Here is a 112,343-nt window from a genome sequence, read left to right as displayed (position 1 = left end):
GCGGTCGCCCCGCGCGTGGCGAAGGCGGCTTCAAGCCGCGTGGCGAAGGGTTCAAAGGCAAACGTGACGGAGATCGCTCCGGACCGCGTGATGGCGATTTCAAGCCGCGCGGGGAGGGCGGCTTCAAACCGCGCGGCGAAGGCCGGGGCGAAGGCTTTAAAGGCAAGCGCGACGGCGATTTCAAACCGCGCGGTGAGGGCTTCAAGGGCAAACCGCGTGATGGCAAGCCGGGCGGCAAACCGTTTGGCAAACGTGACGACCGGGGCGGCCAAGGCGGAGATCAGCGCGACGGCGCGCGCGGCGGCAAGCCCGGCGGCTTCAAATCGCAGGGCTACAAATCCCATGGCGGCGGCGCGGGCGGCAAACCGCGCTCGGCCGGGTTCAAATCGCACAGTGGAAAACCTTCGGGCGGAAAACCTTCGGGCGCGCGCCCGGGTGGCGGCAAACCGCCCAAATCTCGCTCCTGATCCGGAGCCGAGGGGGAAAGCGCACAAGCTTGTCCCCTTAACCCTTTCATGGCACGCGATTCCTTTCTATATCTGAAAGCGGACAAGCGCTTTGGGTCGAAAGGGGTATCATGAGCAACAGTGGGTTTTCGAAACTCGCCTATTACCTTCTGGTGGCGCTGACCTTCTACGTCACGATCAAGGCGCAGGGCCTGTGATGTCGAAACGCTACGGCTCCACCTATTCGCCCAAAGGCAACGCTTCCGGGACTGCCTCGCAAAGCGCAGGCTCCGCCCCCTCTCCTCGTCCCTTCGACGGCAAGAAACCTACCCGTGTCGGCGCGCGCTCGAACCTTCTGTTCTTTGCCGCCCTGCCTCTGGCGTGGAAGGCCTTTGGCGCCGGCCCCGTCACCATGGCCGCCTATCTCGTGGCCTTGGGCGCACTCGTGGCCGCGGCGTTTCTGACCCGCGAAGGGTTGAAAGCCGAAGAGGCCTATGAGGCCCGCAAAGTGGCCCGCCGCCCCGCCATTCCGCGCAAAATCTTTGGCTCCGCGCTGACCGGGATCGGCCTCGGGATTGTCGGCTGGTTCGGTTGGGGGCCGCTTGAGACGGTGATTTTTGCCGTGCTGGGCGTGGTGCTTCACAGCCTCGCCTTTGGCATCGACCCGCTGAAAAGCAAAGGCTTCGACGAAATCGACCTGTTTCAACAGGACCGCGTCGCCAAGGCGGTGGATGAAGCCGAAGCCCATCTGAAATCCATGCGCGAGGCGCTGGACAAAACCGGCGACCGGCAGGCCGAAGACCGGTTGGAAAAATTCATCGCGACCGCCCGCGCCATGTTCCGCACGGTCGAAGACGACCCGCGCGATCTGACGGCGGCGCGGAAATACCTTGGCGTTTATCTGCTGGGTGCGCGCGATGCGACGGTGAAATTCGCCAATCTCTGGCAAAAGACCCGCAACACGCAGGCCCGCGCCGACTGGTTTTCGCTCTTGGACGATCTGGAGGCGAATTTCGATGCCCGTCACAAAGCGTTGCTTTTGGATGATAAGACCGATCTCGACATCGAGATCGAAGTGCTCCGCGACCGTCTGGCGCGCGAGGGCGTTGCAAGTGACTTGAAAAATTAAAGATCAGGGGAAGTACCATGTCCGAGACCGTGCGCCAAAAGGCCGAAGCCGCCTTGAAAGACGTTGAAGAGATCACCTCCGTGGTGCTGGCCGAACCGAAGGGTGAGTTGATCGACCCGACGGCCATCGCCGAGGCGCCGCAATCTGCCGAGATCGCCAAGGCCAAGGCCGAGATCGACATAGGCGACACCAATTCCATCGTGCGCTTCGGCTCTGCCGCGCAGGCCGAATTGCAGGTCATCTCGCAGGCCATGTTGCAGGATGTGAAGAACAAGGACGTGGGTCCGGCGGGTGACAGCCTGCGCAACATCGTGACCACGATCCGCGGGTTTTCCGTGTCGGAACTCGATGTGCGCCGGGAACGGAGCTGGTGGGAGAAACTTCTGGGCCGCGCCGCCCCCATGGCGAAATTCGTCGCGCGCTACGAGGATGTGCAGAGCCAGATCGACAGGATCACCGACAACCTGCTTGAGCATGAGCACAAGCTGATGAAGGACATCAAATCGCTCGATCATCTCTATGACAAGACCCTGACCTTCTACGATGAGTTGGCGATCTACATCGCCGCCGGTGAACTGAAGCTCAAGGAACTGGACGAAACCGACATTCCGGCGCTGGCCGCCGCAGTGGACGCCGCCCCCGAGGCCGATCAGGTGATCAAGGCGCAGGAGCTGCGCGATCTGCGCGCCGCGCGCGACGACCTTGAACGCCGGGTGCATGATCTGAAACTGACCCGTCAGGTGACGATGCAGTCCCTGCCCTCGATCCGTCTGGTCCAGGAAAACGACAAATCGCTGGTGACGAAAATCAACTCGACGCTCGTCAACACCGTGCCGCTTTGGGAAACCCAATTGGCGCAGGCCGTGACGATCCAGCGCAGCTCGGAAGCCGCCAAGGACATCAAGGCCGCGACCGATCTGACCAACGAGCTTCTGACCGCCAACGCGAAGAACCTGCGCGAAGCCAACAAGGTCGTGCGGCAGGAAATGGAACGCGGCGTGTTCGACATCGAGGCGGTCAAGGCCGCCAACGAGGAACTGGTCGCGACCATCGAGGAGAGCCTCCAGATCGCCGACGAGGGCAAACGCAAACGCGCCGAGGCCGAGGTCGAGCTCAAGGGCCTGGAAGCCAAACTGCGCGACACGCTCGCCGCCGCCAAGGCAACCGGCAACGCCTCCGGCCCGGCGGTGCCCAATTGAGCACGGGTTCGGGACGACAGATCGCAGGGTGGAGCGCGGGGATTTTCCTCGCGCTCTCGGCCTGTACGCCCGTCCCGGACATCAAACCGCAGCCCCGCCCCACTTCACAGGTGCAACCCACCGTCATGGCCCCGCCCCAACGCAGCGAGATCAGTTTTGCGCTGGAGAAATACTATGCGCGGATGCAGGCGGATCTTATGGCCAACGATCTGTTGCGCACCGATTTGGGCGGGCCCGACACGCCGTTCAACGCAAGGCAACTGGCGGCGAATTTCGAAGCCATCGCACTGAATGACGAATATACCTCGCTCAACGGGCAATATGTGGCGCAGATGACGCCGTCGAACCTGCACCGCTGGCAGGTCCCGGTGCGGATCGGGCTGGAATTCGGCCCGACCGTGCCGGAGAACGTCCGCGCCACCGACCGCGCCACGGTCGCGGGCCTCGTGTCGCGTCTGGCAACCGCCTCCGGCCATTCGGTCGCCATGACCTCCGCGCGGGCGAATTTCCACGTGCTCGTGCTCAACGAAGACGAGCGCCGCCAGATCGGCCCGCGCCTGTCGCAAATGATCCCAGGCATCGGGCAGGATGCGATCCGCTCGGTCGTCAATATGCCGCGCTCCTCCTATTGCCTCGTCTTGGCATCGGACCCGGCGAACGATGGCGCCTATCGCTCCGCCGTGGCGATCATTCGCGCCGAACATCCCGATTTGTTGCGCAAATCCTGTTTCCACGAGGAAATCGCGCAAGGACTGGGCCTTGCCAATGACAGCCCCTATGCCCGCCCCTCGATCTTCAACGACGACGAGGAATTCGCGCTTCTGACCCGGCATGACGAGTTGTTGCTGCGCATTCTCTACGACCCGCGCCTTGCCCCCGGCATGCGCCCCGAAACCGCCCGCCCGATCGCGACACGGATCGCCTATGAACTGATGGGCGAGGACATCTGACACCAATACCAGTTTCATCATTTGCAGAGGGTTCCAATGATACGCCACTTCACTTTTGCAGCTTTTCTAAGCCTTGCCCCAGTACTCGCCTTTGCAGATAATTGCGACACAGGTCAGCTCACCGGTTTCGATGGCGTTTATTGTTTCTCCAAGGTCTTCATGGGGGAAGACAAACGCCTCAACGACAACTATGCCGAACTGCGCAGTCATCTGAACGCCGACCAGCGCAACATCCTGAAAACAGCGCAGTTGAACTGGATCGAAAAACGAGACACATCCTGCATGCCCGAACCACATACGGTCAATGTAGACTGTGCATTGTCCATCACGCAGGAACGGGCAGATTTCCTGAAGGCGCGCACCACCGAATGTATAAGCGTCGGCTGCGCGAGCAGGAAACTCAGCGAATATTGAGGGAACAGCAACATGGGTATTTTCGATTTTCTCTCCGGCGAATTCATCGACGTCATCCATTGGACGGACGACACGCGCGACACGATGGTGTGGCGGTTCGAACGCGAGGGGCATGAGATCAAATACGGTGCCAAGCTGACCGTGCGCGAGGGGCAGGCCGCCGTCTTCGTGCATGAGGGGCAATTGGCCGACGTGTTTACGCCGGGTCTCTACATGCTCGAAACCAACAACATGCCGATCCTGACGACGTTGCAGCATTGGGATCACGGGTTTAAATCGCCGTTCAAATCCGAGGTCTATTTCGTCAACACCACGCGGTTCTCCGACCTGAAATGGGGGACGAAAAACCCGATCATGTGCCGCGACCCGGAATTCGGTCCGGTGCGTCTGCGCGCCTATGGCACCTATACGGCAAAGGTCGCCGACCCGGCGCTGTTCCTGACCGAGATCGTCGGCACGGATGGCGAGTTTACCATGGACGAGATCTCGTTCCAAATCCGCAACATTATCGTGCAGGCGTTTTCGCGCATCGTTGCGGGCTCCGGCATTCCGGTTCTCGATATGGCCGCGAACACCGCCGATCTTGGCAAGATGGTGGCCACCGAGATTTCCAAAGTGGTTGCGGAATACGGCCTGACCATTCCGGAATTCTACATTGAAAACATCAGCCTGCCCGAAGCGGTCGAGGCCGCGATGGACAAGCGCACCTCGATGGGTATCGTCGGCAATCTCGACAGCTACATGAAGTTCAACGCCGCCGAGGCCATGGGCGCGGAGAACTCCGCCATGGCGGCCTCGATGGGGGCGGGCATGGGCGCCGGAATGGGCATGGCGATGGCGCAGCAAACACAGGCCGGTCCATGGGGCGCACGTCCCGCCGCGGCCGCTCCCGCCGCGCAAACCCCGCCCCCGCCGCCGGTCGAGCATGTCTGGCATGTGGCGGAGAATGGCGCGACCAAGGGACCGTATTCCAAGGCGGAAATGGGCCAGATGGCCGCCAAGGGTGCCTTGAAGCGCGAGACCTATGTCTGGACCCCCGGTCAGGACGGCTGGCTCAAGGCCGAAGAGGTCACGGAACTGGCCCAGCTTTTCACCATCGCGCCCCCGCCCCCGCCGCCGGGGGTGTGAGGCCGCATGGCACGCAGACCGCTGCAACCGGCACGTCTCGAAGACCAGGAGGCGGACCTGCCCTTATGGGCAGCGCATGAGGCCTGTGCAGCGGTCCAGCCCACGCGCGCCACTCAGGTACGTTACGCCCTGGACATGCCGCTACAGGAGGACGAGCGTAAGCTTGCAACCCTGGCGCTGAGTTTTCTCGGCGTAGGTGCCTTGCCCCCGGAACGGCTTGCGGACAGCGCGAGCTGGGACCGGACCGGAGCCCCCACCCTCGTCGGCGGCCGGGAAATCCTGCGTCGGCAGGTCGGGCTCAAACCGCCGGTGAGCCTCGCCGTCACCCAGATCGTCGCTCAGGGCAAGACCGCCACGGTGTCCGGACGACTGACCCGCAATGGCCAGCCGCCCGCCTTGTTCTGTCATGTGCTGCGCTTCACCGATCCCTCACAGGCCCGGATTGCGCAGGTGGTCAGCTTCGAACAGGTCGAGACCGCATGAGACGGCCCCACCCTGCCACGGCTTCGCTGCCGCAGACCGGCTCAGCGGTTCAGAATGTCGCGGAAGTCCTCACGCCAATCGTTCAGATTGAGGATCAGGGAATTGGTCAGCCGCCGGAACCCCGGAGATTCGTAAAGCTCTCGTGCTGCCGAGCGGTCTCCGCCCTCGACATTGACCGCGATTTTCCCGGCCTCGCGATGAAACCGCGCGTGAAGCCCCTTGATCATCTCGAATTTCTCCATGGATGGGTCGTCCGGATCGGCGGACAGGCTGGCAAGCCATTGCCCGAAGGCGCATTGATCGTTGCGCGAAATCTCGTCGGCGGTCTTCTCGAGCGCGCCCTTGTCGATGCACTCGGACAGGCGTCGTTTCCAATCCGCATGGGCACAGATTGCATCGCGAATCTGCGCATTGCCTTTTCCCGTCTCTGTCACCGTCATCATCTTAATATTAGCTCCATCGCCATCACGAATGCCCTGCGCGTTCGTGCTCACAATGGCATGAGACCTTTAATGCCCAGTAAAGTCTGAAAAGTATGGAAAACCAGAGCGTCACAGCCGCCGAAGAGCATCGTTTCCCCTGCCACACCTGCGGGGCCGATTTGCGGTTCGACCCGGACACCCGCATGCTGGTCTGCGATCATTGCGGCGCACGCGAGGAAATCGAGAGCGGCCAGGCGCCGCGCCCCCGTGAGCTCGATTTCCATATGGCGGTCAGCGGCGGGTTGTCGTCGCATGGTGATTTTCTTGAGGCGGACCAGACCGAGGAGATTCGCACCTCGACCTGCCCGAATTGCGGCGCGGTTCTCCAGTTCGACGACACGGTCCATGCCACCGAATGTCCCTATTGCGCGACCCCAGTGGTCACCGACACCGGCCGCCGTCGCCAGATCAAACCGCAGGGCGTCCTGCCCTTTGCCGTGCCCGAGGAGGCGGCGCAGACGGCGCTGAAACACTGGCTCGGCTCGCTGTGGTTCGCGCCCAACGCGCTCAAGAAATACGCGCGCAAGGGGCGGCGCCTCAATGGCGTCTACATGCCCTACTGGACTTTCGACGCCCAGACCCAGAGCCGCTATTCCGGCGAGCGCGGCACCGATTACCATGAGAGCGTCATGGTCAACGGCCAGCGCCAGACCCGTCGCCGCACCCGCTGGCGTCATGTCAGCGGCCAAGTGAAGCGGTTTTTCGATGACGTGCTGGTCGTGGCCTCAACCGCGCTGCCCCTGCAATATGTGCGTGGTCTTGCGCCCTGGGACCTGTCCGGGCTCGAACCCTACCTGCCGGATTATCTCGCGGGCTACACCTCAGAAGCCTACACTTTTACCCTCGAAGAAGGGTTTCAGGACGCCCAGACGCAGATGGCCCGGATCATCACCCGCGACATCAAATTCGACATCGGCGGCGACCGTCAGCGCATTCACAGTGTCGACACACGCTATTCGGAGGTGACCTATAAACACATCCTGCTGCCCGTCTGGTTCGCCGCCTATAAATTCCGGGGCAAGACCTATCGTTTCGTGATCAACGGGCGCACCGGTCAGGTGCAGGGCGAACGGCCCTATTCGGCCTGGAAGATCGCTTTTGCCGTGCTGCTCGGCCTGATCGCGGCCGGTGTGATCGGCTATGTCTATGCGTTGCAGAATCAGGGCGGGTATTAAGACCGTCTTTGACTGTCTTTCGGATACAGATAGCGCTATCAATCGGGCAGAACAGCGGGAGGAAGAGCCATGATCTTATGTGCGGGCGAGGCCCTGATCGACATGTTGCCGCGTCGGTCCAGCCTGAATGAAGACGCCTATGCGCCCTATGCGGGCGGGGCGGTGTTCAACACCGCCATCGCGCTCGGGCGGCTTGGGGCCGATGTGGGGTTCTTCTCGGGATTTTCGTCCGATTTCTTCGGCGACCTCCTGAAGGGCAAGCTGGCGGAAAGCCATGTCGACACAGGACTGGCCGTCACCGCCGAACGTCCCTGCACCTTGGCTTTCGTCAAACTCGTTGACGGCCATGCGACCTATGCGTTTTATGACGAGAACACCGCCGGGCGGATGCTGACGGAGGATGATCTGCCCGCACTGCCCGACAACGTGGAAGCCGTGTTCTGCGGTGGCATCTCCCTGCCCGTCGAGCCCTGTGGCGCGGCCTATGAAACGCTGTTTGTGTCGGCGTCCGAGCGCTGTGTTACTATGATGGATCCGAACATTCGCCCCGGATTTATCCGCGATGAAGCACGGTTTCGTGCACGAATCGAACATATGCTGCCCCATTCCGATATTGTGAAACTGTCCGACGAGGACCTGTTGTGGCTCATGGGAGATGGCGCGATCGACACCCATATCGCCACGCTTCTGGACAAGGGCGTCAAGATTGTCTGCCTGACCATGGGCGCCGAGGGTGTCAAGGGCGTGACCAAGCGCGGCACCACCTTTGTTCCTTCCGAAAAGGTCGCGGTGGTGGACACTGTCGGCGCCGGCGACACGTTCAACGGCGGTTTCCTTGCCGGGTTGCAGCGGGCGGGCAAATTGACGAAAACCGCCGTGGCCGATCTCGACGAAGACAACCTGCGCGCAGCACTGACACTCGGCGCGCAAACCGCCGCCGTAACGGTCAGCCGGGCGGGGGCGAACCCGCCATGGTCACATGAATTGGAGAAAAGATGAGAGCGCTGATCCAACGTATTTCCGAAGCCGCCGTGCGCGTCGATGGCGCGGTGATCGGCCAGAGTGGCCCCGGTCTTCTCGTCCTCGTCTGCGCCATGCGCGATGACACCGAAGCACAGGCCGACAAGCTCGCCGCCAAAATCGCCAAGATGCGGATTTTTCAGGATGAGGCGGGCAAGATGAACCTCTCGGTGCGCGACATCGGCGGCACTGCCCTGGTGGTCAGCCAGTTCACCCTGGCGGCGGAGACCAAAGGCAACCGGCCCGGATTTTCCACCGCCGCCGCCCCCGATCTGGGCAAACAGCTCTACAGCTATTTCACCGAGCGTCTGATCACCGAGGGGGTGCCCTGCGAGACTGGCGAATTCGGAGCGGACATGAAAGTCTCACTGATTAATGACGGGCCGGTGACGATCTGGCTCGACACGGAGACGTAACGCCCCCCCATGGACCTTTGGCCCGCTTTGTCCTAAAGCGCTCTCAACATGTGAGAGGTCATGGTGACTGAGAGACGCATCGCACTTGCAAACGAGATGGACACCGCGCGGATCGCAACCGCGCTGGCCGGTCACCTGCGCGCGGGCGACGTGATCCTGCTCGATGGCGCTCTGGCGGCGGGCAAGACGTTTTTCACCCGCGCTCTGGTGCGTGCGCTCGGCTCCGACGAGGCGGTAACCAGCCCGACTTACACCATCGCCAACATTTACGAGACCCCGCGCGGGCCGGTGTTGCATGTCGATGCCTATCGGCTCAAAGGCGCGCAGGAGTTCTATCACCTCGGCCTCGAAGACTATTTCGACAGTGGCATCTCGGTGATCGAATGGGGCGAACGGATCGGGGATTTCTTTGATGCGCCGCTGGCGATCCATATCGGCTTTGGCGACACGGAGACTGCCCGCCTGCTGACTTTGACGGCGGACAGCCCGCGCTGGACCCCGGTACTGGAGGCAATGTCATGACAGTCACGCTTTTGATTCAGGCTTCGAACGGCGTGCCCTCTCTGGGGCTCGGGCGCGGAGATGCGATTGTCTTCGACAGCGCCGAGGTCGAGGCGCTGTCCGGCTCGCGCGATTACCGGCTGATGCTGGAAACCGGGTTGGGGACAACCGGCGCAGATCTATCCGACATCACACGCATAGCTTGTGACATCGGCCCCGGCGGATTGGGCGTCACCCGCACCGCTGCCGCTTTTGCCAATGCGCTTGGCTTTGCCCGTCGCATTCCGGTTCTGGCACTCCCGGCGTTCGAATTGCTCGGTGCCGAGGTGGCGCGGGACAAACCCGTCGCGATCCTGCGCCGCGCGGCCCGGCCGCATGTGCATTTCGGGGTTTACGCCAACGAAAGTGGTCGTGGAAAACTTGCACTTTACGAACATTGTACGGAGCAGTCCGCGCTGGATCAGCTCTCCGACTTGGAGGATTACGATCTCGCCGGGAATATCGAGGTGGCGGGCCATGCTACGCCCGTGACCAACAAAGCGACGATGACATGCATGCTGCGGCTGGCTCTGACCGCGCCGCTGCCGGGGCTGGATGCACGGGCCTGGCCGATTGTGGAGGTGTTGGAATGATCCCGTCTGCCGAACAGATTGCCGAGGTTCTGGGACAGGGCGGCGTGGTGCTTTTGCCCACGGACACCGTACTGGGCCTCGCCGCCTCGCCCGCCTTCCCCGAAGCCGTCGACAAGATTTACACGCTCAAACAACGCCCGCGACAGAAGAACCTGCCGATCATGGTGGCCGATGCCGATCAGATTTTCGAACTGGGGGCGGATGTGTCCTTTGAGGCCGCGAAACTTCTGGCCAGCCCCTATGTGCCCGGCGCTTTGACCCTGATCCTGCCGGTCGATGCCCAGCGCGCGCCCACATGGCTCGACGGGCGCAGCGAGATTGCCGTGCGCATTCCGGACAATGACTTACTGCTGAACGCGCTGCGTCTGGCCGGGCCGCTGATGGTGACTTCCGCCAATCGTTCCGGCGCGGAGACGCCCGCGACCACCGACGATGCGCTCGCGCAACTCCATGGCGCACCCGATCTGACCGTGCCGGGCAAGGGCGCGGCCCCTGCCCCCTCGACCATCGTCAATTGCACCGTCACCCCGGTCGAGATCGAGCGCCACGGCGTTGTCTCCGCCGCGCAAATCGCGGAGACCTTGGCATGAGCGGGCTGATCCTCGGCATCGAGACCTCTTGCGACGACACATCCGTGGCACTTGTGGACCGTTCGGGCCATGTCGCGGCGATCAAGACCGTGTCGCAATTCGAGATTCACGAAGCCTTCGGTGGGGTTTACCCGGAACTGGCCTCGCGCGCCCATCTCGAAGCGATCCTGCCGACGGTGGAAAGCGTGATGGCAGAGGCTTCGGTCACGCCAAAGGATCTGACCGCCATCGGCGTCACCCGAGGGCCGGGACTGATCGGCTCGCTGCTGGTCGGGCTGGCGAGTGCGGAAGCGTTGTCGATGGGCTGGGGCGTGCCCGCTTATGGGGTGAACCACCTGCGCGGGCATATTCGCTCGGTCGAGCTTGAGAGCGGACGGACGGAGTTTCCGGCGGTGATCATGCTGGTCTCCGGCGGGCATACGCTGATCGCGGAGTTGAAGGACGCGTGGTCCTATCGCCTTCTGGGCACGACGCGCGACGATTCCGTGGGCGAAAGCTATGACAAGGTGGCGCGGATGCTCGATCTGGGCATGCCGGGCGGTCCGGCGATCGACCGGGCGGCGAAACTCGGCACGCCGGTTCTGCGCCTGCCCCGCCCGATGAAGAACGAGGGCTATGAGTTCTCGTTTTCCGGTCTGAAATCCTCGGTCGCGCGCCATATCGAGCAGCATCCGGAAGTGTCCATCGAGGATATGTCCGCCTCTTTCGTCGCCGCCTGTGTCGATGTTCTGACGGCCAAGGCCGACCGGGCTTTGGCCGAGTGCAAGCCGCGCTCTCTGGTCATCGTCGGCGGTGTTGCCGCCTCACCGCAGATTCGGGAGGCGATGGGGAAAGTGGCTGAAAAGCATGCGGTTGAACTTTGCCTGCCGCCGATGAAATGGGCGACGGACAATGCGGCGATGATCGCCATGGCAACCTGGGATTACGTCGAGCGGGGATTGCAGCCCGATCTGATGCCGAAACCCAATCTCAGCCTTGAGACGCCTTAAAACTTGAAGCTCGGCAGGCTGTCCATCGCGGATTTGAGCGCCTCGCCCCAGCTTGTGGAAATCTCGTGATAATAGGGATCGTCCGCCTCGATGCGGCGCTGATGGGCGATCTGGTAGCTGTCCCTTTCGATCACCTGAAGATCGAAGGGCAGCCCCACCGAAAGGTTCGCCTTCACCGTGCTGTCAAAGGAGACGAGCATGAGCTTGACGGCATCCTCAAACGACATCTTCGGATCATAGGCCCGCACGAGGATCGGCTTGCCATATTTCGTCTCGCCGATCTGGAAAAACGGGGTTTCCTTGCCGGCTTCAATGAAATTGCCCTCGGGATAGATCAGGAACAGTCGCGGCGGTGAGCCCTTGATCTGGCCGCCCAACAGCACGGTCGCGTTGAACGCACTGTCGGCGCGCTGGCCCTCGTTGGCATTGGCGGCGATCACATCCTTGAGCGTTCCGGCCACAAGGCGGGCGACCTGAAACATCGACGGCGCGGTGAGCACATCAGGCTCCCGCTCTGCGGGCGCTTTGGTGCGTTCGTCGAGGATCGAGACCAGCGCCTGCGTGGTCGCGAGATTGCCTGCGGTCATCACGGTCAAAATCCGTTCCCCCGGCACTTCCCAGGTGAACATCTTCTTGAAGGTGGAAATATTGTCGACCCCGGCATTGGTCCGGGTGTCGGACATCATCACGAGGCCCGCCTCAAGCATCATCCCCACACAATAGGTCATCGGACCGCTTCGCCTTTATTGTTGCTCTTGTTGCTGAGACACTTCGATCTCGACGGAGAGGGTCTCCCCCGCCCCGCCATATCGTGTGCCTGTTACAGGAGCGGCCCCGGTATAGTCCAGCCCCGTTGCAACCCGCACATAGCGCTGGTCCGGACAAATTTCATTGGAAACGTCGAAACCGACCCATCCAAGCCCCGGAACATGCGCTTCGGCCCAGGCGTGGGTGGCGTCCTGAAGTGTGCGGTCGTCCATCATCAGATAGCCCGAGACATAGCGCGCCGGATAGCCCATTTCACGGGCGCAGGCGATGAACACATGCGCGTGGTCCTGACAGACGCCCTTGCCCTCGGCCAGCGCCTCCTCGGCGCTCCATTCTGTATGGGAAGCGCCGATCTCGTAGCGCACCGCCTCGCCGACGAGACGCGACAGCGCATGCAGGCGCTCAAGTTCGGTCTCCCCCTCGACCTTTTTGACCAAGGCGCGCACGCCCGGCCCGGCTTTGGTCAAGGGCGTGACGGTCTCGAACAGCCACAGCGGCGACGGGCCGGTGTGCGGCCCCACAACGCCGTGGTTCTCGGCGATCTCCACCTCGCCCTCGCAGGCGACGATCAGCTCGCGCGTGTCGCGCTCAAAGGACAAAAGCTCCACGAGATTGTTCATATGATCGTGGTAGCTCAGCTCCTTCTTGCCGCCCTGAACAGAGGTTTCCCAACGGATCACCTCCTGCCCATGGCTGGATTTCGGCGTCTTGCGGAGCTGTTGCAACCCGTAAGTCACCGGGTTTTCAAAGGAATAGCGGGTGGTGTGGCGAATGATCAGGCGCATCGGGCTCACTCGTAGAAACGGTAGTCTTTTTCGATCTGGCCGCCAAGCTGGCCAAAGGCGATCAGAACCGACTGGATATATTCATGCAGGCCACTCTCGAACACGGCGTCGATGTCGTGATGCACGAAACGATCCACCAGCGCCTGCGCCATGTGATAGGACGGCGTTTCCGCGCCGTAATCCGACACCAGATAGCGCAGGTTATCATGGATTTTCGAGGCGCAGAAATTGAGCGAGCGTGGCATGCGGCGGTCGAGGATCAGGAATTGCGCAATGTCGCGGGCGTTGACCTGAGACCCGTAGGCCATGCGGAACCCGCCGCGCGCGGAGACCGAGCGCAGGATGGTTTCCCAATGCACATTGTCCAGCGACGAGCCGACCGACAGCGCGGAGGGCAGAAGCACGTAATATTTCACATCGAGGATGCGCGCCGTGTTGTCGCCACGTTCCAGAAACGTGCCGATGCGGGCGAAATCGTAGATGTCGTTTCTGAGCATCGTGCCATGGGTCGCGCCACGCACCAGAGCGGTGCGTTGCCGGATCAGGCCCAACACCTTGGGCAGGTCGCGTTCCGAAACCTTGCGCGCAAGGATTTCGCGGGCCGCCATGTAACAGCCGTTCATCGCCTCCCAGACCTCGCCGGTGAGCGCGGTACGCACCATCCGGGCGTTCTGGCGCGCCTCCGAGATCGCAGAGAGCACCGAGGACGGGTTGTCCCTGGAACGCAGCATCCAGTCGATCGCCGACTCTTTCGTCACCTCGTCATGGCTTTCGTTGAACGCATCAAGCACCGAGGCCGATTGCATCACGGAGGCCCATTCGTCATCGTCCTGCCCCAACCGGGTCAGACCGATCCGCTGACCGGTCTCCACAAGGCGCGAGGTGTTTTCGGCTCTCTCCAGATATCGGAACATCCAGTAGAGGCCATTTGCGGTTTTGCCGAGCATCGCCATCGCGTCAGTCCTCCAATACCCATGTGTCCTTGGTGCCGCCGCCTTGCGACGAGTTCACCACGAGCGAGCCCTTTTTCAGCGCCACGCGGGTGAGACCACCCGGCGTGATGTTGATGCCTTCGGGGCTACAGAGGACAAAGGGCCGAAGATCGACGTGACGCGGCGCAAGCCCCGCCTTGGTGAAGATCGGCACGGTGGACAGAGAGAGTGTCGGCTGGGCAATGTAATTGCCCGGCTTGCTCATCAGTTTCTTGCGGAACTCGGCGATTTCTTTCTTGGACGAGGTTGGCCCGATCAGCATGCCATACCCACCGGAACCATGCACTTCCTTGACGACAAGCTCGGAGAGGTTGTCGAGCACATAGGCCAGGCTGTCGGGGTCCGAACAACGCCATGTCGGCACGTTCTCGAGGATCGCCTTCTCGCCGGTGTAGAATTCGACGATGTCGGGCATGTAGCTGTAGATCGCCTTGTCGTCGGCAATGCCGGTGCCGGGCGCGTTGGCGATGGTGATCCCACCGGAACGGTAGACATCCATGATGCCGGGAATGCCCAGCGCGCTTTCCGGGTTGAAATTGAGCGGATCGAGAAAATCGTCATCGACGCGGCGATAGAGCACGTCGATCGGTTTATAGCCTTGGGTCGTGCGCATCGCGACGCGGCCATCGACCACCCGAAGGTCATGGCCTTCGACCAGTTCGACGCCCATCTGATCGGCGAGGAACGCGTGTTCGAAATAGGCGGAGTTGTAAATCCCCGGCGTCAGCACCCCGACAGTGGGCGCGCCTTCGCAGCGGTTCGGCGCACAGGCGGCGAGAGAGCGGCGCAGGTTGGCCGGGTAGTTCTGGACGGGCTGCACCCGGTTGCGGGAGAACAGCTCCGGAAACATCTGGAGCATCGTCTCGCGGTTCTCCAGCATATAGGAGACACCCGAGGGCGTGCGCGCATTGTCTTCGAGCACATAGAACTGGTCGGGGCCGGTGCGCACAAGGTCGATGCCGACGATATGGGTATAGATCCCGCCCGGCGGCATCATCCCGATCATCTGCGGCAAAAACGCCTCGTTGCGCGCGATCATCTCCTGCGGCAGACGCCCGGCCTTGATGATCTCCTGCCGGTTGTAGATGTCATAGAGAAAGGCGTTGATCGCCCGCACCCGCTGCTCGATCCCCTTGCACAGCTTTTGCCATTCACGCCCGGAAATGATCCGGGGGATGATGTCGAAAGGAATGAGACGTTCCTCGGCCTCGGCCCGGCCGTAAACGTTGAAAGTGATGCCCGTAAGGCGGAAAACCTCTTCCGCCTCGCGTTGTTTTGCACGGAGCCGTTTCAGGTCTTCGTCCTGAAACCAGCCCTGAAATTCCGTGTAGGGTGTGCGCAGCGTATCGTCGCGCCCCCACATCTCATCAAAGATTTGGTCCTCGCTCATGGATTGAATTTAGAACCTGCCCGAAGCGCTTCACAATCGGATTCGCGCATTCCCCAAAACGATAGCGGTGATCAAATGCGCATTCGCCTGTTTTTTGATCAAACCACATTCTCCGGTATTTTCCAGCCCGTCCCCGCGCCCCGAAGCGTCACCCCCAAAGCGCTACGGCGGGGGACTCAGCGTCGCAGCCCCCATCGGTATACATTCGCACACATTGACTTGCGGCGCCGAACTCGCTACCCGGTTTGCCAAGCGCAGACCGGGCCATTTTGCCCCGCTGCATGTTCGTGACCGTGGAGGACCAAATGGCCGACAAGACCCCCGACATCATCTACACCATCGTGGACGAAGCCCCCGAGCTTGCCCGTGGCTCGCTCCTGCCGATCATCCAGTCCTTCTCCGAGGCCGCAGGCGTGAACGTGGCGACCAAGGACATCTCGCTCGCGGGTCGTATCCTCGCCCTCTTCCCCGAGTTGCTCTCCGACGACCAGCGTGTGTCCGATGACCTCGCCGAGCTTGGCGAACTGGTGAAAACCCCCGACGCCAACGTCATCAAACTGCCGAACATCTCGGCCTCCGTGCCGCAGCTCGAAGCCGCGATCAAGGAACTGCAATCCCAGGGCTACCCGATCCCGGCCTACCCGGCCGATCCGCAGACGGATGAGGAAAAAGCCGTCCGTGCCAAATACGACACCGTCAAAGGCTCCGCCGTGAACCCGGTGCTGCGCGAGGGCAACTCCGACCGTCGCTCCGCCAAGGCCGTGAAAGAATACGCGAAAGCCAACCCGCACCGCATGGGCGAGTGGAAATCGACCTCGAAAACCACCGTCGCCGCGATGCCGGGCGGGGATTTCTTCGCCAATGAGAAAGCCGCGACCATCACCGCCGCTCAGGCCGGTGGCGCGAAAATCGTCTTCACCGCCAAGGATGGCTCCGAGACGGTTCTGAAATCCGGTCTCAAATATCTCGAAGGCGAGATCGTCGACGCGACCTTCATGTCCGCCAAGGCGCTGACCGCCTATATCAAGAATGAAGTCGCGAGTATGGAGCCGGGCGTGCTGTTCTCCGTCCACCTGAAAGCCACGATGATGAAGGTCTCCGACCCGATCATCTTCGGCCATTTCGTGTCGGTCTACCTCGAAGACTTCCTTGCGAAACACGGTGACAAGCTCGATTTCAACCCGAACTCCGGCATCGGCGCGTTGGAAAAACTCATCGCAGGCAATGCCGAGATGGAAGCCGATCTGAAAGCCGCACTCGCGGCCAAACCGGCGATGTATATGGTCGACAGTGACAAAGGCATCACCAACCTGCACGTGCCGTCGGATGTGATCATCGACGCCTCCATGCCCGCCGTGATCAAGGCCGGTGGCATCGGCTGGGGCCCGGATGGCAAAGCCGCCGACACCAAATGCTGCATCCCGGACAACTCCTACGCCTGCGTCTATGACGAGACGGTGGAGTATTTCAAAGAAACCGGCACGCTGGACGTCACCACCTGTGGCGCCGTGTCCAACGTCGGCCTGATGGCGCAGAAGGCCGAGGAATACGGTTCCCACCCGACCACCTTCGAGATGTCCGCCGACGGCACCGTCTCCATCGTTCTGGACAGCGGCGAAGTGCTTCTGTCGAACGAGGTCGAAGCAGGCGACATCTGGCGCTCCTGCACCGCGAAGAAAGCCCCGATCCTCGATTGGATTCAACTCGGGATCGAGCGTTTCGATGCCACCGGCACCGGCGCATTCTGGCTCGACAAGAACCGCGCCCATGACGCCGAGCTGATCAAATACGTCGAACCGGCGCTGAAAGAAGCTGGCAAGGACATCCCGATCATGGACCCGCGCACGGCAACCCGCTTCACCTGGGAAGAGATGCGCAAGGGCAAGGATGTCGTGACCATCACCGGCAACGTGCTGCGTGACTACCTCACCGACCTGTTCCCGATCCTGGAACTGGGCACCTCCGCCAAAATGCTGTCCATCGTGAAACTGATGAACGGCGGCGGCATGTTCGAAACCGGTGCCGGTGGCTCCGCACCGAAACACGTTCAACAGGTGATCGAAGAAAACCACCTGCGTTGGGACTCCTTGGGCGAGTTCTGTGCACTGGGGGAAAGCTACAACTTCCTCGCCACCAAAGGTCGCCCGAAAGCCGCCGTGCTGGGCAAAGCCGTGGAAGACGCCACCACCAAACTCCTGATGGAAGGCAAATCGCCGGAGCGCAAAGTCGGCCAGAACGACAACCGCTCCTCGCATTACTGGTTCGCCCGCTACTGGGCCGAGGCTCTGGCCACCCAAGGCGACGATGCCGAGTTGGCCGCCCATTTCGCCCCCATCGCGAAAGAGCTGGCCGACAAGGAATCGGTCATCCTCGACGAGCTGAAAGCGGATGAGGGCAAACCCGCCGATATGGGTGGGTATTACCACGCCGACCCTTCCAAGGTGGCGTCCATCATGCGCCCCTCGGCCACGCTGAACGCGATCATCGGCTGATCAGTCGCTTGAAATCACAGGAAAAGGGCGCCCTTCGCGGCGCCCTTTTTCGTGATGTTTCCGGTTGCCTGCACGCTTAAACCATTCAGTAAGATGGATTGCGTAAAGTTTCTGGCAAATCCCAGAACCAGGACCGCCGGTATGATCGCCATCTTCAACAGGAAACACGACAGCAAACCGAAATCGCTCTCTCCGCTCGAACAGGTGCTCGAAGAGACCCATGTCGTCGTGTGCTGTGCTCCGGACGGCACGATCCTGACGGTGAACGATCTGTTTTGCGAAACCACCGGCTACAGCGCCGAAGAAGCGATCGGCAAGGATTACAGCTTCTTCGTGCGCGCCAAGGACAAACAGACCGCCTCCGAGCTTTGGGCCAGCGTGCGCGCCGGCAAGATCCACAAGGGCATCGCGCCGCGGCTGAACAAGACGGGCGAAGAGATCTGGTTCTCCGCCACCTATAGCCCGCACCGGGACAAGGATGGCAAGATCGACGCGATCTACGTCATTGGCCGCGAGATCTCGGAAATGCATCTCAAACGCCGCGACAACCGCTCGAAAGAGGACGCGATCAAGCGCTCGATGGCCTATATCGAGTTCGACCTCACGGGCAATATCATCTGGGCCAACACCCTGTTTCTCGAAGCGACCGGCTATACCCTCGACGAAATCCGCGGCCAACACCATCGCATTTTCATGCCTGCGGGAGAGACCGGCACACAGGCCTATCGCGATTTCTGGGAGCGTCTCGCGAAGGGCTCCTCCGAAAAAGGCCAGGTCAAACGCATTGGCAAGGGTGGCAAGATCCTCTGGCTCGAATCCACCTACGAGACCCTGATCGACCCGGAAGGGCGGCCTTTTAAGGTGGTGAAATACGCCTTCGACATCACCAAGGCCAAAAACATGGAGGCCGACGCCCGCGGCCAGATCGACGCGATCCAGAAAGTGCAGGCCGTGATCGAATTCAGCCCCGATGGCACCATCACACATGCCAACCGGATCTTCTGCGACGTCATGGGCTATACCAACCAGGAAATCATCGGCAAACCTCATGCCATGTTCGTCGAGCCCAGCTATGCCGCCTCTGCCGACTACAAGGCGTTCTGGGACAAGCTGCGCCGGGGCGAAGCGCTCAGTGACGAATACGACCGCTTGGGCAAGGGCGGCAAGAAGGTCACCATCCGAGCCAGTTACAACCCGATCCGAAATGCCGCGGGAGAGGTTGTGAAAGTCGTGAAATTCGCTGTCGACACAACCATTTACCGCCTGACCGCCGACACGCTCATGGCCGGGCTCGATCATCTCTCCAAGGGCGATCTGTCCGTGCAACTGGACCAGAACCTTGGGGAGTTCGACGACATTCGCGTTAATTTCAACGCCACGATCTCGCGCCTGCGCGAGATTGTCGGCGGCATTGCCGACGGCGCGCAACTGGTCAAATCGGAAGCCGATTCCATCGGTCAGGCCACCGACGATCTGGCCCGCCGCACCGAGCATCAGGCCGCAACCCTCGAGGAAAGCGCCGCCGCCCTCGACCAGCTCGTCGCCTCGGTGAAGGGCGTGGCCGAAACCGCCAGTCAGGTCCAGGGCCGCTCCGGCGAGGCTCGCACCCATACGGTACAGGCCGGAGAGGTGGTCGACCGTGCCATCACCGCCATGGACGAGATCGAAACCTCATCGAAACAGGTGGCCTCGATCACCTCCGTGATCGACGACATCGCCTTCCAGACCAACCTTCTGGCGCTCAACGCAGGCGTCGAGGCGGCGCGGGCCGGCGAGGCCGGGCGGGGCTTTGCCGTCGTCGCCTCCGAGGTGCGCGCGCTGGCGCAACGCTCCTCAGAGGCCGCACGCGAGATCGCGACCCTGATTTCCACCGCGACCGCGCAGGTCTCCGGCGGCGTCGAACTGGTCCGCGAAGCCGGATCCGCCCTCGCCCGCATTCGCGAGGTGGCCGAGAAAATCCACGAAGGCATCGCACAGGTAGCGACCTCGACTACGGAACAGGCCACCGGCCTAGGAGAGTTGAGCTCGGCGATCAACCAGCTCGACCAGACAACCCAGCAAAACGCCGCCATGTCGGAGGAGACCAACGCGGCGACGGTCAACCTGCGTAACAATGTCGGCACGATGGAAGAGGACCTGTCCTTCTTCTCCGTCGTCGTGCCGCCTTCCGCCTCCGTTCAGTCGCAACCGCCGTTTGCCCGTAGCGCCTGAGCCTTCGGCCCAAAGCGCAACGCTGCAAATGCCGCGCATGAAAAAAGGGGAGCGCCAGGCGCTCCCCTCATGTGTTTCGACCCTGCCGCTCTTACATCTTGAAGATCCGGTAGATCGCCGGGATCACCAGAACCGTCAAGGCGGTCGAGGTCAGAAGCCCGAAGAACAGCGAGATCGCGAGCCCCTGGAAGATCGGATCCGCGAGGATCACCGCCGCACCGATCATGGCCGCCACGGCGGTCAGAAGGATCGGTTTGAACCGCGTCGCCCCGGCCTCGATCAGGATCTCCGTCGTCACCTTGCCCTCGTCATCGGCATTGCGGATGAAATCGACCAGAAGGATCGAGTTGCGCACAATGATCCCTGCCAATGCGATGAAACCGATCATCGAGGGCGCAGAGAAGGGCGCGCCAAACAGCCAGTGCCCGGTGATGATGCCGAGGAAGGTCAGCGGGATCGGCGTCAGGATCACCAGCGGCAGGCGGAAGGACCCGAATTGCGCCACCACGAGGATGTAAATCCCCAGAAGCGCCACGCCGAAGGCCGCCCCCATGTCGCGGAACGTGACCCAGGTCACCTCCCACTCGCCATCCCACAGAAGCACGGGCTTCGAGGTGTCTGTGGGTTGCCCATGCAGCGAAATCTCCGGTTTCATCCCCTCGGGCCAGTCCATCTCGTCGATTTTGTCGGCCACGGCCAGCATGCCGTAGAGCGGCGCTTCATAAGTCCCGGCCAGCTCCGCCTGAACCATTTCCGCGTCATAGCCGTTGTGCCGGAAGATCGGATAGGAGGTGGCTTCCTCCGTGATCTCCACCACATCGCCCAACTCGACCACGCCACGCCCGCCGGGCAGAGCATTGGCCGGAACCGGTGTCGACAGCGCTGCCGCATCCAGCACGCGATCCGTCTTATCCCGACCGACCACGATCGGAATCGGACGCCGCCCCTCGCCACGATGCGAATAGCCGATCGTGGAATAGGTGTTGAGATATTGCAGGGTCTGCGCCGCGTCGGCCTCGGCCACCTGATAGAAATTCAGGTCGGACGGCTTCATTTCCGCCCGCAAACGCCGAGCCTGCTCACCATAGCTGTCGTCCGTGTCGACGATGAAATCGACGCTTTCGAACGCTTCGCGCACCTTGTCGGCCACGGCACGGCGAGTCTCACCGTCGGGACCGTAGACTTCGGCCAGAAGCGTCGAGATCACCGGCGGGCCCGGCGGCGGTTCGACCACTTTCATCGCGGTCCCCGGCGGCACCGTGATGCCCTCGCGCAACATCTCACGCAGTTCGAGCGCGATGTCATGCGAGGTCCGGTCCCGCTCCCCCTTCGGCAGAAGCTTGATCTGCACCTCACCCATCTGCGGGTATTCCCGCAGATAATAGTGCCGAACGAGACCGTTGAAGTTGAACGCCCCCGGCGTACCCGCATGGGTCTGGGCCGAGATCACCTCCGGCAGGGTCATGGCGAGACGCCCCGCCTCCTGCGCCACCGCATCGGTCGCCTCGACCGAGGAGCCCTCGGGCAGGTCGATCATCACGGAAAGCTCGGATTTGTTATCGAAGGGCAGAAGTTTGACGGTGACATGTTTGGTGTAGAGCGCCCCGAGCGAGCCGAAGGACAGCACGATCACGGCGATCAGGAAAATCCAGGCATGCCCTTTGGTGTGCAGCACCGGGCGTGCGACGGCCGCATAAAGCTTGCCGAGCTTGCCGCCGGGCACCTCGCCTTCCGCGTGCGCACCGTCATGATGCAATTCCGCCCGGCCCGCGATTTTCAGCATGAGCCAGGGCGTGATCATCACCGCCACGAAGAAGGAAAAGATCATCGCGGCGGAGGCGTTCGCCGGGATCGGCGACATGTACGGCCCCATCATGCCCGAGACAAAGAGCATCGGCAGAAGCGCCACCACCACGGTGAGCGTGGCGACGATGGTCGGATTTCCTACCTCCGCCACGGCGGCCACGGCGGCGCCGAAGCGGTTCTGCCCCGGACGTTTCATCCCCCAGTGCCGCGCGATGTTCTCGATCACCACGATGGCGTCGTCGACGAGAATCCCGATGGCGAAGATCAGCGCGAACAGCGACACGCGGTTGAGCGTATAGCCCATGATATAGGAGGCAAAGAGCGTCAGAAGGATGGTCACCGGGATCACGATCGCAACCACCACGGCTTCGCGCCAGCCGATAGCGATCAGCACCAGACCGACGATGGACAGCGTCGCAAGCCCCAGGTGGAACAGCAGCTCATTGGCCTTCTCGTTCGCGGTCTCGCCATAGTCGCGGGTCACTTCGACGGACACGCTGTCAGGAATGATCTCGCCCTTCATCGTCTCCACGCGGTGCAGGATTTCATCGGCCACGATTACGGCATTGGCACCGGCGCGTTTGGCAATGGCCAGCGTGATCGCCGGGCGGCGGATCACCGCCGCATCAAGATCTATGGCGGCATGCGCGGTGGCCTCTTCGCCCTCCCCCATCTGATCCGCGCCAGCGCGGGTCAACGTCGCGACATAATGCTCGTCGAGATCGGAAACAAAGGCGACATCGGCCACATCGCGCACATAGACCGTGCGCCCGTCGCGCGCGGTCAGTTCGAGATTGCCGATCTGTTCCGGCGTGGTCAGCGTCTTGCCGACGATCAAGCCGATCTGTTCGCCACCGTCACGCAGCATGCCCGTCGGCGCGGCGGAATTCGCACCCTGCACCTTGCCGACGAGCTGTTGCAGCGTGACGCCATAAAGAGCCAGTTTCTCCGGATCCGGGGCCACACGCAGCGCTTCGTCGGTGCCGCCGATCACATAGGTAAGCCCGACGTTCTCGATCTGCGACAGCCGGGTTTCGACCTCTTTCACCACGCGGGTGAGATCGGCCGCACTCATGTCCGGATTGTTGTCATTGGGCGAGAAGGTCAGCGCCACGATGGCGACATCGTTGATGCCGCGCCCGACCACAAGCGGCTCGTCGATGCCGACCGGCAAACGGTCGAGATTGGCCATGATCCGGTCGCGCACCCGCACGATGGCGGTTTCCGACGGCACGCCCACTTCGAAACGGGCGGTAACCATGACGGAATCGTCATTGCTTTGGGAATAGACGTGCTCGACCTCGTCGATGCCCTTGACGATGGTCTCGAGCGGTTCGGTTACAAGCTTCAACCCGTCCTGTGCCTTCAGGCCGGGGGTCTGGACATGGATGTCCACCAGAGGCACCGAAATCTGCGGCTCCTCTTCGCGCGGCAGCGAGATCAGCGCAATCATCCCGACGGCCAGAGCAGCCAAGAGGAAGAGCGGGGTCAGGGGGGAAAGGATGAAGGAACGGGTCAGCCGCCCGGCAATGCCGAGCGAGCCCGTCGGGCCCTGCGGATTACTCATGAGACGTCACCACCACATCGCCAGCGGAGAGCCCGCTCAGGATTTCCACGTAGTCGCCATCCTCGAGATGCAGCGTATTACCCGGCACGACCACCCGTTCGGAGGCATGGCCATGGGTTTCCACGGTCACGAAATCGAGCCCGCCTTCCTGCGACAGCGCCGTCACAGGCACCAGAAGCGCTTCGTGGCTGCCGACCGGCAGGCGCACCTGGACCCGACGCCCGATGAAGCTGGCATCCAGCCCCTCGACCTCGACATCCGCCTCGACCCGGCCACTTTCGATCAGCGGATAAATCTTGGCCAGCTTGCCCAAGCGCGTGCCGCCGATCTCGTAAATCTCGATGTCATCGCCCTGTTTGAGATTGTCGGCATAGCGTTCCGAAACCCCCAGACGCAGATAGGCGTTTCCGGCGGCGATGGTGGCAACATTCTCGCCCCCCATGATCACCGCACCACGCGACACCGGCACGTCGATCACCATGCCGTCTTCGGGAGCGAGAACCTCGCCCTCCTCAATCTGGCGCGCAATCACCTGACGATCGGCTTGCAGCGCCGTGATCTGGCCTTCGAGCACGTTCACATTGGTCTGCAACGCTTGCAGGCTCGAGGTGGAAATCACCCCGCGTTCGGAAAGCGACTGCCCCCGGGCCAGATCGTCCTGGGCCTTTTCAAGTTGGGAGGCATAGGCGGTGAGCTGGGCGTCGATGCCCTCGATCTGAAACTGCAGCTTGGTGTCCTCGATCAGCGCCACACGTTGACCCGCCTTGACGAGATCGCCTTCGGTCACGTCCAGCGTGGTGATCGTTCCCCCGATCCGCGCACGTGCCGGAACCTGATCCCGGGTCTCGACTTCGGCATAAACCGGTTTCCACTCCGTCACCGATTGAGGCGACAGGGTGAGGGTTTCCGACAGGGCGGGACTTCCGGCCAGGAGCAATCCCGGCAGGAACGTCATCGTAAGCATAAAGGCGCGGCGCATTTGGACCTCTGTTCTGAGAAACGGTCTTTGCCCCCTCAGGCGCAGACCTGATATTCAACTTTTTGCATATGTAGCAAATTCCCTACCATACGCAAGTATACTGTTGATCGAAGAATATGATAGGCCATTCGCCTCGGAGCGAGACCCTCTCACCGTGGCCCTCCCCCATCCGGGTGAGGCACCAACCCCACGACGCCGCAACGCAGCGCGCTCATGGCTTTCACAAGCCCCCTCATCCGTTCGATCTCCCGACCACACCGAATCGCACAGCACCTACGGATCATCGTCACGGCCGCCACGTTAACCATGATCTGGCCACGAACCGCCTATTTTCCTATTGATTTTCGGCTTAAATTCGCCGAAAGGATCAAAAAAGCATCGTATATTGTTAATTATCATCCGGCCTTGCGTTGTTCTCATATGATCGTGACAAAAACACGCTAGGGTAGAGTATGCACTGCAGCATCGCAGCTCGAATCCCGCAGCATCAGAGCATAGAAAACAGGTCGGCCCTTCCTCCACATGATCGGGCGCTTAACGATTTAAAGGCAGAAAAATGACATATGTTTCCAAGTCCAATCAAGACTTCGCCTCGACGACAAATGTCTCCTCCGCCGCACCGGTGAAATTTTCACTTTACCGCAGCCTGGGCAAACGCACGTTCGACATCCTGTTCCTGCTGCTGGTCACCCCCATGGTTCTGCCGGTGATCCTCATCCTCGCCGGGCTCGTCAAACTCGATGGCGGACCCGCGTTTTATGCCCAGCGTCGGGTCGGGCGGAACGGCAAGGTGTTCCAGTTCTACAAATTGCGCTCGATGCACATCAATGCCGATGAACTGCTGGTCAAACTGTGCCGGGAGAACCCCGAAATCGCCGAGGAATGGCAGACCTATCAGAAGCTGCGTCACGACCCTCGGGTCACGAAAATCGGCCATTTCATCCGCAAGACTTCGCTCGACGAGCTGCCGCAGCTTTTGAACATCTTCAAGGGCGACATGAGTTTCGTCGGCCCCCGCCCTTTTCTGCCCGCGCAACAGGTGATGTATGAAGCTGCCAAGGGCGAGGCCTATTTCCGTCTTCGCCCTGGCCTGACAGGCGTCTGGCAGGTCTCCGGTCGCGGCGAAAGCAGCTTTGTCGCCCGCGTGCGCTACGACAATCTCTATGACCGCAAACTCAGCCTTCTGGCCGATCTGGCCCTGATCCTGCGCACAGTCACCGTCGTACTTAAATCCACCGGCCACTGACACTCTGCAATCCATCGCGGAGATCAGTCCCGAAACTCACCAGAGCCCCCGAGGATGGGCGCGCTGACCGCACATTTACGGGGTTTCGCGCAAGCACTCCGCTGCGGCTCGCCCGATCTTCACCCGACGGCCGGCATAAATTCCGCTCAGATCGAGCCCTTCGAGGGGCGCGGCATCACAGGGCAATGTCCCGGTCACGACCACCAAGACCTCACCGGTGATACTGTCCGGCAGCGCTTGGTTCTGCGCATAATAGCTCGACGCGCGCCCGGTCTCCGGCATGGCATAAAGCGCAACCTCACGCTCCCGCCCGGTGTAGAACAGATCGGCAAGAATATCGCGATTGCCGGTCACGACCGGAAGCTCCTCCGCCTCCGCCAGATCGAGAATGCTCTCCGAGAGGGCATGGCGACCGAGATAGCGCTCCAGAACCGGCTTGCCGCCGATCTCCGGCCAAGGTGCGAGCACGATCAGCACCGGCAGGCTCAGCGACAGCACCAGATTGAACGACAGTGCCACGATCCGCCAGAACCGTGTCATGACGGTAACCGCAAGGATCGTGCCCGCGAAATAGGTCGCGATGGCCCAGTTGGCATAGGCCTGATCCAGCAGCGCCTGCATGCTCACCACCACAAGCGCCGGAAGAGAGAACAGCACCAGTGCCAGACGCATTCCTCCGCGCGGGCGCAGATACGTGAAGAACAACGCCGCCATGGTCACCGGGCCGAACACCCCGAACTGGCTGGCGAGGAAGGTCGCCAGAGAACCGAGATCGAACGCCGCGCCGTCGCGCACCCAACCGGCATTGTCCATCGTATGCGACACGGTGGTCAGGTCATGCGACAGGTTCCAGAGCACATTCGGCGAGATCACGACCGCGAAAGCCAGGATCATCAGCCCGAGATTGCGCCAGCCGGGGCGCAGCGCAGGCTGGCTCAGCATGACAAGCGCCGAGCCGACCAGGAAATAGATCCCCGCATATTTCGCCATAAAGGCAAACCCGGCAAAGAGACCGACCGCGAGCGCATCCCCTGCCCGGCGCGTCTCGGCGGTGCGAAAGAAGAACAGCAGAGCGGCGGCATAGAACGGCGCCATGACGGTGTCGGTGGAGATCATCACCGAGCCAAGCGCCACGAAAGGCAGGCTCAGGTAAATCGCCACGGTCCAAAGCGCAGCAGCGCGCCCCTGAACGCGCGCCGCGAGTGCGCCCACCAAAAGCGCCGTGATGCCGTGCAGCACCGCGCCGGGCATCCGCACCCAGAAGGCTGCATCGGAGCCCGCCAGATCGGTGACCATACGGATCAGCCAACCGATCAGCGGCGGTTTGGAATAATAGCCGAAATCGAGATTCTGGCCCCAGAACCAATATTGCACCTCATCGACGAACAGGTCCGTGCGATCAAACGCCAGCGCCACAAGCCGCAGCGCCACCGCCACGACCGCAAAGACCAGCGCCAGCGGCAACCAGCCCTTAAGCGGCGTCTTTTGTGGCGCGTCGGTTTGCATAGATCAACCAGAGGTTGCGGGAATAGATGATCACGCCAAGCGACTGGCCCAGCACGAAGACCGGGTCCTTGCGATACAGCGCATAGGCAAACAGCATCAGCCCGCCCACGAGGGAGAAATACCAGAACGCGATCGGCATCACCGAATTCTTCGCCCGCTCGGAGGCGATCCACTGCAAAAGGAAGCGCGCGGTGAACATGAGCTGCGCCGCGAGGCCGAACAGCACCCACCAGAGCTCGCCCGTCGTCTCGACATGCAGGATCGTCATCAGCCCTTGCATCGGCTCAGCCCTCCGCGCGGTCCACGACCACCTCGGTCGGGCGCGATTTCTTGCGGCGTTTCAAAAGCCAGGCCACGCCCATCAGATCGACAATGCCCACAAGCCCGCGTTGCAGGTTCGAGTAATGCGACCGACCGCCGCCGCGCGCCCGGTGCGACACGTCGACATGCGCAACCTCCCAGCCATCGCGGGCGAACAGCGCTGGCAAATAGCGGTGCATATGATCGAAATAGGGCAGCGCCAGAAAATCGTCGCGGCGAAACGCCTTGAGCCCGCACCCGGTGTCGCGTGTGCCGTCCTTCAAAATCTTCGCGCGCAGGGCATTGGCGAATTTCGAAGCGTAGCGTTTGGAAAACGTGTCCTGACGCCCGACGCGCTGCCCGGCGACGACACCGATCCTTGCGCCATTCGGCCCGGAAAAAGGCGCGATCATGTTCGGGATTTCAGTGCCGGGATTCTGCCCGTCGCCATCGAGCGTGCAACAGATCGTACCGCGCGCCGCACGCACACCGGAATGCACCCCCGCCGATTGCCCCCCCGAAACGTCATGCCGGATCACCCGAAGCTGCGGCATCGCCCGCATCCGTGCAGAGAGAATATCCGCCATGCCGTCGTCGGAGGCATCGTCGATCACGAGAATCTCATACGGCCCGATCACCGTGCAGGCGCCCGCGATCTCATCGAGCAGCGCCCCGATGTTCTCCGCCTCGTTGCGGCACGGGATGATGATAGAGGTGTCACACATACGTTTACGGCCCTAACTCAAGTCGCCTTCGCGATTACCGGAGCCGCCCCGCGATGTAAAGTGAAACGCCCCTTCCGCCGCATGCATGGCTCAGACCAGCCCGTTTTCCGGCTCGCCTGCCATGCGACACTGACAGCCCCTTTCGACCCTCACGACAAAAAACAGGCGCCCCCGGTCCGCACACCGGGGACGCCCGCCCATCGGGTCGAACGGAACGAACCGACCCTCAGGATTCGGTCACAGCCTTCGGCGGTTTGACGAGGGACTGGACGGTATAGACCAGAATGGCCATGCCGATCGCGCCCATCGCGGCGACGCCGAGGAAAACGATCACGTCGATCGCACCGCCGATGTCGGAGGGCGCGGAATGGGTCATCGCCATGACGAACCACACGGCCAGCACGGCGCCGACCGGCATGGAAAGCTGGGCCCAGAGGAATTTGCGCCAGCTCACCGCACGGTCGCGGATCAGCACATATAGATAGGCCAGCGTCACCACGGCGGCGACGACCACCATGGCCCAGAACAGGCCACGCCCGAATATTTCCTCGAAGACGGCAATCAGGGTCTGAAACGTAAGATCTTTCATGTCGCTCTCTCCTCAGGCCTTGCCACGCAGCATGGCGTTGTAGGTGGCTTTCAAGGCAACCTCTTTCATCAGCCAGGAAATCCACAGCTCTTCGAGCGGCGGAATGATCCCGGGGAAGGAAGGCAGAAGGTTGTTGTTGTAGTCGAACTCCACCAGCATGGCGCGGCCGATCTTGGTGATCATCGGACAGGAGGTATAACCGCCGTAGGTTTCGGTCGGCGTGGTGCCCGCAATAGCGGAAACGATCTGGTCCTCGACCACCGGCACCTGCCATTTGACGGAAGCCGCGGTTTTGCCTTTCGGCACACCGGCGACGTCGCCAAGCGCCCAGATGTCCGGGTAGCGCAGGTGTTGCAGCGTGGCCATGTCGCATTCGACCCAGCCTTGGTCCGTCCATTTGTCGGCCCAGGACAGGCCGGACTGACGGATCACCTCGGGGGCGCGTTGCGGCGGGATGAGGTGGATATAGTCATAGTCCATCTCCTCGGTGCCCTCGGCGATGTTGAAGGTCACGCGCTTGGCGCCCGCGTCGATGGATTTCACCGTGTGCTGGTACACCGGCGCGATCTCGCGATCGAGGAAGAGCATGCGCACTTTCTCGGACACGATCGGCACACCGAAGAGCGCGCCGTCATGGGCGCCATAGGTGATCTCCGCCTTGCCACGGTTGCCCGCGCGACGCAGACGGTCGTCGATCAGGAAGGTGTGTTTGAGCGGCGCACCGGCGCATTTCATCTCGGTGCCGGGACGGGTGAAGACCCCATGACCGCCCTCTTCGATGAATTTGGACGCGGCCTGCCATGTTTTGGCGGCATAGTCCGGGCCCGCATAGAGCGCACCGATGCCGTTCTGGCCGACCATGTCGAGGGAAAAACCTTCGATGGCGTCGTGATCGAGGATCAGCCCCGGGGCCACGACGAGGAAATCGTAGGAGAGGGTCTGGCCGCCCTCGGTCGATACGGTTTTCGCGACGGGGTCGATGACGGCGGCTTTTTCCTGAATGAGGGTCACGCCCTTCGGCAGCCAGTCGGTGGTCTCGGAGACCACGTAATCGGCGGGTTTGAGACCCGCGGCGACCAGTGTCAGGCCCGGCTGATAGAGGTGGTTCTTGCGCGGGTCGATCAGGGTGATCTGAGCGCCCTCAAGGCGTTCGACCAAACGGTTGGCCAGCGCGGTGCCGCCGGCGCCCGCGCCGATGATGACGATCTTGGCGCTGGTCTTGACGGAGGCCGCGCGGGCTTCACCGGAGGTCGCGGCAAGCGCGGTCGCGCTGGCGGCCAGCCCCAGGAAGCCCCGGCGGTTCACCGCGGGGGAATTGGGTGAGTGCATGTCTCTCTCCATTATATATTTGCATGCATATGTATGCATATTTTTTGGTGCGGAAAATTCCGCCCACCGGACAGCGGGCGGAACGTTGGAATAGGCGCCCCGGGGATGGTGGAACGACATCCCCGGAGCAATGCCACCTGAAGAAGGGACGTGATCAGGCGGTGTCGTCGTGCTCGTCTGCGAGGCGCGCATCTTCGCGCATCTCAAGCCACATCGCGTTCAGAACGGCGAAGAGGGCGGCGAGCGGAAGCCCAAGGATCCAGGCGAAATACCACATAGGTCGCTCCTTTCTCAGTAGCTTTGAGCGTTGGTTTCGAGCTCTTCCTCGGTGACTTTACCCCAGAGCACTTTGTAGACCCATGCGGTGTAGGCGAGGATGATCGGCACGAAGATAATCGCACAGATCAGCATCACGAACAGGGTCAGATGCGAGCTGGAGCTGTCCCAGACGGTGAGAGAGCTGTTCGGATCGACGGTCGAGGGCAGGATGAACGGGAACATCGTGAGCCCGACCGAGGAGATGATCCCGGTGATGCCGAGTTTCGACCACAAGAGGGTGGAGACTTCCTTGCCCTTGCGCAAACCGAGAACCGCCATACCGATGCCGAAGAAGGCCAGCACAGGTGCGATGACGATCCAGGGACGATCGGAATAGGCCTGCATCCAGGACCCACCATGGGTGACCTCGGAAAGAAGCGGGTTCGACGGACCGTCTTTCACCACCTCACCGACGATCTGGTAACCTTTGATGCCAAAGGCGAGCCAGACACCGGCCAGAGCATAGGCCACGGCAGCGACGATGCCGGCGACGGTGCCGATCTTCTGCGCCCGTTGCTGCACCGCCCCTTCGGTTTTCAGACCGAGCCATGCCGCACCATGCATCAGCAGCATGGAGAGGGAGACCACACCGGCAAGCAGTGCGAAGGGGTTGAGCAGAAGCAGGAGCTTCATGATCGCGTTGCCATCATAGCGGGGCATCAGCAGATCCGGGGTGATGTGGAACGGCACGCCTTGCAGCACGTTGCCGACCGCGACACCGAAGATCAGGGCCGGAACCGCGCCGCCCACGAAGAGCGCCCAGTCCCAGTTCCGGCGCCACGCCGCACCCTCGCGTTTGGAGCGGTATTTGAAACCGACCGGACGCAGGATGAGAGCGGCGAGGACGAGGAACATCGCCAGGTAGAAGCCCGAAAAGGACACCGCGTAGAGCGGCGGCCATGCCGCGAAGATCGCGCCACCGCCGAGGATAAACCACACCTGGTTGCCTTCCCAGACCGGGCCGATGGTGTTGATCACGATGCGCCGTTCGGTGTCGGTCTTGCCGACGAAGGGCAAGAGGGCACCGACGCCCATGTCGAACCCGTCGGTCAGCGCGAAGCCGATCAGCAGGACGCCCAGAAGCAGCCACCAGATCACGCGAAGGACTTCGAAAGTCATGAATTCATGCAGGATCATCGTTCGTTACTCCGCAGGCTTGAGGGTCGCATCATCGGCGCTGAGGCGGGCTTCATGGCGTTTCATCCATTCATCCGTTTCGGCAACGTCGATATACGGTCCTTTTTTGATGTATTTGATCATCAGACCCATCTCGATGATGAACAGCACCGTGTAGAAGATCACGAAGCCTGCCAGAGTGATCAGCAGATCGGTGATCGACAGGTGCGAGGCGGACAGGGCCGTCGGCAGAACGCCGTCCACGGTCCAGGGCTGACGCCCGAATTCCGCCACGAACCACCCAAGCTCCGCGGCAATCCACGGGGTCGGGATGATGATCACGCCAAGACGCAGCGCCCAACGCGGAAACTTCATGCCCCGGAAAGACGCCCGGTAGAAGAAGTAGAGCATCACGGCGATGAAGCTGAAGCCCAGAGCCACCATCAGACGGAAGGCCCAGAACAGCGGCCCGACGCCCGGCACGGTGTCGTCGGCGGCCATGGCGATCTGCTCGTCGGTGGCCTGACGCGGATCGTCCACGTAGCGTTTGAGCAGCATTGCGAAGCCGAGATCGGCGGAGTGTTCCTCGAACGTCGCACGCACCTCAGCCGGGGTCGCGTCACGTTGTTCGCGGATGGTCATCAGCGCATCGTAAGCGATGATGCCAGAGCGGATTTTCTCGTTGGCCTCGGCCACAAGCTGATCCACGCCCGGGATCTGATCGGTGAGAGAGCGGGTGCCGATCAGGCCCATCGCATAGGGGATGTGAATGGCGTAATGGGTTTCACGCGCTTCACGGTCCGGAATACCGACGAGAGTGAAGGAGGCAGGCGCTTCCTGAGTCTCCCACATGCCTTCGATGGCTGCGAGTTTCATCTTCTGGGTGTGCGTTGCGTTATAACCCGACTCGTCGCCCAGAATGACCACGGAGAAGGCGGACGCCAGACCGAAAGCGGCAGCGATCGCGATGGAGCGACGAGCCAGTTCCGTGTGACGGCCTTTGAGCAGATACCAGGACGACACGCCCAGCACGAAGACCGAGGCGGTCACGTAGCCGGCGGAAACGGTGTGTACGAATTTGGCCTGGGCCACTTCGTTGAACACCACGTCGAAGAAGTTGGTCATCTCCATGCGCATCGAGTCCGGGTTGAACTCGGCGCCGACCGGGTTTTGCATCCAGCCGTTGGCGATGAGAATCCAGAGCGCGGAGAAGTTCGACCCGATGGCCACCAGCCAGGTGACGATCATATGGGCGACTTTGGACATCTTGTCCCAGCCGAAGAACATCAGACCGACGAAGGTCGCTTCCATGAAGAAGGCCATGAGCCCTTCGATGGCAAGCGGTGCGCCGAAGATGTCGCCGACATAGTGGCTGTAGTAGGACCAGTTCATGCCGAACTGGAATTCCATCGTGATCCCGGTGGCCACACCGAGCACGAAGTTGATCCCGAACAGAGTTGCCCAGAATTTCGTCATCTGCCGCCAGATAGGCCGGCCGGTCATGACGTAGACCGTCTCCATGATCGCCACGATGATCGACAGACCAAGCGTGAGCGGCACGAAGAGGAAATGGTACATGGCTGTCATCGCGAATTGCAGACGAGACAGCTCAACGAGTCCGAACTCCATTTTCCCTTGCTCCTTTCCTGCAAAAACATGTTTTGCAGATACACTTTTGTAACGCCGGATTAGAACGTCACGCGCTGGGGTACTTTGACCCAAATCAAGAATGCCATATTACAGATGTATCTTAAAGTGACCGCGACATCGCGGCGCGCCCTCCCGTTTCCAGATCACTTGCTCGTGAACGTGCTTGCAATCTCCGCTCCGGAGACCGGTTTTTGCACGTTCGGAAGACGCAGAATGCGATCTGCGGCCCCCTGTTCCTCACTGCGGTGGGCCGCCATCAGCACCGCCGCATGCGGCAGAGCGGCGCGAATCCCGCGCAAAACCCGCTCCGCCGTCGCATGGTCGAGCCCTTCGGTGGGCTCGTCCAAGAGCAGAACCTGCGGTCGGCGCAGCACAGCCCGCGCCAACACGAGCCGACGCGATTCGCCGCCCGAAAGACCAGAGCCACGCGGCCCCAGCCGGGCCTCCAGCCCGCCTTTTGCGCGAATGACCCCATCGAGCGCCACCGCCGTCAATGCCGCCCAGAGCGCGGCATCATCGGCCTCGGGCGCGGCGAGGCGGAGATTCTCCGCAACCGTCCCCTGAATGAGCGCCGATCTTTGCCCGACGAGCGTAACCAGACCTGGTAAACAATTTGTAACCGGCTGATCGGCCACAAGAACTTGCCCCGACAAGGGCCGGAGCGCCCCGGCGGCCAAGAGCAGCACCGTGCTTTTGCCGACCCCGGAGGGGCCTTGCAGCGCCACCCAGTCGCCCGGAGAAAGTGCCAGATCGAAGCCCGAAATCACCGGGCGCGCCGCTCCGCGGGCAAAACTGACGTCCTTGAAAGACAGGGTCAGGGGCGCGTCGGGGACATGGTGGGGAACCGGCTCGGTGGGGGCCTGCATCTGCTCGGTCACACGGCGCGCCGCTCCGATCATGCGCCCGATCTCCGCCACGGCGCGGCGCAGCGGCGCGACGGTTTCCATCAGCGCCAGAGCGGTGAAAAACCCGATGGCGGCACGCGCGGGCGTGATCTCGCCCGCCTCGGCCAGCCCGCCCCCGATCCAGAGCGCGGCAGCCCCCGCCAGAGCGGAGACGACCATCAGCGCGGCCCCGGCCTGACGTTCGCGGGTGTCGGTGACTGTGGCGGCGTCCTGACGCCGGGCATCGGCGGTTTGCGCGGCCTCAATCTGGGCCGGGAGCTGGCCGTAGACGGCAAGATCTTCGCGGGTGGTGACGAGGTCGATGAAGCGGGTGCGGAAGGCCTGCGCCGCCGCTTCGGCGCGGCGCGAGGGCGTCCGGGCGCGGGACATGCCCCAGATCAAAACGGCCAAGCCGCCCAGCACGTAGATCGCGAAAATCGCGAGGGCGACGGCGGGGGCGATCAGCCATGACAGGACGATCAGCGCCAGAATCTGCGTCACCCCGCCCGCGATCAGCGGGATGAACAGACGCAGCGGCACACCGTCGAGCGCGTCGACATCGGCAAGGATGCGGTTGAGCGCCTGCGCACCGCGAAGCCGGATCAGCCGTTCGTGGGAGCGCAGGGACAGGGCGGAGAGTAGTGCAACCCGCAGCCGGGCGAGCGCGCGCAGCGTGGCGTCATGGGTCAGAACGCGTTCGCCATAGCGCGTGGCGGTGCGGGTGATGGCGAGGAAACGGACCATGGCGGAGGGCCGGAACACGTCGAAGACCGCGCCCGTCCCGGCGAGACCGGCGGCAGAAGCGGCGACGATGAACCAGCCCGACAGGCCGAGAAGCGATCCGCCCATGATCAAGACGAGTGCGGCCAGGGCGAGACCACGGCGCAGCGCCACCGCTTCGCCGGTCATCATGATGCGGAAGATATGCCAGAGGTTACGCATCGGCGGTCTCCTCTTTGGCAGGTTTGGCAGGCACGATCTCGATCACCCGATCCATCTTGGCGATCAGACGCGGATCGTGGGTGGCGACGATGAGGGTGGCACCGCGGGATTTGAGCGCGAGAAGCGCCTCGGTCACCCGGTCGGCGGTTTCCCGGTCGAGATCGGCGGTGGGCTCGTCGGCGAGCACCAGATCGGGGGCGGTGGCGAGCGCGCGGGCCAGCATGACGCGACGCGCCTCGCCCCCCGACAAACCGCCGCCGGTTTCGCCCAACACGGTCAGATCGCCTTTCGGCAGGGCGGCCAGAACTCCGTCGAGCGCGGTGTCGGCAATCAGATCGGGGGTGAGCGCGGCACCGAAAGCGATGTTGTGACGCAGCGAGCGGCCCAGAAACATCGGCGCTTGCGGCATCCAGCCGAGACGGGCGCGCCAGGCGTCGGCGGTGTCCTCGGTCAGCGGTTGCCCTGCGACGGCGATCTGACCGGAGGCCGGCTTTTCGAGCCCCGCGATCAGACGCAGAAGCGTGGTTTTGCCCGCCCCCGACGGACCGGAGAGCGCGACACGGGTGCCGGGGGCGATCTCGGTATCGGGATAGGAAATCGTCCGTCCACCGCGTTGCGCAGCGACATGATAAAGAGAGACGGAAGCGGGACCGGGAAGCGGCGCGACCTTGGCCCCCTGCCCCAGAAGCGTTTCGGTCTCCTGCCCTTCCCAGACGGCAAGCTCTCCTGCGACGGCCAGCGCCGAGGCCTTGTCATGCCAGGCGGCGGAGAGATCGCGCAAGGGCTGGAAATAATCGGGTGCGAGCAGCAAAAGGAAAATCCCGCCCCAGGGCGTGATGCCCGCGCCATAAGCGCCCCATGAAATCTCGCCCAAAAGCGAAAACCCGACCCAGACCGCCACCATCGCCACGCCGAGGGCGGCGAAAAGCTCGAGCACGGTGGAGGAGAGAAACGCGATGCGCAGAACGGCCATGGTGCGCGAGCGCAGATCGTCGGCGGCGTGATCGAAGCGGGCAATGAGACGCGGGGCGGCACCCAAGAGCCGGATGTCGGCGAGCGCAGCCAGACGGTCGACCAGAAGATCGCCCAAAGAGCCGATTTCCTGCATCTGCCGCTCGGAGGCGTCTTTGGCGGCATAGCCGACCAGCGCCATGAACAGCGGAATGAGCGGACCGGCCACGACGAACACGAGGCCCACGGCCCAGCTTTGCCAAAACGCGAGGGCGAGAATGGCAAAAGGCACGGTCATCACCCGGAGCTGCGCGGGCGCATAGCGGGTGAGATAGGGCAGAAGCGCGTCGAGCTTTTCGCCCGCCAGAGCCGCAAGCGCGCCGGGGCCACCCGCGACCGAATGCGAGGTCGCCTGCGCCTCACGGGCGAGGATACGCGCACGGGTCGTGGTCACGATGGCCTGACCGGCGCGGAACAATAGACCTTCGGCGAGGTAATTCAGGATCAGGCGCAGAGCCGCGAAGCCGAGGAACCCCAGCGTGCCGGTCAAGACCGTCACCCCGCCCTCGCCCAGAAGAAGCCTGGAAAACAGCGCCGCCACCAGCGCCGCCTGCGGCAACCACAAAAGCGAGGAGAGCGCAGTGAGCCGCGATGCCAGACGGATCGACCGGGCTCCCGGGGCCAAAAGCGTCTTGAGCATCCGCTTGTCGGCGGAGGGCTGCTTATTCGTCTCTCGTGTCATGCGCGCGTGATCCGGCAGGTGTACTCTTGTCGTTGCGGCCTTGCTGGCACGTCCCGGCATGGGATGCAATCGTATGCCATCCAGCAACACCCAACTGCGTCGGGGTGTCTCACCTATGATAGGCTCCGCACCGCAATTTCCCAGAGAATTCAGGTCGACGTCCCAGCGTCATAAAACTTTCACTAGGCTCAAGCCATGTATTTCGAGTATTCGCGAATTATGGAACAAATAAACATCGACTCACCCTCCGCCACCCGCGCCTTTGCCGCTCTCGGCCATGCAGGACGGCTCTCCACCTTTCGCATGATCATGCGTTTCGCCCCGCGCCCGGTGCGCCCGAGCGAGCTTGCCGAAGCGCTCGGCATGAAGCCCAACACGCTCTCGGGTTATCTCTCGGAGCTTCAGCAGGCCGGGTTGATCGCAGTGGAACGCGACGGGCGGGCACTCTATTATAAGGCCGCACTTCAGACCTGTGACGCGCTGGTCGGCTATCTAGTGAACGATTGCTGCCGGGGGCGGCCCGAGATCTGTCTCAATGCCCTGCCGCTCAGTGGTGATCGCCCCTTCCGCGTGCTGTTTCTGTGTTCCGGCAATTCCGCGCGCTCGATCATGGCTGAGGCTTTGCTGAGCGACCTTGGCGCGGGGCGGTTCGAGGCGGTCTCGGCGGGCACAGCGCCCAATGGCGAGATTCACCCGCAGGCCCGCGCACTTCTGGAACGCGAAGGCCATGACACGCTCGGGCTCTGGTCGAAATCGCTCAGCCAGGCGCAGCGCGGTGAGGAGGGCTATGATTTCGTCTTCACCGTCTGCGACCGGGCGGCACAAGAGGATTGCGATCCCCTGCCCGGCCAGCCGCTTTCGGCGCATTGGGGCCTGCCCGATCCGGTGAAGGTCGAGGGCACCGAGGCCGAGCGCGCTCTGGCCTTTGCCCGGACCTATGACGCGCTGCGCCGTCGGATCGAGGTTTTCACAGCGCTGCCAATCGAGAAACTCGATCGCATGTCGCTTCAGGCGAAAATCGACGATCTCTCCGTGATGAAAGAGGATGACCATGGTTAAATCTGCACCCAACTTTGCCCCCAAAATCGCCCTCAACGGCCTTGGTCGGATCGGAAAGCTAGCGCTGCGCGACCTGTTCGACCGGGGGCTTGGCAAAAACATCGTGCTCCTGAACGATCTCGCCGGGGATGCGGAGCAGCATGCGCTGTTGCTGGAGTTCGATTCCGTGCACGGGCGCTGGGGCGCGGAAATTTCCTATGACGCGGACAGCCTCACGGTAAATGGCACGCATATGATGCTGACGCGGGAGGCGCGGATCGAAAACCTGCCGCTCAAGGAACTGGGCGTCGATCTGGTGATCGACTGCACCGGCTATTTCAAAACCGCCGAGCGGATCGCGCCCTATTATGAGGCCGGGGTGAAGAAGGTTGTCGTCTCGGCACCGGTGAAGGACGGCGGGGCGCTCAATCTTGTGTACGGGGTGAACCATGGGCTTTACGATCCGGCGGTCCACGATCTGGTGACGGCGGCGTCCTGCACCACCAACTGCCTTGCGCCGGTGGTGAAGGTGATTCACGAAAATCTCGGCATCAAGCACGGCTCGATCACGACGATCCATGACGTGACCAACACCCAGACCATCGTGGACCGGCCCGCAAAGGACATGCGGCGGGCGCGCTCGGCGTTGAACAACCTCATTCCGACCACGACCGGGTCGGCGACGGCGATCACGCTGATTTATCCGGAGCTGAAAGGGCGGCTGAACGGTCATGCGGTGCGGGTGCCGCTCCTGAATGCTTCGCTGACAGATTGTGTGTTCGAGGTGGAGCGGGCGACCACGGCGGAAGAGGTCAACGCGCTGTTCAAGGCGGCCTCGGAGGGGGAGCTGGCGGGGATCTTGGGCTATGAAACGCGGCCTCTCGTTTCGACGGATTACATCAACGACTCGCGCAGTTCGATTGTGGACGCGGGATCGACCATGGTGATCCATGGCACGCAGGTGAAGATTTACGCCTGGTATGACAACGAATGGGGCTATGCCTGCCGTCTCGCAGATATTGCGCGGATGGTGGCGGGGGCGATGTGAATGAGCGTGACAGCGCAAGCCCATAACCCGATGCGCGCCTATATGGCGGTGACGGCAGCCTATTGGGCCTTCATGCTGTCGGACGGCGCCCTCAGGATGCTGGTGCTGTTGCAGTTCAACGGGCTGGGGTTTTCGCCCGTCCAACTGGCGTATCTCTTCCTGTTCTACGAGATCGCAGGCATCGTGACGAACCTCTCCGCCGGGTGGATCGCGGCGCGTTTCGGTTTGACCTCAACGCTTTACGCGGGGTTGGTGATCCAGATCGTAGCCTTGGCGGCCTTGGCCGGTCTTGACCCGGCGTGGTCGGTGTCGGCCTCTGTGCTTTATGTCATGGCGGTGCAAGGGGCGTCGGGCGTCGCCAAAGACCTCGCGAAAATGGCGTCGAAATCGGCGGTCAAAATCCTTGCCCCCAAGGGCGACGGCAGCCTCTTCAAATGGGTCGCCGTGCTGACCGGATCGAAGAACGCCGTCAAAGGCTTTGGCTTTTTCCTCGGCGCGGCGCTTTTGGCGCTCGCGGGGTTCAAGGCGGCGGTCTGGGGCATGGCTTTGGTACTTGCGGTGATCCTTGTCGCCGTGGCGCTGTTCATGCCCAAGGGCCTGCCAACCGGCAAAAAAGGTACCAAAATCTCCGCCATTTGGTCGAAGGACCGGCGGATCAACCAGCTCTCACTCGCCCGCATGTTCCTGTTCGGTGCGCGAGACGTGTGGTTCGTGGTCGGCATCCCGATCTATTTCAAGGCGATCTTCTCCGACGGCACGCCGGAAGGCGCGCGGCGGGCATTTTTCATCGTCGGCGCTTTCATGGCGCTCTGGATCATCGGCTATGGCTTTGTCCAGGGCATCGCGCCGCGGTTTCTCAAGGGGGCTGCGGGGGATGACGACGCGGGGGCGCGGATGGCGGTGAAATGGGTCGGGCTTTTGACGCCCATTCCCTTTGTGCTCGCAGGACTGGTGTGGATCGCGGGTGCGCCGACGCTTTGGCTCACAGTTGCACTGATCGCCGGGCTTTTGTTGTTTGGCTTTGTCTTTGCGGTCAATTCCTCGGTGCATTCCTATCTCATCCTCGCCTTCTCCGGTGAAGACCGCGTGACGATGGATGTAGGGTTTTACTACATGGCGAACGCCGCCGGGCGGCTTTTGGGCACGCTCCTGTCGGGGCTGTCCTATCAGGCCGGGGGGCTGGCGCTCTGTCTGGCAACCGCAGGCGTGATGGCGGGGCTGAGTTTGCTGGCGGCGCGACGGCTTGAAACCTGACCGAAAGATCGGAAAATACGGGAGTTTTCCTGCATAATTTTGCATCTCCGCGCAAAACTACGGTGTTTTGAAAAACTTCTCCGCAATTTTGCAAAGCAAAGCCCCCCTACCTGAAAAAGGGGGTTTACCCGACATCGAACTGGTGACTATCACTCGGCCCCAGAGGTTCAGACAGCCGGTGCGAAACCGGCGCACCCATCGGAGGAACGAATGACCACACGCGACATCACCCTGATTGCTCTTTTCACCGCTCTCACTGCGGTCATGGCGGTGTTTCCGCCGGTGACCCTGCCGCTTTTGCCGGTGCCGATCACGGCGCAATCGCTGGGCGTGATGCTCGCAGGCGGCGTCCTGGGCGCGAAACGCGGCGGGCTTGCGATCCTTCTTCTGCTGGTGCTGGTGGCCATCGGCTTGCCGCTCCTGTCAGGTGGACGCGGCGGCTTGTCGGTGTTCTTCGGTCCGACCGCCGGCTTCCTTCTCGGCTGGCTTCTGGCCGCCATTGCCATCGGCTGGATGACCGAAAAATTCTGGGACGGGCTGTCCTTTGTCTCCGCCACGCTGATCTGCGTCATTGGTGGCATCGGCGTGATGTATGCGGTCGGCATTCCGGGCATCACCCTCATGGCGGGCGTGCCGATTTCCAAGGCCTTCATGGGCTCCGTGACCTTCATCCCCGGCGACATCGTCAAAGCGCTGATCGCTGCCGCTGTCATGGTGACGGTAAAGAAATCCTACCCGATCATCGGTCAGGCCGCCTGAGCATGACCATGCAGTTCGACAGGGTCTCCGTGACCAAAGGCACGCGCGAGATCCTGTCGGAGATCACCCTGAGCCTGACCGAACAGCGCATCGGCGTGATCGGCAACAACGGCTCCGGGAAAAGCACGTTTCTTCGGCTTTTCAACGGGTTGGAGAAGCCGTCTACGGGCACGGTCCGGTTCGGAGAGAGCACGGACGACCTGCGCCGCCATGTCGGGTTCATGTTTCAGAACCCGGACAACCAGATCGTTTACCCGATGGTCGAGGAAGATCTCGCCTTTGGTCTCAAGGCGCGCAAACTACCGAAAGCGGAGAGCGAGACGCGGATCGAACGGGTGCTTTCCGAGCTGTCTTTGACGCATCTGAAAGGCCGTCTGACGCATCAGCTTTCCGGCGGCGAGAAACAGATGGTGGCGCTGGCGGGCGTGCTGGTGACGGAACCCGAGATGATCGTGTTCGACGAACCGACAACGCTTCTGGACCTGCGCAACAAGATGCAATTCATGCGGGTGCTTGCCACCCTACCCCAGCCCGCCGTGGTGGTGTCGCACGATCTCGATCTCTTGGCGGGCTTCGACCGGATTTTGCATATCGCGGGCGGGCGCATTCATGCGGATGGGCGGCCAGAGGACGTGATCCCGGCCTACAAAGCGCTCTGCGAAGATTTGGGCGGATGCTGACCGATCTCTATATCCCCGGCGACAGCGCACTGCACCGCGCGCGGCCCGCTTGGAAACTGGCGCTCCTGTTTGTCTATTGCACGGCGATCTTCGTGGTGACGCATCCGGGGATGCTTGGGGCCGGGCTTGTGCTTGTGGCCTTGAGCTATGGGATCGCCGGTCTCTCGGCCCGCGATGCGTTGACCGCAATCCGCCCCGCTCTGTTCGTCCTCGTGATCATCTTTGCCGCCCAGCTCTGGCTCGAAAGCCTCGGAATGGCGATTTATGTCACGCTTCGGCTGATGGCGTTGCTGATGGCCGCCGCTCTCGTGACCTATACGACACGGGCGAGCGAGTTTACCGAGGGCATCCTCGCGCTTTTGTCCCGCGCGCCCGCTTGGGTGCCCAAGGACAAGATCGCGCTCGCCATGTCGCTGGTGTGGCGCTTTATTCCAATGATCCGCGCGCAATTCGACGAGGTGCGCGAGGCGCAGCGGGCACGGGGGCTGGAGCGCAACATGCTGGCGCTTGTGGTGCCGCTGGTGGTGCGCACCTTGAAGACCGCCGATGAGGTCGCGGAGGCGATCACCGCGCGGTCTCTGGACTAAAGCCCGCGCTAAAGAACCCGGCGCAACCCCGACTGAACCTTGAGCAATTTCGGCAGGTAGGTCGGCACCATCGCCTGCGCCTTGTCCTGCGTCGCGGCCATGCCGGTGTTGAGCGCGGCGATAATCCTGCCATGCCCATCGACCAACGGCACCGCGATGGAGCGCAATCCGATCTCCACTTCCTGATCAATGATCGCATAGCCTTGGGTATGCGCTTCCCCGATGCGTTTCATGATCTCGTCCGGGTCGGTGACGCTGAACCTCGTGCGGGGCGAGAGATCGGAGGCCTCGACAATCGCGCGCGCCTCCTCGGCGGGCAAGGCCCCCAGAAGAATGCGCCCCATGGAGGTGCAATGCGCAGGCAGGCGCGAACCGGGCATCAAGCCGATGGACATCACGCGCTTCTGCGCCGCGCGAGCTAGATAGACGATCTCTGTACCATCGAGGATCGACACGGAGCAGCTCTGGCCGATCTGTTCGGTGAGCTGATCGAGCCAGGGCTGGACGATCTGCGGCAACGGCAGGGCGGAGATTGCCCCCATACCGAGGCGCAGGGTGCGCGGCGTCAGCGTAAAGAATTTACCATCGTAATCGGCATAGCCTTCGGCATGGAGCGTCAAGAGACAGCGCCGGGAGGTGGCCCGGTCAAGCCCCGTGGCCTTGGAGACATCGGTGATCGACAGCTTCGGCGTTTTCGCCCCGAAACATTCGAGAACGCGCAGCCCCTTGGCCAGCGATGAGATGGTATCGGAGGATTTGTTTGTCGGTTTGTTCGCCATACGCACGACACTTCTCGACATCCGAACAAATGTCAAGATGCGCACAAAAAGACTCGTCGCCACTCCGGCGCAGCGTTACATCGACGCCATAATCTGGAGGGTCTCATGGACAAAACCATCTCTACCGTGGCCGAGGCTGTCGCGGACATTCCCGATGGCGCACAGGTGATGATCGGCGGGTTCGGCGGCTCCGGCGCGCCGATCGAGCTGATCCACGCGCTGATCAACCGCTTCCGTGCCACGGGAAGCCCGAAAAACATCACCGTGATCAACAACAACGCGGGCAACGGCTACATCGGCATCGCCGCGATGATCAAGGCGGGCATGGTCAAGAAAATGATCTGTTCTTTCCCGCGCTCGTCCAACGCCGAGGCGTTCAACGAGAAATTCCTCGCGGGCGAAATCGAGCTGGAACTGGTGCCGCAGGGCACGCTCGCGGAACGCATCCGCGCCGCCGGTGCTGGCATCCCGGCGTTTTACACGCCGACCTCTTTCGGGACCGAGTTGGCCGAGGGCAAACCGACCGAAGAGTTCGACGGCAAGATGTATGTGCGCGAGCGCTGGCTGAAGGCCGATTTCGCACTGATCAAAGGTCAGCAAGGCGACACGGTCGGCAACATGACCTACCGCATGGCGGGCCGTAACTTTAACCCGCTGATGGCGATGGCCGCCGCGAAAACCATCGCGCAGGTCAGCGAGTTGGGGGAACCGGGGTCGATTGATCCGCAACAGGTGATCACCCCCGGCATCTTCGTCGACGCGATTGTAGAAGTTGCACAACCTCAACAAGAAGAAGTGCTGGTGCGCACGGGAGTGGTCTACTGATGTCCGATTTCAACATTATGGAAGACAAGCTGTCGAACGCCCAAATCGCATGGCGTGCCGCTCAAGACATCGAAGACGGCTCCTATGTGAACCTCGGCATCGGCTTTCCCGAAATGATCGCCAAGTTCCAACCCGAAGGCCGCGATGTCACCTATCACACCGAAAACGGCGTGTTGGGCTTTGGCAAAGCGCCTGCCGAGGGCGAGGAAGACTGGGACCTGATCAACGCCGGTAAAAAAGCGATCACGCTCAATCCGGGCGCGTCGTTTTTCCACCATGCCGACAGTTTCTCCATGGTCCGTGGCGGTCACCTCGATCTCGCGGTGCTGGGTGCCTATCAGGTGGCTCAGAACGGCGATCTGGCGAACTGGCGTGTCGGTTCCAAAGGCGTTCCGGCCGTGGGCGGCGCGATGGATTTGGTGCATGGCGCGAAACGCGTGGCCGTGGTCACCGATCACGTCACCAAAGACGGCGGCCCGAAACTGGTCAAGACCTGCACCTTCCCGCTCACCGGCGTGGGCTGTGTGACCCGTATCTATACCTCGCTCGCCGTGATCGACATCGAAGGTGGCAAGTTCATCCTGCGGGAGAAACTGCCGGGCCTCACGATGGAAGCGCTGCAAGCCGTCACCGGGGCGACGCTCCACACCGACGGCGACGTTCTTGATCTGATTGTCCCGGAGGACCTGTGATGACCGACGTTTACATCTGCGACTATATCCGCACACCTGTGGGCCGTTACGGCGGCGCTTTGTCGAGCGTCCGCGCCGACGATCTGGGCGCTATCCCTTTGAAAGCCTTGGCGGAACGCAACCCGTCGATGGACCTCGCGGCGATTGACGATGTGATCTTCGGCTGCGCCAACCAGGCGGGCGAAGACAACCGCAACGTGGCGCGCATGTCGCTTTTGCTGGCGGGCTATCCCGACTCCGTGTCCGGCACGACGATGAACCGGCTTTGCGGTTCGGGCATGGATGCGATCATCGCGGGCGCACGCGCGATCAAGGCGGGCGAAGCCGATCTGATCATCGCGGGCGGCGTCGAGAGCATGTCCCGCGCGCCGTTTGTGATGCCGAAAGCGGAAACCGCCTTTTCGCGCGCGAACGAGGTCTATGACACGACCATCGGCTGGCGGTTTGTCAACAAGCTGATGAAAGCGCAATACGGTGTGGATTCCATGCCGGAAACCGCCGAGAACGTCGCGGAGGATTTCAACATCTCCCGCGAAGATCAGGACCTGTTTGCGCTGCGCTCGCAGCAAAAAGCCGGGGCCGCGATGGCCAACGGGCGTCTGGCGAAAGAGATCGTCCCGGTGGTGATCCCGCAGCGCAAAGGCGATCCGATTGTGGTCTCCGAGGACGAGCACCCGCGCCCGTCCACGACGCTTGAAGCGTTGCAAAAGCTGAAGACCTTTGTCAAAGCCGACGGCACCGTGACGGCGGGCAACTCCTCGGGTGTGAACGACGGGGCTGCGGCGCTGATCCTTGCCTCCAAGGAAGCGGCGGAGAAACACGGGCTGACACCCATCGCCAAGGTGCTTGGCGGGGCGGCGGCCGGGGTTGCGCCGCGGATCATGGGCTTTGGCCCTGCACCCGCATCGAAAAAGCTGATGGCGCGTCTGGGCCTGAAGCAGGAAGACTTTGCGGTGATCGAACTCAATGAGGCCTTTGCCTCGCAGGGCCTCGCGACGCTGCGCGATCTGGGCATTGCGGACGACGATCCGCGTGTGAACCCGAACGGCGGCGCGATCTCCATCGGCCACCCGCTTGGCATGTCCGGCGCGCGGATCACTGGCACGGCGATGCTGGAGCTGAAGCCGGGCGAGAAATCGCTCTCGACCATGTGCATTGGCGTGGGCCAAGGCATCGCGATTGCGCTCGAAGCGGTCTAAAGGAAACGTCAGCGGGCGGAGAAGTCCTTCGCCCGCCGATGCAACAGGCTTGCCAGAAAGTCTGCCGGGCTGTCGCGCGTGAAATCGAATTTCCGCGTCAGCCCCACCGCCCCCGTCAAATAATCCACGCCGAGATCGAGCGTCGCAAGACGGCCCTCCGACAGCTCGCGTTCGACCACGCCGCGCGAGATGAACCAGAGCATGTCGGAGCGTTCGACGAGCGGCAGACCGACCGGGCGCGCCACGGTTTCGAAGCGTACATTCACAGTTTGATCAAGCCCCGAGGCGATGAGATATTGCATCACCTGCTGGCGAATAATGGACCCGGGGTTGGGCAGGATCACGGGATAACGGCGCAGCGCCTCAACGGGCGAGAGCACCAACCCCGGATGATCCTTGCGCGCCACCAGATAGACGGTTTCGTCGTAGAGATATTCAAAGGACAGCCCGGTCATCTCCCGCGCGGGTGCCATCCGACCCACCACAAGATCGAGCCCGCCGGAGCGCATCCGGTCGATCAGATAGCGGTTCGGGCCGGTGATCACGGCAATGCGGGCATCGGGGCGCAACTCGGAAAATTCCAGCGCCACGGCGGGAAACAACCCGCTCGCCACCGTCGGCAACACGCCGACCTTGACCACATCCATCCGCCCGCCGCCCGTCAGTGCCCGCACCCCAGCCTCAAGGCTTTGCAAGGACGACAGCGCATAGCGGCGAAACGCCTCGCCCGCAGGCGTCAAAACCGCCTGCCGCCCGGTGCGGGTGAACAGGTCTGTGCCCAACTGCGCCTCCAACTCGCCAATGGTTTTCGACAAGGCCGGTTGCGATACGTTCCGCGCCCGCGCCGCAGCCGAGATCGTGCCCGCCTCCGACACCGCCAAAAACGCCTCCAGATGGCGGAGCTTCATGCCGTTTGGTATATTCATATGGTTATGCTTTTTGCATCATATTGTATTTTTCACATGAAAAAAATTATGGCAAATTGAGAAAAAAGGAAGACAAGAATGCACGCACTGAAACGCGACTGGGGCACCATGCATGTGAGCCGCAAAGGCGGCACGGGTCCGGCTCTGGTGTTCATCAACTCGCTCGGCACCGATTTGCGCATGTGGGACGAGGTTTGCGGCCACCTGCCGAAAAGCTGGATCACCTTGCGCATGGACAAGCGGGGACATGGCCTCTCGGAGACCGCCCCGGTTGGTTATGGCATCCCGGAGCTGGCCGAGGATGTGATGGCTGCGATGGACGATGCGGGGCTTGAAAGCGCCATTCTCGTCGGCTGCTCCATCGGCGGGCTGATCGCGCAGCATGTGGCCATGATGGCGCCCAAAAAGGTGCAAGGGCTGGTGTTGTCGAACACCGCCTCGATGCTAGGCGCCGCCGAAGGGTGGCACGCGCGGATCGCAGGCGTGCGGGAAAACGGCATGGCGGCGATGGCCGAGGGCATTCTGCCGCGCTGGTTCGGGCCGAAGATGCTGGCCAATCCGAACGCGCCCTTGTGGCGCACGCTTTTGGCCCGCACCGATCAGGAGGGCTATATCGCCACCTGCGCCGCGATTGCGGGGACGGACATCACGGACCGCTTGGGCGAGATCACCCAGCCCGCGCTGGTCTTCGGCGGCAAACACGATCTGGCGACGCCGCCCGAGGTGGTTGAGGCGTTGGCGCGCAACCTGCCGCGCGCCGATCTGGTGATGTTTGAAGAGACCGGGCATTTGCCCGCCATCGAAGCGCCCGAAGCCTTTACGGAAGCGCTGGTGAAATTTGTGGAAAGGATCGCAGCATGAGCGAGAAATTCGATCAGGGCATGAAGACCCGTCGTGAAGTTCTGGGCGATGCCCATGTCGACCGGGCCGAAGCGGCGAAGACCGAATTCGATCTGCCGTTTCAGACGCTCATCACCGAAGGGGCCTGGGGGACTGTGTGGTCCTCGGACAAGATCTCGCGCCGGGAACGTTCGATGCTGACCATCGCGCTTTTGGCCGCGACCGGGAATTTTGAGGAAATTCCGATGCATATCCGTGCCACCGCACGCACGGGTGCGTCGAAAGACGATGTGGCGGAGGCGCTGCAACATGTGGCGGTCTACGCAGGCGTGCCGAAAGCGAACCATGCGCTCAAGCTCGCCAAGCAGACCTATGCGGAAATGGAGGAGACCCAATGACCAGCCTGATCACCGATCAGGGCCCGCTGATCCCGCGCAACCGCGCGATCCACCCGGAGCCCTATGACCCGAATTACAAGACATCCGTGTCGCGTTCGCCGAACCTGCCGCTTTTGTCGATGGAAAGCTCGCCGTCCGAAGAGACCGGCCCGACCTTCGGTCACAACAAACTCGGTGCGCTCGACAACAACCTGATCCTGAACTGGACCAAGGGCGCGGCCCCCGCCGTGGGTGAACGCATCCTGATGCACGGTCGGGTTCTGGACGAAAACAATCGTCCGGTGCCGAACACGCTGATCGAGATTTGGCAGGCCAACGCGGGCGGGCGCTATCGTCACAAGAAAGACACCTATTTCGCGCCGCTCGACCCGAATTTCGGCGGTTGCGGCCGGACCATCACCGATGAGAACGGCTATTACGAATTCCTGACCGTGCGTCCGGGTGCCTACCCCTGGCCGAACCGCGCGAACGACTGGCGTCCGATGCACATCCACGTTTCGGTCTATGGTCACAGCTTTGGCCAGCGCCTGATCACCCAGATGTATTTCGAGGGCGATCCGCTGATCAATCACTGCCCGATCGCCGCAACGATCAAGGATCGCAGCTCGCTCGACCGTCTGGTCGCGCCGCTCGATTTCTCGAAATCGCGCCCGCTCGATTTCCTCGCCTATAAATTCGACATCGTGCTGCGCGGTCGCCGCCAGACCATGTTCGAGAACAAGCTGGAGGGCATGTGAGATGACCCAGAAACTTGATGTTTTGCAAGAAACCGCGTCCCAGACGGCGGGCCCCTACGTCCATATCGGCTTGATGCCGACCTATGCGGGCAATGGCGGCTATTACGAGGAAGAGATCGGCACGACGCCCTTCCATGACGAAAGCAAGGCCAAGGGCGAGATCGTCGAAATCGTCGGCTCCGTGTTCGACGGCACCGGCTGGGCGCTGCGCGATGCGATGATCGAGAGCTGGCAATGCGATGCGGCGGGCGTGTTTCCCGGCGCGGACGGGGCCGATCCGGCCTTTACCGGCCATTGCCGCTTTGCCGCCGATGCGGTGACGGGCGAGTTTACGCTGCGCACCGTGAAACCCGGTTCTTACAAGGGGCGTGGTGGTGTCGAGAGCGCACCGCATATCTCGCTTTGGGTCGTGGCCCGTGGCATCAACATCGGTCTCAACACCCGGATTTATTTCGAGGACGAGAACAACGATGACGATCCGCTTTTGAAGCGCATCGAACAGCGTCCGCGCGTCAACACCCTGATCGCGAAGAAGATCGAAGACGGCAAATACCGCTTCGACATCCGCCTTCAGGGGCAGGACGAGACCGTGTTTCTCGATCTGTAAGACTTGCACAAAATCAACTATAAGGGGCGGCAGGCACCGCCCCTTTGACTATTGATAAGGACAAATCCGATGAGCCTTTCCGTTTTCGACCACCCTTGGCTGTCCGGTCTTTTCGGCGATCCGGAGATGGCGGCGATCCTCGCGCCCGAGCGCCAGATGGCGCATATGCTGGCGTTTGAGGCGGCATGGTCGCGGGCCTGTGGCAAGGCAGGGCTGTTCGATGCGGCGAAGGCGGAAGAGGCCGCGCTGGCGATTGAGACCGCGCAGATTGACTTGGCCGATATTGCCACCGGGATGGCCCAAGATGGCGTGCCGATCCCGCGTCTGGTGAAACAGTTGAAAGCCATTGCCCCCGCCGAAGCCCTGCACAAGGGGGCGACCTCGCAAGATGTGGTGGACACGGCGATGATCCTCTCGCTGCGGGAAGCGTCTTTCCTGATTGCCGGGCGGTTGTTGGAGTTGGAAACCCATCTGAAAGCGGTTGAAGCCCGGTTTGGAGATGCGCCACTGATGGGACGCACCCGGATGCAGGCGGCGACCGAGATGACCGTGCGGGACCGTGTTCTGGCGTGGCGCTTGCCGATTTCGGATCATCTCAAGACGCTGGACCAAAAACGGACCGATGTTGAAAAAGTGCAAATCGGCGGCGCGTCAGGCGACCGCAAAGCACTTGGAGACAAGGCGGATTGTGTCGTCGCGGAGGTGGCTAAAATACTTAGCCTCGCCCCCACCGACAAAACATGGCAAACCATGCGGCACGGGATTGCGGGCTATGCCTCTTTCCTGTCTCTGGTGACCGGATCTTTGGGGAAAATCGGGCAAGATATTGCGCTCATGGCGCAGCAAGGCATTGAATGCGTGTCGATTTCCGGCGCAGGCGGATCGTCCGCGATGCCGCATAAACAAAATCCGGTGTCCGCCGAGCTCTTGGTCACTCTCGCCCGGTTCAACGCCACGCAGGTCAGCGCCATGCATCATGCGGTGGTGCATGAACAGGAGCGTTCGGGCACGGCGTGGAGCCTTGAGTGGATGGTCTTGCCGCAGATGCTGATGGCCACGGGGCGCTCGCTCTCCATGGCCATCGAACTCGTTCAAAACATTCAAAGATTGGGCGATCCGGCGTAATCCGCCGGACCGGTTTTCTCAGAACGGGAGACCGATGTAGTTTTCGGCCAGATCCCGGCGTGCGGTCTCCGAGGTCGCCAAATGATTCAGCGTCGCCTTGCGCATCTGTTCGGCAAAGGCGTCTTCGCCGTCGAACCGGTGCAGCATGGTGGTCATTTGCCAGCTAAACCGCATCGCCTTCCAGATCCGCGCCAGCGCACGGGCGGAATATTCGTCGATGCCCGTGGTCTTACCTTTCACCGCGTCGATCAGCGCCGTGTAGAGATAGTACACGTCGGAGGCGGCGAGGTTGAGCCCCTTCGCGCCCGTCGGCGGCACGATATGGGCGCTGTCGCCCACGAGGAACAGATTGCCCCAGCGCAGTGGCTCAGAGACGAAGGACCTGAGCGGCGCGATGCTCTTTTCAATCGACGGCCCGGTGACGAGACGGCTCGCGGCCTCCGACGGAATACGGCGCGAGAACTCGTCCCAGAACCGCTGATCCGACCAATCCTCGACCTTATCGGTGAGCGGCACCTGCACATAATAGCGCACCAGATTCTCATTGCGCATCGAGGCCAGCGCGAAACCGTGGCGGGAATTTGAATAGATCAGCTCGTCATTGACCGGCGGCGTTTCTGACAAAATACCAAGCCAACCAAAGGGATAGACCCGCTCGAACTCACGACGCTTCTCTTCGGGAATGGTCTTGCGCGACACGCCGTGGAAACCATCGCAGCCCGCCACATAGAGGCACTCAAGCCGCTTGCGCGTACCCTCATGGGTAAATTCGACATAGGATTTCGCCTGATCGAGATCGCGAATGTCCACGTCGGACACCTCATGCAACACGGTCGTGCCTATGGTATCCTGCGCGTTATACAGATCCGTCGTCACCTCGGTCTGGCCGTAAACCATGACCTGTTTGCCGGTCAGCTCTTTGAAGTCAATGTGAACCATCAACTCCTCGTCGGTCAGGTAACAGCCGTCATGCGGGATGCCCTCCGCCTCCATCCGCGCACCGACGCCGGCCTCGCGGAGCAATTCGACAGTGCCCCATTCGAGGATGCCGGCGCGGATGCGCGCCAGAACGTGATCGCGCGTCGAGCGTTCGAGAATGACGGTCTCGATGCCCGCTTTGTTCAAAAGCTGCGACAAAAGCAGGCCAGATGGGCCGCCGCCGATGATGGCGACCTGGGTGGTCAAAGTGGTCATATGCGTCTCCTCCAATTTGAGAAGACTTTAAAACGCACGGCTCGACATCGGAATGGACCCGCGCGGCAATGAATGGTATTTTTCCGGCATGAGTGAGACCAGCCACATTCCCGCCTTCAACCTTTTTGGCGAAACCAGCGCCTTCCCGGACGTGATCCATTGCGAGCGCATCTTTGATCGGGCGCGGCTGCACGGTTGGAAAATCTCTCCGCATCGGCATCACCAAATGGCGCAGGTGTTTCACATCGAAACGGGCTTTGCGCAGGTCACGCTGGACGGATCGGAAAGCACATTGAAAAACGGTGAGTTTCTCTATGTTCCACCGAAAATTGTGCATGGGTTTACCTTTGACAAGGGCACTGAAGGGTTCGTGCTGTCGCTGCCCTCTCCCGTGGTGCAGCGTCTCGGACCGCAATCGCAACCTCTGACGGCGTGGCTCAACAGCACGCATCACACGCCCCTCTCCGACACAGCCAGAGGGCTCTTGTCTCAGCTTGCACTCTTCCATGATAAATCTGGTATATTTCGCGCACAGAGGCTTGTCGCCTTGTCGCATGCGCTCTTGGTGACATTGGCGGAAGACAGCGCCCAGATCGACACTCCGGACCAAGATCAGACGCGGCAAATGCAGCAACTGGACGCCTTGATCGCCGATCACATGACAGAGGGCTGGAGTGCCACGGATTATGCCCGCGCGCTGCATATGACCGCCGGTCATTTGAACCGGATCGTGCGGCGCGACAGCGGGGTAACACTGACCGAATATCTGGAAACGGCGGTGATGACGGAGGCCTGTCGCCACCTCGCCTTTACGCGCCTGCCGGTGGCAGAGGTGGGCTATCGGCTGGGCTACACGGACCCGCCGTATTTCTCCCGCCGCTTCCGGGCGCGCATGGGGGAGACCCCCACGGCCTATCGCGCCCGGGTCGCGGGAGATCTTTAAGCGCTGAGCGGCAAACGCACCGGCAGAGGACGCCGCGCCACGCGTTTGGCGAGACGGATCATCTCCGCCGCGCCCGTCGCGGCGAGTTTGCACCAGACCGCGCGGAACAGGACTTCGCCGGTCAACGCCATGAAATCATGAGCTTTCTCGACAGCCTGCTCCGCCATGCCTGCGCGCGCGTCTTGCCATTCGGACAAAAGCGAGAGGCAGTCGGGATCGCCGGAGGCCAGCTCTTCGACCAGTTTCGCAAAGGCCTCTGGCCCCTCCGCCGCACGCAAACCACGGGTCGCAAGCGCCACCGCATGGATGCCATTTGCGCCTTCGTAGATCGAGGTGATCCGCGCATCGCGCCAGGTTTGAGACACTCGGTATTCGGTCAGATAGCCGTAGCCACCCAGCACCTGAATGCCGAGATCGGCGGCATGAATGCCCGCCTCGGTGCAGAAGACCTTGCAGATCGGCGTCAGGAAATCGACCAGCGCGCGATTCTGACCGAGGGTCAGTTCGGCCATGGTCAGATAGGTCATCGCGCGGGCGCCGAGCGCGAGGGATTTCTGTTCGTCCAACATGCGCTGCACATCCGGGTGATCGGCCAGAACGGCCTCTGTTCCGTCGGCTTTGCGGCCTTGCTTACGCTCGGCAGCATAGTCCGCCGCGATGTGATACGCGCGCGACGCATGCGCCACGCCTTGCAGGGACACATCGAGACGGGCGTGGTTCATCATGGTGAACATCGCCATCAGCCCCGCGCCCTCGTCCCCGATCAACTCGGCCTCTGCGCCATCGAAAGCCAATTGGCAGGTCGGCGAGGCATGGAGGCCCAGCTTTTCCTCGATCCGGGTGACGGTTACCGCGTTGCGTGTGCCATGAACATCGGATGGGCAGAGGAACAGCGACAGGCCTTTGACACCATCGCCGCCCGTGCGCGCAAGCACCAGATGCAGCACGTCTTCGGACATGTCCTGATCGCCACCGGAGATGAAAATTTTCTCCCCCTCGATCCGCCAGCTGTCGCCCGAAGGCGTGGCTTTGGTGCGGATACGAGAGAGATCGGAGCCCGCGCCCGGTTCGGTCAGGCACATTGTGGAGAGCGTCTCGCCCGCCGCAAGACGTGGAATCCAATGCTGTTTTTGCGCATCAGAACCGAATTTCATCAGCGTCGAAATAGCACCCGGTACGAGGTTGCAGACCATCTGCATCGCGTGGTTGGCGCCGGAGAAAATTTCTGAGACGCCCGCCGCCAAAAGGGCATTCTGCCCCATACCGTCGAAATCCTCAGGAGCTGTGAGGCCTTGCCACCCGCCCTCGGCGAGCTGGGAGTAGGCCTCCTTAAAGCCGTCGGGCATGGTAACACGGCCGTCGGAAAGGGTGCACCCCTGCGCGTCGCCCGGCTCGTCCAGAGGCGCGATGACTCCCTCGGCGAAGGAGGCGAAATGACCAAGGATGCCCTCAGCCAACTCCGCGTCCCACTCGGGCAGACGATCCGCCCCGGCCACATGGCGCAGGCAGAAGAGGATGTCATCGAGCGGCGCTTTGAACGGCGTCATTCGGAGACCCCCAAAAGCTGCATGGCGTTTTCCTTGAGGATCAGCGGGCGGACCTCGTCGCGGAAGTCGGCCTTGTCGAAGGCATCCAGCCATTTCTCCGGCGCGATCATCGGCCAGTCGGAGCCGAAGAGCATCTTATGCTTCAGCATCGTGTTGGCATAGCGCACGAGGATCGGCGGGAAGTATTTCGGCGACCAGCCGGAGAGGTCTATATAGACATTGGGCTTGTGGGTCGCGACCGACAAGGCCTCTTCCTGCCACGGGAACGACGGGTGGGCGAGGATGATCGGCATGTCGGGGAAATCGACGGCGAGATCGTCCATATACATCGGGTTCGAGTATTTGAGCCGCATGCCATTGCCGCCCTTCATGCCCGATCCGACGCCGGTCTGGCCGGTATGGAACAGAGCGGGCTTGCCGGATTCCGCGATGGCCTCGTAGAGCACATAGGCCGAACGGTCGTTGGGGTAGAAGCCCTGCATCGTCGGGTGGAATTTAAAACCCTGAATACCGTGGTTCTCGACCAGATCGCGGGCCTCGCGGGCGCCAAGCTTGCCCTTGGCGGGGTCGATGGAGGCGAAGGGAATAAGGATGTCGGAATGTTTGGCGCAGGCGTCGGCGACCTCATAATTGTTGTAGCGGCGATAGCCGGTTTCGCGTTCGGCATCGACCGGGAAGATTACGGCGGCGATGTTCTTTTCGCGGTAATGCGCGGCGGTTTCGTCGATGGTCGGCGGGTGCGACCAGGGCGCGCCGAAATATTTCGCCATCGCGGATTGCAGATCGTCATAGCCGTCATCGTGGTGACAGCCGCAGGCCTCCTCGGCATGGGTGTGAAAATCAATCGCTCTGACTTTGGAAAAATCTACCATATTTCAATTCCTTACACGCGGATGAGGGCCGGATCTTCGTTGTCGTAGAGACGTTCGAGAAGATCGGCGCGGCGGGTGATGACCTTGCGGGTGTTGATCGAGCCTTTGTCGGTGATCTCTCCATCTTTGACGGAGGGCGGCTCGGCGAGAATGATGGCGCGGGCAATGCGCTTGGCGGAGCCGGAGGCGGCGCGGGCCATTTTGCGCAAGACGTGGTGAATCTCGGCCTGAAGATGTTCGTCGATCACGGCCCCCTCGGAGCAGTTGTCGCCATGGACGTGATCCGGGCGCGGGAAGACGAAAAGGCCGATTTCACCCCGGTCGTGACCACAGACCACGACGTCGAGCACCAGCCCGCGCAGAGCCTCCAGCACATCGAGACGCAGCTTGCCCGCCTGCACCCATGTGCCGGTCAGCAATTTGAAATCCTCGGACACGCGGCCGTCGAAGACGAGGCCCCGGTCCGGATCATCGGCATCGAGGAATTTCACCGCATCGCCGGTGATGAAAAACCCTTCGTCGTCAAAGGCCTCGGCGCTCTTCTCCGGGTCGTTGAGATAGCCGGGCATGACATTCGGGCCTTTGACCCTGATCTCGCAGCGCATGTCGGCATCGGGGATGAGTTTCACCTCAACACCGGGGATCGGCACGCCGATGACGCCGGAGCGGCCGATATGTTCGTGCACCATGACGTTGGCGGGCGCGGTCTCGGTGAGGCCCCAAGACGAGATCATCAGGGGCAGACGCCCGCGCACTTCCATCGCCATTTCTTCGAGCCGGGTCCAAATGTCTTGCGGCAGCGACGCGCCGGCATAGAACAGCATGTCGAGGTCTTTGAAATAGGCCTCACGCAGCGCCATGTTGTGTTCCATCTCATGCACCAGCATCGAGAAACCCACCGGCACGTTGAAGGCGAAATTGCCCGGCTTGTCGGTGATGTTGTCGATCGTGTGCTGGAACAGCGCCTTCGTCGGCTTGCCGTTGTCGATGTAGAAGGAGCCGCCATGCAGGAGCATCATGTTGACGTTGTGCGAGCCGCCGAACACGTGGTTCCAAGGCAGCCAGTCGACGATGCGTGGCGGGCGTTCTTTGGTGAAGGGCAGGACGGAGGCCATTTGCGCCTGATTGGCACACATCATGCGCTGGGTGGTCATCACGCCTTTCGGATCGGACGAAGAGCCGGAGGTGAAAAGGATTTTCGCCAGCGTATCCGGGCCGACCGATGCGTGCACGGCAGACAGGTCCACGCCCGCATCCCCCTTGAGAAGCTCGGACAGGGGGGTAACCGGGCGTGGCGCGCCCTCCGGGAGAGAGGCCACGATTTCGATCCCGTCGAGATCGGGAAGGGCAAGCGCCTTGGCATAGCGTGCGGCATCGTCGACGAAGGCCATTTTGGGCTTCGTCTTGTTGATCGCGTATTGCAGACGGAAATGCGCTTCCTCGATCAGGGAATATTGTTCGGCCAGAGGCACGGTCGGCACGCCCGCCCATTGCGCGGCGAAGGAGATCAGCGCGTGATCGACCGAATTTCCGGACATGATCAGGATCGGCGTCGCCTCATTTAGACCGCGCGCGGCGAGAGACGAAGCGATGGCTTTGATCTGTGCGAGCACCTCGGCATAGCCCAGCTCGCGCCAGCCCGCGCCGGAGCGTTCGGCGAGGAAAACGGCATCGGGGCGCTCGACGGCCCATTTCTCTAACCACACGCCGGTGTGGTCGACGACCGGATCGAGCGGGATGTTGGACGTCAGGACGAAATCCTCCGCGCGCCGCTCCATCCGAACCGAATGGGGCGCAATGGTCAGCCCCGTGATCGTATCTTTCATGCGTTCCTCCCTTGGCCTTTGCGGCCCTTGTCTCCTGGCCTGCCGCGCTCCTCCGCGCGGGCGGCCGTTACCTTCGCCGGACCCGTCGCAGAAGCGCGCGCAGCGTGCTGCGCTCTTCCGGTGTCAGATCCCGGAGCAGAGCATCCTCATGCGCCTGCACGGCGCGCTCCGCCTCCTGCCATTTCGCCTCGCCCGCCTCCGTGGTGCGCAGCGCATATTGCCGCCGGTCGCCCTCCACACGTCCGCGCTCGATCAGATCGGCGCTCTCCAACTCGTCCACCAGAACCACCACGCCGGAGCGTTCGATATAAAGCGCCTCGGCGAGGCGGCTCTGGGAGATGTCGGGGTTTTCGTGAATGATCGCGAGCGCGGAAAACGAGGTCATCCGCAACCCAAGCGGCTCCAGAACCGTTGCCAGATCCTCCCGCACGGTCAGAAAGGCGCGCTTCATCGTGTAGCCCACGAATTGCCGCAGCTTCTGATCCGTGATCACCGTATCCTTGTCGATTTTGCTCATGTGTCTGTCCTCAGTTCGCCACCAGATCCACAAGCCAATAGCTCAGCACGGGGAAGCTCACCAGAATGACGATCCGGAAGGCCTCCGCCACAATGAAAGGCATGGTGCCGCGAAAGATCTGTGCCGTCGGGATGTCCCTGGCCATCGAGGAGATGACGAAGAGGTTCATGCCCACCGGCGGCGTGATCAGCCCGACCTCGACCACCACCAGAGAGATGATGCCGAACCACATGGCCTGTTGTTCCGGCATCAGGCCGAAATCGAGCGCCATGATGGTGGGGAAGAACACCGGGACGGTCAAAAGGATCATCGAGAGGCTGTCCATGACGCAGCCCATGATCAGGTAGAACAGGATGATACCCAGAAGGATCACGATCGGGGCCACATCGGCCTGCCCGAAATAGGCGGCGACATCGGCGGGCATTTGCGACAGAGCGAGCGCCACGTTGAAAATATCCGCGCCGAAGACGATGGCAAAGATCATCGCGGTCGAGCCCGCAGTGTCGATCAGGCAATCGAGGATGGCGCGGGCGTTCAGCCCCTTGGTCAGAAGCCCGGTCACGAGCATCAGGACCACCCCGACGGAGGCACCTTCTGCCGGTGTAAAGAACCCGCCGTAGATGCCGCCCAGCACGACGATGAAGATCGCGACGACATGCCAGATGTCTTTGAGCGCCTTCATCCGTTGGGCAAAACTTGCGGGTTCGTGGGTCGGGCCTTCTTCGGGGAAGAGGCGGACGTAAACCGCGATGGCGATGCAAAAGCCGATGACCGCCAGCGTGCCGGGGATGGTGGCCGCCAGAAACAGTTTGACGATGTTTTGTTCGGTCAGAAGCGCATAGATGATCAAGACCACGGAGGGCGGGATCAGGATGCCGAGCGTGCCACCCGCGGCGAGAGAGCCAGAGGCCAGAGCGCCGGAATAGCCATGCTTGCGCATCTCCGGCAGCGCCACGCGGGCCATGGTGGAGGCCGTTGCTAGCGACGAGCCGGAAATGGACCCGAACATCGCACAGCCCGCCACGGAGGCCATGGCGAGACCGCCGCGCAAATGGCCGATCCAGGCGTTCGACGCGGCGAAGATCGCAGCCGAGATGCCGGAGCGGGTGGCAAGATGCCCCATGAGGATGAACAAAGGCACGATGGCCAGTTCATAGGACATGAATTTGTCGACCCAGGCCGTATTGAAATAGGCCATCAACGCCCAAGGCGAGGCCAGCGTGACATAACCCACCGCCCCCACAAGCCCCATGCCCAGCGCAATCGGCATCCGCGCGAAGATCAGCGCCAGAAGGGCCACGACCATGATAATGGCAATCGTCAAAGGCTCCATCAGCGCACCTCCAGCGCGCGAAACGCGCCGCTCATCATCGGCAGGGATTGCAGCAAAGCAACCACGGCGGAGAGACCCATGCCGAAGATCGCGGGCAGGTAGACCATCCAGACGGGCGCGCGCAAAAGCATCGTGCGGTCGCCATAGTCATGCATCTCCGCCATACCCAGCGAGAGACGCCATGTGACGAATGCCCAGCAGGCGGCAAAGATCAGGGTCCAGACGCCATCGAAGCGGCGTTGGGTGATGGGTTTCAGCCAGAGAGTGAAGAGATCGACCATGACATGGCCCTTGTTGAATTGGCAGAGCGGCAGGAACAGCGAGGCGCAGGCGGCGCAGGCCAGTTCCACCAGCTCGAAATCGCCGCGAATGCCGCCAAACCCGAGGTTGCGCATCACGACCGAGAGGGTAACGGTCAGAGAAGCGGCAAAAATCACCGCGCCGCCGATCCCCGCCGAGGTCAGGCAGACCGCGCGGAGGAGAAGAAACAGGGGGGTGTGCTCCCCCTGCTCGTCGTCGTTATGAAGCCGCTCGGCCATGGCTCAGCCCTGCGCGTCGAGAAGTTCGTTGGCGCGCGCCACGATGGCCGCACCGTCGTGACCCGCTTTGTTCAGCTTTTCGATCCAGGTGTCGTAGATCGGCTGGGCCATCTCGCGCCATTTCTCGATTTCCGCCGCCGGGATGGTGTGGATCTCGTTACCCTGCTTCTCGACGACCGAACGACCAAAAGCCTCGAACTCATCGAACTGCGCGCCGAGACGGCGGGACAGATCGGGGCCGGAATGATCGTCGATCACCTTGCGCAGATCGTCGGACAGGCCCTCATATTTGCGCTCGTTCATGACGAGGGCAAAGGTGTTGCAATAGACGCCGCGCCCGCCCGCTTCGGGTTCGTTGGTCACGGACGTCAGTTCCTGCAATTTGAAAGCCGGCACCACCTCATAGGGCAGACAGCAGCCGTCGATCACACCGTTCGACAGCCCCACGACCATCTCGGTCACCGGGAAAAACACGGTTTCGGCGCCCATCAGCGTCAGCATCTCGCCGGTCGCCTGATTGGGCGCGCGGAGTTTGAGACCCTTGAGGTCCTCGACCGTGTTGATCTTCTGACCACGGGTGTGGAATTTGCCACCGTCATGGGTGTGGAAGGCCAAGGGTTTCAGCCCCTTGTATTCGTTCTGGCCGAACTCCTGCATGAGCTGATCCATCGCGACGGAGGTCTTTTCCGCATTCGTCACCATGAAGGGCAGCGCGAAGGTTTCGGCCACCGGGAAACGATCCGGCGTATAGACCGGCAGGGTCCAGGAGATGTCCGCGATGCCTTGGCGCGCCTGATCGGCGAGCTGGGGCGGTTTGCCGCCGAGCTGCATCGAGGGGAACATCTGAAATTCGATCGCACCATTCGAGGCGTCGGAGATTTCCTTAGCCCAGACATCGAAGAACCGGGTCTGCATCGGCGCAACGCCCGGCAGGAAGTGGGCCACGCGCAGCGTCACCTCGGCGGCGTGGGCTTTTTTGAGAAAGGCCGGGGTCGCGAGAGCCGCGCCCATGGTGGCCAGCGCCGTGCGGCGTGTCATCGTCGTCATGTGTAATCCTCCCAAATCATGACATGCGCCCGTGTTACGGGTCTTGTTTTTTGTTGGTGCGGGCGGCCTCCTCACCGCCACGCACGTCACCGAAAGACCGGTTAACGGAAGACCGGCGCGCGTTTTTCCAAGAAGGCCTTAAGCCCCTCTTCGGCATCGGCACTGGTTTGCGACACGGCGGCGCACATGCTTTCCATGAACAGACCGTCGGCCTTCGCCATATCTTCGATCCGGCTGATCGCCTGAATCATCATGTAATTCGACAGCGTGGCGTTCCTGGCGATCTTGGCGGCAAGCTTCTGCGCCAGTGCCAGCGCCTCACCCTCGCCCACCGCATAATGCGTCAGGCCAAGCGCCAGTCCTTCGTCGGAATTGTATTTGCGCCCGGTGAGCATCATCTCGCACATCCGGTCCGCTCCAAGGATACGCCCCACACGGACGGTCGCACCGCCGCCGACAAAGATGCCACGCATCCCCTCGGGCAGTTGGAAGATGGTCGAGGGCTCGGCGATGCGCACATGGGTCGCGGAGGCCATTTCAAGCCCGCCGCCGATGACGGCGCCGAACATGGCGGAGATCACCGGCAGGCCGCCGAACTGGATTTTCTCCATCACGGAATGCCAGTTGCGCGAGTGGCGCATGGTGCCTTCGGCGTTGCGGGCAACATGTTCGGAGAGATCGAGGCCCGAGCAATAATGCCCCTCCGTCCCGGTCAGGATCACCACGCGCACGCCTTCCGGGGGCGCGGAGAAAAAGCCGTCGATGGCGTCGAGCAACTCGTCGCACATTGCGTTGCGCTTGCCGGGGCGGTTCATGGTCAGGGTGGCAATCGGCCCTTCGATCTCGATTTTGAGGATCTCGCTGGTCATTGTCTTGGTCTCTTATTTGATCGGCATACGCGCGGCGGCGTCGAGGCGAATGATGGTCCCGTTCAGCATCGGGTTTTCGACGATGGCCTGCACAAGGCGGGCATATTCATCCGGGTCGCCCATCCGCGAGGGATAGGGCACGTTCTGGAGAATCTCGGCACGGATATCGTCCGGCAGGCCCGCGCTCATCGCGGTTTCGAACAGGCCCGGCGCGATGGCCATGACGCGGATGCCAAACCGCGCCAGCTCGCGCGCGGCGGGCAAGGTCATCGAGGCCACACCGCCTTTCGAGGCGGAATAGGCCGCCTGCCCGATCTGGCCATCTTCGAAGGCCACAGAAGAGGTGTTGACGATCACACCGCGCGCGCCGTCTTCGTCCACCGGATCGGCCTTGGCCATGGCCTTTGCTGCGATGTTCATCACCGCGTAAGTGCCGAGAAGATTGACGTTCAGCGCCTTGGCGAATGTGTCGATGGTGAGCGAGCCGTCGCGCGGCAGGATACGCGCCGCCGTGCCGATCCCGGCGCAGGACACCACTATGCGGGGCGTGCCCATCTCTGCTTCGATCTGTGCGAATGTGGCCTCGACCGCCGCCGGATCGCTGACGTCTACGGCATAGCCTTGGCCGCCGATTTCACCTGCGGTGCGCGCTGCGGATGCGCCCGACAGGTCGAGAACGGCAACTTTTGCCCCCTGTTCCGCCAGACGCTTTGCCGTCGCGAAACCGAGCCCGCTGCCCGCGCCGGTGACGGCTGCGACAAGCCCTTCGATCTTCATGAATGTTCCTCCCGTTTGAGAGAAACATGTCGCAGGATAATTGTTCTGTCAATGAACAATTAAATAGGTGATCTATCTCGCAGATGCAACACACCGGGCGCGCAGGAATTCCCCGAAAAACAAAAAGCCCGCACCAAAAGGCACGGGCAGATCGGGTCGGGTGCGCTGCGATGCAGCAGCGGAGATCAGACTTTCTTTTCGAGAATCAGCGGTGCGCGCGACAGGTGATTGCCCCCGTCCGCGGCCTTTGCCGCAAGCCGCAGGAAGTCTTCGCGCTCTTCGGGTGTCAGGCCAGAGAGGATCTCGTCCTGAAATCCGCGCACCACGGGGATCATCTCATCGAGCAGCGCCTGCCCCACCTCCGTCAAGGACACGAGCCGCGCCCGCCGGTCCGTTTCGCAAACCGACCGCAGGATCAGCCCCTTCCCCTCGAGTCGATCAAGCACACCGCCGATGGTCGCCCGGTCATAGGCGATCAATTCGGCCAGACGCGCCTGCTCAATGCCGGGATGAGCGCGGATCGCATTCAGGGCTGCGAATTGCACTGACGTCATGGTCTGCCCCTGCGCCTTCATCCGCTCGGTAAAGACGGACATGGAAATCTGATTCAGACGACGAATCAGATGTCCCGCCATGTTGTGAATTTCAAGTGCCATGTGTGTCCTTTCCCTGCCCCTGCGGCGCATTGTCTCCCCAATGCCTTAACTCCGTGACACAGGTCAATAATAAGCATGCTTACAGAATTGACTCAGATCAATAGTAAGTATACACATTATTGTGGCGCAACGGGAGTGCGCCCGGAGACAAATGGAGGAGCTCACATGAATCTTAAGGCCAAATTGTTCGGCACCATCGCCGCCGCAACCATCGCCACCGTGACCGCAACGTCCGCTTTCGCACAGGATGTCACGCTGATCCTGCACCATTTCCTGCCGCCGGTGTCCAATGCGCATAAGGTGATGCTCGAACCCTGGGCCGAAAAGGTCAAAGCCGACAGCGATGGTCGCATCGACGTTCAGATTTACCCGTCGATGTCGATGGGCGGCAAACCGGGCGAGCTTTACGGTCAGGTCCGCGATGGCACCGCCGACATCGTCTGGACGCTTCTGGGCTATACGCCGGGTGTCTTTCCGCGCACCGAAGTGTTCGAACTGCCGACCGTGCACAAAGGCTCCGCGACCGACACGACCATTGCGCTTAACGCGTCGCTCGATCTTCTGGCCGAGGATTTCAAAGACATTCACGTCCTGTTCCTCCACGCCAATGACGGCAACCTGATCCATTCCGGCAGCAAGGAAGTCACCACCTTCGAGGACGTCGCGGGCATGAAGCTGCGCACACCGGGTCGAACCGGCGCCTGGCTGATCGAAGCACTCGGCGCAGAGCCGGTGAGCCTGCCGGTTCCGGCCGTGCCCGAAGCCATGTCCAAGGGCGTGATCGACGGCGCGATGACCACATATGAGATCGTGCCTGCGCTGAAACTTCAGGAACTCGACAAATACACCGCCGAGCTTCCGGACGGCGACCGTTTCGGCACCGCCGTTTTCATGGTGGCGATGAACAAGGACGTTTACGAAGACCTGCCCGACGATCTGAAAGCGGTGATCGACGCCAATTCCGGCATGAATGTCGCTGCCGGGATCGGCGCGATGTGGGAAGGTTTCGAAGAGGACGGCACCTCGGCGCTCGACGCAGCCGGTGTGACCCGCAATGTCTTCTCCGTCGAAGAAGCCGCAAAGTTCAACGCCGCTGGTGAACAGGTTGTCGCGCGCTGGGTCGATGAGGTCACGGCGAAAGGCATCGACGGCGCTGGTCTTGTCGACGCCGCGCGTGCCGCGATCGCTGCGGCGCATACCGAATAACGACCGACAGAGTCGTCCAGGACCGGAGAGGCGGGTCGCACCCGTCTCTCCCCCATAACCCCGAAACACGCACCCAATACCGGGAGGCATGCTATGTACGCTGTTGTCACGCGTCTGGCAGATTTCTTTGCCATGCTTGGAGGCGCCATCCTCTTTGTCATCGTTCTGGTCACCACCACGAACACAGGCGCTTTCATTCTCGATCGTATCGTCGGCCCGTTTGGCCTCAATGTCTCCGGCCTTCCCGGCTATGAAGATTTCGTTCAGCTCGCCATTTCCGGCGCAGCTCTGATGTTCTTTCCCTTCACCCAGGCCTCGCGCGGCCATGTGGCCGTCGATCTTTTCGTCGCCAATGCACCGATGCCGGTGAAATGGCTTCTGGACCGCATGTGGCTCACGCTCACCGCCGGTGTCGCGCTGTTTCTCGCCTGGTGGATGGTGCAGGGCATGATCGAAGTGCGCGCAGACGCCGCCGAAGCCGGTGTGCTGGGCTGGCCGATCTGGCCGTTCTACATCCCCGGCATCGCCTCCATGATCCTTTGGGCCATCGTGTCCGTCAGCCAGATGTTCGGAGACGCACGCTATGCTTGATCCCATCACCATCGGGGTCGTTGGCCTCGTCATTCTTTTCGGCCTTCTGATCCTGCGCATGCCCGTCGGCATCGCGATGATCATCGTCGGCATCGGCGGCACCTATGCGCTGTCGCTCGCTCTGCCCTATGTCCGGTTCGTGCCCTATATCCGGCAGTTCAAGACGCTCTTGTGGGAGAACGTCGCAAGCTATGACCTCTCGGTCGTGCCGCTCTTTGTGCTCATGGGCTATATTGCCGCCGAGGCACGGCTCTCGTCGGACCTGTTCAAAGGTCTCGAAGCCCTGCTGTCGCGTCTCAGAGGCGGCGTGGCCATGGCGGCGATTGCGGCCTGCGGCGGATTTGGCGCGGTCTGCGGCTCCTCGCTCGCAACCGCTGCGACCATGGGCAAAGTGGCCCTGCCGGAGCTCAAGGCGCTTGGTTACAAAGACCGTCTCTCCGCCGGTGCGCTGGCCGCGGGTGGCACGCTCGGCATCCTGATCCCGCCATCGGTGGCGCTGGTGATCTATGCGATCATCGTTGAGGGTTCGATCCTCAAGATGTTCCAGGCCGCTGTTCTGCCGGGTCTTCTGGCCGTGCTGTCCTTCATCGGCGTGATCGCCATTCTGGTGCGGGTGAACCCGTCTCTGGCCCCCGAACCGCGCCCGATGGAACGCGAAGAGCGCAACCGCGCGCTCAAACGCCTCGTCCCGGTGATCGCCATCTTCGGCGCGATCATCCTCGGCCTCGGTTTCGGTCTTTTCACCCCCACCCCCGCCGCCTCCATCGGCGTGTTCCTGATCGCCGTCTACGGGTTTATCCTGCGGGCGCGCACCGGCGAAGGGCTGAACTGGGACGGCATGAAGCGCGCGCTCCACGCCACCGCGATCACGTCGGGCATGATCTACCTGATCCTGTTCGGCGCCGAAGTGCTCAAGGGCTTCTTCACCCGCTCCGGCCTGCCGCAGGCGCTGTCCGAATGGGCGGCGAACTCGGGCATGGACCCGATGCTGGTGCTGATCCTGATGCTCGTGGCCTTCGTGATCCTCGGCTGTTTCATGGAAAGCCTCGCGATGATCCTCGTGGTGGTGCCGTTCTTCTGGCCGACCCTGATCGCGATGAATGGCGGCGAATATGTCACCGCCGACATGGCCGCCTTCGGCATGACCAACGAAGACCTGAAAATCTGGTTCGGCATCCTCGCCCTCATTGTCGTCGAGCTCGGGCTGATCACCCCGCCCGTGGGCCTCAACGTCTTCATCATCTCCTCGCTCGCCAAGGACACGCCCATGTCCACCGTCTTCCGCGGTGTCATGCCCTTCCTCGGCTCTGAGGTCATCCGTGTGGGCCTGATCATTTTCATCCCCGCCCTCACCCTCACCATTCCACGCCTCATTGGCGGCTGACATAAGGAGACACTTTCATGTCTGATCTTCCCATCATCATCGCAGGCGGCGGCATCGGCGGTCTGGCGGCGGCATGTGGCCTCGCACGCAAGGGCCATCGCTCCATCGTCGTCGAACAGGCCCCGGCGCTCGGCGAGATCGGCGCCGGCATCCAGATCGGCCCGAACGCCTTCCATTGCTTCGACTATCTGGGCATTGGCGACGAAGCCCGCGAGAAAGCGGTCTATATCGACAAGCTGCGCCTGATGGATGCGCAAACCGCAGAGGACATCACCTCTATTCCGCTGGACGAGCCGTTCCGCGAGCGCTTCAAAAACCCCTACGCCGTGGTGCACCGCGCCGATCTGCATGGCGTTCTCTTGAAATATTGCGAAGACAGCCCGCTCGTCGACATTCGCACCTCCCATGTTGTGGAAGGCTATGAGCAGGACGGCACCTCCGTCACGCTCAAGGTGAAAGACCGCGATCCGATCAAAGGCTCCTTCCTGATCGGCGCCGAAGGTCTGCGCTCCCCGATCCGTGGCCAGATGATCGGCGACGGCGAGCCGCGCATCTCCGGCCATACCACCTACCGCTCCGTCATCCCGACCGAGCAAATGCCCGAAGACCTGCGCTGGAACGCGGCCACCCTTTGGGCCGGTCCGAAATGTCACATCGTCCACTACCCGCTCAAGGGCTGGAAAGTGTTCAACCTTGTCGTGACCTACCACCGCGACGTCAAAGAGGCCATCGCAGGCCGTCCGGTGTCGAAAGAAGAGGTCGCCGCAGGCTTCGAGCACATCCACCCGAAAGCCCGTCAGGTCATCGAACATGGCTCCGACTGGAAACTTTGGGTGCTCTGTGACCGCGATCCGATTTCCAACTGGGTCGACAACCGCGTGGCGCTTCTGGGCGATGCCGCCCACCCGATGCTCCAGTACTTCGCGCAGGGTGCCTGTATGGCGATGGAAGACGCGGTCGCGCTGTCGCATTGCATCGAGCATTACGGCGACAATGTCGAACGCGCGCTGCAAATCTATCAGGAAATGCGCAAGGTCCGCACCGCCCGCGTCCAGATGAACTCGCGCCTCATCGGCGAATACATCTACCACCCGGACGACGCCAAAGCCGCCGTGCGCAACCACGTCATGTCGGGCATGACGCCGGACGAATGGTACGACCAACTTTCCTGGCTCTATGGCTCCACCGGCCTCGACGAGAGCACCGTCAACGCCGCGCTGAAAACCGCTGCTGAATAATCCAAGAAACGCAAAGGACAAACCTATGGCTTATGTCTTCCCCCCCTCTGAGCCGGCCACCGTGGCCGTGGATGGCACCGATGATCGTCTCCCGGTCCGCCGCATCTTCTGCGTCGGCCGCAACTACGCCGCCCACGCCCGCGAGATGGGCAAGGACCCGGATCGCGATCCGCCCTTCTTCTTCACCAAACCGGCCGATGCCGTGGTGGACACCGGCGAAGTGGTCACCTACCCGCCGGAGACCGAGAATTTCCACTACGAAGCCGAACTCGTGGCCGTGATTGGAAAAGGTGGCAAGAACATCTCCGAAGAGGACAGCCTCTCCCACGTCTGGGGTTACGCGGTTGGCAACGACCTGACCCGTCGCGACCTGCAGCTCAAAGCGCGCGAGCAAGGCCGTCCGTGGGACTGGGGCAAGGCGTTTGACCGCTCTGCTGTCATCGGTCCGGTGTTCCCGGTCGAGAAAGTCGGTCACCCGGACAAGGGCTCCATCAAGCTCACCGTCAATGGTGAAGTGAAACAGGACGCCGATCTGGCCGAACTCATCTGGTCGGTGCCGGAAATCATCTCGATCCTGTCGCATTCGATGACGCTCCAGCCGGGCGATCTGATCATGACCGGTACGCCTGCGGGCGTTGGCGCTCTCGTCGAGGGTGACACCTGCGTGGTCGAAATCGAAGGTCTCGGCAAAATCGAGACCCCGATCGGCAAACGCGAAGCCTGAGAGGCCTGATCCGATGACCTTGAAGTTGCACAACTTCTTCCGGTCCTCCACCTCAACGCGGCTCCGTGCCGCGTTGAACCTCAAGGGGCTGGACTATGACTATATTCCCTATGTGCTGCGCACCGGGGAAACGCGGACGCCGGAGTATCTGGCGAAGAACCCGCAGGGTCTGGTCCCCACCCTTGAGCGCGAGGACGGCAGCTACCTGACGCAATCTCTCGCCATCATGGAATGGCTGGAGGAGACTCACCCGGAGCCCGCGCTTTTGCCCGCCGATGCCGATGGCCGTGCCCGTGTCCGCGCGCTGTCTTACATGATCGCGCTGGAAATCCACCCGCTCAACAACCTGCGCGTTTTGTTCCGTTTGCGCGATCAGTTCGGTGCCGATGAAGAGGCGCAGAAGGAGTGGTTCACCCATTGGGTCACCATCACCTTCGACGCGCTGGAGGCCGAACTTTCCGCCTCGAAAGACACCGGGCTTTATTGCCACGGTGATACGCCGACCATGGCCGATTGCTGCCTCTATGCGCAGATCTGGAACAACAAACGCTTTGGCGTGCCGCTGGAAAACTGGCCGGTGATTTCGCGCATTTACGCCGAACTCGACAAGCTCCCGGCCTTCACGAAAGCCGCACCGCCCAATCAACCCGACGCCGCCTGAGGCGGCCCCTATCCCGGAGGAATTTCACGATGCTGACCGAAGATCGCAGCCACGACACCATCGAACATGGCATGCAGCCGGAGGATACCCCGGAACTGCGCGCCCTTTACAAAGGGTTCGAGGACGAAAGCCTGATCCCGCTCTGGACGCAACTCGGCGACCTGATGCCGATGACGCCCAAATCCAAGGCCGTGCCGCATGTCTGGCGTTGGGCCGATCTTCTGCCGCTGGCGGAAAAATCCGGCGAGCTGGTGCCGGTGGGCCGGGGCGGCGAGCGCCGCGCCATCGGTCTTGCGAACCCCGGTCTCGGCGGCCATGCCTATGTTTCGCCGACGCTCTGGGCCGCGATCCAGTATCTTTGCCCGGGCGAGAACGCGCCGGAGCACCGCCACTCGCAAAACGCCTTCCGCTTCGTCGTCGAAGGCGAAGGCGTCTGGACCGTCGTCAACGGCGATCCGGTGCGCATGTCGCGCGGGGATCTGTTGCTGACGCCGGGCTGGAACTTCCACGGCCACCACAACATCGCCAACGAGCCGATGGCGTGGATCGACGGCCTCGACATTCCGTTCTCGCAACAGATGGATGTCGGGTTCTTCGAGTTCGGTTCCGACCGTGTGACCGACAACGCCACCCCGGATTTCTCCCGTGGCGAGCGTCTTTGGTGCCATCCGGGCCTGCGCCCGCTGTCGCAGTTGCAGAACACCGTGTCTTCGCCGATCGGTGCCTATCGCTGGGAATTCACCGACCGCGCCCTGACCGAACAGCTTTTGCTGGAAGACGAGGGCCAGCCCGCCACCGTCGAGATGGGCCATGCCGCCATCCGCTACGTCAACCCGACCACCGGCGGCGATGTGATGCCGACGATCCGCTGCGAATTCCATCGCCTGCGGGCGGGCGTTGAAACCGCGACGCGCAACGAGGTCGGCTCCACCGTCTTCCAGGTGTTCGAAGGCAAAGGCGCGGTCGTGATGAACGGCGTGACGCACAAGCTGGAGAAAGGCGACATGTTCGTGGTGCCGAGCTGGGTGCCGTGGTCCTTGCAGGCCGAGACGCAGTTCGACCTGTTCCGCTTCTCGGACGCGCCGATCATGGAACGCCTCGGCTTCATGCGTCAGATGGTCGAGGGGCAGTAATGTCCCTCACCGAGACGGATCAGGCCGCCCGCGAGGCTTTGAAAGCGCGTCTGGGCAAGGGGGCGCGGTTCGACGCCCCCAATGCGCCCGCCGAGGACCTGTTGCTCGCCCGGCGCGGCACGGCCTATTTCGCGCGCAAGCTGATGGAGCTTTCCGACGAGGCGCTTTATGAGCCTGCCGCGATCTCCGGCCTGACCCGCGCCCATGTGGTGGTGCGGGTGAGCTATGAAGCCCGGTATCAGGCGCTGGCTCTGGAGGCTTTGGTCAAGGGCGAGGTGCTGGAACGGCCCGAGGAATTGCCGACGCTCGATCTGGCGGCAACGCTTCCGGCCCGTGCGCTCCGGCATCTGTTCCAGCATTCCGAAGTGCATCTCAACGTCTGCTTTCGCGATCTGACCGAGGTGCAATGGGATAGGGAGATGGTGCTGATCGACGGCAGCAAAACCACGCCACGCTCCCTGCCCCTGATGCGGGCGAAAGGCATCTGGCAAGGCGCAATGGACCTCGGCAATGGCGCGCGGCTCAAGGACATGCCCGAGCGCCTGCGCTAAGCCCTTCCCCGGCCCGAGACAGGGCCGGGTACACAAAAGCCGATTGACCGACAAGGCCCGTTTGCTCAGAGTGCCCCACATGACATCGGGGACATCATGCGTCGGGTTCTGATCCTTTTACTTCTGTGGTCCATGACCTTTCTCTCCGTTCCGGGGAGGGAGGCCGAGCAGGCAATGTCCCCGACACAGACGGTGGCCTCGGCCATGTCGCATGACCACACGGACTGCTGCCCTTGCCCGGGAATGAACACCGCCGGGGCTGCGGGCCATCTCTTCTGCGCCCATGCCGCCTGCCTGTTGTGCACGATCAGCGGCACAGAGCCGCCCTCCCTCTCTCGCAGCATCCATGCCGCAGGCTTTCCATCGCCGACGATTGCAGGGTTCCTGCCCTATGCACCCGTACTCGACCTTCCCCCTCCCCGTCCCGGTTCCGCTTTCGTCTGACCCTTTTCCCAAGGCGCAACCGCGCCAGAACCGATACGGAAACATCCATGAAGAAAATCATCCTGCCTGTGGCCGCCGCCGCAGTGCTGGCCACGGGCGCCTATCTCGGGTTCAAACCGTCCGCCGAACCGGCCCCCTCCGCCTCGTCCTCGCGCCCCGCCGCGGGTGCCCCGCTCGTCGCGGTGATCTTGCCAGACAGCCTTTCGACGAATGCACAGATCGGCAAACGCGCCTTCGATGCCACCTGCGCCGCCTGCCACGGTGTCAATGCGCAGGGGTCGAAGGCTCCGGCCCGCCGCTCGTCCATGTGATTTACGAGCCCTCACACCACGGTGACATGGCCTTTGTCATGGCCGCCCAGCGCGGGGTGCAGGCGCATCACTGGCGTTTTGGCGACATGCCGCCGCAAGAGGGGCTGACAGAGGGCGATCTGAAAGCGATTGTCGCCTATGTCCGGGAAATGCAACGGGCCAACGGTATCCAGTAAAGCAAGTGGCTTACCCGGGGGGCGGCGATGCCGTCGCGCCCCGGGCAGGCTCATTCCTCAAGCAAATGCTCGTAGCGCGCATCCGTCAGGGTCTTCATGAAGGCCACGAGCGCGTCGATCTCCCGATCCTCAAGCGCCGGACCGGTGGTCAGCTCTTCCATCGAGATATTCTCCGGCACCTCCGGCAGGCCAAAGCGTTCGCCGGTCTCCGGGTTGATCATCCGCGCCTCGGATTTGGTGTTGTAGGTGTTGTAGAACAGCACGACCGTGCGCAGGTCCTGAAACACGCCGTTGTGCATATAGGGGCCGGTCACCGCCACGTTGCGCAGCGTCGGCACCTTGATCTTGCCCTCAAGCCCCGTCGTGTCGGTCAGCATGCCGTTCTGCGCCAGACCGAGGTCCGGGTGCCCGCGCCCGACGCCGTTCATATCGCGCAGATCGCCATTCTCCGGCACGCCGATGTTGTGATATTCGTAATTGGTGAAGGTCTCGCCTTCCATCCCCGCGCGCGGAAGCAACTCATGGCAGAGGTTGCAATTGGTGAACTGCTGCGAGAAAAACAGCGTCTCGCCCAGCATCTCCTCGCGCGTCAGCTCCGCCTCGCCCCGCAGATAGCGGTCGTATTTGCTGTCGAAGGGCGAGAACAGATCGGTCTCCTCGAAAGCGGCAATCGCCTTGGTCATCGCCGCATAGGCTGCATCGCTGTCGGTGAAAATCTCGTCTCCGAAGAGATCCTTGAAGGCCACGACATAGGCCGGGTTCTCTTCCAGCCGCGCCACAACAGAAGCCGCATCGGGCATGCCCATCTCAATCGGATTAAGCGGCGGCCCACCGGCCTGATCGGCGAGCGTCGCGGCGCGCCCGTCATGGAACTGACCGCCACGATAGACGCCCTCGTCGAGCTTTTCGAACATCGGTGCAAAATGCGCATAGGTGGCGGTCGGGGCGTTACGATCACCCAGAGACACGCCATCATCCCCCGGCGAGGCCATACCGCGCGGATCGGCGAAGGCATGCTCCGGATCGTGACAGGTCGAACAGGATTGCGTGCGGTTCTGTGACAGGTTCTCGTCGAAGAACAGCGCCTCGCCCAGCCCTTCGAGCGTGGCGAGGTCTTCGGCCTTCCCCGCAACCGGCGAGCTCAGCAGGGCGCAGAGAATTGGCAGGGCGAGAGTTTGGAGCGAGCGTGTTTTTGTCATCGGCATAGGCAGCTTTCCAAAGCGCGTGAGGAGTCAGAACGGCTTTACCCGAGCTTTTCAATCGGGAATTTGACCGAAGTCAAGCCCCACGCCAAAATCGTGATCCCGCCACACCATCCGGCTCGGGCCCTTTCATGGCTGTCTTGAGCACTTGACGCTCCATTTTCCTTCGCCTAAACACAGGGCTCAACTGCGCGGGCGTTGTGTAGTGGTAAGACCTTAGCCTTCCAAGCTAATGACGCGGGTTCGATTCCCGCCGCCCGCTCCAAATCCCCCCCATATTCAAACGCCTTTGACCTGATGCCGCATCTTTCTGCGCGAATCTGCGGCTTTCTGATGGCACAAAGACTCAAAACAAAACGGGGCCCCGAAGGACCCCGCTTTTCAGGTCTTTTCCACCCGAGATCACTTCTCGAAGGCACAGCCTGCCGGAAGGCCGAGTTTGGCCATGATCTTGGCCGCCGGGCACCAGCCGGTGAAGGAGGATTGCAGCAGATTGGCACCGATGAAAACGGTGAACCAGACGAAATAGGGGCTGACGAACTGGGTCAGCGCGACGCTGATCAGAACCATGACGCCGGCAAAGCGGAACATAGCGCGGTCGATGGACATTGGGTTTCTCCGTGAATGGGATGTCAGATTTGCGACAGATGTAGCAAATCTCGCGATTAAATTCAAGATTATGAATGTGGCTCACACACCCGAACGGACCCGAAAAGTGCCCTGCCCGGTGGCGATCACTTCGCCGGTCTCGTCGACGATGATGCCCTCGGTGAAAAACGTCTTGGCGCCGCCGCCGATGCGCTTGCCGGAGGCGATCAGCCGTGTGCCTTTCGGGCGCGACAGGTAATTGATGCTCATGTTGAGAGTCATGGTCATCTTTTTCACCTCCGGATCACCTGTGAACGCCCCGGCATAGCCCATCGCCGTATCGAGCATCATGGCGTAATAGCCGCCATGGGGAATGCCGTGACGGTTCTTGTGGATGTCTTGCAGCTCGATCTCCATCCGCGCCACATCCGGCCCCCAATGGGTCATCTCCATGCCGATGTGCTGCGCGGCAAGCGACAGCGCCTCCCAACTGGCCGGATTGTCCATGTCATAGCTCATGCGTCGATCTCCTCGATCAGGTCTGGACCACTGGCCCGGTTGGAATTCACCGCCTTACCGACGCGGTGGAATCGCAAGGTCTCGTCCGGTGCGGGCTGCATCAGGCGCGCCGCCCCGTGCCCCTCTTCGCCCAGCCATTTGCCCCAGTGCTCCGGTGGCAAGATGACCGGAATACGGTGATGAATCTCCGCCATGCGACCCGTGGCCTCCGTCGTCACCATGGCGCAGGTGGACAGCCGCTCGCCATTCTGTTCCCAGTCCTGCCAGATGCCGGCAAAAACCATCGGCCCCTCCCCCGCAGGTTGGATATACCACGGCAGTTTTTCACCGCCCTCAGGCCGGAACCACTCATAGAATCCGTCTGCCGGGATCAGGCAACGGCGCTGACGGCAGGCCTCGCGAAAGGCGGGTTTCTCGGCGAGAGTTTCGGCGCGGGCGTTGATTAGCAGCGGCCCGTCCGAGGGCGATTTATACCAACGCGGGATGAAGCCCCAGCGCATTGGCACGAGGCGGCGCTGCCCCGTAGCCTCATCGCTCTCGCGGTAGACCACATGGATCTGCGTTGTCGGGCAGATGTTGTAATTCGGAAGCGGCGGCAAGTCATTCGCTGGCGAGGCTTCGAAAAGCTGCGCCAAAGCGTCACTTGTCATGGAAAGGGCAAACCGTCCGCACATGGGGGCAATTTAGCGGCTCCTGCGGCGAGGGCCAGAGCAGATCGTGGAGGGTTTGAATATTTGAGCCATCATCGCCCGCAAGCCGCGCGCCTCAGCGATGCGCCTTGCGGGCGATGCCGATCTTCGCGTCCATCATCGACATTTCCTTCATGATCTCGCTGCGCCGCGTCCGGTCGGAGGTCTCGCGCAGCTCTTCGCGGAGTTTTTCCAGCTCCCGCGACAGCGACACAAACTCCGGCACGCCACCGTTCTCTTTGATCAACCGGTTCAACAGCGCGTTTTCCGGGTCGTCCTCACGCGGCAAAGGTTTGCCCGCCCCCGGAAGGTTGTCGAAAACGCCGTCGCGCTCGGCCTCGGCGATTTTCTGGTTGATCAGGTCGATCAGAGGATGATCCATCTACGCCTCTCTTGCCGCCTTGAACCGGGCAAGGCTGGCCTCCGACCAGACCTCTTTCGGTTTGTAGAAGGCTTCGAATACCGGCGCGCCCTCGGGCAATACGACCCACGGCAGTTTCGTCGAGGTGAAGATATGCACATCCGGCACGATCTCGGCGCGCTCATCCAGCGTGCCGCAACGCACGAAGGCGAATGCCTCCCCCGACCCCGCGTAATGCGACCAGAGCGCGACCTTGCAAGATGGACAGCGCGCCACGCTCTGGCCATGGCCGGAGTTCGAGGGTGTGGCGATCATCTCGGGAGTGCCTCTGGTGAGCCGGATTTCAGCCGTCTCGACATAGGCGTTGAGCGCGAAGGCCGATCCGGTTTCGCGCTGACACCATGTGCAATGACAGCAATGCACGATCATCGGCCGGGCCGTCATTTCAAATTCGACCTCTCCGCATGTACAGCGCCCGTGCATACCCGTTTCCTCCCCTGCCAGCCCAAATGAAAAAGCCCCCGCATGATCGCGAGGGCTTTTCTGTTTGTCTAGCGCGAACCGTTTATTTCACGGTGATGCGGCCGTCCGTGTAGGGCGTGTAGGGCGCATGTTCGATCATGTACTCGGCCAGAACGTCGGCGAGATCGGGACCGAAGTCATAGGCGTTCTCAGCGCTCAGGAACATTTTGTAGCCGTCGCCGCCGTTGCGGACGTAGTTGTTCGTCACCGCGCCATAGACCTTGTCCATCTCGATCGGCGCGCCGCCGACCATCACGTCGGAAATGCGCGAACCAACCTCGGCAGAGGGATCGACGGTATAGGACATGCCCGCCACCTGCGGGAAACGACCTGCGCCATCGGCCATCTCGGAGACACCGTTTTCAAGCGCCTCGACGATGGTCGCGCCGGTCACCTGGAAGGTGGAGAGCGTGTTCTGGAACGGCAGAACCGTGAGCACATCGCCCATGGTCACCTGACCGCCCTGAATGGAGGCGCGCAGACCGCCGCCGTTCTGGAGGGCAATCTCGACACCTTGGTCTTTCACACGGTCGAGCATGGCGTCGGCCACGAGGTTACCCATGGCGCATTCGACCGCACGGCAGGTCTCGCGCGAACCGTCGATGTCGGCGGCGGCCTCGGCCACAACCTTGGCTTTCAGCTCGTTGATCGGACCGGCCAGCTCGGAGATGCGCGCCTTGATATCGGCATCTTCGGAGACAGAGGCGTCGAGCAGGATCGGCTCGCCGGTGGCGGAGATCAGCGTGCCTTCGTCGTCGAAGGTCAGCACGAGGTGACCGAGGTATTTCGAATAGGCATAGGCGGAGACGACCGGAACCTCGCCGACCATGGTCGGATAGGCCATCGCGCCTTCGATCTCGTTGGAGAACAGCGTGTGGGAGTGACCGCCGACCACGGCGTCGATGCCCGCGACCTCACCGGCAAGCTCCAGATCCTTGTTCACACCGACGTGGGTCAGTGCGATGATCTTGGTCACACCTTCGGCCTCAAGCTCAGCCACATCGGCGGCAAGGCTGTCGGCTTCATCCTGGAAGATCACGTTCGGGCCGGGGCTGGCGGTTTCCGGCGTATCGACGGCCAGCGCGGAGATGATGCCGATTTTCTCGCCGCCAACTTCCAGCACGACATAGTTTTTCACTTTGCCATTCAGCAGGTTGGACTGGGACACATCGAGGTTGCCCGAGATCACCGGGAAATTCGCATGCTCGATCAGTTTGAGCGTGCCTTCCGGGCCATCGTCGAATTCGTGGTTGCCCAGCGCCATCACGTCATAGCCGATCTTGTCCATCATCTCGGCTTCGACATCGCCCTTGTAGGTCGTGTACATCAGCGAGCCCTGATACTGATCGCCTGCGTCGAGCAGGAGAACATTCTCACCGTCCAGTTCCGCACGCATCTCGGCGACTTTCGTGGCCAGACGGGCATAGCCGCCAAAGCACTCACCGGCCGCGTTGTCCTCTTCGGCGCAGGTGTTGTCGTATTTCGTGATCGGCTCGATCCGGCTGTGCAGATCGTTGGTGTGCAGGATGTGCAGCGTGTATTCGGCATGCGCAGCACCGGCCATAAGAGCCATCGCGGCGGTGGTGGTGAGAACTTTTTTGAGCATATCTTGCCCCCTGTTAAACTAGATGACTTCCAACCTGACCGGTCTTGACCATCGAGTCAAAGCCCGAAATCGCAAAAAGGCCTACATCCGCAAGATCACGGATCGGTAACGCTGAAATGACAGGCAGATTAAAGCGGTTCGGCTTCGTCGATTTCACCCCGCGCGCCCCGCTTCGTCAAAACGTCAGGCCAATCCCTTGATGTTGCAGCGCTTCTCAAAGGGAACGACCTCAGCGAGGGCCACATATTGTAGCGCAACATCTATCGGTTTCCGACCATCCACCCGTCCAGCACCTCATGCGCAAGCCGCTCGGGATCGCTGTCGAGGCGCCCGGTGATCAGCCGCATCCAGGCCGCAGCCATGATCGTCTCCGCCAAAGCCTCAGCCTGTGCCCCTTCGATCAGTTCGCCGCGCGCCTGAGACCGGTCGACCACCTCGGCCAGCGCCACGAGACGCTCCTTGCGGTAGCGCTCCAGCGCCTCGGCCACATCCGCATCCGATTGCGCCTCGGCGATGATCAGCGCGAAGACCTGCCCTTCCGCGGTCCGCCAGAAATCGAAGACATAGCGGTAGAAAGCAGCCATCGTCGCGATCAGCGTCCCCTTGTCCTCATGCACATGCTCGCCCTTGGCGCGCTCGTAGACCGCCACCAAAAGTGCACCGCGCGAGGGCCACCATTTGTACAGCGTCGCCTTGCCGGCGCGGGCACGTTTGGCCACCGCCTCCATGCTCAGCCCCTTCACGCCCTTGTCGCGCAGAATCTCCTGCGCCGCGCCCAGAATCGCCTCCTCCGTCGCCGGGTTGCGTTTTGCCCCGATCGAGCGCCTTTGCGGCTTTGCACATGACCCTGTGAGATCTTCCACCTGATCGGCCACCCGATTCCTCCTTTACACATCTGAACGCATCGTTCATATAAGCATAACGAAACGCACCGTTCTCTTTGGAGTTAGCACATGTCCATGTCCACCGCCATGCCCTCCGCCCCGAAACGCCCGAATCGTATCCGGTTCAGCTTTTTCGTCTTCCTCGGCGTCTACCCCCTGGTCACCGCCCTGATTTACGGCCTCGCGCCGCTCACCTCGGAGTGGCAGATCTGGCAACGCAACCTCGTCATGGTCCCGATGATCGTGCTCTCCATGGTTTTCGTCATCATTCCGCGCATTCACCGCCATTGCCACCGCTGGCTGTAAGCCCGCGATTTACGCAAACCCGGTGCAATCCGGGCGCGGACACAAAGTCTCATTGACCGGGACGCGCGGCACTGGCATCTGAGAGCCATGCTGATTTACAAAATCTTTCGCGCCCCCGAATGGGCCATACTGCAAACCAACGGCGAGACCCTCGGCGCCCCTGTCGATCTCGCCGATGGCTACGTTCATTTCTCCACCGGCGTGCAGGTCAGAGAGACCGCCGCCAAATGGTTCGCGGGAGAGGACAACCTGCATCTTCTCGCCGTCGAGAGCGACACGCTCGGGCCCCATCTGAAATGGGAGCCCTCGCGCGGCGGGGCGCTGTTCCCGCATCTCTATCGCGCCCTGACCCTTGAGGACCTCCTCTGGGTCAAACCGCTGCCGCTGGCACCCGAAGGCGCGGCCGAGGCTGCCACCGACAGCCATCTCTTTCCGGAGGACCTCTGAATGTCGCTCTTCGAACAGCTCGGCATGGTCATGCTGCGCAGCCTCGATCCGGAGAAATCGCATCACTTCGCGCTCTCGGCCCTGCGCGCGGGGCTTGCGCCCCTGCCCGGTCCTGTCACCTCGCCGCGTCTCAAGACCAAATTCGCCGGAATGGAGATGCCCAACCCGATCGGTCTGGCCGCAGGCTTCGACAAGAATGCCGAGGCGATCCCGCAATTGTCCCGCGCGGGCTTCGGCTTTATCGAACTGGGTGCGGTGACGCCGCGCCCGCAGCCGGGCAATCCGAAACCGCGCCTGTTTCGCCTCACCGAAGATCAGGCGGTGATCAACCGCTTCGGCTTCAACAACGACGGCATGGAGGAGATCACCAACCGTCTCGCCCGCTGCCGCCACTCCCATCACCGCACAGACATCCCGGTCGGGCTCAACCTCGGCGCCAACAAGGACAGCGAGGATCGCGCCGGTGATTTCGCCAAGGTTCTGGCGCGTTGCGGCAATTTCATCGACTTTGCGACCGTCAACGTGTCGAGCCCCAACACCGAACGCCTGCGTGATCTGCAAGGCCCCGAAGCGCTCGAAGCGCTGCTGGCGGGGGTGATGGATGCCCGCAAGGGGCTCGATCACAACGTGCCGATCCTGTTGAAAATCGCCCCCGATCTCGACAATTCAGAACTGATGGAAATCGCCGAAGTAGCGCGCAAGGCGGCCCTCGACGGGGTCATCGCCACCAATACGACGCTTTCGCGCGAAGGTTTGAAATCTGCACATAAGAACGAGGCAGGCGGGCTTTCCGGGAAACCTTTGTTCGAAAAGTCCACGCGCGTGCTGGCGCAGCTCTCGCGTCATATGGGTACGGACGTGCCTTTGATCGGCGTGGGCGGCGTCGGATCGGCACTTGATGCCTACACGAAAATTCGCGCGGGAGCCTCTTTGGTGCAGGTCTATTCCGCGATGGTCTATCACGGCCTGTCGCTGGCCCCGCGCATCGCCCGCGGGCTGGACGAATTGCTTGAGAAAGACGGCTACGACAGTGTTCTGGAGGCCGTCGGCACCGGGCGCGACGCCTGGCTGTAGAATTCTGGTCCGGCGTCAGAGCGCCGCGCGTTCCAGCGCCGGGTATTTCCAGAACAGCGTCGCCCCGCGCGCCACGTAGCTGACCATCAGCGCGGCCCAAAGCCCGTGATTGCCCATCAGCGGGATCAGCGCCGCCACCGCCAGAAGGTAGATCCCCAGCGACAGCGCCGCCATGTTGCGCATGTCCCGCGTCCGTGTCGCGCCGATGAAAATCCCGTCGAGCATCCACGAGCCAAGCCCCACCACCGGCACGGCCACCATCCACGGCAGATACACCCGCGCCTCGGCGCGCACATCGGGCGCTGTGGTCATCACGTCGATGATCATACCGCCGAAAATCGCAAACACCGCACTGAGCATCACCGCCGCCAGCAGCCCCCAGAAGGACGCCAGCAATGCCCCCCGTCGCAGCGCATAGGCGGAGCGCGCGCCCAGCGCCTGCCCGACGATGGCCTCTGCGGCAAAGGCAAACCCGTCGAGCGCATAGGCGGTGATCGAGACGAATTGCATCAGAATGTTGTTGCTCGCCAGCGTCACCGTGTCGAAGCCTGCCGAGAGGAAGGTGAAGCTGACCATGATGGTCAGCAAAAGCACGGAGCGGATCAGAATATCGGTGTTAACCTTCGCCATATGGATCAGGCGCGCGCGGTCGAACACCCGTGGCCAGTCGCGCCACGCAGGCACGGCAAAGGCGTCACGGCACAGCCACAGGCCCATGAGCGCGCCGCTGATCTCGGCGGCAAAGGTCGCATAGGCCACACCGCGCACGCCCCAGCCCAGCCCCAATACGAACCAGAGATCGAGCGCGATATTCACCCCGTTCATCCAGAGTTGCAGCGCCAAAACGCCGCGCGTGCGCTCCTGCGCGATGAGCCAGCCGGTCAGGCCATAAACCGCGATGGCAAAGGGCGCCGACCAGATGCGGATCGAGATATAAGAACGGGCGAGCGCCTCCACCTCCGGGGTCGCGGGCGAAAGCCGAAACGACAGCCAGAGGATCGGCAGTTGAAAAACGATCAGCGCCAGCCCGCCCGCAAAGGCGATCATCAGAGCGCGGGTCAGAAGCGCCGCCACCTCGCCCGGTTGGCCAGCCCCCCGCGCCTGAGACACCAACCCCGTCGTGCCCATGCGCAGAAAGCCGAAAATCCAATAGATCGAGGCCAGGATGATTGCCCCGAGACCGACCGCGCCGATGGGGGCCGCCTCCCCCATCTGCCCCACGACGCCGGTGTCGACCGCGCCGAGGATCGGCACGGTGGCATTCGAGAGCACGATGGGAATGGCGATCTTAAGAACCCGGCGGTGGCTCAGGTCCGGCGGAGCGGCACTCATGCCACGGGGTCGGGTCTTGTGTCGGGCATCAGGAAATGTCCCATCGCCTGCACCGTCGGACGCGCCCGGTTGTCCTGCCAGGCTTCGACCCGGACGGAGGCGTAGCGCCGTCCCGCGCGGGTGATCTCGGCGCGGGCATAGGCATCGCGCGGCAGGCCGGAACGCAGGTAATCCACCGTCAGGTCGATGGTTTTCGGAAATTTCGGCAGGATCTCACCCGCGTCCCCCGCTTCGATCCGCGGCCAGACCATGGACCAGCTCAGCGAAATCAGCGCGGTGACTTCGAGAAAGGCGGCCAACGCCCCGCCATGCAGCGCGGGCAGCGTCGGGTTGCCGATCAGGTCGGGGCGGAACGGCATGATCCCGGTCAGCTCATCGCCGCGGCGTTCGAATTCGAACCCCATGAAGGAGACATAGGGCACGCGCGCCACCAGCTCCGCGAGGGCGGCATCCCGGCGTTCCTTGACGACCTGAATCGGCTCGGGTTTCGAACGGCTCATGATGCGCCCCTTTCCACGGTGAAGGCGCCGGTGGCCGCCGCGACCGGCACGTCGCTGGCTCCGTCGGTCGCGGAAACCCGTACAAAAGCCACGGCACGGGTGACATGGTAACAGATGGCATGGGCGGTGATCGTCGCCCCCGGTTTCGCCGCCCGCATGTAGTCGATACGCAAATCGAGCGTCGCGGTGGAGATCCCTGCCCTGGGGTGGCTCATCACGGCAGCTCCGGCACAGGTGTCCATCAACGCCGAAATCGCCCCGCCATGGATCACGCCGGTTTCCGGATCGCCGATCAGCTTTTCCGCATAGGGCATGAGAATCTCCGCCTGCCCGTCGCCGATCTGTTCGAGCGACATGCCGAGCGCTGCGCAATGTGGCAGATGCTCGATGAACTGGCGGGCCATTTGAGTGCGTGCGTCATCCATGACGAAAATTGTGACCTTTTGGACAAGTTGGCCCCCATAATGTGAGATGATCGCAGCGCCGCAAGGGCAAATTGCCCCGATTTCCGACAATTCCCGCGTGACGTAACAGCACCCCGCGCACATGCCGCCGCCCCTCCCCGCCGCGACGGGCCTTGATCCCCTGCCATGCGGTTTACTATGCTGACCGTACCGTCCCGAATTGAGTTGCGGAACTGAACTCATCTGTTTAGATGCAACGTGAGGAGAGAGAGAAGCCATGTCTGACCGACGTCTCACGTTCAAAGAAATGTGCGCGCAGTTCGATGTGACACCGCGCACGTTACGTTATTACGAATATATCGAATTGCTGGCCCCCGAGAAGGAGGGCCGCTCCCGCTATTACACCCCGCGCGAAGTGGCGCGGATGACACTGATTTTGCGCGGGAGAAAATACGGGTTCTCCCTTGAAGAAATCCGTCAGTGGCTGTTGATCTACGAAGAAAAGGGCACACAGGCCCAGGCGCAGGCCTTTGTCGAACTGGCCGACCGTCAGCTTGTCGCGCTCGAAGAGCAAAAACGCGAGCTGGAAAAGGCGATCGGCGAGTTGAAGGAACTGCGCGCCGAGACGATGAAAGACGCGTAGACCGTGCACCTGCCCTGATGCGGCGCACCGGAACAGTGACCTGAACGCGACGCGGCGTTCTTTCGCCGCCGCCGGGAAACACGCCCCGGGGAGCAGGGGGCGTTCGCTTTCACCCCATGGGATGAAAACGCTTATTTTTACAAAAAATCCAAAGCGCTTTTAATGCAATTTTTAAGGGAAAACAGGCAAAAACTTGCAGTGCATACCAAACCGTTTGCATTGCCGATAACGAATGCGTAATTTTAGCGTAACGCTCAGCGGGCTGCGGATTTGGGAGCCATCCGAAATGACGCCACGTTTCGAATGAAGCGGCATCGCAAATGCGATTAGGGTGGGGCCGAAGGCTGACCTTCGCGCCTCTGACGGGGAGCCGTTCCATGCAATTGAGCACGGGACATGCCACCCAAGCGACGAGAACCGGAGAAGGCCGACGTGACGACCAAAGAGGTGATGACCATTCGCGAAATGTGCGATGCGTTCGACGTGACGCCCCGCACGCTGCGCTTTTATGAAGCCAAGGAATTGCTGTTCCCGATCCGGGAGGGTCAGAAACGGCTGTTCACCAAGCGGGACCGGGCGCGTTTGACGCTGATCCTGCGCGGAAAGAAATTCGGCTTTTCCCTTGAGGAGATCCGGCAGTTGCTCGATCTCTACAAGGAAGAGGACGAAGGCGAGGCGCAGATGCGTGAGACGCTTGTGGCGTATCACGAGAAGCTCGCGGGGATGGAAGCGCAGAAACAGGCGCTGATCGCGGTGATGACCGATCTGGAAGATGAAATTGCGTTTGTCGAAGGACAGATCGCAGGATTGAAACGCGCGGAGTGAGGCAACGCTCCCGCGCGCCATGCAAGGGAGAGACGCCATGCCGAGCTACACGGCTCCGACGAAAGACATTCAATATGTTCTGCACGATGTGCTGAACATTTCCGGCTCCGACATTCCGGGCTATTCCGATCTTGAGCCCGAGTTCACCGAGGCCATTCTCGATGCCGCCGGCCAGCTCGCCTCCGAAGTGATCGCACCGCTGAACGTGGTGGGCGACAAGGAAGGCTGCACCTTCGAGAACGGCGTGATCACCACGCCGACCGGGTTCAAAGAGGCCTTCGAGCAGGTGAAAGAGGGTGGCTGGCCGGGGCTCGATCTGCCCGAAGAGTTCGGCGGTCAGGGTCTTCCCTATCTGATGAGCACCGCCGTGGGCGAGATGTTCTCCGCCGCCAACCAGGCCTTTACAATGTATCAGGGCCTGACCCATGGTGCAGCCTCGGCGATCCTTGTGCATGGCACGGATCAGCAAAAGGCGACCTACCTGCCGAAGATGACCTCCTGCGAATGGACCGGCACGATGAACCTGACGGAACCGCATTGCGGCACCGATCTGGGCCTCATGCGCACCAAGGCCGAGCCGCAGGCGGATGGCTCCTACAAGATCTCTGGCCAGAAGATTTTCATCTCGGCGGGCGATCACGACATGTCCTCGAACGTCATCCACCTCGTGCTGGCGAAAATCACCGGCGGCCCCGAGGGGATCAAGGGCGTGTCCCTGTTCATCGTGCCGAAATACATCGTCGATGAGGATGGCAATCCGGGCGCGAAAAATGGCGTGTCGGTCGGCTCCATCGAGGAGAAAATGGGCATCCACGGCAACTCGACCTGTGTGATGAACTATGACGAGGCGACCGGCTATCTCTTGGGCGATATGCACAAAGGCATGCGCGCCATGTTCACCATGATGAACGAAGCCCGTCTCGGTGTCGGCATGCAGGGCCTCGCCCAAGCCGAAGCCGCCTATCAGAACGCCGTGATCTACGCCAAGGACCGTCTGCAAGGCCGCGCGGTCACCGGCGTCGCGAACCCGGACGGCCCGGCCGATCCGCTGATCGTGCATCCCGACATTCGCCGCAACCTGATGGATCAAAAGAGCTTCATCGAGGGCGCCCGCGCCTTCATGCTCTGGGGCGCGCAGCTCATCGACCAGGCGCATCGTTCCAAGGACAAGGACGCCGATGGCCTCATCTCTCTGATGACCCCGGTGCTCAAAGGCTTCCTGACCGATAAGGGTTATGAGGCGACGGTCAATGCGCAGCAGGTCTACGGCGGCCATGGTTACATCGAAGAATGGGGCATGTCGCAATTTACGCGCGACGCCCGGATCGCCATGATTTATGAAGGTGCGAACGGCGTTCAGGCGCTCGATCTCGTCGGCCGCAAACTGGCGACCGATGGCGGCAAACACGTCATGGCCTTCTTCGAGATGGTGAAGAGTTTCTGCAAAGAGAATGGCGAAGGCGATATGGCCGAATTCGTCGATCCGCTGAAAGCCGCCTCGAAAGACCTTCAGGGCGCCGGCATGTTCTTCATGCAAAACGGCATGAAAAACCCGAACGCGGCGCTGTCTGGCTCGTATGATTTCATGCATCTCTTCGGCTATGTCTGCCTCGGGCTGATGTGGGCGCGGATGGCGAAAGTGTCGCTGGCGGCTCTGGAAAACGGCACGGACGACCCGGAGTTCCACCAGAACAAACTGACCACCGCGCGCTATTACATGGCCCGCCAACTGCCGATGACCGGCACGCTTTTGAAACGCATCGAATCCGGTGCCGATCCGGTGATGACTCTCCCCGCCGAGGCGTTCTAAACTCTGCGCAACCCGAAACTGAGGCCCTCGCCCATCCCGGCGGGGGCCTTTCCATTTCAAGCGTCCGAAAAGACGAAATGACGGAGCGTAATCATGCCGAAGCGGTTCAGAATGACGCGGCGTTTTCCTGTTTCCATGACCGAAGACGGGTATCGTCGCCTCAGGCAGTTCGCGAGGGAGGCGGGCTTGGACGAGGGAGAGGCTTTGTCTTTCCTGTTCGAGAATTTCTCCTCCGTCACGGATGAAGAAAAGCTGACGCACCGCCTGCGCCTGTTCAATTCCGAACTGGCCCGGCGCAAACGCTGACGATCGAGACTGGCCTGTAGGCCGGACCCTGAGGAGGACTGAATGACTGAAGCCTATATTTACGACGCCCTGCGCAGCCCGCGCGGCAAGGGGCGCAAAGACGGAAGCCTGCACGAGGTGACCTCGGCCGCGCTTTCCGCGCAGATGCTGAACGCCGTGAAAGAGCGCAACGGCCTTGAGGGCCATGCCGTCGAGGATGTGATCTGGGGCAACGTGACCCAGGTCGGCGAACAGGGTGGCTGCCTTGCGCGCACCGCCGTTCTCGCTTCCGATCTCGATCAGAGCATTCCGGGTCTGGCGATCAACCGTTTCTGCGCCTCGGGCATGGAAGCCGTCAACATCGCCGCCAATCAGGTCAAGGGCGGCGCGGGCATGGCCTATATCGCCGGCGGCGTCGAGATGATGGGCCGGGTCGCCATGGGCTCCGACGGGGCAGCGATTGCCGTGGACCCGTCCTTGGCGATGAAAACCTATTTCGTGCCGCAGGGCATCTCGGCGGACATCATCGCCACCGAATACGGGTTTTCCCGCGAAGAGGCCGATGCGCTGTCTGTCGAGAGCCAAAACCGCGCCGAAGCCGCGTGGAAGGACAACCGCTTCGCGAAATCCATTGTGCCGGTCAAGGACATCAACGGGCTGACCATCCTCGACCATGACGAATACATGCGTCCGGGCACGACCGTCGAGACGCTCGGCGCGCTCAAAGCTTCCTTCAAGGACATGGGCGAGGTGATGCCGGGCTTCGACAAGATCGCGCTGATGAAATATCCGCATCTTGAGAAAATCAACCACATCCACCACGCCGGGAACTCGTCTGGCATCGTCGATGGCTCCGCCGCCGTGCTGATCGGCAACAAGGAATTCGGTGAGAAATACGGGCTGAAACCCCGCGCCCGCATCCGCGCGACCGCCAAGATCGGCACCGATCCGACCATCATGCTCACCGGCCCCGTGCCCGTGACCGAGAAAATCCTCAAGGACAGCGGCATGTCGATCAATGACATCGACCTGTTCGAGGTGAACGAGGCCTTTGCCGCCGTCGTGCTGCGCTTCATGCAGGCGTTCAACGTCGACAGTTCCAAGGTCAACGTCAATGGCGGCTCCATCGCCATGGGGCACCCGCTGGGCGCGACCGGCGCGATCATCATCGGCACGCTTCTGGACGAATTGGAACGCACCGGCAAAGGCACCGGCCTCGCCACGCTCTGCATCGCATCCGGCATGGGTGCGGCCACGATCATCGAGCGCGTGTAAGGGGAGGAACAGCATATGACCGATTTTCATTATTCCGTCGACGCGGACGGCGTCGCGATCATCACCTGGGACATCCCCAACAAGTCCATGAACGTGCTCTCGATGGAGGGCATCGCCGAGCTGGATCAATGCATCGACAAGGCGCTTGGCGACGACGCCGTGAAAGGCATCGTCGTGACCTCCGGCAAGGACACGTTCGCGGGCGGCATGGATCTCAACATCATCGCCAAGATGAAGGACGCCGCCGGCGACGATCCGGCCAAAGGTCTCTTTGACGGGCTGATGAGCATGCACGCGATCCTGCGCAAACTGGAACGCGCGGGCATGGACCCGAAGACCAACAAGGGTGGCAAGCCCGTCGCCGCAGCCCTGCCCGGCACGGCGCTTGGCATCGGACTCGAATTGCCTTTGTCCTGTCACCGCATCTTTGCCGCCAACAATCCCAAGGCCAAGATTGGCCTGCCGGAGATCAAGGTCGGCATTTTCCCCGGCATGGGCGGCACCACGCGCGTCTCGCGCATGGTCGGCGCGATGGCGGCGGCGCCGATCCTTCTCGAAGGCAAGATGCTCGACCCGATGAAAGCCAAAGGTGCGGGGATCATCCACGAGGTGGTGGAACCCGGTGAGCTTTTGGCGAAAGCCAAAGAGTGGGTTTTGAGCGCGAAAGACGCCGACATCGTCAAACCATGGGACGCCAAGGGCTGGAAAATGCCCGGCGGCGCGCCTTATCACCCCGCCGGTTTCATGACCTTCGTCGGCGCCTCCGCCATGGTCAACGGCAACACCCAGGGCGTCTATCCGGCGGCGAAAGCCTTGCTCTCCGCCGTCTACGAAGGCGCAATGGTGCCGTTCGACACCGCGCTCAAGATCGAAGCCCGTTGGTTCACCCATGTGCTGATGAACCCGTCTTCCTCCGCGATGATCCGCTCCTTGTTCATCAACAAGGAAGCCTTGGAAAAGGGTGCGAACCGTCCCGACGTGGCCGATCAGACCGTCAAAAAAGTCGGCGTTCTGGGCGCGGGCATGATGGGCGCGGGCATTGCCTATGTCTCGGCGAATGCGGGCATTGAGGTCGTGCTGATCGACATGAAGCAAGAGGCTGCGGACAAGGGCAAAGCCTATTCCGAGAGCCTCCTCGACAAGGGGATCAGCCGCAAGAAAGTGACGCCGGAGAAGAAAGAGCAAGTGCTCTCCCGCATCACCGCGACAACCGATCTCGACGCTCTGAAAGGATGTGATCTGATCGTCGAGGCCGTGTTCGAAGACATCGGCGTCAAGGCGGAGATGACCAAGAAGGTCGAGGCCATCGTTGGCGAGGACTGCATCTTTGCCTCCAACACCTCGACCCTGCCGATCACCGAGCTGGCCAAAGCCTCCGTGCGCCCGGAGCAGTTCATCGGCATCCACTTCTTCTCCCCCGTCGACAAGATGCTCCTCGTCGAGATCATCAAGGGCAAAGGAACCGGCGACGTTGCCGTGGCGAAAGCGCTCGACTATGTGCGCCAGATCCGCAAGACGCCCATCGTCGTGAATGACGCGCGCTTCTTCTACGCCAACCGCTGCATCATTCCCTACATCAACGAGGGTGTGCGCATGGCGGCCGAGGGTGTGGATCTGCCGCTGATCGAGAATGCCGCCAAGCTTTTGGGCTTCCCGCTCGGGCCGCTTCAGCTCATCGACGAGACCTCGATTGATCTCGGTGTGAAGATCGCGAAAGCCACCAAAGCCGCCATGGGCGACGCCTACCCGGACGAGGCCGTGGATGAGGTGGTGTTCTGGATGTACGATCAGGGCCGTCTCGGCAAAAAAGCCAATGCGGGCTTCTACGACTACGACGAGAAAGGCAAACGCGGCTATCTCTGGGAGGGCTTCAACAAAGAGTTCCCCGTGGCCGATGCCCAGCCCGATCTGGATGAGGTGCAACACCGTCTGATGATGGCGCAGGTCCTGGAGGCCGTCCGCGCGCTCGAAGAGGGTGTGTTGGAAGACATCCGCGAGGGTGACGTCGGCGCGATCCTCGGCTGGGGCTTTGCGCCCTGGTCCGGCGGGCCGTTCTCCTGGCTCGACATCATCGGTGCCGGTAAAGCGGTCGAGATTTGCGACAATCTCACCGCCACCCACGGGCCGCGCTTCGAGACGCCGAAACTCCTGCGTGAGATGGCGGCCTCCGGCGAGACCTTCTATGGCCGCTTCGGCGCGGGTGTGGACAGCAAAGCCGCCTGATCGGCGCCAACAGTACGATAGAGCCCTTCCCTTCGGGGGAGGGCTTTTTCATGACTTCTCGTCTTTCGCGTGCTCCCCTCGGGCGGATTTCAGATCGCGCGCTCGGATTTCTCCTCGCGGCGTTGCGGCTGCATCCGCATCCACTGAGCGTCCTGCGCATCCTCGTCCAAAAGCGCATCGACAAACACCCGCGCCTCGGTCAGCGACAGCACCTCATAGCCCGGCACAAACCGGTCCTCCATCAGATCGGCGATGCTCATCACCTCTTCCGCCGGGCAATGAAACAGCGCGCCGATATTGGCGAACACCACCTGCTCCGTCGCGAAATGCAACACGATGACCAGCACCGCCTGATGCGGACGGGCGCGTTCGATGCCCTTGTAGCCCTCAAGCGCCAGCGCCGGGATCAAGGTAAACGGATCGCCGAACATCGCCTCGCCCGTGTCGCTCTCGACCATCACCGGCTGTTCCGGCAAAAGCAGCATCTCGGCGCGATTGCCCAATGCGCCCGGCGGAACGACAAGCGGCCAGTGCTGCATCGGCACCGATCCGTGACCGAGATAGGCCCAGCTGCGGGAAATCGTCCCGACCGCCTGCATACCCTCGTCGAAGGTCAGGACCTTGTCGCCTTCCTTGATCTCCGCCACATCGCGCCATCCCCTGGCCGTGGCGATCTGGGTTCCGGCGATGAGACCGCTGGTGAGAACCGGCTGCATCCCCTGCAGAGCGCCATCCCAGGCCCCCGTCCGACCGGAGGCCTCGCGGAGCGGTTCCCTGCGCAACATCTGACCCAGTTTCATCATCGCTTCATCCCCATGAACGAGAGCCTGTGACCGAAGTTTTTTGCGGGTGGCAGCCCGTCGTTTCCTCACACGCCCTCTTTGCAGGTTCAGAAAATCGCCCGGCTGCGGTCAGAGTTCGGCCCGAATGGGACGGAAATACGGCACAATTTCGACACAGGCGGTAATTGAACCGATTTCATTCAATTGTTCGCGAATTTGGTAACAGTCTTTTAAGAAATTTTTCCCGCGTCTGCGGATTAACCAATTTTTCAAGGACCCGCGGCCACGCCGCTCCCGATGTCCCTCTGGAATCACGCGTCGATTCGAGCCCTCCCGCCAAAGCCCAAGCCCCATCCCACAGGTTTCATTAACCAATTTGCCGCAATCGCGACACAGTCCCGCCGTCAACTCAGTCGAAGCGATAGTCAAATCGGGCAATGTCCGGGGCCGCAATGCGCGCCACCGCCTCCGCATCCGCATCCGTGTAGAAAGACCGCACATCGCGACTGCGCTCCGACGCGTTCACCCGCCCAATCGGCGACAGATCGAACCCCAAATGATCCCAGAGCGGTGCAAGATCCTCGTCCAGCGCCTCAAGCCGTACATAATGGCTGGCCCGCTCCACGCCCGCCCCGTCGCACATGTAGCTGCTGTAAGGCGCAGACAGGCTGCGCAGGGTTTCGGGCGCGTTCAGAAAGCCGGTGAAACTCTCCGCCCTGGCCAGCCGTACCGCCGGATGATCCCAGCCCTGCGCCCGCAGCCAGTGATAATAGGACACGATCCGGTCCCACGGATTACGCACCAGCGTAAAGATGAAATAGCCGCCAAACGCGTCGCGCGGCACCAGCCCCTCGATGTCGGAGAGCCGGGAATGCTTCCAAAGCCGCCCCGCCGCCTCCATCTGCTTGATCCGCCCGCGCCGCTTCACCGCTTTCGGCGTATCCCCGATCAGGATGTCATCCGCCATCGCCCGCGCCTCGAGCGCCTGCGTCAAAGCCGTGCCCCCGGTCTTGGGGATATGCACGAAAATATAGTGGCGTCCGGGCGAAATGATCATGTTCCGACCCTAACCGAACCCGGGATCGCCGCCCAGAGGGATTGTCCTGAGAGATTGTCGCCCCGGATGATCCCCGCTAGAGTACCGTCAAACAATGGAAAGAGCAGCCCGCGCATGATCGCGCTCACAGAATTCGAACGTCTCGAGGCCCCCGGCCTCTGGCTTCCCGACGGGGAAAGCCAGCGCCGCCCCGTGATCGTCTCCGTGGGCGAGGCGACTCTCACGCTGTCGGAATCCCGTACCGACGGGCGCGCCCTGACCCATTGGTCGCTGCCCGCGATCGAACGCATCACGCCCGAAGGCGAAAGCCCCGTACGCTACCGCCCCGCGCCCGACAGCGCCGAGGAGTTGGAGATCGAGGACGAGCTGATGAACGAGGCCATCGCCCGCATCCGCCGCGCCATCGACCGTGCCCGCCCCCATCCAGGACGGCTGCGCGGCGGGTTGATCGGCCTCGCGGTCGCGGCCCTTCTCGGGCTTGGCCTGTTCTGGCTGCCCGGCGCGCTGATCCGTCAGGCGGTGACCATCGTCCCGACCGTGACCCGCGCCGAAATCGGCCAGGAACTGCTCGACCGCATCCGCCGCCTCTCCGGCGCACCCTGCGACACGGTGCATGGGGCGCGGGCCCTCAACAAGCTGAAAACACGGCTCATTCCCGGCGGCGGCGGCCAGATTGTCGTGCTCACCAGCGGCGTTGCGATCTCCCAGCACCTGCCCGGCGGCATCGTGCTCCTGAACCGGGCCGTGGTCGAGGATCACGAGGATCCGGATGTGGTCGCGGGCTATGTTCTGGCCGAGATTGAGCGCGCCCGCGAGGAAGACCCGCTCGAAAGGCTGTTGCGCGAGGCCGGGCTGATGACCTCTCTGCGGCTGCTGACCACCGGGCATATTCCGCCCGAAGTGCTCGACGCCCATGCCGAAAGCCTTCTGACCGCGCCGCTGGCCGGACCGGACCGCGACAAGCTGATCACCGCCTTCGCAGAGGCTCAGGTCCACAGCGCACCCTATGCCTATGCGCTCGACATCACCGGCGAAACCGTGCTGTCGCTGATCGAGGCCGACGGGGTCAGGATCGAGACCACGCGGCCCGTTCTCTCAGATGGCGACTGGGTAGCGCTTCAGGGCGTCTGCGGCGGCTGATCTTTCCGAGACGCTGATCTTTCCGAGACACAGCACCCCACAAAAGAAATCCCCCGCCAGATGCGGGGGTTTCTTTTTGTTGTTCTGCCTCGTCTAACTCAACGCTACTTGCGTGCGAATGCGTCCCCGTAGCCGGCCCCCCGGACCATCGCCAAAGCGGACAGGGTTTGCTCGGGCCGGTCGAAAGGACCGGCCAGAACAATCTTCAAGGGCTTGCCGCCGCGTTGCAGGACCTGCGACGAAACCGGAAAACCCATGGCCGAGAGCCGCGCAATCGAGCGCTCGGCATTGGCGGGTTCCCCGAAGGTGCCCACCTGAACATAGCGCAGAGCCTGCGCCGTGTGTTGTGACGGGGCATCGGCGACCTGAACCGCCGACGGCACACGTTGTGGCGCGACCGATTTGGTCGACACCTGCACCGGAACCGTTCCCGGCGCAGCGACCGTCTGAACCGTCGTGCGTTTCCTGACCGGGGCGCCGAACAACCATTCCCAGAAGGTCTTCTTGCGCGGTGCATAGAGGTCATGGGCAGGCACCGTTCCGGTCCAGACCTGCGCCATTTGCAGATCGCCCCGCGCCGTCAGAGGCCCGCGGTTCGGGTTGAGCCGCCCATCGGTCCAGGCGCGTGCATACCCCTCCGGCAAGGTGCCCGCCACCGGCACCGGTAACGCATAAACCTCGACCCCGGCCGCGCGCGCGACCTCGGTTCGATTGCTGTTGTAGGTGGAGAGCCGGGCGCCTGTTCGCGCCTGCATATAGGCCGAGGGGTGCACCGCCTGCGGCCCGCAGCGCACGGCATAACGCCCGTTCGTCTGCATATATTGCGCATCGCTGCCCAAAAGACCGGCGCAGGCATCGGCCATCACCGTACCCGGAGCCGCCTGCGGCACCGTCACCGGCGCGGTGGCCAGCATCACCGGCGGTTGTACCGGAGCCACGGGGGTCACGGGCGCACGTTTCACCGGCACACGCACCAGCGTCGGCTCTGTCGTGGTCATCCGCCCGCCATCGGCAGTGCGCACGGTCACCCCCGCAGGCAGGCGTTTCAGAATGTAGTCCACCTCACCGGTAGAACAGAGCATCCGACCGTTCTGCTCGGCGGCGACACAGCCGCGCTCACCCACGGTCTTGCCCGCCAGCGCTTCGAGCGGCGGCAGAGCGGGTTGTTTGGCGGCGGTTTTCTGAACCGGAGCGGCAGGCGCGATCAGGGCCGAGGCCACGGTCGGCATCGGTGCTTCGGTCGGCATCGGTGCTTCGGTCGGCTTCGTCGTCGCAGGCGCGGCCGAGGTCGCGGGCCCAACCTGCACCATCGGCGCAGCGGAGGTTTTCGGCGCGGCCTGCACCGGCGCGCTGGCAACCTGTGTCCCCACAGGATCGGGGATCACCGGCAGATGGTCTTCGACATTGGCAAAAGTCGGCTTGAAGCCACAGAGCACGTCGCGGCTGCGGGTCACACGCGGCACCCAATGCACCGCGGCGCCATCGCCCGCGCGCACATAGACGCAGCCGCGGCTGTCGACATATTGCGTGCCCTTGTAGGACAGCGGCGGATATTCCGCCGGCTGCTCCGCATTGAAAAGCGACCGCGCATCGGATTGATGAATCCCGATGACCGCCACCCCCGTCGTCGCGAGAAGAACCGCAACGGATACCGTTCTCAAAGCCTGCATTATGTGGCCCCACACATCTTATTGTGTATGAGCCTAACCCAGAACCGATTCGCTGTTAAGGGGGCAAATCGCTTATTTTGTACCGAACATGCGGTCGCCCGCATCCCCTAGCCCGGGCACAATATATCCATGTTCATTGAGCTTTTCGTCCACAGCCGCTGTGACGATCGGCACATCGGGATGCGCCTCTTCCATCCGCTTGATGCCCTCGGGTGCGGCCAGAAGGCACAGGAAGCGGATGTTTTTCGCACCGGCCTCTTTCAGCTTGTCAATCGCCGCGACGGAGGAATTGCCGGTCGCAAGCATCGGATCGACGGCGATTACGAGGCGGTCGCCGAGGTCCTCGGGCACTTTGAAGTAATATTCGACCGGTTCGAGCGTTTCCTCGTCGCGGTAGAGCCCGACAAAGCCGACCCGCGCCGAAGGGATCAGTTCGAGAATGCCGTCGAGCAGCCCGTTCCCGGCCCGCAGGATCGAGATCAGAGCCAGTTTTTTACCATCCAGCGTCGGCGCCTGCATGGTGCACATCGGCGTCTCGATGGTCTTTTCAGTCATATCCAGCTCGCGGGTGACCTCATAGGCCAGAAGCAGGGAAATCTCGCGCAGCAACTGCCGGAACCCCGCCGTCGAGGTCTCCTTGTCTCGCATGATGGTCAGCTTGTGTTGGACAAGCGGGTGTTTCACAACGGTCAGATGATCAAGCATCGGCAGGCTCCAGTTTCTTGGCGACCGCCCCACGGGTCGCTTCATCGCAAAAAGCCGCGTCGAGCGCGGTCTTGTTCAAGTCTTTGAAATCGTCTTCCTCCCAGCCGAAGGTCTCGGCGAGGCGGTCGAATTCGTAGCGCATGGTGGAATGGAAGAACGGCGGATCGTCCGTCGACACGGTGACTTTCACGCCGCGTTTGCGCAGCTCGGCAATCGGGTGATCAGACCATTTCGGGTAAACGCCGAGCGCGATGTTCGAGCCCGGACAGACCTCCAACACGATCCCGGCTTCGGCAAGCTCATCGACCAGCGCGAGGTCTTCAATGGCACGCACACCATGGCCGATCCGCTCGACCTTCAGGTCGCGAAGCGCGTCGCGAATGCTGTCCGGCCCGCCCCATTCGCCCGCATGTGTCGTCAGCCGCAGCCCCGCCTCGCGCGCCATGTCGAAGGCGTATTTGAAATCGCCCTGCTTGCCCATGGCCTCGTCACCGCCCATGCCGAAGCCGGTGACGAAATCGCCCTTGGTTTCCTGCGCACAAAGTGCGGTTTTCCTGGCCTGATCCGGCCCGAAATGGCGCACACAGGTCGGGATCGCGCGCATCACGACGCCCGCCTCGCGCTCCATCTCGTCAGCGGCCTGTTTGATCGCGGCAAGGTAATCCTTCCAAGCCTCGACATCGCCGCCCCCGCAGAAATCGGGGGCCAGAAAGCTTTCGGTATAGACCACATTCGAGGCCGCGCTTTCTTCCAGAACGGCTCGGGTCAGGCGATAATAATCCTTGGGTGTTTTCAGGACCGAAGTGGCGGCTTCGTAGACCTTGAGGAAATCCCAGAAGTCTTTGTATTTATAGGCACCTTTCTCGTCGAAAATGCCCGAGAGATCGGTCTTTTGCTCCGCCGCCAAACCGCGAATGAACGCAGGCGGCGCGGCGCCTTCGAGATGCATGTGCAACTCGATTTTCGGCATATCCGTGATGCTCAAAGGAAACTCCTTCCAGGGCCTTCGGCCTCGATCCCAAGGTGATCGGCCAGTGAGGCCGCCACGTCGGAAAAGGCCACAGGACCAATGGGTTTGAGGCCAAGACCATAGCCCAGAACCGGCACTTGTTCACGCGTGTGGTCCGTGCCCGTCCATGTCGGATCGTTGCCATGGTCGGCAGTGAAAATCAAAAGATCGCCCGCGCGCGCCCGCTCAAAAAGCCGCGGCATCTGAGAGTCGAACCATTCGAGATGGCGGGCATAGCCGGAGACGTCGCGACGGTGGCCATAGAGGCTGTCGAATTCGACGAAATTGGCAAAGGTGAAGGAGCCGTCCGGCGCTTCCTCCATCACGTCACAAAGGTGATCGAAGAGCACATGATCCGTACCCTTGCGCACCTCATCCAGCCCCTGCATCGAGAAAATATCGCCAATCTTGCCAATGGCATAGGTCGCGCGCCCGGCAGATTTTGCCCAGTCGCAAATCGTCGGGCTGGGCGGCGCGATGGCATAGTCGTGGCGATTGCCTGTGCGGGTAAAGCCCTCTTCAACCGTACCGATGAAAGGTCGGGCGATCACGCGCCCGATCTTCATCGCATGCAGCGTTGGCGCGAGGTCTTCGCAGAGTTTCAAAAGCCGCTCCAGCCCAAAATGCTCTTCATGCGCCGCGATCTGAAACACGCTATCCGCGGAAGTGTAGCAAATCGGCCAACCGGTCTCGATATGCTTGGCCCCAAATTCCTTGATCACCTCGGTGCCGGAGGCATGGCAATTCGCCAACGTCCCCCCTGCCCCGCAGAGCTTTGCGGCCAGATCCATCAAATCCTGTGGGAAAGACGGTTGTTCATCGGGAAAATAATGCCAGTCCCACGGCACCGGCACGCCGGCCAATTCCCAATGCCCCGAGGGCGTATCCTTGCCCGGAGAGATTTCGGCGGCCACGCCATAAAGTCCCTCAGGCATCGCTTCGAGCCCCGGCGCGGGATCGGACGTGGCATGCGCCATCGCCGCGCCCAGCCCCAAAGCGTCGAGGTTCGGCAGGCGCAACGGCCCGGACCGCCCGTCTTCGGCGCGCCCCTCGGCACAGGCCTGTGCAATATGCGCGATGGTGTTGGCACCGGTGTCGGGCCGCTCGCCGTTGAAAAACTTGTCCGCGTCAGGCGCACCGCCCAGCCCCACGGAATCCATCACAATCAGAAATGCACGCGCCATGGCTTATCCTGTCACCTTTTCATACACCAAAGGCGGCTCCACCGGGGCCTCCTGACCCAGACGGATCGCCGCCCGGATCGCGGCCTCCGCCCGATCCGCATCCTCGACAGACCGCGCATGGATCGTTGCGATCAGACTGTCTTCATCGAGATATTCCCCGATCAAGCAGACATTGGAAAGCCCCACCGCCGGGTCGACTTTCTCGCCGCCCTTGAGACGCCCACCGCCCAGATGCACCACGGCCATACCAAGCGCATGCCCGTCCATCTCACCCACATAACCCGGCGCTTCGGCCACCACATCGCGCACCACGGGCGCCGACGGCAGGCGATCACGCCAATGATCGACGAAATCCGCAGGCCCACCCAATTCCGTGATCATCCGCCCGAACCGTTCGGCGGCGGAGCCATCGGTCAGCGTGTCGCGCACCGCCCAGGTCGCCTGATCTATGTCGTCCGACAGCCCGCAAAGCACCATCAGCTCGCCGCCCAGCGCACAGGTCGCATCGCAGAGGATGTTGTCCACCTCGCCGTTGGTCAGCGCCTCCATCACCACCATGACCTCGAGCGCATTCCCAAGAGACGGGCACAGCGGCTGGTTCATGTCGGTAATCAGCGCGGAAGTCTTGCACCCCGCCCCGTTCGCCGTGGTGACAAGGCTCTGCGCCAGGGCGCGGGCGTCTTGCACCGTGGTCATGAACGCGCCTGAGCCGCATTTGACATCGAGCACCAAGGCCTCAAGCCCCGCCGCCAGTTTCTTCGACAGGATCGACGCGGTGATCAGGTCGATGCTTTCGACCGTCCCAGTGACGTCGCGGATCGCGTAGAGCCGCTTGTCGGCGGGCGCGATGGAGCCAGTGGCCGAGACGATGGCGCAACCGACCTGCTCGACAATCTCATGGAACCGCGCGTCGGTGACTTCGGTTCTGAGCCCCGGAATGGCTTCGAGCTTGTCGAGCGTGCCGCCCGTGTGCCCAAGCCCACGACCCGAGACCATCGGCACATAGGCGCCCAGCGCGGCCAAAGCCGGTGCCAGCAAAAGCGACACGCAATCGCCCACGCCCCCGGTCGAATGTTTATCGATCGCGGGCGCAGGCAGGTCCCAGTGCATCACCTCGCCGCTGTCGCGCATCGCCAGCGTCCAGGCAACGCGCTCCGCATCCGCCATGCCGTTCAAAAGCGTCGCCATGGCAAAGGCCCCGGCCTGCGCATCTGTCACCGCGCCCGAGGCCAGCCCTTGCGCGAAAAGAGTCAGTTCCGCCTCCTTGAGTGGCTGATGATCGCGCAGTTTCTCGATGATCTGGCGGGCGTCCATCACATCACTCCATGTGTTCCGGCATGTGATCCGGGGTGAAAGCCCCCGGCAACAGTTCGCCCACCGTCATGGTCAATTCCTTGCCCGTGCGCGACATCATCGTCACCTTGACGTCGGGCCCCGCAAATTCGCGGATCTTCTGGCGGCACCCGCCACAGGGCGGCACGGGATCGTCGCTGTCGCCGATCACCGCCACTTCGGCAATCTCCGTTTCGCCCCCCAGAACCATGGCCGCAATCGCCCCGGCCTCGGCGCAGGTGCCCTCCGGATAGGCCGCATTCTCGACATTCACGCCAGTATAGACCGCGCCCGAGGCGGTGCGAATCGCGGCCCCCACCCGAAACTTCGAATAGGGGGCATAGGCCTTGGGCTGTGCCTTGGCGGCTTCTTCGAGAAGAGACGCGCGTAGAGACATGGATCACCTCATTTTTGACGGTTTGGTCAAGACTGCGCCGGGGCGAAAGCGGATGCAAGCAAGATGCGCCGAGATCTCGACAATCCGCACCCTCGCGGCGGGCGCACGGCGCGTTTGTGCACAGAACCGGCAAAGATTTGTCGGAATACCCGCCTTTACTGCAAGATTGCGGTTATTCTCCCCTTGCGCGCCGCCCCTTCACGGGCGTAGAGCCATGGCAAACCGGGATGTGACGTCAGGTCGCAGATTTAGCTCAATACTAAACTACCTGCCGGATGCGCCCGCAAGCAACAGGGAGACCCCCATGCCGACGGAAAGCCGCACGACCAACCTGAAGCAGGCCGCACTGGATTATCACGAATTCCCGAAACCCGGGAAACTTGAGATTCGCGCCACCAAACCGATGGCCAACGGCCGCGATCTGGCCCGCGCCTACAGCCCGGGCGTGGCCGAAGCCTGCCTTGAAATCAAGGCCGATCCGACCACGGCCACACGGTATACCGCACGTGGCAATCTTGTTGCCGTGGTGACCAACGGCACCGCCGTTCTGGGCCTCGGCAACATTGGCGCCGCCGCCTCGAAACCGGTGATGGAGGGCAAGGCGGTGCTCTTCAAGAAATTCGCCAACATCGACTGCTTCGACATCGAGGTGAACGAAAGCGACCCGGTGAAACTGGCCGAAATCGTCTGCTCGCTGGAGCCGACCTTCGGCGCGATCAACCTCGAAGACATCAAGGCGCCGGATTGCTTTATCGTTGAACAACTCTGTCGCGAGAAGATGAACATCCCTGTGTTCCACGACGATCAGCACGGCACGGCCATCGTCGTCGGCGCCGCCGCAACCAACGCGATGCAGATCAGCGGCAAGAAATTCGAAGACATCAAGGTGGTGTCCACCGGCGGCGGCGCAGCCGGCATCGCCTGCCTCAACATGCTTCTGAAACTCGGGCTCAAACGCGAGAATGTCTGGCTCTGCGACATCGCAGGCCTCGTTTATGAGGGCCGCGAGGAAGAGATGACGCCGCAAAAGGCCGCCTTCGCGCAGAAAACCGACCTGCGCACGCTCGACGAGGTGATCGAGGGCGCGGACATGTTCCTCGGCCTCTCCGGTCCGGGCGTGCTCACCCCCGAGATGGTCAAGAAGATGACCAAGCAACCGATCGTCTTCGCGCTCGCCAACCCGACCCCGGAGATCATGCCGGATCAGGTGAAAAAGGTCGCCCCCGATGCGATCATCGCCACAGGCCGCTCGGATTATCCGAACCAGGTCAACAACGTGCTGTGTTTCCCCTTCATCTTCCGCGGCGCGCTGGACGTGGGCGCGACCGAGATCAACGACGCGATGCAGCTCGGCTGTATCGAAGGCATCGCAGCGCTGGCCCGCGCCACCACCAGCGCAGAAGCCGCCGCCGCCTATCAGGACGAACGGCTGGATTTCGGCCCCGACTACCTGATCCCGAAACCCTTCGACCCGCGCCTCATGGGGGTCGTCGCTTCCGCCGTGGCCAAAGCCGCGATGGAGAGCGGGGTTGCGACCAAACCGGTCGCCGATATGAAGGCCTATAAGGACGCGCTCGACGGGTCGGTGTTCAAATCCGCACTGATCATGCGCCCGGTCTTCGCCGCCGCCTCCCATGCCGAACGCCGCATCGCTTTTGCCGAGGGCGAGGACGAACGCGTGCTCCGTGCCGCGCAAGGCATGATCGAGGAAACCACCGACAAGCCGATCCTGATCGGTCGCCCGGAGGTCATCGCCATGCGGGCCGAGCGCGCCGGCGTCAAAATCCGTCCCGGCATCGACTTCGAGGTGGTGAACCCGGAAAACGACAGCCGCTACAAGCAATACTGGCAGGCCTATTACAACATCATGGCGCGCAAGGGCATCACCCCGGACCTCGCCAAGGCGATCATGCGCACCAACACCACAGCCATCGGCGCCATCATGGTGCATCAGGACCATGCCGACAGCATGATCTGCGGCACTTTCGGCCAGTACCTCTGGCACCTCAATTACGTGACCCAGATCCTCGGCACCAAAGAGCATCAGCCGACCGGCGCGCTGTCGCTGATGATCCTCGAGGACGGGCCGCTGTTCATCGCCGACACTCATGTCCATACCGAGCCGACACCGAAACAAATCGCCGAAACCGTGATCGCCACCGCCCGCCATGTGCGCCGCTTCGGCATCGAGCCGAATATCGCACTGTGTTCGCACTCGGAGTTCGGCAACCTGAACTGCATGACCGGGCGGCATATGCGGGAGGCACTCGAGATTCTCGACGCCGAGCCGCGCGATTTCGCCTATGAGGGCGAGATGCATATCGACAGTGCGCTGACCCCGGATCTGCGCGCTCGCAATTTCCCGCATTCGCGCCTCGAAGGCCCGGCCAATGCGCTGGTCTTCGCCATCGCAGATGCGGCCTCCGGCGTGCGCAACATTCTCAAAACCAAAGGCGGCGGGCTCGAGGTCGGCCCGCTCCTGATGGGCATGGCCAACCGGGCGCATATCGTGACGCCCTCGATCACCTCGCGCGGTTTGCTCAACATGTCCGCCATCGCAGGCACGCCGGTGGCGCATTACGGCTGAGCGGCCAACCCTCTGAAATCACGGCCCTCGCAGGAAACTGCGAGGGCCTTTCCGTTTGCAACACCTATATAAAACAACAAAGTTTGCAAACTACATTTTTGAATTTGTTTGCGAAATTTATATAAACATTCACAACCACGTCTGATAACAAGACTACCGAGCGGGCCAGCCCCCGCGCGTTTGACCCCGCGTCACCCCATAAGTAAATTCGCAAATTTGCCGAAACCTATGCGGTGTTACGGGTCAAGCCATTGACGCCAGACCAGCGAGGAGGACGCAGCGAGTGGCATACAAAGACGTTTACGACGCCTGGAAAGCGGATCCGGAGAAATTCTGGATGGAGGCCGCAGAAGAGGTTCACTGGTACAAGAAACCCTCGAAGGCGCTTTTCGACGACAAGGCCCCGATCTACGAGTGGTTCTCGGACGGGCTCACCAACACCTGCTACAACGCGGTGGACCGCCATGTGGAAGCCGGGCGCGGCGACGAGCTGGCGATCATGCACGAAAGCCCGATCACCCACGCAACCAAGGGCATCACCTACAAGGATCTGCAAAAACGCGTCTCCTCGCTTGCCGGTGCGCTCAAGATGCGCGGCGTGGAAAAAGGCGACCGCGTCATCATCTACATGCCGATGATCCCGGAGGCGCTCGAGGCCATGCTGGCCTGTGCCCGGATCGGCGCGATCCACTCCGTGGTGTTCGGGGGCTTTGCCGCCCATGAACTCGCCGTGCGGATCGACGACTGCACGCCCAAAGCCATCATCGCCGCGTCGAGCGGTCTCGAACCGAACCGCGTGGTGCATTACAAACCGCTCCTGGATCAGGCCATCGACATGGCCGAGCACAAGCCCGAGTTCTGCGTGATCTTCCAGCGTGAACAAGAGGTTGCCAGACTGATCGAGGGCCGGGATTTCAACTGGCACGGCTTCCAGTACGGCGTGAAACCAGCGGACTGCGTGCCGGTCGAGGGCAACCACCCGGCCTATATCCTCTATACCTCCGGCACCACCGGCGCGCCGAAAGGCGTGGTGCGCTCCACCGGCGGCCATCTCGTGGCGCTGAACTGGACGATGAAGAACATCTACAACATCGACGTCGGCGACCGGTTCTGGGCCGCCTCCGACGTGGGTTGGGTCGTGGGCCACAGCTACATCTGCTACGCGCCGCTGATCAAGGGCGCGCAGACCATCGTGTTCGAGGGCAAACCCGTCGGCACGCCGCATGCCGGTGTGTTCTGGCGCATCATCCAGAACCAGCGGGTCAAATCCTTCTTCACCGCCCCGACCGCGCTCCGCGCGATCAAACGCGAGGACCCGAACGGCGAGTTCATCAAGCGCTACAAGCTGCACGATTTGCAGGCGATCTTCCTCGCGGGCGAACGTGCCGATCCGGACACGATCAAATGGGCGCAGGAAAAATTCGGCGTGCCGGTGATCGACCACTGGTGGCAGACCGAAACCGGCTGGGCCATCGCCGCCAACCCGCTGGGGATCGAGGAGCTTCCGGTCAAGATCGGCTCGCCCTCCGTGGCCATGCCGGGCTATGACATCGACATTCTCGACGAAGCCGGTCACCCGGTCGAACCCGGAGAGCTGGGCGCCATCGCGATCAAGCTGCCGCTGCCGCCGGGCACGCTGCAAACCCTGTGGAACGCCGAGGACCGCTATCGCAAGAGCTATCTCACGACCTTCCCAGGCTACTATGAAACCGGCGATGCGGGGATCAAGGACGAGGACGGCTATGTCTACATCATGGCCCGTACCGATGACGTGATCAACGTTGCAGGCCACCGTCTCTCGACCGGCGCGATGGAAGAGGTGCTGTCGAACCACCCCGATGTCGCCGAATGTGCGGTGATCGGTGTGGCCGACGAGCTCAAGGGCCAGATGCCGCTCGGCTTCCTGTGCCTGAACGCGGGCTGTACGCGCGATCATGCAGACATCGTCAAGGAGGTCGTGCGCGACGTCCGCAACGAGATCGGCCCGGTCGCGGCCTTCAAGCTCGCCTGCGTCGTCGACCGCCTGCCGAAGACCCGCTCGGGCAAGATTCTGCGCGGCACCATGGTGAAAATTGCCGACAGCCAGCCGTTCAAGATGCCCGCGACGATCGACGATCCGACCATTCTGGACGAGATCAAAGTGGCACTTCAGGGACTCGGCTATGCAAAAGAGTAAATTTTAACCAAAAAGCTCTGTTCCTCGGCGCAAGGTTGGTTAAGAATTTGTTAACAACCGATGCACAGGGCATGAAACGCGGCCTGATCGGCCGCGTTTTTTATCGCTTGTGCAAAGGTGCATTGTTAGGGGTCGGAATTGAAACAAGGCGAACTGCAAAGCTACTCTCTTCTCATCGAAGACGCAGGACGCCTTTCGCTGCTCGCTCATGACATCCGCGCCACCTATTCCGAACTGCAAACCGCGCTGAACACATTGGGCGAAAGCGCCCATCTCTCCCCCGGACTCGGTCAGGAACTGAGCCGCCTGTCGCATGCCGGGGCGCATCTCGGACGGCTGCTGGACGAGGTGTCCGACGCCCTGTTCCACAACCACCAGGACCGCCCCTACCCCGCGCCGATCAGCACCCCGCGCCGCAGCCTTGCCGGTCTCGTGCAGCGCTGGCGCGGCATCACCGAACAGCTCGGCTCGCATCTCATGCTCCACGGCGAAGAGCATATGCCGGAAACCGCCGCCTTCGACATGCTCTCCTTCGAGCGCGTGCTGTCCAATCTGGTGTCCAACGCGCTGCATCACGCCGGCCCCGGTCCGATTTCCATCGACATTTCCCGCTCCGGTCTGGGGCCGCACGAAGCCGTGCTGGTGCGCATCCGTGACGCCGGCCCCGGTTTCCCCCCCGAGGTGCTCGCCAGCACCGGCCCCAAACCTCTGCCGATCGGCTCGGGCGAACCGGGGTCCGGCTTCGGGCTCCGCATCGCCTGTGAGGCCACACGCCAGCTCGGCGGCAAGCTGACCCTGCACAACCCGCCCGACGGTGGCGCCGAAGCCTGTCTATGCCTGCCGCTCGCAGAGCTCGCCCTGCCCCCCGACCCCGGCAAGGAACCGAATCCCGCGTTGCCTGCGGGACTGACCGCACTCCTCGTCGAGGACAGCGCGGCACTGCGTCTGCATCTGCGGCAACATCTCCAGGCCCTCGGGCTACGCGTCATCGAGGCTCCGGATGGCGCCGCCGCCCTGGATCTTCTGAGCACGCGCAACAGCGAATTCGACATCGTCTTCCTCGACATCGAACTGCCGCTTCTGTCCGGACGGCAGGTGCTCTCGCTCCTGCGCAGCCGCAACATCCCGGTGCCGCCGGTGATCGCCGTCACCTCGCATGTCTTCGACGACAATATCCTCGCCATCCGCAGCAGCGGCGCCGATGCGGTGCTCTGCAAGCCCATCTCCTCACGCAAGGACATCGTCACCAGCCTGCTGCATGCCCTGAGCCAACGGCGCAGCCAGCGCGCGGCGCGGCGAACGCCGAGCCCTGCGCTCAATACCCCCCTTCCGGCCCCGGCAATGACGCCGGAGACCGCCTCCCAGGACGCCACAAAGACCTGCCTGTGCCGGATGGTGCGACATCTGTCCGGGGACACACGGCTGAAGCTGCTCAGACAAGTGGCGACGGACCTGAACCAGTATCTCGAAGCGGCCTTTGCCGCCGCGAAAGCCCCCCCCACACCACAAAGCCGGGCCGAGCTGGCGCGTAGCAGCCATACCCTGTCCGGCCTGTTCGCTTCAGCCGGTCACGAGGGCGCCCGGCAAATGGCCCATGCCCTCTCCGAACGGGCTGCCGAAACGGGACGTACGGAAATTATTGCGGTCCTCGGCCAACTCCGCCACACTGCCATGAATATTCAGGCTGCAATTCATTCCATCATAGATAGTGAAACGAACGACCATGTCGCGAAGACCCATTCTGATCGTTGACGATGTCGAGACCCATCTGGCCCTGTTCTCCGCCACGCTCGAAGCGGCGGATTACGAGGTCATCACCGCCCGCAACCGGATCGAAGCCCGGGAGAAAGCCCTCGCTCACCAACCGGAACTGGCGCTGATCGACATTGTCCTTCCCGATGGCAACGGCATCGACCTGATCGCCGAACTCAAAGGGCATTTGCCCGGGCTCAAGCCGATTGCCGTCACCGCCTTCGCCTCCGTTGACCGTGCCGTCACCGCGATGCGCAGCGGGGCGATCGACTTTCTGGTGAAACCGCTCGACCCCGAACAATTGCTGGCGACGATCGCCAATGCCGAAAGCGGGCTCAGCATCGGCCAGCAGGAGCGCGATCCGCGTGAGAATGACACCGCCTTCGACGGCCATATCGGCTCCTCCGAGGTGATGCGTGGCGTGTTCGAAACGATCAACGCCGTCGCGGGCGCCGCCGCCCCGGTGTTCATCACCGGCGAAAGCGGCACCGGCAAGGTCCGCGCCGCCGAGACCATTCACGCCCGCTCCGGGTTTCGCAACGGCACCCTCGTCAAACTGGACTGTTCCACCACCGCCCCCGACCGGATCGAGGCCGAGCTGATCGGCGAAATCGCCCAGATGGACGGAAGGCTGGACGGGCACGCCGACGGCGACGTCAAACCCGGCGCGGCCGAACAGGCACAGAACGGCACGCTGCTGCTCGACGAGGTCTGTGCCCTCTCCATGCCTATGCAGGCCCGGCTTCTGGGCATCCTGCAAACCGGCTCGGTCACGCCGCAGGGCAGCCTGTTGCCCCGGCCGGTGAACTTTCGCCTGATCTGCACCTCCACCACCGATCCCCGTGCCGAAGTGACCTCCGGGCGGTTCCGCGCCGATCTGTTCTATCGCCTGAATGTGGTGCATCTGCATCTGCCGCCGCTGCGCGGTCGGGGCATGGATGTGGTGGAGATTGCCGAGACCGAACTGGACCGGCTCTGTGCCCGCGAAGGACGCCCCTTCCGCACCCTCTCGACCGGGGTCAAGGCGATCTTTCTCGACCACAACTGGCCCGGCAACCTGCGCGAGCTGATGAACGTGCTGTGGAACATCACGATCCTGCATGACGGGCCGGTGGTCGAGATTGCCGATCTGCCGCCCTATTTGCGCAATCCGCATGCGCCGCAGGACGGCTCGCAACGCCCGACCTCCTTCATCCCTGCCCGCCCCGATCCGTTCGACGGGCAGACCCTGGCCGAAATCGAACGCCGGGCCATCGAGCATGCGATCCAGAAAGAAGGCGGTTCGATTCCCGCCGCCGCGCGCAGTCTCGGGGTGTCGCCCTCGACGCTCTATCGCAAGCTCGACGGCTGGGGCAAACCGGTGCGCAGCAAGCGCGACTTCTGAGCCTGTGCGCTCGGCCACTCAGACGAATTGTTCGCGCAACAGCCGCTCTTCGAGCCCGTGTCCCGGATCGAACAGGATACGGTGCTTGATCTTCGGTTCGGAGGCGATCTCGACCCAAAGCACATTGCCCGCATGTCGGCTGTCGGCATCGGCCATCACCGGGCGTTTTTTCGGCTCGAGCACATCGAAACGCACCTTCGCCGTGCTCGGCAGGAGCGCCCCGCGCCAGCGTCGGGGCCGGAACGCCGCCATCGCGGTGAGCGCCAGAACGTCGGAGCCGATGGGCAGGATCGGCCCGCGCGCGGAATAGTTATAGGCCGTCGACCCCGCAGGCGTCGACACCAGCACCCCGTCGCAGACGAGTTCTTCCATCCGGATTTTGCCATCAATCGACACGCGCAGCTTGGCCGCTTGCGGACCGGCACGCAACAGCGACACCTCGTTGATCGCCAGCGCCCGCTGCTCCCGGCCGTCCTCGCTACAGGCCACCATGGACAGCGGGTTGATCACCTCTTCCTCCGCCTCGGACAGCCGCTCGACAAGGTCTTCCTCGCGAAACTCGTTCATCAGGAAGCCGATGGTGCCGCAATTCATGCCGTAGACCGGCGTGTCGAGATGCATGGTCCCGTGCAGCGTCTGCAACATGAAACCGTCACCGCCCAGCGCGACGATCACCTCCGCCTCTTCCACCGGCACCGAAGGGTAGCGCGCGGTCAGACCCGCCAGTGCGGATTGGGCGATCTGGGCGTCGCTGGCGGCAAAGGCGATCTTGACCATCACAGGTCCTCTTGAAACCACATGTTTGCGCCCTCAGTAGCAAAGCCCGCCGGGGATTTCATCTGAATTCCTGCGGTCCTGCATGCAAGCCCCCGGCGCTCTGTCCGCACATCCACCGTCGCTCAGAGGTGCCAAAGGAGGCGGATCGGAAACATCCGCTCCGCTCGGACACGCAATCGCGCACGGATTCATGATGATTATGCAGCGACAAAGGGTTTTCCAACTGTCACAGAATGGATAAGAAGCCCGCGACACTCCCATCCTGCCAAGGAGCATAGCATGACGGCCAATGTCCGCGATTCCGGTTTCTTCACCGAGGCGCTCGCCTCCCGCGACCCCGAGCTGTTCGACAGCATCACCAAAGAGCTCGGCCGTCAGCGCCACGAGATCGAGCTGATTGCCTCCGAAAACATCGTCTCCGCCGCGGTGATGGAGGCTCAGGGCACGGTGCTCACCAACAAATACGCCGAGGGCTATCCGGGCCGTCGCTATTACGGTGGCTGCGAATATGTCGACATCACCGAGAACCTTGCCCGTGACCGCGCGAAAGAGCTGTTCGACGTCAAATACGTCAACGTCCAGCCGAACTCCGGTTCTCAAGCCAACCAGGGCGTCTACAACGCGCTGCTGCAACCGGGCGACACCATCCTCGGTATGAACCTCGCCTCCGGTGGTCACCTGACCCACGGCGCCTCCGTCAACCAGTCCGGCAAATGGTTCAACGCCATCCAGTACGGTGTGCGTCAACAGGACCAGCGCCTCGATTACGATCAGGTCCGCGAACTGGCGCTTGAGCACAAGCCCAAGCTGATCGTCGCCGGCGGCTCCGCCATTCCGCGCCAGATCGACTTTGCGAAATTCCGCGAGATCGCCGATGAAGTCGGGGCGCTCCTGATGGTCGACATGGCCCACTTCGCCGGTCTCGTCGCCGGTGGCGCGCACCCCTCGCCCTTCCCCTATGCCGATGTGGCGACCACCACGACCCACAAGACGCTGCGCGGTCCGCGCGGCGGCATGATCCTGACGAACGATGTCGAGATCGCCAAAAAGGTCAACTCCGCCATTTTCCCGGGCATTCAGGGCGGCCCGCTGATGCATGTCATCGCCGCGAAAGCCGTGGCCTTTGGCGAGGCGCTGCGTCCTGAGTTCAAGGAATACGCCAAGCAGGTGATCACCAACGCTCAGGCGCTGGCCGATCAACTGATGAAAGGTGGGCTGGACATCGTCACCGGCGGCACCGACACCCATGTGTTGCTCGTTGACCTGCGCCCCAAAAACGTGACCGGCAAGGACACGGAAAAGGCGCTCGAACGCGCCCATATCACCTGCAACAAGAACGGCATCCCGTTCGACCCGCAGCCGCCGATGATCACCTCCGGCGTCCGCCTCGGCACGCCCGCCGGCACCACGCGTGGTTTCGGTGAGGCCGAATTCCGTCAGATTGCCGACTGGATCGTCGAAGTGGTCGATGGGCTGGCCGCCAACGGCGAAGAGGGCAATGCAGAGGTCGAAGCCAAGGTGAAAGCCGAGGTCGAGGCGCTGTGCGAAAAATTCCCGCTTTACCCGAACCTGTAAGGGTTACGCGAGTGTGAGAGATTTAGAGGGGCCTTCGGGCCCCTTTTTGTTGGGGGATGAGAGATGTTCTTGGGTCTTACTAGAAGACTTTTTCTTTTCTGAGGAAGGCTTCAACACTTTTAAAGTCGATACTTTTTGTACCAATACGCTGTTTAACCCGATGGGCTTCATTTTTAATATTCTTTATGCATTTTTCGATTTTGTCAGCATCCGACAGATCAAGACGCATTGAAACAACTGTGCCTTCAACTGCGCAATCCATTTGTTTTATTGCCTCCCCACTTTCTATCAAAATTGCCTTGTCACCAGAGGCCAAATAGAACCACCCAAGTTCGCCAAACAGCTTGTGGGCAAAGAAAAGTCCGTAACCAGAGTTATCCCATTCGCTCTTTTGTGAGGAGCGCTTTTTCTTGTGTCTCCATGCTTTTGATGAAACGCCAGGCATCAGAGACAGAGCAAGTGCTTGATAGGTCGAACTGGGGGTGAGATATTTGTTCTCTTTTAGAGATTCAAAAATTCCTTTTCCTCTATCTGAAATGCAAATTTCCACTTCATCTTTTTGAGGCCAATACTGAGCACAAAAAAGTGCCCCATTCGCACCTGAATGTTCAAATGTATTACGGAATATCTCGCGAAAGGAATTCGCTATAATTGTTTGCAGTTCCTGTGATCGCTTTTGAGAAACGACCTTTGCGATCTCTTCGCAACGAATTTGAATGGCATCTCCGATTGCTATGCTTCTTTGCTCCGCAAGCCCTTCCAACTCGTCGCGTCGCATTGCGCTAATCGGGTAATAATTTTGTCCGCCATATGCTCCTTGTGGATAGGGATTTCCTTTTATGTTCAAAGCCTCCGAAAAGCCCATGTTGTTGGCATAACCATGCTTATCCAAGCCGCTATAAAGCAACTTTTCTTTGGAATAACGACGTGATCGAGAACGACAGGTTTTTGCAATCATCGTCATACTGGTCGGCGTGAAAAAACTAACATGTCCAGTTTTGAACCGAAGTTCGTCTGTCACTGGAGCCTCTGCCACGCTCAGAGTGAATTTAGACAAAGTTTTGAGAGTATTGGTTCGAGGAAAGTTAACTGTGTAATGGCTCATGCCTCTGCCTCAAAATTATCACGTACGTAATGCATCTCTCTGTACATTTGAAATCACGCTAGATCGTCCTTCGCGACAGGACAAGTTTCCCTTAATCCCCTTGCCATTCCCCCCCTTTCCCCGCATAGAACTCAGCCAAACCTTCATCCGCTGAGGCCTCTCATGACCGAGCTGAAAAACATCCGCAATTTCTCCATCGTGGCCCATATCGACCACGGGAAATCGACCCTTGCCGACCGGCTGATTCAGCTCACCGGCACCGTGGCCGAGCGCGACATGAAACAGCAGATGCTCGACGCCATGGACATCGAGCGCGAGCGTGGCATCACGATCAAGGCCAACTCCGTGCGGATCGAATATCCCGCCAAGGACGGCGAGACCTATATTCTCAACCTGATCGACACCCCCGGCCACGTCGACTTCGCCTATGAGGTCAGCCGCTCGATGCAGGCCGTCGAAGGCTCGCTCCTCGTCGTCGACGCCACCCAGGGCGTCGAGGCCCAGACGCTCGCCAACGTCTATCAGGCCATCGACGCCAATCACGAAATCGTCCCGGTCCTCAACAAGATCGACCTGCCCGCCGCCGAGCCCGAGCGCGTCAAGGAACAGATCGAAGACGTCATCGGCATCGACGCCTCTGAGGCCGTCGAGATTTCCGCCAAAACGGGCCTCGGCATCCCCGACGTTCTGGAGGCCATCGTCCACCGCCTCCCCGCGCCCAAGGGCGACGTCACCGCGCCGCTCAAGGCCATGCTGGTCGACAGTTGGTACGACAGCTACCTCGGCGTCGTCGTCATGATCCGTGTCATCGACGGCACGATCAAGAAGGGCGACCAGATCAAGATGATGCAGACCGGCGCCACCTATAAAATCGACAAGCTCTCGGTCCTCAAACCGCAGATGGTCGACATCGCAGCGCTTGGCCCGGGCGAGATCGGCGTCTTCACCGCCTCGATCAAACAGGTGCGCGACACCAAAGTGGGCGATACCGTCACCCATGACAAGAAACCCTGCGCCGCGCCGTTGCCGGGCTTCAAACCCTCGATCCCCGTGGTGTTCTGCGGCCTCTTCCCGGTCGACGCCAACGATTTCGACGCCCTGCGCGACGCCATCGAGAAACTGCAACTGAACGACGCCTCGTTCAGCTCCGAAATGGAAACCTCCGCCGCTCTGGGCTTTGGCTTCCGCTGCGGCTTCCTCGGACTTTTGCACCTCGAAGTGATCCGCGACCGTCTGGAGCGCGAATACGATCTCGACCTGATCACCACCGCCCCCTCCGTGGTCTATAAAATCCACATGAAGGACGGCTCGGTCGAGGAGTTGCACAACCCCGCCGACATGCCCGATCTGACCTATGTCGACCACATCGAGGAACCCCGCATCAAAGCGACGATCCTCGTGCCCGACGAATATCTCGGTGACGTGCTCAAACTCTGTCAGGACCGCCGCGGCATCCAGCTCGACCTGACCTATGCCGGTCCGCGCGCGATGGTTGTTTATGACCTCCCGCTCAACGAAGTTGTGTTCGACTTCTACGATAGGCTGAAATCGGTAACGAAAGGTTACGCCTCCTTCGATTACCAGTTCACCGAGTATCGCGAGGACAATCTCGTGAAAATGCAGGTGCTGGTGAACGACGAACCGGTCGACGCGCTGTCGATGATGGTCCACCGCGACCGCGCCGAACAACGCGGCCGGGCGATGTGCGAAAAGCTCAAGGAGCTGATCCCCCGCCACATGTTCAAAATCCCGATCCAGGCGGCCATCGGCGGCAAGGTGATCGCGCGGGAGACGTTGTCGGCGCTGCGCAAAGACGTGACCGCGAAATGCTACGGCGGCGACGCCACCCGGAAGAAGAAACTTCTGGAAAAGCAGAAGGCGGGTAAGAAGAAGATGCGCCAGTTCGGGAAGGTTGAGATACCTCAAGAGGCGTTTATTAACGCGCTGAAAATGGATAACTAAAAAAGCCCCGCTTTGGCGGGACTTTTTTTTCTGTAAATTGTCTATCGAAAAATCTAGAGGGGGGTAATCAGTAACTTTGGATCACCCATGAAATACTTTGTACAAAGACAGTTCCGATTAGCGCGAAACCAGCGAGCACAAGCAAACTAATTACGCACCTCACTTTAGGAAAGACTTCATTAAGGTATCTTTCGTTGTCCCAAAATAGTGTTCGAAAGAGCTGCTCTTTTGAGATTAGTATTGGAGACCGGCTTTCCAAGCTCAATTGAACATAGTTGTTCTGATCGCTTCGAAGAGATTCAAATTTCGTATCATTTATGTACGGAGCAATTTCGCGAATCTGTTTAGGCTTTGCGTTTCGCGTTTTTGAAGGGGAATAGCCGCTGAGGTGATCTTGGTGGTGCCGTGCCAAATCAAGATCAAACGATAGATGCAAAGCTCCCCATTGTTCGATCAACCTTTCGTAGCTAGGACCCGACGGGACCTGTCTGTGAAACCACCGAAACCGCTTGCTCAAAAAGAAATTCATTGTCTGTTCGCGTAGCTTTTGAATTGTAAGGCCAGAATCCGAAGCATCTGCCGCTGTTCTAAACTGACGAATGAAAGACGGGCAAAACAGTTGATATACGACCCGAGCAACCCCAAAACATATGGCAGCGCCGTAAAAAGCATACCAAGAAAACGGCAATTCGATTTGTATGCGATAGACATCCCCGCTGACATTGAGCGGGATTTCACCCGGGAGGTGTGAAGTCGCTTTTGCTACTATCGGAACAACAGTTAGCCAAATAAATGTGGTTGGGTAATCCCCCCGAAATTTAGGGGCGTTTGAAAGTAGAATTTTCTCGAAAGATAAAAGAGGAGATTCTGATGAAGAAATCGAAATACAGCGACGCTCAGATCATGAGTATTTTGAAACAGGCCGAAGGCGGTGTGCCGGTTGCGGATCTGTGCCGTGAGCATGGGATGAGTTCGGCGAGCTTTTACAAATGGCGCTCGAAGTATGGCGGCATGGATGCGAGCCTGATGGCGCGGATGAAAGAGCTCGACGAGGAAAACAAGCGCCTCAAGCGCATGTATGCCGAGAAGAGCATGCAAAACGACCTGTTGAAGGAAGCGCTTGGAAAAAAGTGGTAAGGCCGTCTCAACGCAGAGAGATGGCCGAGTGGGCGGTTCGGCACCGGTCCGTCAGCATTGCTTTGGCCTGCCGAGCATTCAGCATCAGTGAGACGTGCTATCGATATCAGCCGACGCTCAGAGCTGAGAACGAGCTGATCGCCGATTGGCTTGTCGCGCTGACAACGGCCAAGAGGAGTTGGGGGTTTGGTCTGTGCTTTTTGCATCTGCGGAACGTCAAAGGTTTTGGCTGGAACCACAAA

General features: G+C 61.8%; 107 protein-coding genes, 1 tRNA gene and 2 pseudogenes (1 of these 110 running past the window's edge). 59 read left to right on the top strand and 51 right to left on the bottom strand.

The features are described 5' to 3' along the window. From NH195_RS15005 to NH195_RS14975, 7 genes are all read left to right on the top strand, one after another. Positions 1 to 467: the final stretch of a pseudouridine synthase gene (locus tag NH195_RS15005; protein ID WP_066708620.1), read on the top strand. The gene continues 949 nt to the left of window position 1, outside the view; 467 of the gene's 1,416 nt are visible here — the last part of the coding sequence; its start codon lies off the left edge, out of view; the stop codon is at positions 465 to 467. Positions 468 to 663: 196 nt separating this feature from the next. Continuing rightward, positions 664 to 1,575 carry a 5-bromo-4-chloroindolyl phosphate hydrolysis family protein gene (locus NH195_RS15000; RefSeq protein ID WP_066708617.1) on the top strand — a complete coding sequence of 304 codons (912 nt, stop codon included), beginning with the start codon at positions 664 to 666 and terminating at the stop codon, positions 1,573 to 1,575. Between the two features lie 17 nt (positions 1,576 to 1,592). Further along, positions 1,593 to 2,774 carry a toxic anion resistance protein gene (locus tag NH195_RS14995; RefSeq protein WP_066708614.1) on the top strand — a complete coding sequence of 394 codons (1,182 nt, stop codon included), beginning with the start codon at positions 1,593 to 1,595 and terminating at the stop codon, positions 2,772 to 2,774. Positions 2,775 to 2,899: 125 nt separating this feature from the next. Then, the gene (locus tag NH195_RS14990; protein WP_238379773.1) at positions 2,900 to 3,724 is read left to right on the top strand and encodes a DUF2927 domain-containing protein; all 825 of its coding nucleotides are present in this window, start codon (positions 2,900 to 2,902) and stop codon (positions 3,722 to 3,724) included. 36 nt (positions 3,725 to 3,760) lie between these two features. Next, positions 3,761 to 4,138 (top strand): lysozyme inhibitor LprI family protein, encoded by a 378-nt coding sequence (locus tag NH195_RS14985; RefSeq protein ID WP_081423958.1) that lies wholly within the window; start codon positions 3,761 to 3,763, stop codon positions 4,136 to 4,138. Positions 4,139 to 4,150: 12 nt separating this feature from the next. Continuing rightward, positions 4,151 to 5,266: an SPFH domain-containing protein gene (locus tag NH195_RS14980; RefSeq protein ID WP_066708608.1), complete on the top strand. Its 1,116-nt coding sequence runs from the start codon at positions 4,151 to 4,153 to the stop codon at positions 5,264 to 5,266. 6 nt (positions 5,267 to 5,272) lie between these two features. Then, the gene (locus NH195_RS14975) at positions 5,273 to 5,749 is read left to right on the top strand and encodes a hypothetical protein (protein ID WP_066708605.1); all 477 of its coding nucleotides are present in this window, start codon (positions 5,273 to 5,275) and stop codon (positions 5,747 to 5,749) included. Between the two features lie 41 nt (positions 5,750 to 5,790). Here NH195_RS14975 and NH195_RS14970 read toward each other — a convergent pair whose 3' ends face one another. Beyond that, positions 5,791 to 6,192: a CZB domain-containing protein gene (locus NH195_RS14970; protein ID WP_066708602.1), complete on the bottom strand. Its 402-nt coding sequence runs from the start codon at positions 6,190 to 6,192 to the stop codon at positions 5,791 to 5,793. 92 nt (positions 6,193 to 6,284) lie between these two features. On the opposite strand from NH195_RS14970, the gene NH195_RS14965 reads away from it, so the two are divergent. From NH195_RS14965 to tsaD, 7 genes are all read left to right on the top strand, one after another. After that, a complete protein-coding gene (locus NH195_RS14965; RefSeq protein WP_066708599.1) occupies positions 6,285 to 7,406 on the top strand; it encodes a TFIIB-type zinc ribbon-containing protein in 1,122 nt (373 codons plus the stop codon). Between the two features lie 69 nt (positions 7,407 to 7,475). Continuing rightward, positions 7,476 to 8,405, top strand: coding sequence for a carbohydrate kinase family protein (locus NH195_RS14960; RefSeq protein WP_066708596.1), 930 nt, complete (start codon positions 7,476 to 7,478; stop codon positions 8,403 to 8,405). Further along, positions 8,402 to 8,842, top strand: coding sequence for a D-aminoacyl-tRNA deacylase (dtd, locus tag NH195_RS14955; protein WP_066708593.1), 441 nt, complete (start codon positions 8,402 to 8,404; stop codon positions 8,840 to 8,842). Before NH195_RS14960 ends, dtd begins: the two co-directional genes overlap by 4 nt. A 60-nt stretch (positions 8,843 to 8,902) precedes the next feature. Beyond that, positions 8,903 to 9,364: a tRNA (adenosine(37)-N6)-threonylcarbamoyltransferase complex ATPase subunit type 1 TsaE gene (gene tsaE / locus NH195_RS14950; RefSeq protein WP_066708590.1), complete on the top strand. Its 462-nt coding sequence runs from the start codon at positions 8,903 to 8,905 to the stop codon at positions 9,362 to 9,364. Next, complete coding sequence (locus NH195_RS14945; RefSeq protein WP_066708587.1) at positions 9,361 to 9,975, top strand: hypothetical protein; 615 nt, start codon at positions 9,361 to 9,363, stop codon at positions 9,973 to 9,975. The genes tsaE and NH195_RS14945 overlap by 4 nt, the downstream gene beginning before the upstream one ends. After that, complete coding sequence (locus NH195_RS14940; RefSeq protein ID WP_066708584.1) at positions 9,972 to 10,565, top strand: L-threonylcarbamoyladenylate synthase; 594 nt, start codon at positions 9,972 to 9,974, stop codon at positions 10,563 to 10,565. The genes NH195_RS14945 and NH195_RS14940 overlap by 4 nt, the downstream gene beginning before the upstream one ends. Next, positions 10,562 to 11,554, top strand: coding sequence for a tRNA (adenosine(37)-N6)-threonylcarbamoyltransferase complex transferase subunit TsaD (tsaD, locus tag NH195_RS14935; RefSeq protein ID WP_066708579.1), 993 nt, complete (start codon positions 10,562 to 10,564; stop codon positions 11,552 to 11,554). The genes NH195_RS14940 and tsaD overlap by 4 nt, the downstream gene beginning before the upstream one ends. On the opposite strand, the gene NH195_RS14930 is transcribed toward tsaD, so the two are convergent. From NH195_RS14930 to NH195_RS14915, 4 genes are read right to left on the bottom strand one after another with little or no spacing between them, the layout of a single operon-like run. Then, positions 11,551 to 12,282 (bottom strand): proteasome-type protease, encoded by a 732-nt coding sequence (locus tag NH195_RS14930; RefSeq protein ID WP_066708577.1) that lies wholly within the window; start codon positions 12,280 to 12,282, stop codon positions 11,551 to 11,553. The two genes, tsaD and NH195_RS14930, sit on opposite strands and share 4 nt — an antisense overlap. A 15-nt stretch (positions 12,283 to 12,297) precedes the next feature. Further along, complete coding sequence (locus NH195_RS14925; protein ID WP_066708575.1) at positions 12,298 to 13,107, bottom strand: transglutaminase family protein; 810 nt, start codon at positions 13,105 to 13,107, stop codon at positions 12,298 to 12,300. A gap of 5 nt (positions 13,108 to 13,112) precedes the next feature. Then, on the bottom strand, positions 13,113 to 14,054 hold the full coding sequence (locus NH195_RS14920; RefSeq protein ID WP_066708707.1) for an alpha-E domain-containing protein: 942 nt from the start codon (positions 14,052 to 14,054) through the stop codon (positions 13,113 to 13,115). A gap of 10 nt (positions 14,055 to 14,064) precedes the next feature. After that, entirely contained in the window at positions 14,065 to 15,489 is a 1,425-nt protein-coding gene (locus NH195_RS14915) for a circularly permuted type 2 ATP-grasp protein (protein WP_066708573.1), read from the bottom strand. Between the two features lie 305 nt (positions 15,490 to 15,794). On the opposite strand from NH195_RS14915, the gene NH195_RS14910 reads away from it, so the two are divergent. Together NH195_RS14910 and NH195_RS14905 are read left to right on the top strand one after the other, a co-directional pair. Then, the gene (locus NH195_RS14910) at positions 15,795 to 17,981 is read left to right on the top strand and encodes an NADP-dependent isocitrate dehydrogenase (protein ID WP_066708571.1); all 2,187 of its coding nucleotides are present in this window, start codon (positions 15,795 to 15,797) and stop codon (positions 17,979 to 17,981) included. A gap of 141 nt (positions 17,982 to 18,122) precedes the next feature. Further along, positions 18,123 to 20,192 carry a methyl-accepting chemotaxis protein gene (locus NH195_RS14905; RefSeq protein ID WP_155846194.1) on the top strand — a complete coding sequence of 690 codons (2,070 nt, stop codon included), beginning with the start codon at positions 18,123 to 18,125 and terminating at the stop codon, positions 20,190 to 20,192. A gap of 91 nt (positions 20,193 to 20,283) precedes the next feature. On the opposite strand, the gene NH195_RS14900 is transcribed toward NH195_RS14905, so the two are convergent. Together NH195_RS14900 and NH195_RS14895 are read right to left on the bottom strand one after the other, a co-directional pair. Then, positions 20,284 to 23,565, bottom strand: a complete 3,282-nt coding sequence (locus NH195_RS14900) for an efflux RND transporter permease subunit (RefSeq protein WP_066708567.1) — start codon at positions 23,563 to 23,565, stop codon at positions 20,284 to 20,286. Further along, positions 23,558 to 24,529 carry an efflux RND transporter periplasmic adaptor subunit gene (locus NH195_RS14895; RefSeq protein ID WP_066708700.1) on the bottom strand — a complete coding sequence of 324 codons (972 nt, stop codon included), beginning with the start codon at positions 24,527 to 24,529 and terminating at the stop codon, positions 23,558 to 23,560. Before NH195_RS14895 ends, NH195_RS14900 begins: the two co-directional genes overlap by 8 nt. A 571-nt stretch (positions 24,530 to 25,100) precedes the next feature. Here NH195_RS14895 and NH195_RS14890 point away from each other — a divergent pair. Then, on the top strand, positions 25,101 to 25,790 hold the full coding sequence (locus tag NH195_RS14890) for a sugar transferase (RefSeq protein ID WP_081423956.1): 690 nt from the start codon (positions 25,101 to 25,103) through the stop codon (positions 25,788 to 25,790). Positions 25,791 to 25,865: 75 nt separating this feature from the next. On the opposite strand, the gene NH195_RS14885 is transcribed toward NH195_RS14890, so the two are convergent. From NH195_RS14885 to cydD, 10 genes are all read right to left on the bottom strand, one after another. Beyond that, positions 25,866 to 27,296, bottom strand: coding sequence for an ArnT family glycosyltransferase (locus tag NH195_RS14885; RefSeq protein WP_081423955.1), 1,431 nt, complete (start codon positions 27,294 to 27,296; stop codon positions 25,866 to 25,868). Continuing rightward, positions 27,262 to 27,576, bottom strand: coding sequence for a lipid-A-disaccharide synthase N-terminal domain-containing protein (locus NH195_RS14880; protein WP_066708563.1), 315 nt, complete (start codon positions 27,574 to 27,576; stop codon positions 27,262 to 27,264). Before NH195_RS14880 ends, NH195_RS14885 begins: the two co-directional genes overlap by 35 nt. A 4-nt stretch (positions 27,577 to 27,580) precedes the next feature. After that, positions 27,581 to 28,321: a glycosyltransferase family 2 protein gene (locus NH195_RS14875; protein ID WP_066708561.1), complete on the bottom strand. Its 741-nt coding sequence runs from the start codon at positions 28,319 to 28,321 to the stop codon at positions 27,581 to 27,583. A 226-nt stretch (positions 28,322 to 28,547) separates the two neighbouring features. Then, on the bottom strand, positions 28,548 to 28,910 hold the full coding sequence (locus tag NH195_RS14870; RefSeq protein ID WP_066708559.1) for a DUF5368 domain-containing protein: 363 nt from the start codon (positions 28,908 to 28,910) through the stop codon (positions 28,548 to 28,550). A gap of 12 nt (positions 28,911 to 28,922) precedes the next feature. Beyond that, positions 28,923 to 30,239 carry an NAD(P)/FAD-dependent oxidoreductase gene (locus NH195_RS14865; RefSeq protein ID WP_066708557.1) on the bottom strand — a complete coding sequence of 439 codons (1,317 nt, stop codon included), beginning with the start codon at positions 30,237 to 30,239 and terminating at the stop codon, positions 28,923 to 28,925. A gap of 154 nt (positions 30,240 to 30,393) precedes the next feature. Then, on the bottom strand, positions 30,394 to 30,516 hold the full coding sequence (gene cydX, locus NH195_RS14860; protein ID WP_066708555.1) for a cytochrome bd-I oxidase subunit CydX: 123 nt from the start codon (positions 30,514 to 30,516) through the stop codon (positions 30,394 to 30,396). A gap of 14 nt (positions 30,517 to 30,530) precedes the next feature. Further along, positions 30,531 to 31,694: a cytochrome d ubiquinol oxidase subunit II gene (gene cydB, locus NH195_RS14855; RefSeq protein WP_066708553.1), complete on the bottom strand. Its 1,164-nt coding sequence runs from the start codon at positions 31,692 to 31,694 to the stop codon at positions 30,531 to 30,533. Between the two features lie 6 nt (positions 31,695 to 31,700). Continuing rightward, complete coding sequence (locus tag NH195_RS14850) at positions 31,701 to 33,302, bottom strand: cytochrome ubiquinol oxidase subunit I (RefSeq protein WP_066708551.1); 1,602 nt, start codon at positions 33,300 to 33,302, stop codon at positions 31,701 to 31,703. Positions 33,303 to 33,466: 164 nt separating this feature from the next. Beyond that, on the bottom strand, positions 33,467 to 35,149 hold the full coding sequence (locus tag NH195_RS14845; RefSeq protein WP_066708548.1) for an amino acid ABC transporter ATP-binding/permease protein: 1,683 nt from the start codon (positions 35,147 to 35,149) through the stop codon (positions 33,467 to 33,469). Beyond that, on the bottom strand, positions 35,142 to 36,842 hold the full coding sequence (cydD, locus tag NH195_RS14840) for a thiol reductant ABC exporter subunit CydD (protein ID WP_066708545.1): 1,701 nt from the start codon (positions 36,840 to 36,842) through the stop codon (positions 35,142 to 35,144). Before cydD ends, NH195_RS14845 begins: the two co-directional genes overlap by 8 nt. Before the next feature lie 219 nt (positions 36,843 to 37,061). Between cydD and NH195_RS14835 the strand changes: the two genes are divergently transcribed. The 6 genes from NH195_RS14835 (at position 37,062) to NH195_RS14810 (ending at position 42,208) form a co-directional block, all read left to right on the top strand. Continuing rightward, on the top strand, positions 37,062 to 37,901 hold the full coding sequence (locus NH195_RS14835; RefSeq protein WP_066708542.1) for an arsenate reductase/protein-tyrosine-phosphatase family protein: 840 nt from the start codon (positions 37,062 to 37,064) through the stop codon (positions 37,899 to 37,901). Then, a complete protein-coding gene (locus NH195_RS14830; RefSeq protein WP_066708539.1) occupies positions 37,894 to 38,928 on the top strand; it encodes an ArsJ-associated glyceraldehyde-3-phosphate dehydrogenase in 1,035 nt (344 codons plus the stop codon). The genes NH195_RS14835 and NH195_RS14830 overlap by 8 nt, the downstream gene beginning before the upstream one ends. Then, positions 38,929 to 40,182, top strand: coding sequence for an organoarsenical effux MFS transporter ArsJ (gene arsJ / locus NH195_RS14825; RefSeq protein WP_066708535.1), 1,254 nt, complete (start codon positions 38,929 to 38,931; stop codon positions 40,180 to 40,182). A gap of 210 nt (positions 40,183 to 40,392) precedes the next feature. Next, positions 40,393 to 40,941 carry a biotin transporter BioY gene (locus NH195_RS14820; RefSeq protein WP_066708531.1) on the top strand — a complete coding sequence of 183 codons (549 nt, stop codon included), beginning with the start codon at positions 40,393 to 40,395 and terminating at the stop codon, positions 40,939 to 40,941. 2 nt (positions 40,942 to 40,943) lie between these two features. Beyond that, a complete protein-coding gene (locus tag NH195_RS14815; RefSeq protein WP_066708528.1) occupies positions 40,944 to 41,621 on the top strand; it encodes an energy-coupling factor ABC transporter ATP-binding protein in 678 nt (225 codons plus the stop codon). Further along, positions 41,615 to 42,208 (top strand): energy-coupling factor transporter transmembrane component T family protein, encoded by a 594-nt coding sequence (locus NH195_RS14810; protein WP_066708525.1) that lies wholly within the window; start codon positions 41,615 to 41,617, stop codon positions 42,206 to 42,208. The genes NH195_RS14815 and NH195_RS14810 overlap by 7 nt, the downstream gene beginning before the upstream one ends. 8 nt (positions 42,209 to 42,216) lie before the next feature. Here NH195_RS14810 and NH195_RS14805 read toward each other — a convergent pair whose 3' ends face one another. Further along, positions 42,217 to 43,008 carry an IclR family transcriptional regulator domain-containing protein gene (locus tag NH195_RS14805; RefSeq protein ID WP_238379772.1) on the bottom strand — a complete coding sequence of 264 codons (792 nt, stop codon included), beginning with the start codon at positions 43,006 to 43,008 and terminating at the stop codon, positions 42,217 to 42,219. Between the two features lie 84 nt (positions 43,009 to 43,092). Between NH195_RS14805 and NH195_RS14800 the strand changes: the two genes are divergently transcribed. From NH195_RS14800 to pcaF, 3 genes are read left to right on the top strand one after another with little or no spacing between them, the layout of a single operon-like run. Continuing rightward, entirely contained in the window at positions 43,093 to 43,812 is a 720-nt protein-coding gene (locus NH195_RS14800; RefSeq protein WP_066708522.1) for a 3-oxoacid CoA-transferase subunit A, read from the top strand. Beyond that, complete coding sequence (locus NH195_RS14795) at positions 43,812 to 44,504, top strand: 3-oxoacid CoA-transferase subunit B (protein WP_274377289.1); 693 nt, start codon at positions 43,812 to 43,814, stop codon at positions 44,502 to 44,504. The genes NH195_RS14800 and NH195_RS14795 overlap by 1 nt, the downstream gene beginning before the upstream one ends. Further along, a complete protein-coding gene (gene pcaF, locus NH195_RS14790; protein WP_066708516.1) occupies positions 44,504 to 45,703 on the top strand; it encodes a 3-oxoadipyl-CoA thiolase in 1,200 nt (399 codons plus the stop codon). Before NH195_RS14795 ends, pcaF begins: the two co-directional genes overlap by 1 nt. Positions 45,704 to 45,711: 8 nt before the next feature. Here the strand turns inward: pcaF and NH195_RS14785 are convergent, their stop codons facing one another. Next, positions 45,712 to 46,629 (bottom strand): LysR substrate-binding domain-containing protein, encoded by a 918-nt coding sequence (locus tag NH195_RS14785; RefSeq protein ID WP_081423954.1) that lies wholly within the window; start codon positions 46,627 to 46,629, stop codon positions 45,712 to 45,714. A gap of 78 nt (positions 46,630 to 46,707) precedes the next feature. Between NH195_RS14785 and pcaD the strand changes: the two genes are divergently transcribed. The 5 genes from pcaD (at position 46,708) to NH195_RS14760 (ending at position 50,336) form a co-directional block, all read left to right on the top strand. Next, positions 46,708 to 47,490: a 3-oxoadipate enol-lactonase gene (gene pcaD, locus NH195_RS14780; protein WP_066708511.1), complete on the top strand. Its 783-nt coding sequence runs from the start codon at positions 46,708 to 46,710 to the stop codon at positions 47,488 to 47,490. Next, complete coding sequence (gene pcaC, locus NH195_RS14775; RefSeq protein WP_066708508.1) at positions 47,487 to 47,867, top strand: 4-carboxymuconolactone decarboxylase; 381 nt, start codon at positions 47,487 to 47,489, stop codon at positions 47,865 to 47,867. The genes pcaD and pcaC overlap by 4 nt, the downstream gene beginning before the upstream one ends. After that, positions 47,864 to 48,604, top strand: coding sequence for a protocatechuate 3,4-dioxygenase subunit beta (gene pcaH, locus NH195_RS14770; RefSeq protein ID WP_198403458.1), 741 nt, complete (start codon positions 47,864 to 47,866; stop codon positions 48,602 to 48,604). The genes pcaC and pcaH overlap by 4 nt, the downstream gene beginning before the upstream one ends. A 1-nt stretch (position 48,605) precedes the next feature. Further along, positions 48,606 to 49,211, top strand: a complete 606-nt coding sequence (gene pcaG, locus NH195_RS14765; RefSeq protein WP_066708502.1) for a protocatechuate 3,4-dioxygenase subunit alpha — start codon at positions 48,606 to 48,608, stop codon at positions 49,209 to 49,211. Between the two features lie 69 nt (positions 49,212 to 49,280). After that, positions 49,281 to 50,336 (top strand): 3-carboxy-cis,cis-muconate cycloisomerase, encoded by a 1,056-nt coding sequence (locus NH195_RS14760; RefSeq protein ID WP_066708499.1) that lies wholly within the window; start codon positions 49,281 to 49,283, stop codon positions 50,334 to 50,336. Between the two features lie 18 nt (positions 50,337 to 50,354). On the opposite strand, the gene pobA is transcribed toward NH195_RS14760, so the two are convergent. After that, positions 50,355 to 51,530 carry a 4-hydroxybenzoate 3-monooxygenase gene (gene pobA, locus NH195_RS14755; RefSeq protein WP_066708493.1) on the bottom strand — a complete coding sequence of 392 codons (1,176 nt, stop codon included), beginning with the start codon at positions 51,528 to 51,530 and terminating at the stop codon, positions 50,355 to 50,357. Between the two features lie 88 nt (positions 51,531 to 51,618). On the opposite strand from pobA, the gene NH195_RS14750 reads away from it, so the two are divergent. Further along, the gene (locus NH195_RS14750) at positions 51,619 to 52,473 is read left to right on the top strand and encodes a helix-turn-helix domain-containing protein (RefSeq protein ID WP_066708693.1); all 855 of its coding nucleotides are present in this window, start codon (positions 51,619 to 51,621) and stop codon (positions 52,471 to 52,473) included. Here the strand turns inward: NH195_RS14750 and NH195_RS14745 are convergent. From NH195_RS14745 to NH195_RS14700, 10 genes are all read right to left on the bottom strand, one after another. After that, positions 52,470 to 54,020 (bottom strand): acyl-CoA dehydrogenase family protein, encoded by a 1,551-nt coding sequence (locus tag NH195_RS14745; protein WP_066708487.1) that lies wholly within the window; start codon positions 54,018 to 54,020, stop codon positions 52,470 to 52,472. The genes NH195_RS14750 and NH195_RS14745 overlap by 4 nt on opposite strands. Beyond that, entirely contained in the window at positions 54,017 to 54,892 is an 876-nt protein-coding gene (locus tag NH195_RS14740) for an amidohydrolase family protein (protein ID WP_066708484.1), read from the bottom strand. Before NH195_RS14740 ends, NH195_RS14745 begins: the two co-directional genes overlap by 4 nt. A gap of 11 nt (positions 54,893 to 54,903) precedes the next feature. Then, entirely contained in the window at positions 54,904 to 56,718 is a 1,815-nt protein-coding gene (locus tag NH195_RS14735; protein WP_066708481.1) for a feruloyl-CoA synthase, read from the bottom strand. Positions 56,719 to 56,785: 67 nt separating this feature from the next. Then, complete coding sequence (locus tag NH195_RS14730) at positions 56,786 to 57,235, bottom strand: MarR family winged helix-turn-helix transcriptional regulator (protein ID WP_066708477.1); 450 nt, start codon at positions 57,233 to 57,235, stop codon at positions 56,786 to 56,788. Positions 57,236 to 57,245: 10 nt separating this feature from the next. Then, positions 57,246 to 58,568, bottom strand: coding sequence for a TRAP transporter large permease (locus NH195_RS14725; RefSeq protein WP_066708474.1), 1,323 nt, complete (start codon positions 58,566 to 58,568; stop codon positions 57,246 to 57,248). Continuing rightward, positions 58,568 to 59,107, bottom strand: a complete 540-nt coding sequence (locus NH195_RS14720) for a TRAP transporter small permease (protein WP_066708471.1) — start codon at positions 59,105 to 59,107, stop codon at positions 58,568 to 58,570. Before NH195_RS14720 ends, NH195_RS14725 begins: the two co-directional genes overlap by 1 nt. A gap of 3 nt (positions 59,108 to 59,110) precedes the next feature. Further along, positions 59,111 to 60,154, bottom strand: coding sequence for a TRAP transporter substrate-binding protein (locus NH195_RS14715; RefSeq protein ID WP_238379771.1), 1,044 nt, complete (start codon positions 60,152 to 60,154; stop codon positions 59,111 to 59,113). 101 nt (positions 60,155 to 60,255) lie between these two features. Next, entirely contained in the window at positions 60,256 to 61,023 is a 768-nt protein-coding gene (locus NH195_RS14710; protein ID WP_066708468.1) for a crotonase/enoyl-CoA hydratase family protein, read from the bottom strand. Between the two features lie 12 nt (positions 61,024 to 61,035). Beyond that, positions 61,036 to 61,800: an SDR family NAD(P)-dependent oxidoreductase gene (locus tag NH195_RS14705; protein WP_066708465.1), complete on the bottom strand. Its 765-nt coding sequence runs from the start codon at positions 61,798 to 61,800 to the stop codon at positions 61,036 to 61,038. 185 nt (positions 61,801 to 61,985) lie between these two features. Further along, on the bottom strand, positions 61,986 to 62,456 hold the full coding sequence (locus NH195_RS14700; protein WP_066708462.1) for a MarR family winged helix-turn-helix transcriptional regulator: 471 nt from the start codon (positions 62,454 to 62,456) through the stop codon (positions 61,986 to 61,988). Between the two features lie 165 nt (positions 62,457 to 62,621). Here NH195_RS14700 and NH195_RS14695 point away from each other — a divergent pair, with 165 nt between their 5' ends. The 9 genes and pseudogenes from NH195_RS14695 (at position 62,622) to NH195_RS14650 (ending at position 70,875) form a co-directional block, all read left to right on the top strand. Next, a complete protein-coding gene (locus tag NH195_RS14695) occupies positions 62,622 to 63,662 on the top strand; it encodes a TRAP transporter substrate-binding protein (protein ID WP_066708459.1) in 1,041 nt (346 codons plus the stop codon). Positions 63,663 to 63,755: 93 nt separating this feature from the next. Continuing rightward, a complete protein-coding gene (locus NH195_RS14690; RefSeq protein ID WP_066708456.1) occupies positions 63,756 to 64,253 on the top strand; it encodes a TRAP transporter small permease in 498 nt (165 codons plus the stop codon). Then, positions 64,246 to 65,637 (top strand): TRAP transporter large permease, encoded by a 1,392-nt coding sequence (locus NH195_RS14685; protein ID WP_066708453.1) that lies wholly within the window; start codon positions 64,246 to 64,248, stop codon positions 65,635 to 65,637. Before NH195_RS14690 ends, NH195_RS14685 begins: the two co-directional genes overlap by 8 nt. 17 nt (positions 65,638 to 65,654) lie before the next feature. Beyond that, the gene (locus NH195_RS14680) at positions 65,655 to 66,875 is read left to right on the top strand and encodes a 3-hydroxybenzoate 6-monooxygenase (protein ID WP_066708450.1); all 1,221 of its coding nucleotides are present in this window, start codon (positions 65,655 to 65,657) and stop codon (positions 66,873 to 66,875) included. A 25-nt stretch (positions 66,876 to 66,900) separates the two neighbouring features. Then, positions 66,901 to 67,599, top strand: a complete 699-nt coding sequence (locus NH195_RS14675) for a fumarylacetoacetate hydrolase family protein (RefSeq protein ID WP_066708447.1) — start codon at positions 66,901 to 66,903, stop codon at positions 67,597 to 67,599. Positions 67,600 to 67,612: 13 nt separating this feature from the next. Then, a complete protein-coding gene (maiA, locus tag NH195_RS14670; RefSeq protein WP_066708446.1) occupies positions 67,613 to 68,260 on the top strand; it encodes a maleylacetoacetate isomerase in 648 nt (215 codons plus the stop codon). Positions 68,261 to 68,289: 29 nt separating this feature from the next. Beyond that, positions 68,290 to 69,393, top strand: a complete 1,104-nt coding sequence (locus NH195_RS14665; RefSeq protein WP_066708444.1) for a cupin domain-containing protein — start codon at positions 68,290 to 68,292, stop codon at positions 69,391 to 69,393. Beyond that, on the top strand, positions 69,393 to 69,944 hold the full coding sequence (locus tag NH195_RS14660; RefSeq protein WP_066708441.1) for a maleylpyruvate isomerase N-terminal domain-containing protein: 552 nt from the start codon (positions 69,393 to 69,395) through the stop codon (positions 69,942 to 69,944). The genes NH195_RS14665 and NH195_RS14660 overlap by 1 nt, the downstream gene beginning before the upstream one ends. A gap of 491 nt (positions 69,945 to 70,435) precedes the next feature. Beyond that, positions 70,436 to 70,875, top strand: a pseudogene (locus tag NH195_RS14650) (c-type cytochrome). Positions 70,876 to 70,925: 50 nt separating this feature from the next. Here NH195_RS14650 and NH195_RS14645 read toward each other — a convergent pair. Continuing rightward, positions 70,926 to 72,074, bottom strand: coding sequence for a cytochrome-c peroxidase (locus tag NH195_RS14645; RefSeq protein ID WP_202906511.1), 1,149 nt, complete (start codon positions 72,072 to 72,074; stop codon positions 70,926 to 70,928). A 194-nt stretch (positions 72,075 to 72,268) separates the two neighbouring features. Between NH195_RS14645 and NH195_RS14640 the strand changes: the two genes are divergently transcribed. Further along, positions 72,269 to 72,342 (top strand) — tRNA-Gly (locus NH195_RS14640). 137 nt (positions 72,343 to 72,479) lie between these two features. Here the strand turns inward: NH195_RS14640 and NH195_RS14635 are convergent. From NH195_RS14635 to NH195_RS14605, 7 genes are all read right to left on the bottom strand, one after another. Next, positions 72,480 to 72,686 (bottom strand): YgaP family membrane protein, encoded by a 207-nt coding sequence (locus NH195_RS14635; RefSeq protein ID WP_066708435.1) that lies wholly within the window; start codon positions 72,684 to 72,686, stop codon positions 72,480 to 72,482. Between the two features lie 81 nt (positions 72,687 to 72,767). After that, positions 72,768 to 73,184, bottom strand: a complete 417-nt coding sequence (locus NH195_RS14630; RefSeq protein WP_238379770.1) for a PaaI family thioesterase — start codon at positions 73,182 to 73,184, stop codon at positions 72,768 to 72,770. Next, positions 73,181 to 73,858 carry an SOS response-associated peptidase gene (locus NH195_RS14625; RefSeq protein ID WP_066708432.1) on the bottom strand — a complete coding sequence of 226 codons (678 nt, stop codon included), beginning with the start codon at positions 73,856 to 73,858 and terminating at the stop codon, positions 73,181 to 73,183. The genes NH195_RS14630 and NH195_RS14625 overlap by 4 nt, the downstream gene beginning before the upstream one ends. Before the next feature lie 91 nt (positions 73,859 to 73,949). Beyond that, positions 73,950 to 74,255, bottom strand: coding sequence for a DnaJ family domain-containing protein (locus NH195_RS14620; protein WP_066708429.1), 306 nt, complete (start codon positions 74,253 to 74,255; stop codon positions 73,950 to 73,952). Beyond that, the gene (locus NH195_RS14615) at positions 74,256 to 74,717 is read right to left on the bottom strand and encodes a GFA family protein (protein ID WP_066708426.1); all 462 of its coding nucleotides are present in this window, start codon (positions 74,715 to 74,717) and stop codon (positions 74,256 to 74,258) included. 82 nt (positions 74,718 to 74,799) lie between these two features. Then, complete coding sequence (locus NH195_RS14610; RefSeq protein WP_066708424.1) at positions 74,800 to 76,362, bottom strand: bifunctional metallophosphatase/5'-nucleotidase; 1,563 nt, start codon at positions 76,360 to 76,362, stop codon at positions 74,800 to 74,802. A 260-nt stretch (positions 76,363 to 76,622) separates the two neighbouring features. Beyond that, entirely contained in the window at positions 76,623 to 77,237 is a 615-nt protein-coding gene (locus NH195_RS14605; RefSeq protein ID WP_238379769.1) for a TetR/AcrR family transcriptional regulator, read from the bottom strand. Between the two features lie 78 nt (positions 77,238 to 77,315). On the opposite strand from NH195_RS14605, the gene NH195_RS14600 reads away from it, so the two are divergent. The 3 genes from NH195_RS14600 to NH195_RS14590 all read left to right on the top strand — a co-directional run bounded on the left by NH195_RS14600 (position 77,316) and on the right by NH195_RS14590 (position 79,073). Then, positions 77,316 to 77,552: a putative antibiotic biosynthesis monooxygenase gene (locus NH195_RS14600; protein WP_238379768.1), complete on the top strand. Its 237-nt coding sequence runs from the start codon at positions 77,316 to 77,318 to the stop codon at positions 77,550 to 77,552. Positions 77,553 to 77,639: 87 nt separating this feature from the next. After that, entirely contained in the window at positions 77,640 to 77,999 is a 360-nt protein-coding gene (locus NH195_RS14595; RefSeq protein ID WP_066708421.1) for a DUF952 domain-containing protein, read from the top strand. Then, positions 78,000 to 79,073 (top strand): quinone-dependent dihydroorotate dehydrogenase, encoded by a 1,074-nt coding sequence (locus NH195_RS14590; protein ID WP_066708419.1) that lies wholly within the window; start codon positions 78,000 to 78,002, stop codon positions 79,071 to 79,073. It abuts the gene before it with no gap. A gap of 15 nt (positions 79,074 to 79,088) precedes the next feature. Here NH195_RS14590 and NH195_RS14585 read toward each other — a convergent pair whose 3' ends face one another. From NH195_RS14585 to NH195_RS14575, 3 genes are read right to left on the bottom strand one after another with little or no spacing between them, the layout of a single operon-like run. Beyond that, on the bottom strand, positions 79,089 to 80,405 hold the full coding sequence (locus tag NH195_RS14585; protein WP_066708417.1) for an MATE family efflux transporter: 1,317 nt from the start codon (positions 80,403 to 80,405) through the stop codon (positions 79,089 to 79,091). Continuing rightward, positions 80,402 to 80,905: a PaaI family thioesterase gene (locus NH195_RS14580; protein ID WP_066708415.1), complete on the bottom strand. Its 504-nt coding sequence runs from the start codon at positions 80,903 to 80,905 to the stop codon at positions 80,402 to 80,404. The genes NH195_RS14585 and NH195_RS14580 overlap by 4 nt, the downstream gene beginning before the upstream one ends. Further along, entirely contained in the window at positions 80,902 to 81,330 is a 429-nt protein-coding gene (locus tag NH195_RS14575; protein WP_066708402.1) for a PaaI family thioesterase, read from the bottom strand. The genes NH195_RS14580 and NH195_RS14575 overlap by 4 nt, the downstream gene beginning before the upstream one ends. A gap of 256 nt (positions 81,331 to 81,586) precedes the next feature. Here NH195_RS14575 and NH195_RS14570 point away from each other — a divergent pair, with 256 nt between their 5' ends. The 6 genes from NH195_RS14570 to NH195_RS14545 all read left to right on the top strand — a co-directional run bounded on the left by NH195_RS14570 (position 81,587) and on the right by NH195_RS14545 (position 88,370). Further along, the gene (locus NH195_RS14570; protein ID WP_066708395.1) at positions 81,587 to 81,952 is read left to right on the top strand and encodes a MerR family transcriptional regulator; all 366 of its coding nucleotides are present in this window, start codon (positions 81,587 to 81,589) and stop codon (positions 81,950 to 81,952) included. 450 nt (positions 81,953 to 82,402) lie between these two features. After that, complete coding sequence (locus tag NH195_RS14565) at positions 82,403 to 82,777, top strand: MerR family transcriptional regulator (RefSeq protein WP_081423960.1); 375 nt, start codon at positions 82,403 to 82,405, stop codon at positions 82,775 to 82,777. A gap of 37 nt (positions 82,778 to 82,814) precedes the next feature. Then, a complete protein-coding gene (locus NH195_RS14560; RefSeq protein ID WP_066708380.1) occupies positions 82,815 to 84,587 on the top strand; it encodes an acyl-CoA dehydrogenase C-terminal domain-containing protein in 1,773 nt (590 codons plus the stop codon). Positions 84,588 to 84,680: 93 nt separating this feature from the next. After that, on the top strand, positions 84,681 to 84,893 hold the full coding sequence (locus NH195_RS14555) for a hypothetical protein (protein ID WP_066708376.1): 213 nt from the start codon (positions 84,681 to 84,683) through the stop codon (positions 84,891 to 84,893). A 42-nt stretch (positions 84,894 to 84,935) separates the two neighbouring features. Further along, entirely contained in the window at positions 84,936 to 86,147 is a 1,212-nt protein-coding gene (locus NH195_RS14550) for an acetyl-CoA C-acetyltransferase (RefSeq protein ID WP_066708374.1), read from the top strand. Between the two features lie 15 nt (positions 86,148 to 86,162). Then, complete coding sequence (locus tag NH195_RS14545; RefSeq protein ID WP_066708373.1) at positions 86,163 to 88,370, top strand: 3-hydroxyacyl-CoA dehydrogenase NAD-binding domain-containing protein; 2,208 nt, start codon at positions 86,163 to 86,165, stop codon at positions 88,368 to 88,370. A gap of 89 nt (positions 88,371 to 88,459) precedes the next feature. On the opposite strand, the gene NH195_RS14540 is transcribed toward NH195_RS14545, so the two are convergent. Continuing rightward, positions 88,460 to 89,173: a Hint domain-containing protein gene (locus NH195_RS14540; RefSeq protein WP_066708371.1), complete on the bottom strand. Its 714-nt coding sequence runs from the start codon at positions 89,171 to 89,173 to the stop codon at positions 88,460 to 88,462. Between the two features lie 388 nt (positions 89,174 to 89,561). Continuing rightward, entirely contained in the window at positions 89,562 to 90,209 is a 648-nt protein-coding gene (locus NH195_RS14535; protein ID WP_066708368.1) for a sulfotransferase family 2 domain-containing protein, read from the bottom strand. Positions 90,210 to 90,323: 114 nt separating this feature from the next. Between NH195_RS14535 and NH195_RS14530 the strand changes: the two genes are divergently transcribed. Beyond that, positions 90,324 to 91,349, top strand: coding sequence for a hypothetical protein (locus NH195_RS14530; protein ID WP_066708365.1), 1,026 nt, complete (start codon positions 90,324 to 90,326; stop codon positions 91,347 to 91,349). Positions 91,350 to 91,453: 104 nt separating this feature from the next. Here NH195_RS14530 and NH195_RS14525 read toward each other — a convergent pair whose 3' ends face one another. From NH195_RS14525 to NH195_RS14500, 6 genes are all read right to left on the bottom strand, one after another. Continuing rightward, a complete protein-coding gene (locus NH195_RS14525; RefSeq protein WP_066708362.1) occupies positions 91,454 to 93,019 on the bottom strand; it encodes an SPOR domain-containing protein in 1,566 nt (521 codons plus the stop codon). Positions 93,020 to 93,091: 72 nt separating this feature from the next. Further along, the gene (gene upp, locus NH195_RS14520) at positions 93,092 to 93,724 is read right to left on the bottom strand and encodes a uracil phosphoribosyltransferase (RefSeq protein ID WP_066708359.1); all 633 of its coding nucleotides are present in this window, start codon (positions 93,722 to 93,724) and stop codon (positions 93,092 to 93,094) included. Then, entirely contained in the window at positions 93,717 to 94,694 is a 978-nt protein-coding gene (locus NH195_RS14515; RefSeq protein WP_066708678.1) for an adenosine deaminase, read from the bottom strand. The genes upp and NH195_RS14515 overlap by 8 nt, the downstream gene beginning before the upstream one ends. A gap of 11 nt (positions 94,695 to 94,705) precedes the next feature. Next, positions 94,706 to 95,917: a phosphopentomutase gene (locus NH195_RS14510; RefSeq protein WP_066708355.1), complete on the bottom strand. Its 1,212-nt coding sequence runs from the start codon at positions 95,915 to 95,917 to the stop codon at positions 94,706 to 94,708. Between the two features lie 3 nt (positions 95,918 to 95,920). Continuing rightward, complete coding sequence (locus NH195_RS14505; RefSeq protein WP_066708352.1) at positions 95,921 to 97,231, bottom strand: thymidine phosphorylase; 1,311 nt, start codon at positions 97,229 to 97,231, stop codon at positions 95,921 to 95,923. Positions 97,232 to 97,235: 4 nt separating this feature from the next. Further along, positions 97,236 to 97,646 carry a cytidine deaminase gene (locus NH195_RS14500; RefSeq protein ID WP_066708349.1) on the bottom strand — a complete coding sequence of 137 codons (411 nt, stop codon included), beginning with the start codon at positions 97,644 to 97,646 and terminating at the stop codon, positions 97,236 to 97,238. 304 nt (positions 97,647 to 97,950) lie between these two features. Between NH195_RS14500 and NH195_RS14495 the strand changes: the two genes are divergently transcribed. From NH195_RS14495 to NH195_RS14480, 4 genes are all read left to right on the top strand, one after another. Further along, positions 97,951 to 100,233, top strand: a complete 2,283-nt coding sequence (locus NH195_RS14495; protein WP_066708347.1) for an NADP-dependent malic enzyme — start codon at positions 97,951 to 97,953, stop codon at positions 100,231 to 100,233. Between the two features lie 283 nt (positions 100,234 to 100,516). After that, positions 100,517 to 102,409: a propionyl-CoA synthetase gene (locus NH195_RS14490; RefSeq protein WP_066708346.1), complete on the top strand. Its 1,893-nt coding sequence runs from the start codon at positions 100,517 to 100,519 to the stop codon at positions 102,407 to 102,409. 138 nt (positions 102,410 to 102,547) lie between these two features. Beyond that, positions 102,548 to 104,161: a hybrid sensor histidine kinase/response regulator gene (locus tag NH195_RS14485; protein WP_066708345.1), complete on the top strand. Its 1,614-nt coding sequence runs from the start codon at positions 102,548 to 102,550 to the stop codon at positions 104,159 to 104,161. Then, a complete protein-coding gene (locus NH195_RS14480) occupies positions 104,133 to 105,545 on the top strand; it encodes a sigma-54-dependent transcriptional regulator (RefSeq protein ID WP_066708343.1) in 1,413 nt (470 codons plus the stop codon). Before NH195_RS14485 ends, NH195_RS14480 begins: the two co-directional genes overlap by 29 nt. A gap of 18 nt (positions 105,546 to 105,563) precedes the next feature. Here the strand turns inward: NH195_RS14480 and NH195_RS14475 are convergent, their stop codons facing one another. Next, the gene (locus NH195_RS14475; RefSeq protein WP_066708339.1) at positions 105,564 to 106,325 is read right to left on the bottom strand and encodes an NAD kinase; all 762 of its coding nucleotides are present in this window, start codon (positions 106,323 to 106,325) and stop codon (positions 105,564 to 105,566) included. Between the two features lie 276 nt (positions 106,326 to 106,601). On the opposite strand from NH195_RS14475, the gene glyA reads away from it, so the two are divergent. Beyond that, the gene (glyA, locus tag NH195_RS14470) at positions 106,602 to 107,897 is read left to right on the top strand and encodes a serine hydroxymethyltransferase (RefSeq protein ID WP_066708336.1); all 1,296 of its coding nucleotides are present in this window, start codon (positions 106,602 to 106,604) and stop codon (positions 107,895 to 107,897) included. A 79-nt stretch (positions 107,898 to 107,976) separates the two neighbouring features. Here glyA and NH195_RS21275 read toward each other — a convergent pair whose 3' ends face one another. Continuing rightward, entirely contained in the window at positions 107,977 to 109,002 is a 1,026-nt protein-coding gene (locus NH195_RS21275) for a hypothetical protein (protein WP_155846192.1), read from the bottom strand. Positions 109,003 to 109,164: 162 nt separating this feature from the next. On the opposite strand from NH195_RS21275, the gene lepA reads away from it, so the two are divergent. Together lepA and NH195_RS20925 are read left to right on the top strand one after the other, a co-directional pair. After that, entirely contained in the window at positions 109,165 to 110,964 is a 1,800-nt protein-coding gene (gene lepA / locus NH195_RS14465) for a translation elongation factor 4 (protein ID WP_066708333.1), read from the top strand. Positions 110,965 to 111,834: 870 nt separating this feature from the next. Then, a pseudogene (locus tag NH195_RS20925) lies at positions 111,835 to 112,343 on the top strand (transposase); the annotation flags it as partial.

It is taken from the genome of Celeribacter ethanolicus, from assembly GCF_001550095.1.
Classification (GTDB): Bacteria; Pseudomonadota; Alphaproteobacteria; order Rhodobacterales; family Rhodobacteraceae; genus Celeribacter; species Celeribacter ethanolicus.
The sequence above is the reverse complement of the archived record's forward strand: the minus strand, read 5'-3'. Positions and strand labels throughout refer to the sequence as shown.

Bases quoted from the DNA above. Each gene is read 5' to 3' on its own strand.
- NH195_RS15000 (WP_066708617.1), top strand. From the start codon at position 664: ATGTCGAAACGCTACGGCTCCACCTATTCGCCCAAAGGCAACGCTTCC.
- NH195_RS14995 (WP_066708614.1), top strand. From the start codon at position 1,593: ATGTCCGAGACCGTGCGCCAAAAGGCCGAAGCCGCCTTGAAAGACGTT.
- NH195_RS14990 (WP_238379773.1), top strand. From the start codon at position 2,900: ATGGCCCCGCCCCAACGCAGCGAGATCAGTTTTGCGCTGGAGAAATAC.
- NH195_RS14985 (WP_081423958.1), top strand. From the start codon at position 3,761: ATGATACGCCACTTCACTTTTGCAGCTTTTCTAAGCCTTGCCCCAGTA.
- NH195_RS14980 (WP_066708608.1), top strand. From the start codon at position 4,151: ATGGGTATTTTCGATTTTCTCTCCGGCGAATTCATCGACGTCATCCAT.
- NH195_RS14975 (WP_066708605.1), top strand. From the start codon at position 5,273: ATGGCACGCAGACCGCTGCAACCGGCACGTCTCGAAGACCAGGAGGCG.
- NH195_RS14970 (WP_066708602.1), bottom strand. From the start codon at position 6,192: ATGATGACGGTGACAGAGACGGGAAAAGGCAATGCGCAGATTCGCGAT.
- NH195_RS14965 (WP_066708599.1), top strand. From the start codon at position 6,285: ATGGAAAACCAGAGCGTCACAGCCGCCGAAGAGCATCGTTTCCCCTGC.
- NH195_RS14960 (WP_066708596.1), top strand. From the start codon at position 7,476: ATGATCTTATGTGCGGGCGAGGCCCTGATCGACATGTTGCCGCGTCGG.
- dtd (WP_066708593.1), top strand. From the start codon at position 8,402: ATGAGAGCGCTGATCCAACGTATTTCCGAAGCCGCCGTGCGCGTCGAT.
- tsaE (WP_066708590.1), top strand. From the start codon at position 8,903: ATGGTGACTGAGAGACGCATCGCACTTGCAAACGAGATGGACACCGCG.
- NH195_RS14945 (WP_066708587.1), top strand. From the start codon at position 9,361: ATGACAGTCACGCTTTTGATTCAGGCTTCGAACGGCGTGCCCTCTCTG.
- NH195_RS14940 (WP_066708584.1), top strand. From the start codon at position 9,972: ATGATCCCGTCTGCCGAACAGATTGCCGAGGTTCTGGGACAGGGCGGC.
- tsaD (WP_066708579.1), top strand. From the start codon at position 10,562: ATGAGCGGGCTGATCCTCGGCATCGAGACCTCTTGCGACGACACATCC.
- NH195_RS14930 (WP_066708577.1), bottom strand. From the start codon at position 12,282: ATGACCTATTGTGTGGGGATGATGCTTGAGGCGGGCCTCGTGATGATG.
- NH195_RS14925 (WP_066708575.1), bottom strand. From the start codon at position 13,107: ATGCGCCTGATCATTCGCCACACCACCCGCTATTCCTTTGAAAACCCG.
- NH195_RS14920 (WP_066708707.1), bottom strand. From the start codon at position 14,054: ATGCTCGGCAAAACCGCAAATGGCCTCTACTGGATGTTCCGATATCTG.
- NH195_RS14915 (WP_066708573.1), bottom strand. From the start codon at position 15,489: ATGAGCGAGGACCAAATCTTTGATGAGATGTGGGGGCGCGACGATACG.
- NH195_RS14910 (WP_066708571.1), top strand. From the start codon at position 15,795: ATGGCCGACAAGACCCCCGACATCATCTACACCATCGTGGACGAAGCC.
- NH195_RS14905 (WP_155846194.1), top strand. From the start codon at position 18,123: ATGATCGCCATCTTCAACAGGAAACACGACAGCAAACCGAAATCGCTC.
- NH195_RS14900 (WP_066708567.1), bottom strand. From the start codon at position 23,565: ATGAGTAATCCGCAGGGCCCGACGGGCTCGCTCGGCATTGCCGGGCGG.
- NH195_RS14895 (WP_066708700.1), bottom strand. From the start codon at position 24,529: ATGCTTACGATGACGTTCCTGCCGGGATTGCTCCTGGCCGGAAGTCCC.
- NH195_RS14890 (WP_081423956.1), top strand. From the start codon at position 25,101: ATGACATATGTTTCCAAGTCCAATCAAGACTTCGCCTCGACGACAAAT.
- NH195_RS14885 (WP_081423955.1), bottom strand. From the start codon at position 27,296: ATGCAAACCGACGCGCCACAAAAGACGCCGCTTAAGGGCTGGTTGCCG.
- NH195_RS14880 (WP_066708563.1), bottom strand. From the start codon at position 27,576: ATGCAAGGGCTGATGACGATCCTGCATGTCGAGACGACGGGCGAGCTC.
- NH195_RS14875 (WP_066708561.1), bottom strand. From the start codon at position 28,321: ATGTGTGACACCTCTATCATCATCCCGTGCCGCAACGAGGCGGAGAAC.
- NH195_RS14870 (WP_066708559.1), bottom strand. From the start codon at position 28,910: ATGAAAGATCTTACGTTTCAGACCCTGATTGCCGTCTTCGAGGAAATA.
- NH195_RS14865 (WP_066708557.1), bottom strand. From the start codon at position 30,239: ATGCACTCACCCAATTCCCCCGCGGTGAACCGCCGGGGCTTCCTGGGG.
- cydX (WP_066708555.1), bottom strand. From the start codon at position 30,516: ATGTGGTATTTCGCCTGGATCCTTGGGCTTCCGCTCGCCGCCCTCTTC.
- cydB (WP_066708553.1), bottom strand. From the start codon at position 31,694: ATGATCCTGCATGAATTCATGACTTTCGAAGTCCTTCGCGTGATCTGG.
- NH195_RS14850 (WP_066708551.1), bottom strand. From the start codon at position 33,302: ATGGAGTTCGGACTCGTTGAGCTGTCTCGTCTGCAATTCGCGATGACA.
- NH195_RS14845 (WP_066708548.1), bottom strand. From the start codon at position 35,149: ATGCGTAACCTCTGGCATATCTTCCGCATCATGATGACCGGCGAAGCG.
- cydD (WP_066708545.1), bottom strand. From the start codon at position 36,842: ATGACACGAGAGACGAATAAGCAGCCCTCCGCCGACAAGCGGATGCTC.
- NH195_RS14835 (WP_066708542.1), top strand. From the start codon at position 37,062: ATGGAACAAATAAACATCGACTCACCCTCCGCCACCCGCGCCTTTGCC.
- NH195_RS14830 (WP_066708539.1), top strand. From the start codon at position 37,894: ATGGTTAAATCTGCACCCAACTTTGCCCCCAAAATCGCCCTCAACGGC.
- arsJ (WP_066708535.1), top strand. From the start codon at position 38,929: ATGAGCGTGACAGCGCAAGCCCATAACCCGATGCGCGCCTATATGGCG.
- NH195_RS14820 (WP_066708531.1), top strand. From the start codon at position 40,393: ATGACCACACGCGACATCACCCTGATTGCTCTTTTCACCGCTCTCACT.
- NH195_RS14815 (WP_066708528.1), top strand. From the start codon at position 40,944: ATGACCATGCAGTTCGACAGGGTCTCCGTGACCAAAGGCACGCGCGAG.
- NH195_RS14810 (WP_066708525.1), top strand. From the start codon at position 41,615: ATGCTGACCGATCTCTATATCCCCGGCGACAGCGCACTGCACCGCGCG.
- NH195_RS14805 (WP_238379772.1), bottom strand. From the start codon at position 43,008: ATGTCGAGAAGTGTCGTGCGTATGGCGAACAAACCGACAAACAAATCC.
- NH195_RS14800 (WP_066708522.1), top strand. From the start codon at position 43,093: ATGGACAAAACCATCTCTACCGTGGCCGAGGCTGTCGCGGACATTCCC.
- NH195_RS14795 (WP_274377289.1), top strand. From the start codon at position 43,812: ATGTCCGATTTCAACATTATGGAAGACAAGCTGTCGAACGCCCAAATC.
- pcaF (WP_066708516.1), top strand. From the start codon at position 44,504: ATGACCGACGTTTACATCTGCGACTATATCCGCACACCTGTGGGCCGT.
- NH195_RS14785 (WP_081423954.1), bottom strand. From the start codon at position 46,629: ATGAATATACCAAACGGCATGAAGCTCCGCCATCTGGAGGCGTTTTTG.
- pcaD (WP_066708511.1), top strand. From the start codon at position 46,708: ATGCACGCACTGAAACGCGACTGGGGCACCATGCATGTGAGCCGCAAA.
- pcaC (WP_066708508.1), top strand. From the start codon at position 47,487: ATGAGCGAGAAATTCGATCAGGGCATGAAGACCCGTCGTGAAGTTCTG.
- pcaH (WP_198403458.1), top strand. From the start codon at position 47,864: ATGACCAGCCTGATCACCGATCAGGGCCCGCTGATCCCGCGCAACCGC.
- pcaG (WP_066708502.1), top strand. From the start codon at position 48,606: ATGACCCAGAAACTTGATGTTTTGCAAGAAACCGCGTCCCAGACGGCG.
- NH195_RS14760 (WP_066708499.1), top strand. From the start codon at position 49,281: ATGAGCCTTTCCGTTTTCGACCACCCTTGGCTGTCCGGTCTTTTCGGC.
- pobA (WP_066708493.1), bottom strand. From the start codon at position 51,530: ATGACCACTTTGACCACCCAGGTCGCCATCATCGGCGGCGGCCCATCT.
- NH195_RS14750 (WP_066708693.1), top strand. From the start codon at position 51,619: ATGAGTGAGACCAGCCACATTCCCGCCTTCAACCTTTTTGGCGAAACC.
- NH195_RS14745 (WP_066708487.1), bottom strand. From the start codon at position 54,020: ATGACGCCGTTCAAAGCGCCGCTCGATGACATCCTCTTCTGCCTGCGC.
- NH195_RS14740 (WP_066708484.1), bottom strand. From the start codon at position 54,892: ATGGTAGATTTTTCCAAAGTCAGAGCGATTGATTTTCACACCCATGCC.
- NH195_RS14735 (WP_066708481.1), bottom strand. From the start codon at position 56,718: ATGAAAGATACGATCACGGGGCTGACCATTGCGCCCCATTCGGTTCGG.
- NH195_RS14730 (WP_066708477.1), bottom strand. From the start codon at position 57,235: ATGAGCAAAATCGACAAGGATACGGTGATCACGGATCAGAAGCTGCGG.
- NH195_RS14725 (WP_066708474.1), bottom strand. From the start codon at position 58,568: ATGGAGCCTTTGACGATTGCCATTATCATGGTCGTGGCCCTTCTGGCG.
- NH195_RS14720 (WP_066708471.1), bottom strand. From the start codon at position 59,107: ATGGCCGAGCGGCTTCATAACGACGACGAGCAGGGGGAGCACACCCCC.
- NH195_RS14715 (WP_238379771.1), bottom strand. From the start codon at position 60,154: ATGACGACGATGACACGCCGCACGGCGCTGGCCACCATGGGCGCGGCT.
- NH195_RS14710 (WP_066708468.1), bottom strand. From the start codon at position 61,023: ATGACCAGCGAGATCCTCAAAATCGAGATCGAAGGGCCGATTGCCACC.
- NH195_RS14705 (WP_066708465.1), bottom strand. From the start codon at position 61,800: ATGAAGATCGAAGGGCTTGTCGCAGCCGTCACCGGCGCGGGCAGCGGG.
- NH195_RS14700 (WP_066708462.1), bottom strand. From the start codon at position 62,456: ATGGCACTTGAAATTCACAACATGGCGGGACATCTGATTCGTCGTCTG.
- NH195_RS14695 (WP_066708459.1), top strand. From the start codon at position 62,622: ATGAATCTTAAGGCCAAATTGTTCGGCACCATCGCCGCCGCAACCATC.
- NH195_RS14690 (WP_066708456.1), top strand. From the start codon at position 63,756: ATGTACGCTGTTGTCACGCGTCTGGCAGATTTCTTTGCCATGCTTGGA.
- NH195_RS14685 (WP_066708453.1), top strand. From the start codon at position 64,246: ATGCTTGATCCCATCACCATCGGGGTCGTTGGCCTCGTCATTCTTTTC.
- NH195_RS14680 (WP_066708450.1), top strand. From the start codon at position 65,655: ATGTCTGATCTTCCCATCATCATCGCAGGCGGCGGCATCGGCGGTCTG.
- NH195_RS14675 (WP_066708447.1), top strand. From the start codon at position 66,901: ATGGCTTATGTCTTCCCCCCCTCTGAGCCGGCCACCGTGGCCGTGGAT.
- maiA (WP_066708446.1), top strand. From the start codon at position 67,613: ATGACCTTGAAGTTGCACAACTTCTTCCGGTCCTCCACCTCAACGCGG.
- NH195_RS14665 (WP_066708444.1), top strand. From the start codon at position 68,290: ATGCTGACCGAAGATCGCAGCCACGACACCATCGAACATGGCATGCAG.
- NH195_RS14660 (WP_066708441.1), top strand. From the start codon at position 69,393: ATGTCCCTCACCGAGACGGATCAGGCCGCCCGCGAGGCTTTGAAAGCG.
- NH195_RS14645 (WP_202906511.1), bottom strand. From the start codon at position 72,074: ATGACAAAAACACGCTCGCTCCAAACTCTCGCCCTGCCAATTCTCTGC.
- NH195_RS14635 (WP_066708435.1), bottom strand. From the start codon at position 72,686: ATGTCCATCGACCGCGCTATGTTCCGCTTTGCCGGCGTCATGGTTCTG.
- NH195_RS14630 (WP_238379770.1), bottom strand. From the start codon at position 73,184: ATGAGCTATGACATGGACAATCCGGCCAGTTGGGAGGCGCTGTCGCTT.
- NH195_RS14625 (WP_066708432.1), bottom strand. From the start codon at position 73,858: ATGTGCGGACGGTTTGCCCTTTCCATGACAAGTGACGCTTTGGCGCAG.
- NH195_RS14620 (WP_066708429.1), bottom strand. From the start codon at position 74,255: ATGGATCATCCTCTGATCGACCTGATCAACCAGAAAATCGCCGAGGCC.
- NH195_RS14615 (WP_066708426.1), bottom strand. From the start codon at position 74,717: ATGCACGGGCGCTGTACATGCGGAGAGGTCGAATTTGAAATGACGGCC.
- NH195_RS14610 (WP_066708424.1), bottom strand. From the start codon at position 76,362: ATGCTCAAAAAAGTTCTCACCACCACCGCCGCGATGGCTCTTATGGCC.
- NH195_RS14600 (WP_238379768.1), top strand. From the start codon at position 77,316: ATGTCCATGTCCACCGCCATGCCCTCCGCCCCGAAACGCCCGAATCGT.
- NH195_RS14595 (WP_066708421.1), top strand. From the start codon at position 77,640: ATGCTGATTTACAAAATCTTTCGCGCCCCCGAATGGGCCATACTGCAA.
- NH195_RS14590 (WP_066708419.1), top strand. From the start codon at position 78,000: ATGTCGCTCTTCGAACAGCTCGGCATGGTCATGCTGCGCAGCCTCGAT.
- NH195_RS14585 (WP_066708417.1), bottom strand. From the start codon at position 80,405: ATGAGTGCCGCTCCGCCGGACCTGAGCCACCGCCGGGTTCTTAAGATC.
- NH195_RS14580 (WP_066708415.1), bottom strand. From the start codon at position 80,905: ATGAGCCGTTCGAAACCCGAGCCGATTCAGGTCGTCAAGGAACGCCGG.
- NH195_RS14575 (WP_066708402.1), bottom strand. From the start codon at position 81,330: ATGGATGACGCACGCACTCAAATGGCCCGCCAGTTCATCGAGCATCTG.
- NH195_RS14570 (WP_066708395.1), top strand. From the start codon at position 81,587: ATGTCTGACCGACGTCTCACGTTCAAAGAAATGTGCGCGCAGTTCGAT.
- NH195_RS14565 (WP_081423960.1), top strand. From the start codon at position 82,403: ATGACCATTCGCGAAATGTGCGATGCGTTCGACGTGACGCCCCGCACG.
- NH195_RS14560 (WP_066708380.1), top strand. From the start codon at position 82,815: ATGCCGAGCTACACGGCTCCGACGAAAGACATTCAATATGTTCTGCAC.
- NH195_RS14555 (WP_066708376.1), top strand. From the start codon at position 84,681: ATGCCGAAGCGGTTCAGAATGACGCGGCGTTTTCCTGTTTCCATGACC.
- NH195_RS14550 (WP_066708374.1), top strand. From the start codon at position 84,936: ATGACTGAAGCCTATATTTACGACGCCCTGCGCAGCCCGCGCGGCAAG.
- NH195_RS14545 (WP_066708373.1), top strand. From the start codon at position 86,163: ATGACCGATTTTCATTATTCCGTCGACGCGGACGGCGTCGCGATCATC.
- NH195_RS14540 (WP_066708371.1), bottom strand. From the start codon at position 89,173: ATGATGAAACTGGGTCAGATGTTGCGCAGGGAACCGCTCCGCGAGGCC.
- NH195_RS14535 (WP_066708368.1), bottom strand. From the start codon at position 90,209: ATGATCATTTCGCCCGGACGCCACTATATTTTCGTGCATATCCCCAAG.
- NH195_RS14530 (WP_066708365.1), top strand. From the start codon at position 90,324: ATGATCGCGCTCACAGAATTCGAACGTCTCGAGGCCCCCGGCCTCTGG.
- NH195_RS14525 (WP_066708362.1), bottom strand. From the start codon at position 93,019: ATGCAGGCTTTGAGAACGGTATCCGTTGCGGTTCTTCTCGCGACGACG.
- upp (WP_066708359.1), bottom strand. From the start codon at position 93,724: ATGCTTGATCATCTGACCGTTGTGAAACACCCGCTTGTCCAACACAAG.
- NH195_RS14515 (WP_066708678.1), bottom strand. From the start codon at position 94,694: ATGCCGAAAATCGAGTTGCACATGCATCTCGAAGGCGCCGCGCCGCCT.
- NH195_RS14510 (WP_066708355.1), bottom strand. From the start codon at position 95,917: ATGGCGCGTGCATTTCTGATTGTGATGGATTCCGTGGGGCTGGGCGGT.
- NH195_RS14505 (WP_066708352.1), bottom strand. From the start codon at position 97,231: ATGGACGCCCGCCAGATCATCGAGAAACTGCGCGATCATCAGCCACTC.
- NH195_RS14500 (WP_066708349.1), bottom strand. From the start codon at position 97,646: ATGTCTCTACGCGCGTCTCTTCTCGAAGAAGCCGCCAAGGCACAGCCC.
- NH195_RS14495 (WP_066708347.1), top strand. From the start codon at position 97,951: ATGCCGACGGAAAGCCGCACGACCAACCTGAAGCAGGCCGCACTGGAT.
- NH195_RS14480 (WP_066708343.1), top strand. From the start codon at position 104,133: ATGTCGCGAAGACCCATTCTGATCGTTGACGATGTCGAGACCCATCTG.
- glyA (WP_066708336.1), top strand. From the start codon at position 106,602: ATGACGGCCAATGTCCGCGATTCCGGTTTCTTCACCGAGGCGCTCGCC.
- NH195_RS21275 (WP_155846192.1), bottom strand. From the start codon at position 109,002: ATGAGCCATTACACAGTTAACTTTCCTCGAACCAATACTCTCAAAACT.
- lepA (WP_066708333.1), top strand. From the start codon at position 109,165: ATGACCGAGCTGAAAAACATCCGCAATTTCTCCATCGTGGCCCATATC.